At 71.9% G+C, this 101,775-nt stretch carries 94 protein-coding genes and 3 tRNA genes; 42 read left to right on the top strand and 55 right to left on the bottom strand.

Features of this window, described 5'->3' with window-relative positions:
* The first annotated feature begins 604 nt into the window (after positions 1-604).
* Positions 605-2,680 (top strand): transglycosylase domain-containing protein, encoded by a 2,076-nt coding sequence (locus tag AC07AL_RS24035; RefSeq protein ID WP_478318121.1) that lies wholly within the window; start codon positions 605-607, stop codon positions 2,678-2,680.
* A gap of 58 nt (positions 2,681-2,738) precedes the next feature.
* Here the strand turns inward: AC07AL_RS24035 and AC07AL_RS24030 are convergent, their stop codons facing one another.
* Together AC07AL_RS24030 and AC07AL_RS24025 are read right to left on the bottom strand one after the other, a co-directional pair.
* The gene (locus AC07AL_RS24030) at positions 2,739-2,939 is read right to left on the bottom strand and encodes a DUF397 domain-containing protein (protein ID WP_478318119.1); all 201 of its coding nucleotides are present in this window, start codon (positions 2,937-2,939) and stop codon (positions 2,739-2,741) included.
* 1 nt (position 2,940) lies between these two features.
* Positions 2,941-3,801, bottom strand: a complete 861-nt coding sequence (locus tag AC07AL_RS24025; protein WP_478318117.1) for a helix-turn-helix domain-containing protein — start codon at positions 3,799-3,801, stop codon at positions 2,941-2,943.
* Between the two features lie 241 nt (positions 3,802-4,042).
* On the opposite strand from AC07AL_RS24025, the gene AC07AL_RS24020 reads away from it, so the two are divergent.
* Genes AC07AL_RS24020 through AC07AL_RS24010 form a run of 3 tightly spaced genes read left to right on the top strand, consistent with a single transcriptional unit; the run spans position 4,043 to position 4,781 of the window.
* Positions 4,043-4,405 carry an ATP-binding protein gene (locus AC07AL_RS24020; protein WP_478318115.1) on the top strand — a complete coding sequence of 121 codons (363 nt, stop codon included), beginning with the start codon at positions 4,043-4,045 and terminating at the stop codon, positions 4,403-4,405.
* A complete protein-coding gene (locus AC07AL_RS24015) occupies positions 4,402-4,656 on the top strand; it encodes a hypothetical protein (RefSeq protein WP_363581564.1) in 255 nt (84 codons plus the stop codon). Before AC07AL_RS24020 ends, AC07AL_RS24015 begins: the two co-directional genes overlap by 4 nt.
* Positions 4,656-4,781: a hypothetical protein gene (locus tag AC07AL_RS24010; RefSeq protein WP_363581566.1), complete on the top strand. Its 126-nt coding sequence runs from the start codon at positions 4,656-4,658 to the stop codon at positions 4,779-4,781. The genes AC07AL_RS24015 and AC07AL_RS24010 overlap by 1 nt, the downstream gene beginning before the upstream one ends.
* 64 nt (positions 4,782-4,845) lie before the next feature.
* On the opposite strand, the gene AC07AL_RS24005 is transcribed toward AC07AL_RS24010, so the two are convergent.
* The 5 genes from AC07AL_RS24005 to hisC all read right to left on the bottom strand — a co-directional run bounded on the left by AC07AL_RS24005 (position 4,846) and on the right by hisC (position 10,320).
* Positions 4,846-5,523 carry a hypothetical protein gene (locus AC07AL_RS24005; RefSeq protein WP_363581568.1) on the bottom strand — a complete coding sequence of 226 codons (678 nt, stop codon included), beginning with the start codon at positions 5,521-5,523 and terminating at the stop codon, positions 4,846-4,848.
* 7 nt (positions 5,524-5,530) lie between these two features.
* Entirely contained in the window at positions 5,531-6,742 is a 1,212-nt protein-coding gene (locus AC07AL_RS24000) for an ABC transporter permease (protein WP_478318113.1), read from the bottom strand.
* Positions 6,739-7,542, bottom strand: coding sequence for an ABC transporter ATP-binding protein (locus tag AC07AL_RS23995; RefSeq protein ID WP_350876857.1), 804 nt, complete (start codon positions 7,540-7,542; stop codon positions 6,739-6,741). The genes AC07AL_RS24000 and AC07AL_RS23995 overlap by 4 nt, the downstream gene beginning before the upstream one ends.
* A 2-nt stretch (positions 7,543-7,544) precedes the next feature.
* Positions 7,545-8,951 carry an efflux RND transporter periplasmic adaptor subunit gene (locus tag AC07AL_RS23990; protein ID WP_400804379.1) on the bottom strand — a complete coding sequence of 469 codons (1,407 nt, stop codon included), beginning with the start codon at positions 8,949-8,951 and terminating at the stop codon, positions 7,545-7,547.
* A gap of 292 nt (positions 8,952-9,243) precedes the next feature.
* Positions 9,244-10,320, bottom strand: coding sequence for a histidinol-phosphate transaminase (gene hisC / locus AC07AL_RS23985; RefSeq protein ID WP_363581574.1), 1,077 nt, complete (start codon positions 10,318-10,320; stop codon positions 9,244-9,246).
* A gap of 383 nt (positions 10,321-10,703) precedes the next feature.
* On the opposite strand from hisC, the gene AC07AL_RS23980 reads away from it, so the two are divergent.
* From AC07AL_RS23980 to AC07AL_RS23970, 3 genes are all read left to right on the top strand, one after another.
* Positions 10,704-11,861, top strand: a complete 1,158-nt coding sequence (locus tag AC07AL_RS23980; protein WP_363581576.1) for a LacI family DNA-binding transcriptional regulator — start codon at positions 10,704-10,706, stop codon at positions 11,859-11,861.
* 114 nt (positions 11,862-11,975) lie between these two features.
* Positions 11,976-13,256: a metallophosphoesterase gene (locus AC07AL_RS23975; RefSeq protein ID WP_478318110.1), complete on the top strand. Its 1,281-nt coding sequence runs from the start codon at positions 11,976-11,978 to the stop codon at positions 13,254-13,256.
* 240 nt (positions 13,257-13,496) lie between these two features.
* Complete coding sequence (locus AC07AL_RS23970) at positions 13,497-14,330, top strand: hypothetical protein (protein WP_363581580.1); 834 nt, start codon at positions 13,497-13,499, stop codon at positions 14,328-14,330.
* On the opposite strand, the gene AC07AL_RS23965 is transcribed toward AC07AL_RS23970, so the two are convergent.
* Positions 14,288-14,794 (bottom strand): DUF5994 family protein, encoded by a 507-nt coding sequence (locus AC07AL_RS23965; protein WP_363581582.1) that lies wholly within the window; start codon positions 14,792-14,794, stop codon positions 14,288-14,290. The two genes, AC07AL_RS23970 and AC07AL_RS23965, sit on opposite strands and share 43 nt — an antisense overlap.
* A gap of 256 nt (positions 14,795-15,050) precedes the next feature.
* On the opposite strand from AC07AL_RS23965, the gene AC07AL_RS23960 reads away from it, so the two are divergent.
* The gene (locus AC07AL_RS23960) at positions 15,051-15,482 is read left to right on the top strand and encodes a CBS domain-containing protein (protein ID WP_363581584.1); all 432 of its coding nucleotides are present in this window, start codon (positions 15,051-15,053) and stop codon (positions 15,480-15,482) included.
* A gap of 61 nt (positions 15,483-15,543) precedes the next feature.
* Here the strand turns inward: AC07AL_RS23960 and AC07AL_RS23955 are convergent, their stop codons facing one another.
* The 8 genes from AC07AL_RS23955 to AC07AL_RS23920 all read right to left on the bottom strand — a co-directional run bounded on the left by AC07AL_RS23955 (position 15,544) and on the right by AC07AL_RS23920 (position 19,518).
* Entirely contained in the window at positions 15,544-15,951 is a 408-nt protein-coding gene (locus tag AC07AL_RS23955; RefSeq protein WP_363581586.1) for a type II toxin-antitoxin system VapC family toxin, read from the bottom strand.
* Positions 15,948-16,178 (bottom strand): FitA-like ribbon-helix-helix domain-containing protein, encoded by a 231-nt coding sequence (locus AC07AL_RS23950; protein WP_363581588.1) that lies wholly within the window; start codon positions 16,176-16,178, stop codon positions 15,948-15,950. The genes AC07AL_RS23955 and AC07AL_RS23950 overlap by 4 nt, the downstream gene beginning before the upstream one ends.
* Positions 16,179-16,288: 110 nt before the next feature.
* Positions 16,289-16,441: a thiamine biosynthesis protein ThiC gene (locus tag AC07AL_RS23945; RefSeq protein ID WP_363628031.1), complete on the bottom strand. Its 153-nt coding sequence runs from the start codon at positions 16,439-16,441 to the stop codon at positions 16,289-16,291.
* A gap of 73 nt (positions 16,442-16,514) precedes the next feature.
* Positions 16,515-17,609, bottom strand: coding sequence for a radical SAM protein (locus AC07AL_RS23940; protein WP_363628030.1), 1,095 nt, complete (start codon positions 17,607-17,609; stop codon positions 16,515-16,517).
* A 13-nt stretch (positions 17,610-17,622) separates the two neighbouring features.
* Positions 17,623-18,156, bottom strand: coding sequence for a class IV adenylate cyclase (locus AC07AL_RS23935; protein ID WP_363628029.1), 534 nt, complete (start codon positions 18,154-18,156; stop codon positions 17,623-17,625).
* Positions 18,143-18,754: an AAA family ATPase gene (locus AC07AL_RS23930; RefSeq protein ID WP_363628028.1), complete on the bottom strand. Its 612-nt coding sequence runs from the start codon at positions 18,752-18,754 to the stop codon at positions 18,143-18,145. Before AC07AL_RS23930 ends, AC07AL_RS23935 begins: the two co-directional genes overlap by 14 nt.
* Before the next feature lie 102 nt (positions 18,755-18,856).
* Entirely contained in the window at positions 18,857-19,063 is a 207-nt protein-coding gene (locus AC07AL_RS23925) for a hypothetical protein (protein WP_363628027.1), read from the bottom strand.
* Positions 19,060-19,518 (bottom strand): ATP-binding protein, encoded by a 459-nt coding sequence (locus tag AC07AL_RS23920; RefSeq protein WP_363628026.1) that lies wholly within the window; start codon positions 19,516-19,518, stop codon positions 19,060-19,062. The genes AC07AL_RS23925 and AC07AL_RS23920 overlap by 4 nt, the downstream gene beginning before the upstream one ends.
* A 214-nt stretch (positions 19,519-19,732) precedes the next feature.
* Here AC07AL_RS23920 and AC07AL_RS23915 point away from each other — a divergent pair, with 214 nt between their 5' ends.
* From AC07AL_RS23915 to AC07AL_RS23900, 4 genes are all read left to right on the top strand, one after another.
* Positions 19,733-20,914, top strand: a complete 1,182-nt coding sequence (locus tag AC07AL_RS23915; protein ID WP_363628025.1) for a helix-turn-helix transcriptional regulator — start codon at positions 19,733-19,735, stop codon at positions 20,912-20,914.
* Positions 20,911-21,213 (top strand): hypothetical protein, encoded by a 303-nt coding sequence (locus AC07AL_RS23910; protein WP_363628024.1) that lies wholly within the window; start codon positions 20,911-20,913, stop codon positions 21,211-21,213. Before AC07AL_RS23915 ends, AC07AL_RS23910 begins: the two co-directional genes overlap by 4 nt.
* Positions 21,214-21,340: 127 nt before the next feature.
* The gene (locus AC07AL_RS23905; RefSeq protein WP_363628023.1) at positions 21,341-21,985 is read left to right on the top strand and encodes a hypothetical protein; all 645 of its coding nucleotides are present in this window, start codon (positions 21,341-21,343) and stop codon (positions 21,983-21,985) included.
* Positions 21,986-22,358: 373 nt separating this feature from the next.
* Complete coding sequence (locus AC07AL_RS23900; protein WP_363628022.1) at positions 22,359-23,054, top strand: DUF5710 domain-containing protein; 696 nt, start codon at positions 22,359-22,361, stop codon at positions 23,052-23,054.
* 75 nt (positions 23,055-23,129) lie between these two features.
* Here the strand turns inward: AC07AL_RS23900 and thiC are convergent, their stop codons facing one another.
* From thiC to AC07AL_RS23880, 4 genes are all read right to left on the bottom strand, one after another.
* Positions 23,130-25,016 (bottom strand): phosphomethylpyrimidine synthase ThiC, encoded by a 1,887-nt coding sequence (gene thiC / locus AC07AL_RS23895; RefSeq protein WP_478318104.1) that lies wholly within the window; start codon positions 25,014-25,016, stop codon positions 23,130-23,132.
* A 268-nt stretch (positions 25,017-25,284) separates the two neighbouring features.
* Positions 25,285-25,485, bottom strand: coding sequence for a DUF5326 family protein (locus AC07AL_RS23890; protein ID WP_063348421.1), 201 nt, complete (start codon positions 25,483-25,485; stop codon positions 25,285-25,287).
* 216 nt (positions 25,486-25,701) lie between these two features.
* Positions 25,702-26,370, bottom strand: a complete 669-nt coding sequence (tenA, locus tag AC07AL_RS23885) for a thiaminase II (protein WP_063348422.1) — start codon at positions 26,368-26,370, stop codon at positions 25,702-25,704.
* Between the two features lie 33 nt (positions 26,371-26,403).
* The gene (locus AC07AL_RS23880; protein ID WP_363626245.1) at positions 26,404-26,721 is read right to left on the bottom strand and encodes a cupin domain-containing protein; all 318 of its coding nucleotides are present in this window, start codon (positions 26,719-26,721) and stop codon (positions 26,404-26,406) included.
* Positions 26,722-26,874: 153 nt separating this feature from the next.
* On the opposite strand from AC07AL_RS23880, the gene AC07AL_RS23875 reads away from it, so the two are divergent.
* A complete protein-coding gene (locus AC07AL_RS23875; RefSeq protein ID WP_363581596.1) occupies positions 26,875-27,255 on the top strand; it encodes a phage holin family protein in 381 nt (126 codons plus the stop codon).
* Between the two features lie 166 nt (positions 27,256-27,421).
* Here the strand turns inward: AC07AL_RS23875 and AC07AL_RS23870 are convergent, their stop codons facing one another.
* Positions 27,422-27,847 carry an SsgA family sporulation/cell division regulator gene (locus tag AC07AL_RS23870; protein ID WP_363581598.1) on the bottom strand — a complete coding sequence of 142 codons (426 nt, stop codon included), beginning with the start codon at positions 27,845-27,847 and terminating at the stop codon, positions 27,422-27,424.
* A 239-nt stretch (positions 27,848-28,086) separates the two neighbouring features.
* Positions 28,087-28,950 carry an IclR family transcriptional regulator gene (locus AC07AL_RS23865; RefSeq protein WP_363628020.1) on the bottom strand — a complete coding sequence of 288 codons (864 nt, stop codon included), beginning with the start codon at positions 28,948-28,950 and terminating at the stop codon, positions 28,087-28,089.
* Positions 28,951-29,277: 327 nt separating this feature from the next.
* Between AC07AL_RS23865 and AC07AL_RS23860 the strand changes: the two genes are divergently transcribed.
* Positions 29,278-29,820, top strand: a complete 543-nt coding sequence (locus AC07AL_RS23860) for an NUDIX domain-containing protein (protein WP_363581602.1) — start codon at positions 29,278-29,280, stop codon at positions 29,818-29,820.
* A 114-nt stretch (positions 29,821-29,934) separates the two neighbouring features.
* Here AC07AL_RS23860 and AC07AL_RS23855 read toward each other — a convergent pair whose 3' ends face one another.
* From AC07AL_RS23855 to pdhA, 4 genes are all read right to left on the bottom strand, one after another.
* Positions 29,935-31,608 (bottom strand): globin domain-containing protein, encoded by a 1,674-nt coding sequence (locus tag AC07AL_RS23855; RefSeq protein WP_478318100.1) that lies wholly within the window; start codon positions 31,606-31,608, stop codon positions 29,935-29,937.
* 223 nt (positions 31,609-31,831) lie between these two features.
* Positions 31,832-33,190 (bottom strand): dihydrolipoamide acetyltransferase family protein, encoded by a 1,359-nt coding sequence (locus AC07AL_RS23850; protein ID WP_363581627.1) that lies wholly within the window; start codon positions 33,188-33,190, stop codon positions 31,832-31,834.
* Positions 33,190-34,194: an alpha-ketoacid dehydrogenase subunit beta gene (locus AC07AL_RS23845; protein WP_350876812.1), complete on the bottom strand. Its 1,005-nt coding sequence runs from the start codon at positions 34,192-34,194 to the stop codon at positions 33,190-33,192. Before AC07AL_RS23845 ends, AC07AL_RS23850 begins: the two co-directional genes overlap by 1 nt.
* Complete coding sequence (gene pdhA, locus AC07AL_RS23840; RefSeq protein ID WP_063348428.1) at positions 34,194-35,333, bottom strand: pyruvate dehydrogenase (acetyl-transferring) E1 component subunit alpha; 1,140 nt, start codon at positions 35,331-35,333, stop codon at positions 34,194-34,196. The genes AC07AL_RS23845 and pdhA overlap by 1 nt, the downstream gene beginning before the upstream one ends.
* A gap of 149 nt (positions 35,334-35,482) precedes the next feature.
* Here pdhA and AC07AL_RS23835 point away from each other — a divergent pair, with 149 nt between their 5' ends.
* The gene (locus tag AC07AL_RS23835; RefSeq protein WP_350876808.1) at positions 35,483-35,944 is read left to right on the top strand and encodes an Lrp/AsnC family transcriptional regulator; all 462 of its coding nucleotides are present in this window, start codon (positions 35,483-35,485) and stop codon (positions 35,942-35,944) included.
* Positions 35,945-35,993: 49 nt separating this feature from the next.
* Here AC07AL_RS23835 and AC07AL_RS23830 read toward each other — a convergent pair whose 3' ends face one another.
* Entirely contained in the window at positions 35,994-36,578 is a 585-nt protein-coding gene (locus AC07AL_RS23830; RefSeq protein ID WP_363581608.1) for a TetR/AcrR family transcriptional regulator, read from the bottom strand.
* 158 nt (positions 36,579-36,736) lie between these two features.
* Here AC07AL_RS23830 and AC07AL_RS23825 point away from each other — a divergent pair, with 158 nt between their 5' ends.
* The 6 genes from AC07AL_RS23825 (at position 36,737) to AC07AL_RS23800 (ending at position 47,156) form a co-directional block, all read left to right on the top strand.
* Positions 36,737-38,005 carry a hypothetical protein gene (locus tag AC07AL_RS23825; RefSeq protein WP_363581610.1) on the top strand — a complete coding sequence of 423 codons (1,269 nt, stop codon included), beginning with the start codon at positions 36,737-36,739 and terminating at the stop codon, positions 38,003-38,005.
* 173 nt (positions 38,006-38,178) lie between these two features.
* Positions 38,179-39,879, top strand: a complete 1,701-nt coding sequence (gene paaN / locus AC07AL_RS23820; protein ID WP_363581612.1) for a phenylacetic acid degradation protein PaaN — start codon at positions 38,179-38,181, stop codon at positions 39,877-39,879.
* A gap of 156 nt (positions 39,880-40,035) precedes the next feature.
* A complete protein-coding gene (locus AC07AL_RS23815) occupies positions 40,036-41,523 on the top strand; it encodes an FAD-dependent monooxygenase (RefSeq protein ID WP_363581614.1) in 1,488 nt (495 codons plus the stop codon).
* 514 nt (positions 41,524-42,037) lie between these two features.
* Positions 42,038-44,188: a protease pro-enzyme activation domain-containing protein gene (locus tag AC07AL_RS23810; RefSeq protein WP_363588010.1), complete on the top strand. Its 2,151-nt coding sequence runs from the start codon at positions 42,038-42,040 to the stop codon at positions 44,186-44,188.
* Positions 44,189-44,487: 299 nt separating this feature from the next.
* Positions 44,488-45,501, top strand: coding sequence for an XRE family transcriptional regulator (locus AC07AL_RS23805; RefSeq protein ID WP_363588008.1), 1,014 nt, complete (start codon positions 44,488-44,490; stop codon positions 45,499-45,501).
* Positions 45,502-45,815: 314 nt separating this feature from the next.
* Entirely contained in the window at positions 45,816-47,156 is a 1,341-nt protein-coding gene (locus AC07AL_RS23800) for a peptidoglycan-binding protein (RefSeq protein ID WP_478318096.1), read from the top strand.
* A 43-nt stretch (positions 47,157-47,199) separates the two neighbouring features.
* Here AC07AL_RS23800 and AC07AL_RS23795 read toward each other — a convergent pair whose 3' ends face one another.
* Together AC07AL_RS23795 and AC07AL_RS23790 are read right to left on the bottom strand one after the other, a co-directional pair.
* Positions 47,200-47,955 carry a TrmH family RNA methyltransferase gene (locus tag AC07AL_RS23795; protein WP_363588022.1) on the bottom strand — a complete coding sequence of 252 codons (756 nt, stop codon included), beginning with the start codon at positions 47,953-47,955 and terminating at the stop codon, positions 47,200-47,202.
* 14 nt (positions 47,956-47,969) lie between these two features.
* Positions 47,970-48,677, bottom strand: a complete 708-nt coding sequence (locus AC07AL_RS23790; protein ID WP_478318094.1) for a TetR family transcriptional regulator — start codon at positions 48,675-48,677, stop codon at positions 47,970-47,972.
* A gap of 99 nt (positions 48,678-48,776) precedes the next feature.
* Between AC07AL_RS23790 and AC07AL_RS23785 the strand changes: the two genes are divergently transcribed.
* Positions 48,777-49,445, top strand: coding sequence for a hypothetical protein (locus AC07AL_RS23785; RefSeq protein ID WP_478318092.1), 669 nt, complete (start codon positions 48,777-48,779; stop codon positions 49,443-49,445).
* A 69-nt stretch (positions 49,446-49,514) separates the two neighbouring features.
* Here the strand turns inward: AC07AL_RS23785 and AC07AL_RS23780 are convergent, their stop codons facing one another.
* The 4 genes from AC07AL_RS23780 to AC07AL_RS23765 form a co-directional block, all read right to left on the bottom strand.
* On the bottom strand, positions 49,515-51,635 hold the full coding sequence (locus AC07AL_RS23780) for an FUSC family protein (RefSeq protein WP_363588000.1): 2,121 nt from the start codon (positions 51,633-51,635) through the stop codon (positions 49,515-49,517).
* A 10-nt stretch (positions 51,636-51,645) separates the two neighbouring features.
* Positions 51,646-52,971 (bottom strand): HTTM domain-containing protein, encoded by a 1,326-nt coding sequence (locus AC07AL_RS23775; RefSeq protein WP_478318090.1) that lies wholly within the window; start codon positions 52,969-52,971, stop codon positions 51,646-51,648.
* On the bottom strand, positions 52,968-53,627 hold the full coding sequence (locus AC07AL_RS23770) for a DUF5819 family protein (RefSeq protein WP_478318088.1): 660 nt from the start codon (positions 53,625-53,627) through the stop codon (positions 52,968-52,970). The genes AC07AL_RS23775 and AC07AL_RS23770 overlap by 4 nt, the downstream gene beginning before the upstream one ends.
* A 115-nt stretch (positions 53,628-53,742) precedes the next feature.
* Positions 53,743-54,933 (bottom strand): rhodanese-like domain-containing protein, encoded by a 1,191-nt coding sequence (locus tag AC07AL_RS23765; RefSeq protein WP_400804328.1) that lies wholly within the window; start codon positions 54,931-54,933, stop codon positions 53,743-53,745.
* Between the two features lie 356 nt (positions 54,934-55,289).
* Here AC07AL_RS23765 and AC07AL_RS23760 point away from each other — a divergent pair, with 356 nt between their 5' ends.
* Complete coding sequence (locus AC07AL_RS23760) at positions 55,290-58,112, top strand: SpoIIE family protein phosphatase (RefSeq protein ID WP_478318086.1); 2,823 nt, start codon at positions 55,290-55,292, stop codon at positions 58,110-58,112.
* Positions 58,113-58,149: 37 nt separating this feature from the next.
* Here AC07AL_RS23760 and AC07AL_RS23755 read toward each other — a convergent pair whose 3' ends face one another.
* Positions 58,150-58,947, bottom strand: a complete 798-nt coding sequence (locus AC07AL_RS23755) for a hypothetical protein (protein ID WP_363587992.1) — start codon at positions 58,945-58,947, stop codon at positions 58,150-58,152.
* Positions 58,948-59,119: 172 nt separating this feature from the next.
* Complete coding sequence (locus AC07AL_RS23750; RefSeq protein ID WP_400327283.1) at positions 59,120-60,949, bottom strand: phosphatidylglycerol lysyltransferase domain-containing protein; 1,830 nt, start codon at positions 60,947-60,949, stop codon at positions 59,120-59,122.
* Positions 60,950-61,270: 321 nt separating this feature from the next.
* Here AC07AL_RS23750 and AC07AL_RS23745 point away from each other — a divergent pair, with 321 nt between their 5' ends.
* Positions 61,271-61,942, top strand: a complete 672-nt coding sequence (locus AC07AL_RS23745; protein ID WP_363588016.1) for a response regulator transcription factor — start codon at positions 61,271-61,273, stop codon at positions 61,940-61,942.
* Positions 61,939-63,087, top strand: a complete 1,149-nt coding sequence (locus AC07AL_RS23740) for a sensor histidine kinase (protein ID WP_363587990.1) — start codon at positions 61,939-61,941, stop codon at positions 63,085-63,087. The genes AC07AL_RS23745 and AC07AL_RS23740 overlap by 4 nt, the downstream gene beginning before the upstream one ends.
* A gap of 51 nt (positions 63,088-63,138) precedes the next feature.
* Here the strand turns inward: AC07AL_RS23740 and AC07AL_RS23735 are convergent.
* A tRNA-Leu gene (locus tag AC07AL_RS23735) sits at positions 63,139-63,222 on the bottom strand.
* A 418-nt stretch (positions 63,223-63,640) separates the two neighbouring features.
* Between AC07AL_RS23735 and AC07AL_RS23730 the strand changes: the two genes are divergently transcribed.
* The 6 genes from AC07AL_RS23730 (at position 63,641) to pknB (ending at position 72,132) form a co-directional block, all read left to right on the top strand.
* A complete protein-coding gene (locus tag AC07AL_RS23730; protein ID WP_363587988.1) occupies positions 63,641-64,498 on the top strand; it encodes a DUF3662 and FHA domain-containing protein in 858 nt (285 codons plus the stop codon).
* A gap of 46 nt (positions 64,499-64,544) precedes the next feature.
* Entirely contained in the window at positions 64,545-65,084 is a 540-nt protein-coding gene (locus AC07AL_RS23725) for an FHA domain-containing protein FhaB/FipA (protein WP_363587986.1), read from the top strand.
* Between the two features lie 53 nt (positions 65,085-65,137).
* Positions 65,138-66,742 (top strand): PP2C family protein-serine/threonine phosphatase, encoded by a 1,605-nt coding sequence (locus tag AC07AL_RS23720; RefSeq protein WP_363619390.1) that lies wholly within the window; start codon positions 65,138-65,140, stop codon positions 66,740-66,742.
* Between the two features lie 160 nt (positions 66,743-66,902).
* A complete protein-coding gene (locus tag AC07AL_RS23715; RefSeq protein WP_363588014.1) occupies positions 66,903-68,279 on the top strand; it encodes an FtsW/RodA/SpoVE family cell cycle protein in 1,377 nt (458 codons plus the stop codon).
* The gene (locus tag AC07AL_RS23710) at positions 68,276-69,733 is read left to right on the top strand and encodes a peptidoglycan D,D-transpeptidase FtsI family protein (protein WP_363587982.1); all 1,458 of its coding nucleotides are present in this window, start codon (positions 68,276-68,278) and stop codon (positions 69,731-69,733) included. The genes AC07AL_RS23715 and AC07AL_RS23710 overlap by 4 nt, the downstream gene beginning before the upstream one ends.
* 260 nt (positions 69,734-69,993) lie before the next feature.
* Positions 69,994-72,132, top strand: a complete 2,139-nt coding sequence (pknB, locus tag AC07AL_RS23705; protein ID WP_363587980.1) for a Stk1 family PASTA domain-containing Ser/Thr kinase — start codon at positions 69,994-69,996, stop codon at positions 72,130-72,132.
* Positions 72,133-72,332: 200 nt separating this feature from the next.
* Here pknB and AC07AL_RS23700 read toward each other — a convergent pair whose 3' ends face one another.
* From AC07AL_RS23700 to AC07AL_RS23680, 5 genes are all read right to left on the bottom strand, one after another.
* Positions 72,333-73,136: a class E sortase gene (locus AC07AL_RS23700; RefSeq protein WP_363587978.1), complete on the bottom strand. Its 804-nt coding sequence runs from the start codon at positions 73,134-73,136 to the stop codon at positions 72,333-72,335.
* 37 nt (positions 73,137-73,173) lie between these two features.
* A complete protein-coding gene (locus tag AC07AL_RS23695) occupies positions 73,174-74,307 on the bottom strand; it encodes a class E sortase (protein ID WP_400985511.1) in 1,134 nt (377 codons plus the stop codon).
* Positions 74,308-74,312: 5 nt separating this feature from the next.
* A complete protein-coding gene (locus AC07AL_RS23690; RefSeq protein ID WP_063348449.1) occupies positions 74,313-74,984 on the bottom strand; it encodes an aminodeoxychorismate/anthranilate synthase component II in 672 nt (223 codons plus the stop codon).
* 63 nt (positions 74,985-75,047) lie between these two features.
* Positions 75,048-75,227, bottom strand: a complete 180-nt coding sequence (locus AC07AL_RS23685; protein WP_363587974.1) for a hypothetical protein — start codon at positions 75,225-75,227, stop codon at positions 75,048-75,050.
* Positions 75,228-75,296: 69 nt separating this feature from the next.
* Entirely contained in the window at positions 75,297-76,055 is a 759-nt protein-coding gene (locus AC07AL_RS23680; protein WP_363628084.1) for a DUF881 domain-containing protein, read from the bottom strand.
* Positions 76,056-76,230: 175 nt separating this feature from the next.
* On the opposite strand from AC07AL_RS23680, the gene crgA reads away from it, so the two are divergent.
* Positions 76,231-76,479, top strand: coding sequence for a cell division protein CrgA (gene crgA, locus AC07AL_RS23675; RefSeq protein WP_350876761.1), 249 nt, complete (start codon positions 76,231-76,233; stop codon positions 76,477-76,479).
* 334 nt (positions 76,480-76,813) lie between these two features.
* On the opposite strand, the gene AC07AL_RS23670 is transcribed toward crgA, so the two are convergent.
* Positions 76,814-77,659 (bottom strand): rhomboid family intramembrane serine protease, encoded by an 846-nt coding sequence (locus AC07AL_RS23670; RefSeq protein WP_363587972.1) that lies wholly within the window; start codon positions 77,657-77,659, stop codon positions 76,814-76,816.
* A 193-nt stretch (positions 77,660-77,852) separates the two neighbouring features.
* On the opposite strand from AC07AL_RS23670, the gene AC07AL_RS23665 reads away from it, so the two are divergent.
* Positions 77,853-78,677 (top strand): DUF5324 family protein, encoded by an 825-nt coding sequence (locus AC07AL_RS23665; protein ID WP_478318081.1) that lies wholly within the window; start codon positions 77,853-77,855, stop codon positions 78,675-78,677.
* A 116-nt stretch (positions 78,678-78,793) separates the two neighbouring features.
* Here AC07AL_RS23665 and AC07AL_RS23660 read toward each other — a convergent pair.
* The 13 genes from AC07AL_RS23660 to dnaA all read right to left on the bottom strand — a co-directional run bounded on the left by AC07AL_RS23660 (position 78,794) and on the right by dnaA (position 94,396).
* A tRNA-Ala gene (locus AC07AL_RS23660) sits at positions 78,794-78,866 on the bottom strand.
* Between the two features lie 210 nt (positions 78,867-79,076).
* Entirely contained in the window at positions 79,077-79,205 is a 129-nt protein-coding gene (locus AC07AL_RS23655) for a DLW-39 family protein (protein ID WP_014137031.1), read from the bottom strand.
* Positions 79,206-79,451: 246 nt separating this feature from the next.
* Complete coding sequence (locus AC07AL_RS23650; protein WP_363579885.1) at positions 79,452-79,817, bottom strand: DUF6191 domain-containing protein; 366 nt, start codon at positions 79,815-79,817, stop codon at positions 79,452-79,454.
* Positions 79,818-79,937: 120 nt separating this feature from the next.
* Positions 79,938-80,014: transfer RNA gene (locus tag AC07AL_RS23645), tRNA-Ile, on the bottom strand.
* Positions 80,015-80,030: 16 nt separating this feature from the next.
* Positions 80,031-81,425, bottom strand: coding sequence for a class I SAM-dependent methyltransferase (locus AC07AL_RS23640; protein ID WP_478318078.1), 1,395 nt, complete (start codon positions 81,423-81,425; stop codon positions 80,031-80,033).
* 260 nt (positions 81,426-81,685) lie between these two features.
* Positions 81,686-82,426, bottom strand: a complete 741-nt coding sequence (locus tag AC07AL_RS23635; protein ID WP_363579883.1) for a DUF3566 domain-containing protein — start codon at positions 82,424-82,426, stop codon at positions 81,686-81,688.
* A gap of 151 nt (positions 82,427-82,577) precedes the next feature.
* Complete coding sequence (gene gyrA / locus AC07AL_RS23630) at positions 82,578-85,190, bottom strand: DNA gyrase subunit A (protein ID WP_363579882.1); 2,613 nt, start codon at positions 85,188-85,190, stop codon at positions 82,578-82,580.
* A gap of 58 nt (positions 85,191-85,248) precedes the next feature.
* Positions 85,249-87,264 (bottom strand): DNA topoisomerase (ATP-hydrolyzing) subunit B, encoded by a 2,016-nt coding sequence (gene gyrB / locus AC07AL_RS23625; RefSeq protein WP_363579881.1) that lies wholly within the window; start codon positions 87,262-87,264, stop codon positions 85,249-85,251.
* Positions 87,265-87,532: 268 nt separating this feature from the next.
* Entirely contained in the window at positions 87,533-88,072 is a 540-nt protein-coding gene (locus AC07AL_RS23620) for a DciA family protein (protein ID WP_363579880.1), read from the bottom strand.
* A 106-nt stretch (positions 88,073-88,178) separates the two neighbouring features.
* Entirely contained in the window at positions 88,179-89,312 is a 1,134-nt protein-coding gene (recF, locus tag AC07AL_RS23615) for a DNA replication/repair protein RecF (RefSeq protein WP_363579879.1), read from the bottom strand.
* A 37-nt stretch (positions 89,313-89,349) separates the two neighbouring features.
* The gene (gene gnd / locus AC07AL_RS23610) at positions 89,350-90,225 is read right to left on the bottom strand and encodes a phosphogluconate dehydrogenase (NAD(+)-dependent, decarboxylating) (protein WP_363628005.1); all 876 of its coding nucleotides are present in this window, start codon (positions 90,223-90,225) and stop codon (positions 89,350-89,352) included.
* Between the two features lie 182 nt (positions 90,226-90,407).
* Positions 90,408-91,538: a DNA polymerase III subunit beta gene (dnaN, locus tag AC07AL_RS23605; RefSeq protein ID WP_363579877.1), complete on the bottom strand. Its 1,131-nt coding sequence runs from the start codon at positions 91,536-91,538 to the stop codon at positions 90,408-90,410.
* A 962-nt stretch (positions 91,539-92,500) separates the two neighbouring features.
* Positions 92,501-94,396 (bottom strand): chromosomal replication initiator protein DnaA, encoded by a 1,896-nt coding sequence (dnaA, locus tag AC07AL_RS23600; RefSeq protein ID WP_400804303.1) that lies wholly within the window; start codon positions 94,394-94,396, stop codon positions 92,501-92,503.
* Positions 94,397-94,867: 471 nt separating this feature from the next.
* Here dnaA and rpmH point away from each other — a divergent pair, with 471 nt between their 5' ends.
* The 9 genes from rpmH to AC07AL_RS23555 all read left to right on the top strand — a co-directional run bounded on the left by rpmH (position 94,868) and on the right by AC07AL_RS23555 (position 101,642).
* Positions 94,868-95,005: a 50S ribosomal protein L34 gene (gene rpmH / locus AC07AL_RS23595; protein WP_030392420.1), complete on the top strand. Its 138-nt coding sequence runs from the start codon at positions 94,868-94,870 to the stop codon at positions 95,003-95,005.
* Positions 95,006-95,023: 18 nt separating this feature from the next.
* Positions 95,024-95,452: a ribonuclease P protein component gene (rnpA, locus tag AC07AL_RS23590; protein WP_350876735.1), complete on the top strand. Its 429-nt coding sequence runs from the start codon at positions 95,024-95,026 to the stop codon at positions 95,450-95,452.
* Positions 95,449-95,820, top strand: coding sequence for a membrane protein insertion efficiency factor YidD (gene yidD / locus AC07AL_RS23585; protein ID WP_063348465.1), 372 nt, complete (start codon positions 95,449-95,451; stop codon positions 95,818-95,820). The genes rnpA and yidD overlap by 4 nt, the downstream gene beginning before the upstream one ends.
* A complete protein-coding gene (yidC, locus tag AC07AL_RS23580) occupies positions 95,817-96,980 on the top strand; it encodes a membrane protein insertase YidC (protein WP_363579875.1) in 1,164 nt (387 codons plus the stop codon). The genes yidD and yidC overlap by 4 nt, the downstream gene beginning before the upstream one ends.
* Positions 96,981-97,062: 82 nt before the next feature.
* Positions 97,063-97,593, top strand: coding sequence for a Jag family protein (locus tag AC07AL_RS23575; RefSeq protein WP_063348467.1), 531 nt, complete (start codon positions 97,063-97,065; stop codon positions 97,591-97,593).
* A gap of 178 nt (positions 97,594-97,771) precedes the next feature.
* Complete coding sequence (gene rsmG, locus AC07AL_RS23570; protein WP_363579873.1) at positions 97,772-98,611, top strand: 16S rRNA (guanine(527)-N(7))-methyltransferase RsmG; 840 nt, start codon at positions 97,772-97,774, stop codon at positions 98,609-98,611.
* A gap of 283 nt (positions 98,612-98,894) precedes the next feature.
* Complete coding sequence (locus AC07AL_RS23565) at positions 98,895-99,845, top strand: ParA family protein (RefSeq protein ID WP_350876943.1); 951 nt, start codon at positions 98,895-98,897, stop codon at positions 99,843-99,845.
* Positions 99,842-100,900 (top strand): ParB/RepB/Spo0J family partition protein, encoded by a 1,059-nt coding sequence (locus AC07AL_RS23560; protein WP_363579872.1) that lies wholly within the window; start codon positions 99,842-99,844, stop codon positions 100,898-100,900. The genes AC07AL_RS23565 and AC07AL_RS23560 overlap by 4 nt, the downstream gene beginning before the upstream one ends.
* Positions 100,901-101,024: 124 nt before the next feature.
* The gene (locus AC07AL_RS23555; RefSeq protein WP_350876727.1) at positions 101,025-101,642 is read left to right on the top strand and encodes a GNAT family N-acetyltransferase; all 618 of its coding nucleotides are present in this window, start codon (positions 101,025-101,027) and stop codon (positions 101,640-101,642) included.
* The last annotated feature ends 133 nt before the right edge of the window (positions 101,643-101,775 follow it).

Raw genomic sequence — 101,775 nt, 5'->3', positions numbered from 1 at the left:
CCCCACCCCCCCCCCGCCGCCCGCTCCCCTCCCCCCCCCCCCCCCCCCCCCCCCCCCCCCCCCCCCCCCCCCCCCCCCCCGGGGCGCGGGCAGCGCCGTGACGTGCCGCCGGCGACTGGGTGCGGGGCGCGTAGGGGTGCCGTCGGTGGGGCTGGGTGGGGGCGGATCGCACGAGTCGGCGTCGGGGCTCACCGGGCGCAGGCAACCTTTCGGCCCGTTCGCGGCATCTAAGTGGTGTCAGGGCCGCGAGAGGGGGAGGGCGCGGTAGGCGGGAGCCACGGGTGCCGCAGGCGTGGTCCGTGGTGTGTCGCTGGGGGGGCTGGATTAGTTAAAGGCGGCCTGTATTTCTATTGCGCCAATTTGGTGCGTATGCGATTTGACGCGCCGCGGTCGACTTCCGCTAGCTGTTGCACAGCCGTGACAGCCTTGAGCGAAAAAACGTTCGATCCGCAGAGTGCGTGAGGACTAGCATTCCGGGATGGAATCGAATCTCCCTCCGATATTGAATTCCTCCGACAGTGCGGCTCTCCCCCCGCCCCGCAGGACGCCGCTCCGGCTGGCCCGCTTCGGTGCGATCTTCCTGGCGGCGAGCGTGGTGTCCGGTGTGCTGCTGGCTGGCCTCGCCCTGCCCGCCGCCGGCGGTTTCGGACTGACCGCCAAGGGCACGGCGGAGGGCTTCGAGGACATCCCCAGTGACTTCAAGACTCCGCCGCTCACCCAGGCGACGCAGATCTTCGACGCCAAGGGCGGCCTGATCGCCAAGGTGTACGAGCGCGACCGCACGGTCATCACCCCTGAGCAGATGTCGCCGTTCATGCGACAGGCTCAAGTCGACATCGAGGACGCCCGGTTCTACGAGCACGGCGCCGTCGACCTCAAGGGCGTGCTCCGCGCGATCAGCAAGAACGCCGAGAGCGGCACCGCCTCGCAGGGTGCCTCGACGCTGACCCAGCAGTACGTGAAGAACGTCAACGTCGAGAAGGCGGGCGAGGACCAGGCCGCGGTACAGGAAGCGCAGCGCAAGACCCTGGGTCGCAAGATCCAGGAGCTCAAGGTCGCGATCAAGCTGGAGGAGGACCTGTCGAAGGACCAGATCCTCACCAACTACCTCAACATCACGTACTACGGGAACGGCGCCTACGGCGTGGAGGCCGCCTCCCAGCGCTACTTCAGCAAGAGCAACAAGGACCTGACCATCGCCGAGGCCGCCATGCTGGCCGGGCTGGTGCAGAACCCCTCCCAGTACGACCCGAAGCTGCACCCGGTGGCCGCGCAGAAACGGCGGGACACGGTCATCGACAAGATGCTGGAGAACAAGCACATCACCGCGGACCAGGCCAAGGAGGCGAAGGCCGCCCCGCTGGGTCTCAACTTCAAGGACCCGCAGAACGGTTGCATCACCGCCACCGCCCAGGGCGGCATGGGCTTCTTCTGCGACTACGTCCGGCACGTGGTCAAGCAGGACCCGGCGTTCGGCCAGAGCGCCGCCGACCGCAAGAAGTTCTGGGACACCGGCGGCCTGAACATCTACACCACGCTGGACCCGGACAAGCAGGCTGCCGCCCAGAACGCCGTGACCTCCAACGTGAAGATCACCGACAGCGTCTCGGCCGCCGCCACCATGGTCGAGCCGGGCACCGGCAAGATCCTCGCCATGGCCCAGACCCGCCCGTACGGCCTGGACGCCAACAAGAACCAGACCGTCGTCAACCTCAACGTCGACGCGGCGATGGGCGGCGGCAACGGCTTCCAGCCCGGCTCCACGTTCAAGCCGGTCGTCGCGGCCGCCGCCCTGGAGGCCGGCCTGTCGGCGACCCAGGAGTACTCGGCCCCGAACAAGCTCGAGTACCCGACGATGAAGACCTGCGAGGGCACCTGGAAGAACCAGGGCCGGCCCAAGACGGTGGTGCCCAACGAAAGCGAGAACGAGAAGGGCCCCTACCAGCTGAAGCAGGCGATGGCGCTCTCGGTCAACACCTACTTCGTACAGATGGAGCAGGAGATCGGCCTCTGCGCGGTCAAGCAGATGGCCAACAAGCTGGGCGTCACCGGCAAGGCCAGCGGCAAGCCGCTGGAGGAGGTCCCCGCGATGGCGCTGGGAGTGGAGGAGATGAGCCCGCTGACCATGGCCAACATCTACGCGACCTTCGCCGCCCAGGGCACGCACTGCGCCCCGATCGCCATCAACAAGATCACCACCGTGGACGGCAAGGACGTCCCCGTCCCGGCCGGCCAGTGCGAGAAGGCGTTCTCCGATGACACGGCGCGGGCGATGAACACCGTCCTGAACGGCGTGACCGAGAACAAGGGCACCGGCGCGGCGCTCAACCTGGACGACAACCGGCAGATCGCTGGCAAGACCGGCACCTCGGACCGCAAGCGGGCCGCCTGGTTCAACGGCTACACCCCGCAGCTCGCCACCGCCGTCTGGCTCGGCGGCCCCAACGGCGGCGTCGAGATGCGCAACATCACCATCAACGGGAAGTACCACAGCGAGGTGTTCGGCGCCGACGGCCCCGGCCCGATCTGGCAGGACGCCATGAACCAGGCCCTGCGCGGCACGCCCAAGAAGTCCCTGCCGATGGCCGACATCCCCGACCCGGCACCCAAGTCCGACCCGAACAACACCAGCACCGGCACGGGCGCCCCCGCCACCACCCCGCCCGGCCCGCAGCACTGACAGCAGTCACACCGGCGGCCCCTTGCGAGAGCAGCAAGGGGCCGCCGGATCGTTTCGCTCAGGCGTCACCGGTGAAGTGGTCGAACTCCCCGGCCTTCGCGCCCCGGAGGAACGCGGCGAACTTGAGGGCGGTGGTGCGGACGATGTCCTCGCCCTCGTCGGACTCGCGAAGTTCGATCACCCCGGCGACCGCGCGGACCTCCACGCAGTTTTCGCTGGAGCTACTGAAGGACGACTTCTGCCATTGGTCTTGAGACATCTCAGCCTTTCAGGTTCTTGGCCGTGCGATGGATCAGATCTCGCGAATCCTCGCCATTGAGAGCAGCCTTCTCGATGCGGTTGAAGACTTCACGATAGGACTCAAGCTCGCTCGGGGCGTCGAAGAAGATCGGGCCCTGCGATGACTCGACCTCTGCCGTATCAAGCTCGGACACCTCCCCGGAGGTGTAGATGAGGCTCTCGACCGGTCCGGGATAGGTGTGGGCGGTGAAGGGGATGACGCGGATGCTTATGTCATCCCTGAGGGAGTCATCGATCAGGCTGTGAAGCTGCCCTCGCAACACGTCGGTACCACCGAAGCGCGTGAGCAGACTGGACTCATGTAGATAGGCTTCGAGCTTCTTCCGAGGGCCCTGAAGGACCCTTGTTCTGCGCTCCGAACGGAACGCGACATGCAGATCGAGTTCGTCGGCGGGAAGTCGAGGGATCCGTCGGCTGAAGATTCCTCGTGTGTAGTCGTCTGTCTGCAGAAGCCCCGGAAGGAACGTCGACACGCAAACCCTGATCGTCGTTGCCGCGAAGTCCTCGTGCTCGGCGGATTCGAGGAAGACGTCGGGGATGTGGTTGCGGTACTGCTCCCACCAACCCTTGTCTCGCACTGTGATGATGCCGTTGAGGGCGTCGATGAGCGGCTGGTTGTAGCACTCGCAGGCATCGGCGACTGTCCGGAGCCGGTCCACGCTGACGCTGGTCTTCCCGCTCTCCATCTGCGTCACCTGGGCAGGGCTCACGCCGAGCACGCGGGCAAGTTGGCTGCCCCCGAGGCCCGCTTGCTCTCTCATCTTTCTCAGTTCAGCGCCCAGGCGACGCTGACGAAGGGTTGGGTTGTGGCGACCTGGCATGGCGTCCTCTCAACATCCTGTGGGATCAGTGTGCCGCGTCGGCTACGGCAAGGACCATCCGTCCCCCGGGAGAGGGATCTTCCTCGCAACTACCTAAATTTAAGTTCCGATGCGCTATCGTCAACCCCAGATCGATCCGACGGATCGTCAGCAATGCCTGTTCGCCGGGTAGTAGGCGCCTGCTGCCCGCGCGCTGAAGGCATCCCCCCCTCCCCACACCAGCAGCCTCGCGGAGGTTCCCGTGTGCACCCTCAACACCCCCTCGCTCGCGCTCGCCCGGCAGTCCCTGCGGGACGCCCTGACCCGCTCCGGGTGGGACGCCGAGACCATCTTCTTCGCCGAACTCGCCCTGGCCGAACTGGTCGTCAACGCGTGGCGGCACGGCAAGACCGCCTCCCCCGTCGTCCTCCTCTCGCTCCTCGACGGCACCCTCCGGGTCTCCGTCTCGGACGAGAGCGACGTCCTCCCCGAGCGACACCAGCTCCCCGACCTGGCCACGACCGGCCGGGGGCTCCAGCTCATCGAGGGGCTCACGCACCGCTGGGGCGTGGACACCCAGGAGCGCGGCAAAACGGTCTGGTACGAGCTGGACTCCGCCGCGTGAGCGCCGCCCGCGAACCCGTCGCGCCGGACGACCCCCGGATGCGCGACTACACCCCGCCCCAGATCGTCGCCCTGCTCGGCGAGGTGCACCAGCGCGGACGCTCCTACGGTCTCCTCTGGGGCTCCGCCTTCCCCCACGAGACCACCCTCGACGGCCGGATCCTCGTCGACTTCGGCAACGCGCCCGTGAGCACTCTGCTCAACCTCCTCCACCTCCTCCGCGACGTGGAACGGGACGAGGCGTGGGGGTGATGAGCTTCTTCGTCGGCGCGGCCCTGGTCTTCCTCCTCGCGCCCGCGATCGTCATCGTGGCCCTCGGTGCCATCGCGACCCTCAAAACGCCACACCCCGGCGACGAACGCGACAACCAGCGCTGACCACATGCGAAGGCCCTCGCCCCAGGGATGGGCGAGGGCCTCGCGGCGTCCGGGAGCTACGGGGTCAGCCCCCGGACGGGTTCCTGGGAGCACCGCCACCGCCGAAGCCACCGCCGCCGAAGCCACCCGCGCCACCCGCACCGGCGGCCGCGCCTTCGACGAGCTGGCTGGCCGCGTAGCCGCCGTTGGCGTCGGGGGTGCCGACGACGGTCACGCTCTGGCCGGGCTGGAGGTCGGCGACCTTGCCCTCCTTGTTGAGCTGGACCTTCGTCGCGTCGCCGGTGGTGACCTTGACGGTGTTGCCGTTGGCGTCTGTCAGGTAGACGGTGGTGCCGTCGACGGCCTTGACCGTGCCCCGGGTGAGCCCGGCCTGCCCGCCCTGGCTCTGACCAGTGCCCTGGCCCTGACCACCACCCTGACCACCCCGGCGGGAGCCGCCCTGCCCGTACCCGCCACCGCTCGCCCCGGCCGCCCCGGCCGCCCGCTGCTGCGGCACAGCGCCAGAGGCCGTCGCGTGCGAGGAGCCGCTCTTCGTCCCGTGGTTCTGCTGGTACCAGACCCCGCCCGCGAAGGCCCCGCTGGCGATGACGCCCCCCGCCAGCACCAGGCTGAGCCAGGGCAGCTTGCGCCGCGGCGGGGCGGCGAGCTCGGCGGTGACGTCGCGGGCGTCCGGCGGGGTGGCGAGCAGGGCGACCTGCTCGGCCGGCGTGCTGCTGCTGACCGTGGCGATCTCGTTGCTCATGGGAGTCCTACTCGTGCCGGAGGGCGTCGATCGGCCGCAGCGAGGCGGCCCGGTTGGCGGGGTAGCTGCCGAAGAACAGCCCGATGGCGACGGCGATGCCGAACGCGCCGATCACGGATTCGGGGATCACCACCGGTTTGATGCCGACGATGCTGAAGTGCGAGCCGGCGATCCCGGCGGCCACCCCGAGACCGGCGCCTAGCACGGAGAGCAGGGTCGACTCGGTCAGGAACTGCCCGAGGATCACCGCGCGCGGGGCGCCGAGCGCCTTGCGGATGCCGATCTCCCTGGTCCGCTCGGTGACCGTCACCAGCATGATGTTGGTGATCCCGATCCCGCCGACGAGCAGCGAGATCGCCGCCACCGCGCCGAGCAGCACGGTGAAGGTCTTCGTGGTGCTCTCCCTCGCCGTGAGCAGCGAGGACTGGCTGGCGATCCGGAAGTCGGCCTTGGTCGGGTCGGCGATCGCGTGGGTACCGAGCAGCACCCGGGTGACCTCGGCCTGGGCCGCGGTCGTGCTGTCGGCCGAACTGGCCTGCACCAGGATCTGGTTGACGGCCCCGAAGCCGGTGAAGGCGTTCTGCACGGTCGGCAGCGGGGCGATCACCACGTCGTCCGGGTCGGTGAAGCCGCTGCCGCCCTTGGCCTGGAGCACGCCGACCACGGTGAACGGGGTGCCGCCGAGGACGATCTTCTTGCCGACCGGGTCCACGGTGTCGAACAGCTGCTTGGCCGTCGTGGCGCCGAGCACCGCGACCTTGCGCGAGCCGAGCACGTCGTCGTCGGTGAAGTACTCGCCGTGCGCGACCTTCTGGTTGGCGGTCTCGAAGTACGCCGGGTAGGTGCCGACGATCGAGCCGGGGCTGTACGAGATGTCCCCGTACAGCGCCGTCCCGCTGGTGGTGACCACCGGGGCGACCGACCTGATCGCGGTCGAGTCGGTGTCGGCGGCCAGTGCCTTGGCGTCGGCGACCGTCAGCTTCTTCACCGAGGAGGTGGCACGGGCGCCGCCGCTGGCCGAACCGGAGCTGACCGTAAGCGAGTTGGTGCCGAGCGAGGTGATCGACTCCTTCACCGCCACCGACGAACCGTTGCCGACGGCCAGCAGCAGGATCACCGAGGCGACGCCGATCAGCACCCCGAGCATGGTGAGCGCCGAGCGCACCTTGTTGGCGGCCAGGCCGCCGACCGCGAAGCGGAGCATCTGCCAGAGGATCACGCCGACACCCCCAGCTCGCGCAGCAGCGGCGGCGGCCCGTCCACCGGGGCCTGCCGGACGTCGCTGACGATCCGGCCGTCGACCAGCCGGAGCACCCGCTTGGCGTGCCGCGCGACTTCGTCCTCGTGGGTGATCAGGACGACGGTGCGGCCGGTGGCGTTGAGCGCGTCGACGAGGTCGAGGACCTCCTCGGTGGAGCGGCTGTCCAGGTTGCCGGTGGGCTCGTCGGCGAGCAGCATCGCCGGTGCGGTGACCAGTGCCCGGGCGACCGCGACGCGCTGCTGCTGGCCGCCGGAGAGCTGGTTGGGCCGGTGCCCGGCGCGTTCGGCGAGGCCGACCAGGGAGAGCGCGGCCAGGGCTCGGCGGCGCCGCTCCGAGGCCCGGACGCCCGCGTAGGCGAGCGGCAGCTCGACCTGGGCGAGCGCGGTGGTGCGCGGGATCAGGTTGAAGGACTGGAAGACGAAGCCGATCTTGCGGTTGCGGACCAGCGCGAGCTGCCCCTCGTCGAGGTGGCCGACGTCGATGCCGTCCAGCAGGTAGCGGCCGGCGGTCGGGACGTCCAGGCAGCCGAGGATGTTCATCATGGTGGACTTGCCGGAGCCGGAGCTGCCCATCACCGCGACGTAGTCGCCCTGGTGGATGTTCAGGCTGACGCCGAGCGGGCCGCCGGTGTCCGGGTCCTCCGGGCCGTGCAGCGCGTGCACGACGGCGTCGCCGTGCCCGTACGCCTTGGTGATCCGGCGCAGCTGGATGACGGGCGGGGGCGCCGCCGGGACGCGCTTGTCGATGACGTGACGCATGCTCAGCCCTTACCGCCCCGGCCGGCCCCGCCGCCGCCGGCGGCACCGCCGCCACCGCCGACGCCCGCCAGGCCGGCGCCGCCGCCCTGGCCGCCACGGCCCTGGCCGCCGCCGATCCCCGGGAAGGAGGCGTTCGGGAAGCCGTTGCCGCCGCTGGTGGTGGGGAGTTCGACCTTGTCGCCCTCCTTCAGCCCGGAGACCACCTGCACCGTGCTGTCGCCCTCGACGCCGACCCCGACGCTGACCCGCTCGCTGGAGCCGTCCGGGTGCACCACGGTCGCGGTGCGGCTGGCGCCGGTGCCGGAGAGCGCGGAGGTCGGCAGTGACAGCGCGCTGTCCGCCTCGCCGGTGATCACCTGGACGGTGGCGCTGAGGCCGGTGCGCAGCGCGCTGGTGTCACCGCTGAGCTGGAGCGTGGCGGCGTACTGGACGGCCGTCGAGCCGGCGCTGCCGCCGCTGCTGCTGGGCAGCGAACTGACGGACAGGACACTGGCGTTGAGCTTGGTGTCGGACTGCGCGTTCAGGGTGACGGTGGCCGCCTCGCCCTTCTTGAGCTTGAGCGAGTCCAGTTCGGAGAAGTTGGCGGTGACCTGCATCCCGGTCGGGTTGGTCAGCACGATGAAGCCGCTCGGCGCGCCGCCCGAGGCGGTGCTGCCGGTGGACGACTTGCCGGTCGACCCGGTCGATCCGGTGGAGCCCGACGAGCCGGACGAGCCGCCGGAGCTCGCGCCCACGGTGTCGCCGACCTTCGCCGAGACGGACGCGACCGTCCCGTCCACCGAGGCGGTCAGGGTGGTGCCGGTCAGCGCCGCCTGGGCGTTGGCGAGGGTGGTCTGCGCGGTGGCGACCTGCTGCTGGGCCTGGGCGACGGCCGCGTCGTCGACCTTGGTGGTGGTGATGGTGGTGGTCTGCGGAGCGGGCGTGCTGTTCGCGCCCGCTCCGCGGTCCCCACCACCGCCGCCGTTGCCGCCGGCGCCGGAGGTCGCACCCGGCAGCGGCTGGGTGGTCGTGGTGGTGACACCGGCCTGCGCCTTGGTGAGGTTGGCGTTGGCCGTGGTGAGGGACGCCTGGGCGGCGTCCACCTGCTGCTGGGCGGCCGTGGTGTCGACGGTGGCGAGCACCTGGCCCTTCTTGACGGCGTCCCCCACCGCGACCTTGACCGAGGTGAGCCGGCCGCCGGTCGCGAAGTCCTGGGCCGCGTCGGTCGGTGAGACCAGGGTGCCGGTTCCGGACACGGTGGCCAGGACCGTTCCCTTGGCCACGGTCGCCGTACGGATCTGGGTCTTGCCGGCGGCGGCACTGGTGCCGCTGTTCACTGTGGCGTACACCAGGGCGGCACCGCCCAGGAGCGCCACGCCGAGCGCGGAGTTGACGAGGACGACGCCTCGCCGTCGCGGGAGCACCTTCATGCCGGACAGCTTTCCTGGGCGCTCTTGCGGAGCCCTGGGCGCGGGCTGGGAGAAGACTGACCGGGCGGATCCGGGCATTCCGGTCACACCGCCCGGTTCGCGCGGGCGCCTTGGCCGTGCCGTGGGCCGTCGTTGGCCGAACTCCCAGCGGGCTCCCAGTGAGTTCCGGTGAGTTCCGGTGATCTCCAGCCATCCGGCAGCGCCCCGGGTCCCACCGCCGACCGGCCCCAGACCCCCGGGAACGCCGTAGGGGCGCACCGTGAACGGCGCGCCCCTACGGAGAAGGGAGGGATCAGAGCGACTTGCGGAACGCCTCGGCCACCGAGAGGAAGATCGAGTTGCCCTCGGTCTCGCCGATCGAGATCCGGACGCCCTCCGGGAACGGCCGGACGATCACCCCGGCCTCGGCGCACGCGACGGCGAACTCCTGCGAGCGCTCGCCGAGCCCCAGCCAGACGAAGTTGGCCTGCGAGTCCGGGATCTCCCAGCCCTGGGCGCGCAGCCCGGCCACCACCCGGGTGCGCTCCTCGACCAGCGCGTCCACCCGTTCCAGCAGCGCCTGCTCGGCGCGCACCGAGGCGACGGCGGCGTTCTGGGCGAGCTGGCTGACGCCGAACGGGACGGCGGTCTTGCGCAGCGCGTTGGCCACCGGCTCGTGCGCGATCGCGAAGCCGACCCGCATGCCCGCGAGGCCGTACGCCTTGGAGAAGGTGCGCAGCACGCAGACGTTGGGGCGGTCCCGGTAGAGGTCGATGCCGTTGGGCACCTCGGGGTCGCGGATGAACTCGATGTACGCCTCGTCGACGACCACCAGGACGTCGGACGGGACGGCGTCCAGGAAGCGCTCCAGCTCGGCGCGGTGGATCACGTTGCCGGTGGGGTTGTTGGGGTTGCAGACGAACACCAGCCGGGTCTTCGGGGTGATCGCGGCGAGCATCGCGTCCAGGTCGTGGTCGCCGGCCTCGGTGATCGGCACCGGGACGGGGGTCGCGCCGGCGACCTGGGTGATGATCGGGTACGCCTCGAAGGAGCGCCAGGCGAAGACCACCTCGTCGCCGGGGCCCGCCGTGGCGAGGATCAGCGACTGGGCGACGCCGACCGAGCCGGTGCCGGTGGCGATGTGCTCGACGGGCACGCCGAAGCGCTCGGCCAGCACCTCGCTGAGCTCGCCGACGGCCATGTCGGGGTAGCGGTTGAGCGAGCCGGCCGCCGCGACCGCCGCCTCCAGCACGCCGGGCAGCGGGTCGTACGGGTTCTCGTTGGAGGACAGCTTGTACGCGTCGGCGCCGGCCGGCTTGCCGGGCTTGTAGGTGGGGATGCCGTCCAGGGTCGGCCGCAGCCGCGGGCCCTGCGCTGACGTACTCGTCACGGTCCTACTCCTTCTCGATGCTGTCCGCGCGCGTTCGGCACGCGTTCGGCGCGTGTTCGGCGCGTGTTCTCCGGTGCGGTCGCCCCCGCCACCTGTGGGATCGCCACCGTGCCCGGGATCTCGGAACGCGTCCGGGGCACCCCGGTCGGGTGCCTTGAACGATACCGACCGCGCTCACCCGTAGGGGTGAGATGCCCGGTCGGGTGACAGGCGCAGATCAGCCATTCTGCCGGGTTCCTTTGGCACATGTCAGAGGTAAGACGGCTGGTTTCGTGCGGGTATCGAAGGAGCGCACCCCGGCTCACTCTTGGAGAAACGTATCTCCGAGGGCTCCCGATGCGCCGGTCACAGACCCTTGTCAGGAGCCATACGATCGGTCCGCCATGACAGCAGCAGCCAACCAGAGCGGTCGGCGTCCCACCACCTCACGGCGTCTGGAACGGGCCGGCATCCGGGATGTGGCAGCAGCCGCCGGAGTGTCGATCACCACCGTCTCCGACGCGCTGAACGGAAAGGGCCGCCTGCCCGACGAGACCCGCAGCCGGGTGCGCGAGGTCGCCGAGCGCCTCGGCTACCGGCCCTCCGCGGCCGCCCGCACCCTGCGCACCGGACGGTCCGGCCTGATCGGGCTGACCGTCACGACCTACGGTGAAGAACCGTTCACCTTCACGGAGTTCGCGTACTTCGCCGAGATGGCCCGGGCCGCCACCAGCGCCGCCCTCGGCCGCGGCTACGCGCTGGTGGTGCTGCCCGCCTCCTCCCGCCACGACGTCTGGGGCAACATCGCCCTGGACGGCACCGTGGTGATCGACCCGCCCGACCAGGACCCTCTGGTCAGCGAGCTGTACCGGTCCGGCGTCCCGGTCGTCAGCGACGGCAAGCCCGGCAACTGCCCGGTCACCGCCTGGGTCGACAACGACCACGAGGCCGCCGTGCTCGGCATCCTCGACCACCTCTCCGAGGCCGGTGCCCGCCGCATCGGCCTGCTCACCGGCACCAGCACCGACACCTACACCCGGCTCTCCACCGAGGCCTACCTCGGCTGGTGCACCAAGGTCGGCCAGGAGCCCGTCTACGAGGCCTACCCCGCGCACGACCCGGCCGCCGGCGCCGTCGCCGCCGACCGGCTGCTCGCCCGCCCCGACCGGCCCGACGCCGTCTACGGCCTGTTCGACCCCAACGGCACCGACCTGCTCGCCGCCGCCCGCCGCTACGGCCTGCGGGTCCCCGACGACCTGCTGCTGGTCTGCTGCAGCGAGAGCGACGTCTACGCCACCACCGAACCGCCGATCACCACGCTCTCCCTCAAACCGCGCCGGATCGGCACCACCGTGGTCAACCTGCTCATCGACGCCATCGAGGGCGTCGACTCCGGGACGGGCGTCGACATCGCCCGGCTCTTCCCGCCGCGCTTCCGCACCGCCGGCACCGGCCCGCCACCGGGCACCCTGATGCCGACCGAGCTGATCGTCCGCGCGTCCTCCCAGCGCCGGAGCCCGCGCACCACCGTCAGCCCTCCCCGACTCCCGGGCGAGGTCTAGACCATACCGAGCCGGGACAAAACGGACCTTGCGGGACGGCCCGGCTGACGCTCCGGAGGATTGGATACCCACCAGGTGACGACGCCGGGAGAGTGGTCTTCCTATGATGGGCGAATGACACCCGAGGACCGCTTCCCCGGGCCTGAACACCCCGACTCAGGCCCCCGCCACCAGCCGGACCTCGACGTGCTGCCGTACGGCACCTACTACGAACCGGAGCCCGCCACCGGCTACCCCGGCACGCCGTACGAAGCGGAGACCTACAGCGGCTACGGCGGAGCCCGCTACCTGGAGCAGCACTGGCCCGCCGACGGGCAGGACCACACCGTGCACGCCCCGGAGAACGCCCCGCTCTTCTCTCACCAGGACCACGCCGGTTCCCACCAGGACCACCCCGGCTACGAGCCGGCCCTGCCCGACCAGCAGTCCCCCGCCCACCAGGACCACGCCCACCAGGACCACGCCCACCAGGACCACGCCCACCAGACCCCCGGCCGCGACGACCCGCCGACCATCGAACTCGGCCCGCCGCTGCCTGACCCCTCCGCGCCCAGCTACCCGTACCCCGCCCCCGGCCCCGGCGAGCCCCCCGGCCCGCTCTACGTCGTCGGCGACGTGCACGGCTACCTGGAGGAGCTGCGCGCCGAGCTGCGCCACCAGGGCCTGATCGACGCCGAAGGCCACTGGTCCGCCGGCCGCTCCCGGATCTGGTTCCTCGGCGACTTCACCGACCGCGGCCCCGACGGCATCGGCGTCATCGACCTCGTGATGCAGCTCGCCGCCGAAGCCGCCGCCGCCGGCGGCTACTGCCGCGCCCTGATGGGCAATCACGAACTGCTCTTCCTCGGCGCCGCCCGGTACGGCGACGAACCCGTCCAGTCCACCGCCGGCACCGCCTCCTTCCTCGCCGCCTGGCGGCTCAACGGCGGCCAGCAGCACGACCTGGACCGGCTGGAGGGCCACCACATCAGCTGGCTCTCCCGGCTGCCCGCCATCGCGCTGGAGGACGGCCACCTGCTGCTGCACTCCGACACCACCGCGTACCTGGAGTACGGCGAGTCCATCCCCGACGTCAACGACGCCGTCCACAGCCTGCTCGCCGACGAGGGCGTCGACGAGTGGTGGGACTGCTTCCGCCGCTTCACCAAGCGCTTCGCCTTCCGCGGCGACGCCGGCCCGACGGCCGTCCACGAACTCCTCGACACCTACGGCGGCACCCGCATCGTGCACGGGCACAGCCCCATCCCGTACCTCACCGGCGCGGTGCACGCCGACGACGGCCAGCCGCCGCACATCCCCGGCCCCTACGTCTACGCCGACGACCTCGCGGTGGCCATGGACGGCGGCGTCACCATGGAAGGGCGCCTGCTCGTCGCCCGACTCCCCGTCAACTGAGGCCCGCGGACCGGGGTCGGTCGAACGGGTGTTCCCGGCGCCCGGGCCACCGCACGCGCGCGGGCCGGGGCGCGAAATTCCGGAAACCGACTGTCAGCACGGCCGCGCCCGCCCCTAACATGAGGCACACCACACCCGGCCGCCCGTCCGGCGGCCCGCCTCCGCGCCCGTTTCGGCGCCCCTGAGGGTCCCGCGGCCCCTGGGGCGGAGCGAACCGGGGTCCGCATGAACGGGGTCCCCATGACCAACCCCCCACCGCTGCTCGCCGAGGACCGCCCGGAATACGAGCGCCTCCTCGCCGAAGCCCTGCGCGACCACACCGTCCTCACCGCCCTGCGCGCCCCCGGCGCGCTCACCACCGACCAGCTGCGCGTCCGCGCCCTGCGCGACGCCGACGCCATCGCCGCCGCGGCCGCCACCGAGTACACGCACTACACCCGGCTGCGCGAGACCCTACGCACCACACCCCCGCCGCCCCCGGGCGCCGAACCCATCGCCCCCGGACTGCTCACCCAACTGCGCTCCGCCAACGGCGGCGCCGGGCTCTTCCCCGTCCTCACCGTGCTCACCCCGGTCCTCGCCTGGACCGCCGCCCTGGTCCTGCTGCTCATCGGCTACCTGCTGCGCGCCGCCAACCCCGACCTCACCCTCGCCCGCAGCCTCGTCACCGCCGGCTGGGTCGCTCTCGCCGCCGGAGTCGCCGCAATGGCCATCGGCATCATCGGACTCGTCCTCACCGCCATACGCGACGGCGGCGCCGCCGCCCCGGCCGGCACCGACCCGGAACTCGCCGCCGAACTCGCCGACGCCCGCCGCGAATGGCGCACCGCGCTGCGCGACCGCGGCCTGCTCCCCTACCTGCACACCCACCTGCCCGCCGTCCCCGCCGGCGCCCCCGAGTTCACCAGCCCGGGGTACACCTCACCCGACTTCTCCAGCCCGGGCCCCGTCCCCACCGCCGACTACACCTCACCCGACTTCACCAGCCCCGGCGCCGTCCCCACCCCGGCCCCCGACTTCACCGCCCCCGGCTACACCAGCCCCGCCTTCACCAGCCCCGACGACGTCACCTGACACCCGAACCCCGGCCAGTCCAGCAGGAGTTCGGCCGCCGGGGTGCGGTTGCCGGTCGCCGACGCCGCCGCCATGGCCGTGGAGGCCGTCTCCGGGTCGGTGCGGGGCGGCACGACCAAGAGGAGGAAGTGGTCCTGGAAACCGCGGGTGACGCTGATCGTCGCGCTGCTGCTGGTGAGCCAGTTGATCCTGATCAGGAGGCCGTTCACCACGACGGAACGGGGCACGCCGTCCCAGGCCGAGGTGTCCAGGCCCACCCGGATGATGCGCCCCAGGTGGGCGCCGAGCGCGGTGACCAGGTCCGGCAGTTCGGCCAGCACCCGGTTCGAACGCGGCCACCAGGCACCGTCGAACACCCCGCCCCGCGCCATCGTCGGCTCCAGCACCAGACGTGGCAGCAGCGGGACTCCGGGCACGGACCACGGCCCGGGAGTGGTGGGAACGGGGAGGGGGATCGGCAGCATCAGAAGCCGCCCGTCCGGTCCGCAAGGACCTGTCATGACCCAGGGCGACACCAGCGCCGGTACCGGTATACGGAATGTCCTCGGTTGTCTCCCAACGGTACTCCGCGGCACCCCCCGGCGGGCCTGCCGTCACAGGAGTAGGCTCGAAGACATCCAGGGCATTCCGCATCCCGGTACCCGTTCCGGCTTCGTTCTGGGTGAAGGGTCGTCCGGGCCGTTCCGGCCGGACACCCGGGGACGGGAAGCGGTGACCACCGTGACCACTCACACCCCGCAGGCGGCACGCACCGGCCACGGCCTCACGGTCGCCGACGCGATGGAGCCCTGCGAGTACCAGATAGCCGACGACAGCACCGTCGACCAGGCCAACGACATCCTGCGCGGCGCCCACGTCGAATACCTGCTCGTCCGCGGCCACGACGGCCGGTGCGAGGGGCTGGTCACCCGCACCGGGCTCCACACCTTCCTGGAGCACCCCCGGACCACCGAGCGGACCTCGATCAGCGCCACGGCGCACCAGCGCGGCCCGTTCGCCTGGCCGGGCCTGGGCCTGGCCCTGGCCGCGATCGCGATGCGGGTCAAGCGCATGGCGGTCTGGCCCGTCGTCGACGACGACGGCTACATCCTCGGCATCCTCACCGCCGACCGCGCCACCGTCCTCCTCGAACCCGCCCCCGCCCTCGCCTGACCCGCCCCGCCCCGCCCCGCCGGACGCCGGGACGCCGCGCCACTACGAAGAGTTGCGTCAGTCAGGGATGGCTCGCGGCGAAGACCTCAACCTCGCACTTTGCCGCACCGCTGCGTTTGATCCTCGCGTCGCTCGTGACCAGCGGTGCGCCGAGGGCTTCCGCCAGGGCCACGTACTGGGCATCGTAGGAGCTGAGGTTGGCGTGCAGCTTCTTCACCCTGTCCCAGAACGGCAGCGTCTCCCGTTTGGCGATGGGAAGCATCCGGTAGGCGACGACCGCTCTTTCCACCTCCTTCTCGGTCAACTTGCCGCCACGCTGCATGCCGAGCAGGGCCGACTGGATCTCGTAGTCCAGGAGGGTGGGGGCGTAGACGTCCCCCGCCTCGGCCACACGGCTCCGGATGAGCTCTCCGTTCGAGCTGTGGGCCGTGAGGACCAGAACCAGAGCGGAGCAGTCGATGACGATCAACGCCCGGCTCGCCCCTCGTCAATGGCAGAAACGATGTCGGCGGCGCTGACGCGAGCGGTGGTCTCCCGGTTCAGCCGCTCCATCATCTCCGCCATCGTGGGCTTGGACGTTTCTCTTGCGATCAGGTCCTGCATGAATGCCTGGAGCGACTTGCCGGCCTGGGCCGCGCGGACCTTCAGGGTCTGGATCTGGTCGTCCGGGACATCTCGGATGGTGAGTGCCGTCATATCTGCACTCTAGCACCACTAGCTGCAAAATGCAGAAGCCAGTGCCGGCCCGATCACGCAGCGAGCCCTCCCCCGGCATGCGGGAGAGGGCTCGCCGATGCGCAGGAGCGTCAGTCCGCGAGCGGCAGGTAGACCCGGTTGCCCGAGGCCGCGAACTCCTCGGACTTGGCGGCCATCCCGGCCAGCGCCTCGGCGTCGAACTCGGTGTTCACGGCCGTCGAACCGTCGCCGTGCTCGTCGCAGATCTTCTGGGAGACCTTCATCGAGCAGAGCCCGTCCTGCCAAGGTCAGGGGTGGCCCGGCGCGCTCATGAAGTTCTCCAGGCCGCGCCGTCGATCAGGCGGCGGCGCCGTATTGGCTGTTCAGCCGCCGGACTTCGGCATCCTTGAAAGCCCGCACCTCTTCCTCGATCCCGCTCTTCGGCAGTTCGGCCACGGGGACGCAGAGGTCCATGCGCTGGATGCAGACGCCGAGCATGTACTCGCCCTGGTCGGTGAGGTACAGGCGGATGCCGTAGTAGCCCTCCTGGCAGTCCGTGTCGTTGTTGAACCGGCACGACGCGCAGGTGTCCGGGAGCCTTACAGGCAGCAGCCGCTTCACGTAGACCGCCCGGCCGCCGAGCGCCCGGTACAGGGTGCGCTCGTCGGAGGTGCCGGCGGTGAACGTCCGAAGCACCGGTTCCGCGCCGACCCGGGTCAGCACTTCGGAGATCGCCGCGATCGACTCTGCTCCGTCCTGGATGCTGGTGAGCATCCGCACGTCCGCGAACTGGCCGTATGACTCGACCAGGTTGACGACCCGGTCCACGTGGGCCATTCCGGGAACGACGATGTTCACGGAGACCTTCACGCCGTTGGAAACGGCGGACCGGACGGTCTGTTCCGCTGCACGGATCTTCGTCTCGGCCAGGCCCGCCGACCTGAAACGCTCGGACTGAACGGCCTGGAGTTCTTCGGCGGTGGTGCCGAAGACCGAGACGTTGACCCGGCTGAGGCCGGCCGCCGAGCACTCCGGCATCACCTGCCGACCGCGTTCCCCGTTGCTGGTCATCCCGACGCTCAACCCCATGCCGGACAGCACCGCGACCAGCGCGGGCACCTCCGTGTGGAGGGTCGGCTCCCCTCCCGTGAGGTGAACCTCGTCGGCGTCGAACGCCCTCGCCACGGTTCGCACCGCCCGCCGGAAGGACATGTCCGGGGCCATTCTGGCGGCGAGGAAACCGACACCGTTCGTCTCGCTGTAGATCGACACGCGCCCGGTCCTGCCCGGGCCCGCGACGAAGGGCAGTTCGGCGCGGCCCTGATTGTCGACGGTGACCGGCGTTCCCTCGTTGTGGCAGAACGTGCACGCCAACCCGCAGTCGTCGATCACCTTGATGCGGATGGTCTTGTCCCGGACGACCCGGACTGCCGGGCGTTGGGTAACTGACAAGGCTCGCCTCCTATCATTCGAACGTGAGCCGGGGAATCGCGTCGATGTCGATCCCGTACCGGCGGTAGACCTTGGTCGTGTTCTCGCTCGTCAGCTCGTCCAGAGGAAGCTTGAGCGCAAGGGCAGTCGCATGGACGTGTTCGACGCTGTCGCCCTCGATCTCCAGGTACGGGGGGATCAGCGGCCAGTGGTCGATCTCGACGGCCGCGCCGCCCAGCGTCCAGGAGGACCGGCGGTTCTCCTGGTACGCCTTCGGCTGGTAGCCGAGCTTGCCGAGGAGAGTGTTCGTGGCGTCGAAGTCGCCGACGCTCGTCTCCGTTTCGGTCACGCCGTCGATCGCGTCGGAGCGGATCTCCTTGACGCACAGCGTGACGTCGGTGCCGGTGTCACGCAGTCGGACCCACGCACCCAACCGGCCGGGGATGTCGTAGACGTAGCGGCGCTGGAAGCGGTCGATCACGTGCTCAGCCCCAACCTCGGTCAGGAGCACGCGGATCTTCTCCGGCTCGACGTTGAGGATCTTCGCTTCGAACTCAGTTGCGGTCATGGGACGTTGACCTTTCCATGCAAGGTTTCGGGATATGCGAGCGCACGATATCGGCGATCACGTCGGCCACCTGTTCCGGCGTGCGGTCGGTGCCGTCCACCCGGACGAGGCCGAGCGCCCGGTACACGCGGGTGCTCTCGGCGACGTTCGGCTCTTCCCGCTGGTGCCAGTAGCTGAGCGTCCCGCGCTCGGCCCGCCGACGAAGGCGGTCCTGGCGAACCCGCTCGTCCACCTCCAGGAGGATCGCCGCGTTCGGGACCAGGGCCCGGCTCGGGTACTCCGGGGCGCAGTCGTGCCCCATGGCCCGGTGCGTGGCGACGGTGCGCGGGAAGTAGGACTCGACCACCACCGTCCGGCCGCTCTCCGTGAGCGTCCGGGCCGTCTCCGACTTGATGTGGTTCGCCATCATCCACCAGTGGAACCGGGCCGGCAGGATGCCGGTAGCGTCCACCTCCGCGCGCATGCGGGGGAACGTCGGCAAGGCGTCGTCCGTGAGGTGAACGCCGCCGAGAAGGGTGGCGACCAACGGCGCGACGGTGGTCTTCCCGCTCGCGCTGAGACCGTCGAGGGTGACGAAAGACCCACGAGTCACGTCCATACGAACTCCATTCCTCGGTCGGTTCTGGGTGGTGCGGTGTGGAACCTGTCCCGGCCACCGGGGGTGACTGGCCGGGACGGGAGTCTTGTAACAGATCCGGGCTCAGGCCGGCGGTTCGCGGTCCGGTACGGAGTACGCCATCTGCATCGGGCCGGAGTGCTCAGAGTCCATCTGGCTCACCACGGCGGTGCCGAGGAGAAACACGGTCACCACGTTGCCAAGCGCCCAGATGCCGGTCAGCACCGCGCCAACAGGATCACGGTGTTCGCCCCGGTGACGTCCGCCGACCGGGTTGCGCTCGTCGGTCACGACTTCACCGTCCGCAACTCAAACCAAACGCATTTGCCGCGCGGGGCCCAGGCCACTCCCCAGCGGGAGGAGAGGGATTCCACCAGCCCCAGGCCGTACCCGGACTCAGCCTCGGACTTCGGGTCCATGCGACACGGAAGTTCGGAGGAGGAGTCACGGACGCCCACCCACACCGACGCCGTCTGACGGTTCACCGAGATAGAGATCCGCGTGCAGCCCGTGTGCCGAGCCGCGTTGGCGACCAGCTCAGTCACAAGCAGCTCGGCCACGTCGCCCAGCTCCTCAGCGGACCAGGCCGTCAGAGCAGCGACCACCAACCGGCGGGCAAGCCTTGCGGATTCGGGGCGGCACGGCACTTCCAGCAGGCACCCGAGGTCGTCCGGCCGCACGATCGGAATCTCGATGAGCATGGTGTCAGCGGAGCCGGTGACCGTTGTGCTGACGCTGACGGACATGCGACCTCCGGTCTGTGATGGCAGGTCAGCTTGGGATGACGCCGCCCGGGGGCCTTCCCGACAGCACCGGCGTAACCGGCCCATCACCCCGGGCGACTGGGAACCATCAAACGCCTGCGGTTCGGGTAGAGACAGGGCGATCCTGTAGGCAGACGCTAGGCAGTTCACTAGGCTGTCTGGCCCCCACCAGCGGCGCCGCAGAGACGGGCCTCAGATGACCAACGACGAGCTACGAAGGCTTCGTCTCGGGCGAGAGTGGACCCAAGGCGACGTAGCAAAGCGGGTGAACACCCGGATCAAGGCCGCGACAGGCAGAGACTCGGCGATTGACGCCAATGTGATCAGCCGATTAGAACGTGGCGTGATCAGCTGGCCCGACGCGGAAGTTCGCGACGCTCTGTGTGGCGTCTTCGGCGTGGCCACGAACGCAGAGCTGGGACTGTTCTCGAAGAGGACCCGGCGGGACCGCGAGGAGGTGAGTGAGTCGAAGCGCCGCGACTTCTTGGCCGTCTCCCTGGCTTCGATCCTGCCCGACGTGCTGCCATCCCCATCTTCCTTGGGAATGAAGGACGTTGACGATATTGCAGAGCGAACCTTCGCCTTGGAGGAGTGGGAACGGCGAAGCGGAGGACTCTCCACACGCCACCTTGCCTTCGGCGAGCTGCGGAGCGTCGTCGACCTCACCAAGTCGTCCATGGGACCACGCGTCCGAGACCGGCTGTGCGGCCAGATCGCCAATCTCGCCGACCTCGCCGCATGGTCGGCGTTCGACGCCGGCCAGAGCGCTCCCGCACGAAGCACATTCGGCCTCGGCATCAAGGCAGCCCAGGAGGCCGGCGACGACGGACTCCTGTGCCACGTCGCAACCGGCCTTGCCCGCCAGGAGATCGCCGAGCGCAAGCCGGATCAGGCCGTCGCCCTGGCCGACATGGCGACGGGCAACGTGCCCTTGTCCGCGCTCGCGATGATCGCCGCGGTGAAGGCCCAGGCGTACGCCATCCGAGGCGACGAGCCCGAGGTCATGCGACAGATCGCGCTTGCGGAATCGATCTACAGCCGCGTCACCGATCTCCGCAGCGAGCCACGGTGGATGTGGTACTTCACCGAGCACAAGTTGCACGGCGAGACCGGTCACGCCCTCTACCTGCTCGCGATGGTCAAGGGGAGGCCGGTCTCCGATCTGGTGTCCCGACTCCGCCGAGCCGTGGACTCCCAGACCTCCAACCGGGCCCGCTCGAAGGCGATCGACACCGCCCAACTGGCCACGGTGCTCTACCGCCAGGGCGCCCAGGACGAAGCCGATCAGTATGCCCGCACCGCCACCGATCTTTCCACCGTCGTCCGCTCCGCACGACTGGACGCGGCACTGGCCGAAATGAGGAGAGCCCAAGCATGACCATCGAAGACGTGATCAAGGAAGCCGCCGCCCGTGGCATCACCGGCCTGCCGGAGCCTTCCCGGCTCACCCACGTCCGGGTATGGCCGGGCGCGTCACAGTGGGTCGGCGAGGTCGGCGAGCCACCCCACAACGAGGCCGTAGGCGCGGGCATGTTCAACACCAAAGACGAGGCTCAGGAGGCCGCGTTGAAGGCCGCCGCCGACAGCCGGTCCGCCCTTCTCACCCTCCTGCCGGCCGATCTGGCAGCGACGGCCACGGAGTGGCCGGAGCCTGTCGTGAGTACCTGGGACGCCTGAAAGAACATGGGCGGCCGTGTCGGTTTCAGCAGTTGCCGGTACGGCCGTCCACGCCAGGATCAGGAAACCCGACTCCGCAAGCAGGAAATCGGATGCGCTGCTCAGCTTGTCCCAGGAGACTCGCGGAATGGACGCAGCTGACAAGACGATGAGCTTCACCAACCGCCGAGCATGGCCTCATGTGGAGGCCGACCTTCGGCATGAGGGGCCTGACTGGCAATCCCTCGCCCTTCTCAACTGGCCGCTGGACCGCTGGCTCGGCTACGTCCGCGGCTATGCGGAGGCGGCAGAAGTCATCGCAGATCGGATCGTGTCCACCGGAAGTGGCCAAGACACCATGATCTATCCATTCGTCATGTGCTGGCGCCACTACGTCGAGATCCAGCTGAAGTCATTGATTCAGCTTGCGAGCGTGTACCTCGGTGAGCCGCACGTGTTGATGCGCAGCCACAGTATCGAGGTCTTGTGGCGCAAGGCACGACCTCTTCTGGAGCGTTCGTTCCCTGGCGATGACAACGCGGACCTCGACAACGCCGAACGAGTGCTCCTGCAACTGCACGGCATGGACCCAAGCTCTGAGCACTTCCGCTACCCGGTGCGTAACAGCGGTGACCCCACGCTCGACGGCATAGACCGTATCCACGTTCGCAACTTCAACAACGTGATGATGGGAGTCGCCAACATGCTCGACGGCGCCGACACAGGCATCCGCGAGATGACGGACAACAAGCACGAGATGGCCGAGTACATGCATGACTTCCACGAAGGGTGAGGCACCTACTCGGCACCGGGCGGGACCGCTCCGCCAGCCCGGCGGAGCGGGGCGAGCAGCTCTGCATCACTGTGCAGCACCTCCACGTGATCTCGGAGCGGCGCTTACCAGGTTGGCCGTGCTACCGATTCCGCAACCACCATGCCACCGCCGTAACCAGACCTCCTCCGACAGCCGTTCCAGCGCCACGCACCATGGCGAACGTGGCGACGCGAGCAAGTCGCCGACCGTCCCATCGACGCCCCTTGTTCATCCGGCCCCTCCGAGGTGAGCAGTGTTCGCTGCGAGGACGCAGCAGCAGCACCCTGACGCCTTGGTGGTCCGACCTGGATAGCCGCGGACGACACCCGAGAACTTCGAACGAGACACGACGATGGCGGACGACTGCAAAGATTGGCGGACGGTTTCAAACGGTTTCAAACGGATCGGAGCTGCCAGGATGGGGCGGGCAGGACGCCTTCACAAGCCGGAACTTACTGGCAGTCATGGCAGGCTGAACAAGGCCCTGCATACGCTGCACAAGGAAGCAGGGTTGATGCCGCTCTCCGGCATGGTCCGTACCCTGGATGGTTCCGGTATTTCTCGCAGCACCATCTACGACGCGTTCTCCAGCACTCGTCTACCAGCCTGGCACGTCGTCGAGGCACTGGTGGAAGTCCTAGGCACCAAGCACCTACGCACGACTCCAGAAGAAATCTTGCCAGGCTTCTACGACCTCTGGCAGAGCGCTATCGACGAGGAAGCGGAGGAGTCCCCCATCCAGCCTCCCAACGCGTCCGGACCATCGCCATGGTTCAAGCCTCCGCGAGAGGGTTTCATCCACAAGGAGACCGGCGAGCCCGCAGGCGTGGATAGCCAGTCACCTTGGTTCAAGCCTCCGCGAGAGGGTGACCCCAGCCGCCTGCCGGCCCCCAGGGGCAGGGTCGGGCTGAGGGTCCCCCACGGCGAGAAGGACGAGGCCATTGCCCTCGGTGCTCGCTGGGATCCTGAGCGGCCAAGCTGGTACATCGACACCCCGACTTATGAAGTCTTGTCGAGGTGGCCCGCCGAGGAGCCCCCACGCTCATGAAGCAGTCGAAGGACGGGGAAGAAAGAACCTGGGAGCCCTCCCCCAAGCATCGGGAGAGGGCTCAGGCCAGGTGTGTCAGTCAGCCAGCGGGAGGTAGACCCGGTTGCCCTGCTCCGCGAACTCCTCGGACTTGGCCTGCATGCCCGCCAGGGCCTCGGCGTCGTACTGGGTGTCCACGGCCTTGTCACCGTACAGCTCTGTGATGCTTTTGCTGATCTTCATCGAGCAGAACTTCGGGCCGCACATGGAGCAGAAGTGGGCCGTCTTGGCGGGTTCGGCGGGGAGGGTCTCGTCGTGGAAGGCGCGGGCGGTCTCCGGGTCGAGGGCCAGGTTGAACTGGTCCTCCCAGCGGAACTCGAAGCGGGCGTCGGAGAGGGCGTCGTCCCAGTCCTGGGCGCCGGGGTGGCCCTTGGCGAGGTCGGCGGCGTGGGCGGCGATCTTGTAGGTGATCACGCCGGTCTTGACGTCGTCGCGGTTGGGCAGGCCCAAGTGCTCCTTGGGCGTGACGTAGCAGAGCATCGCGGTGCCCCACCAGGCGATCATCGCGGCGCCGATGCCCGAGGTGATGTGGTCGTAGCCGGGGGCGACGTCGGTGGTGAGCGGGCCGAGGGTGTAGAACGGCGCCTCGTCGCAGATCTCCTTCTGGAGATCCATGTTCTCCTTGATCTTGTGCATCGGGACGTGGCCCGGGCCCTCGATCATCACCTGGACGTCGCGCTCGCGGGCGATCCGGCCGAGTTCGCCGAGGGTCTGCAGTTCGGCGAACTGCGCCTCGTCGTTGGCGTCCGCGATGGAGCCGGGGCGCAGGCCGTCGCCGAGCGAGAAGGTGACGTCGTAGTGCGCGAGGATGTCGCAGAGCTCCTCGAAGTTGGTGTAGAGGAAGTTCTCCTGGTGGTGCGCCAGGCACCAGGCGGCCATGATCGAGCCGCCGCGCGAGACGATGCCGGTCTTGCGGCGGGCGGTCAGCGGGACGTACCGGAGCAGGACGCCGGCGTGGACGGTCATGTAGTCGACGCCCTGCTCGCACTGCTCGACGACGGTGTCCCGGTACACCTCCCAGCTCAGGTCCTCGGCCTTGCCGTCGACCTTCTCCAGGGCCTGGTAGAGCGGCACGGTGCCGATCGGCACGGGGGAGTTGCGCAGGATCCACTCGCGGGTGGTGTGGATGTTGCGGCCGGTGGAGAGGTCCATGACGGTGTCGGCGCCCCAACGGGTGGCCCAGGTCATCTTCTCCACCTCCTCCTCGATCGAGGAGGTGACGGCGGAGTTGCCGATGTTGGCGTTGATCTTCACCAGGAAGTTGGTGCCGATGATCGCCGGCTCCACCTCGGGGTGGTTCACGTTGACCGGGATGACGGCCCGGCCGCGGGCCACCTCGGCCCGCACGTACTCGGGGGCGAGGCCTTCGCGCAGCGCCACGAACTCCATCTCGGGGGTGACCACGCCCCGCTTGGCGTAGGCGAGTTGGGTGACGGCGGCACCGCCGCGGCCGCGCAGCGGGCGACGCGGGCGGCCCGGGAAGACGGCGTCCAGGTTGCGCAGGTTTCCGCCGCGCGGCGAGGTGTGCTTGATCCCGTCGTCCTCGGGGCGCGCCTCGCGGCCGTCGTACTCCTCGACGTCGCCGCGCTGGCGGATCCAGGCGTCGCGCAGGGCGGGCAGGCCGCGCCGCACGTCGGGTTCGTAGGCCTGGTCGGTGTACGGGCCGGAGGTGTCGTACAGCGGGACGGTCCTGCCGTTGGTGAGCTGCACCTCGCGGTACGGGACCCGCAGGTCGGGCCGGGACCCTTCGCGGTAGGCCTTGCGCCAGGCCGGGGTGGGGTAGCCGGTGCCGGCGCTGGTGACGGTGGCCGTGGCGGTGACGGTGGCCGTGGCGGTGGCGGTGGCGGCCTCGGTGCTGCCGGCCTCGGTGCCGCTGTTCCCGGTGCTGCGGGCAGGCTGCGGCTGTGCTTCGAACGTGGTCATCTGACCTCATACTCCCTACGCCGGCATTACCCGGTCAGGTTCCTGCGGTCGACGCAGCCGTCGGTCCGTCCGTCGACGTCCCGGTCAGCGCCCTCTCAGCCCGGTGCTCCGAGCTCCCGCGTCGGCAGGCGGTGTTGCCTGCACATGACGCCCAACACCGTAGCGAGCCGATCGCCGCAGGTCCAGCACGCCTCCGGCCGGCCGGACCCCGCGCCAGGAACGCCGAAGGCCCGGCCCCCTGGACGGGGGCCGGGCCTCGGGCGGTTGCTCAGCCCTTGGCGGCCTTCTTCACCAGGACCACCACGGCGGCGGCGATGCCGGCGACGACCAGCACCTTGATCATGATGCTCAGCAGGGCGCCGACGACACCGAAGACGAATCCCACGATGTTCCAGAGCAGCACCAGGACCAGCACCGGGATGACGATGTTCCGCACCCAGGAGGGCAGCGACTTCCAGAGCTCAGCCATGACCGTTCCTTCTCTCCCCGTGGGGTCGGCTGCCGTCCGGTGCCGCATCCCGCTTGCTTTCGGTACTTCGATCGTACGGGGACACGAGTGCCGGAACGAGGCCCGTCGGCCCGGAGAGAACCCCTAGATCACCCCGACCCGGGGCCCCGGGGAGACCCGGGTGCGGACCTCGGGGACGACCCCCGGCAAGGGCCCCGCACCCCCTGCGACCAGCGGTCAGACCGGCCAGCGCTCGCCGCGCCAGGCGGCGTCCCAGAACATCCACTCGTAGCGCGAGGTGGTCGTGAAGTGCTCGACGACCCGGCGCCGTTCGGCCGGGGAGATCTCCTCGCCGAGGCGGTCGGTGAGCGCCAGCACCCGGCGGACGACGGACTGGAACGCCTCGTCGCCGTAGGTGGCGATCCACTTGGCGTACAGCGGGTCGGGGGAGCCCTGGGCGAGCAGCGCCTCGCCGACCCGGGCGTAGATCCAGTAGCAGGGCAGCACCGCGCCGACGGCCTCGGCGAAGGAGCCGCCGTAGACGGTGGCCAGCAGGTAGCTGGTGTAGGCCCGGGTGGTGGGCAGCACCGGTTCGGCGGCGGCCTGCTCGGCGCTGCCGCCGAAGGCGGTCAGGAACTCGGCGTGCATGCCCTGTTCCGCGGCCAGCGCGCCGACCGCGTCGTCGGCGAAGGCCCGCACGTCCTCCTCGCCGGGCGCCTTGGCGGCGCAGACGGCGAGCGCGCGGGCGTAGTCGCGCAGGTAGTGCGAGTCCTGGACGACGAAGTGGCGGAAGGCCGCACGCGGCAGGGTGCCGTCGGTGAGGCCACCGATGAAGGGGTGGGCGAGGATCTCGGCGTACACCGGCTCGATGGCCGCCCAGAGTTCTTCCGTCAGGCTCTTGCTCATGCCCAGGACCCTAGACGGTCGGTCCGCGGGCGGTCAGCCCTCGGGCGGGGAGAACACCACCAGGACCCGCAGCTCCTCGGTGACGTGGTGGAAGCGGTGCGGGGTGCCGGCCGGGACGTAGACGACGGTGCCGCGCCCGACCGTGGCGGTCTCGGCGCCGACGGTCAGTTCGGCGCGACCGCTGATCACCTGGTAGATCTCGTCCTGGTCGTGCGCGGTCTGCGGGTCGGTGTCGCCGGGGGAGAGCGCGTAGAGCCCGGCGGACATCCGCGGTTCGCGCAGGAAGCGCAGGTACGCGCCGTCGTTCGCCGCGCGTTCGACGTCCAGTTCGTCCAACCGGAACAGCTTCACCGCTACTCCCCTCCTTCGTCCATCCACCGTGCGGGCCACGGGCATTCAACACCACGGGCACCGGACCGGGGGAGCCAGGATGTCCGGCGGGAGCGCCAACATGTCCGAGGAGAGCTTCCCCCGGGACGGCGGGGCCTGCCAGGCTTGGGCGTCATGAAGGGTTTCCTCATCAAGACAGTGATCAACGCGGTGGCCATCTGGGTCGCCGCCTGGATCGTCAACGGTATCCAACTCGCGAGCGGCAAGGCCGACCTGGGCCACAAGGCCCTGACGGTGGTCGCCGTCGCCCTGGTCTTCGGCCTGGTCAACTTCCTGATCAAGCCGCTGGTCAAGCTGTTCTCGTTCCCGCTGTTCATCCTCACCCTGGGGCTGATCACCTTCGTGATCAACGCCCTGATGCTGTGGCTGACCTCCTGGGCCGCGGGGAAGCTGCACCTGGACTTCAACGTCACGGGCTTCGTGCCGGCGCTGCTCGGCTCGCTGATCATCAGCCTGGTCTCGTGGGGGCTGCACCTGGCCCTGGACGACGACTGACCTCGGCCGTGGCCGGGCACCGACTGGCCGAACCCGACCCGGCCGGTCACGAGGCGGCCGGACACCATCAGGCCGAACACCGTCAGGCCGAACACGAGAGGGGCCCGCGCCCGGGTGGTTCACCCGGCGCGGGCCCCTTCGTCGGTGGCGGCGGCGCGGCCACCGCTCACCCCGCGTTCTCACATCCCCGGAGGATGTCCGCGAGCTCGGCGTCGAGTTCCTGCCCGGTGATCTCCTGGCCCATCGGCACCAGCCGGTCGGTGCGTGCCAGGAAGGCGACCAGCGGCGGCGCCGAGGCCCGCAGCAGGGCGTCCCCCTCGGGGGAGTGCAGCACGATGCAGACCTCGGTGAGCTCCTCGCCGACCGGGTGGATGTGCACGTCGCCCTCGCCGGAGGGCCGGCTGATGCCGTCGAGCAGCAGCTCGCGCGCGAACACCCAGGTGACGGGTTCGTCGCCGGGCAGGTGGAAGGTGAACCGGACGGCGTACGGGTCGTCGGGCTCGTACTCCAGGTCCACCACGATGCGGAAGGAGAGCTCGTGCGAGACCACGAGGTTCATCACCAGGTGTCCCTGGACTGTGCTGTGCTGCATGGCGCCAGTACCTCTCGTGGGGCCGGCCGGGTGGGCCGTGGGGTGGGGGGGTGGGGGCAGGGCTGGGGGGGCTTCGGGCGCGGGGCCGGGATCGTCAATTGCTGGGTGCGGGGCGCTTTCTGACGGTTTTGTGCAACCAATCCCCGTTAGGTCACCATCGTCCATGTTTGGGGACGTAGTGGACAAGGTGTGCTTTTTCAAATGGTGAACGAACGGGATCCGTGCCGGCGCGAGGAGCGTCAGAGGACGAACGACGGGCCCATCGCGCCCACGCTGCGCCGCAGTTGGCCGGCGACGACGGTCAGCCGGTCGGCCTGTTCGACGGGCAACGAGAGGGCCATGGTGGCGACCATCGGCCCGACGGTGATGGGGACGGCCGCGCAGACGGTGCCGAGCGCGTACTCCTGACGTTCCAGGACGGGCATGGTCGGTCGCAGGGAGGCGAGCCGGCGCAGGACGGCGGCCTCGCCGGTGACGGTGGAGGGGGTGAGCCCGACCGGCGGGTGGCGGGCGAGGTGGTCACGGCGCTCCTCCTCGGACAGTTGGCCGAGCAGGCACTGGCCGATGGCGTGCGCGTGGCCGGTGGCGCGGAGGTCGGCCCAGGGCTGGACGGCGGGGCGGCCGGGGTCGTCGGCGACGTCCACCACGTGGATCTCGCCGTCCCGGTAGAGCGCGAAGTAGACGGGGGCCCCGAGTTCGTCCCGTAACCGCTGCATCCGCGTGCGCAGGTCGTGCCGGTCGGACTGCCGGTCGTCGGCCCGGCCTATGCCGTTGACCGACTCCCCGTAGAAGAACCGGCCGTCGGAGCGCCGGAGGTAGCCCTCGTGGGTGAGGGTGCGCAGCAGGTGGTAGGCGGTGCCGAGCGGCAGTCCGGCGGCGCGGGCCAGTTGTTTGGCGGTGGCGCCCTGCCGGAATCCCCCGACGGCCTCCAGCAGCCGCAGCGCCCGCTGGACGGAGCCGATCAGGGTGGGGCCGCGACCCTTGCCCGGCGAGGTGGACGGCGAGGTGGACGGCGGCGGGCTGCCGGGCGGCGAGGTGGGCGTCGGCGACCTGGTGACGCGCCCGGTGCGGACCGTCCTGGACGGCTCTGCGATCTGATCCATGGCCACGTCCATCCCCCAGCCCGAGTCAATGCACAGAAAGGGCATCCGGAGCGAAGCCCTCCGATCTGCCCGATAGTGGCTCATTGCAGCACAGGGATGACCTCCCTGCAATCACTCTTACACCGATCACTCGGCAAAATCCTTCGATTCGAAGGTGAGAATCAGAATCGACCAATATTTGGAAGATCAGTTCAAGATTCACCTTCGCTATCCAAGATCTATCCGCAGTTACTCCCCGCCCCCGAACGGACGCACCGGTTCGGGCGGGTTTCGGCCGGACCGTCCCGCGGGAGACTCCCGCACAACGCTCCAGCCCCGGAGGTCGCCATGGGCCCCGACAACCGAACCCCGCCGCCCCGCCCGGTGGTGAAGCGCACCGCGCGGGCGATCCTGCTGGAGCTCGACCCGGACGACCCGTACGGCCCGGCCTCGATCGTGCTGATCCGGCGGGTCCGGCCCGGCGCGCCCCAGCCGTACTGGATCACTCCCGGCGGCGGGGTCGAGCGCGGCGACCGCACCGTGGTCGAGGCGCTGCACCGCGAGGTGGACGAGGAACTCGGCGGCAAGATCGTCGACGTGGTGCCCGCCTTCGTCGACACCATCAGCCACACGCACCATGACGACGGCACCCTGCTCCACCCGCACGGGGTCAAGGTGCAGCACTTCTTCGCCTGCCGGCTCGCCTCGATGGACCTCAGCCGGCGGCACGGCCCCGAGGTGGACGAGCCCAACGGCGAGTACCAGGTGGTCCGGCTGCCGTTCACCCGCGAGGGGGTGACCTCCGTCAACGTCGTCCCGCCCCGGCTGCGGGCGTACCTGGCGGCCAACATCGAGGGCGTCCGCGCGCTGCTCGCCCCGGACCTCGGCTGACCGGCTGAGCCGCCGACCCGCTGACCCGCTGACCCGCTGACCCGCTGACCCGCTGGCCACTCCCGATCCCGGCTGACTCTCCCGCCGGGGCCACCCGATCACCCCGCCGCCCGATCACCCCGCCGCGAGGTCGCCCACCAGGTCGTGCCGGATCCGCTCGGCCGCCACGCCCGAGCGCAGCAGCACCCCGACGCCCCGGCGGACCATCGCGGGCGGCCCGCTGAGGAACGCCTCCCGCCCGGCCCATGGCCCGAACCGGCCCACCACCTCGGGGAGTTCGCCGGTCAGCGCACCCTCGGCCGACCCGGTGCCGGAGAGCACCGGCCGCACCGTGAGCCACGGCAGCCGCCGGGCCAACTCGTCCAGCCCGTCCAGCTCGTACAGGTCGGCGGCGCGGCGGGCCCCGTAGAACACGTCGACGGCGCCGACCGGCGTGCCGCGCTCGGCCACCTCCTCGACCAGCGCGCGGATCGGCGCGATGCCGGTACCGCCGCCGAGGCAGAGCAGGTCCGCGCCGGCGACGTGGTCGGCAGTCATCGTGCCGGCCGCCGGGCCCAGCCGCAGGACGTCCCCGGGCACGGCCCGGTGGACGAGCGCGTTGCTCACCCAGCCCGCCTGGACGGCCTTCACGTGGAAGGTCAGCAGCCCGTCCGGCCGGGGGGCCGAGGCGAACGAGAAGTGCCGCCAGACCCGCGGCCACCAGGGCGTCTCCAGACTGGTGTACTGCCCGGCCCGGTACGGGTACGCCTGGTCCGGCCGGACGGTGATCACCGCGACGTCCCGGGTGCGGCGCTCGTGCCGGACCACCTCGCCCTGCCACCAGGGCGGCGAGGTGCGGGCGGCGTCCTCGGCGGCCTCGATCATGATCGAGGAGACCAGCCGGTAGACCCGGCGCCAGGCCAGCTCGGTCTCGGCGTCCCACCGGCTGCCCGCGTACCTGGCCAGCGCCTGTACCAGGCACTCGCCGACCGGGCCGTAGTGGCCGGTCAGCGTGCCGTACCGGCGGTGGCCGCGACCGAGCGCGCCGAGGTGGACGCGCAGGCCGGCCGGGTCGTCGGCGGCGCGGGCGGCGGCCAGCAGCGCGCGGAACAGGCGGTCCCGCTGGACGTCCATGGCAGCCGGGAAGAGCGCCCGGACCTCGGGGTGGTGCAGGAAGATCAGCGCGTAGAAGTGCGCGGTGGCGCGGTCGGCGACCGGCTCGACGACCGCCAGGCTGGCCCGGATCAGCTCGACGTCCCGTACGGTGAGCGGCTGTTCGACGGGGGAGGCGCTGCGGTCGGGAGCGCTGCGGTCGGGGGCGGGCAGCGGGGCCGACAGTTGGGCCGGACCGCCCTCGGCGGGCTCCTGCACGGCCCAAGCCCTGGTCCAACTGTCGCCGGGGCCCGCCCAGTTGAGGCCGGGAGCGTCGGTGAACAGCGGCCGGAACGCGGGGGCGGCAGACGGCACGGCGGGCGACTCGGCCGGCGGCTCCGGGTAGTTGGGCGCGGGGACGGCCGGCGGCCGCACCGGCGGAGCGGGCACCGCCGGGAGGACGGCTGTCGGCGCCTCGGCCGGGATCTGCGGCGGGAGGTCCGGCGGGTCCAGCGGCATCGGCGGCCGTTCGGGCCCCGCCCCGGCCGCCCTCGCGGCTGTCACCCCGGCCGCCATCCCGGCCGCCGTCACCTCGGCCGTCACGTGCGCCATCGTGTCCGCCGCCGCGTCCGCCGGGAGCTCCGGCAGGCCCGGGACGGAGGCGGCACCCGCCGAGCCGTGCCCGGTGCGGACCAGAAGTGTTCTGCGGGACTTCACCGCAACGTTTCGAGTACCCAAGAGAATCGTTTCGCCTCCGGCCGCCCTGCGCCACCACCTGGCTTGTCTCTGCTGACGCCTAGGCAGCGTGGCACGCCCGAACTGCTCATCCGACAAATCACGCGAAGCCCGGACACCCGGGCCCGGGACGCGCTACTCTCCCTCGATTCGCGCCCCGTCGCCCTGGGTGCGGAGCACGCCACCCAGGGCGACCGAGTCGTGCTCAGAGCTGCCGCAGCAGCGTCCCCGGCCGCTCCACGCAGTCCGCGACGAACCGCAGGAAACCGCCCGCCGTCCCGCCGTCGCAGACCCGGTGGTCGAAGGTGAACGACAGCTGCACGACCTCGCGCACCGCCAACTCCCCCTCGTGCACCCAGGGTTTGGCGACGATCCGGCCGACCCCGAGCATCGCCGCCTCGGGGTGGTTCAGGATCGGGGTGGAGCCGTCCACGCCGAACACCCCGTAGTTGTTCAACGTGAAGGTGCCACCGGTCAGTTCGGCCGGGGTGAGCGAGCCGTCGCGCGCCGCCTCGGTCAACCGGCCCAACTCCTCGCCGAGTTGCTCGGTGGTGCGGGCGTGGGCGTCCCGCACCACCGGGACGACCAGACCTCGCTCGCCCTGCGCGGCGAAGCCCAGGTGCACCGCCGAGTGTCGGATGATGCCCGAACCGTCCTCCGTCATACTGGAGTTGAGCTCCGGGAAACGGGCCAGCGCGACCGTACAGATCCGGGCGAGCAGCGCCAGCACGCTCACCTTCGGGCCCGGGGTGGCATTCAACTGTCGCCGCAGCACCATCAGTTCGGTGGCATCGGTGTCCACCCAGCAGGTCACTGCGGGGATCTCCCGGTGGCTGCGGCTGAGCTTCTCGGCCACCGCCTTGCGCAGCCCGCGCAGCGGGACGACGCCCTCCCGCGCCACCGGCGCCGGAGCCGTCGGCGCCGGAGCCGTCGGTGCCGCCGCCTTCGCCGCGACCGCCCGTTCGACGTCCGCGCGCATGATCAGCCCGTCCGGGCCGCTGCCGGAGAGCGCGGCCAGATCGACCCCCTGTTCCCGGGCCAGCCGCCGCACCAGCGGCGAGATCACCGGCACCACGCCCGGAACGGTCCGCACCACCAGCGCGGGAGCCGGAACAACAACCGGAACAGCAGCAGGAACAGGAGCCGGATCAACAGCAGCAACAACAGCAGGAACAGCAGCCGCACCCCCCACCCGGCGCCGCCGCCCGCCCTTCCCCGGCTCGGCGACCCCGTACCCGACCAGCGGCCGCTCCACCTCCGCCGCCGCCTCGACCAGCATCCCGGCCGCCGCCTCGGCCAGCAGCGAAGCCCCTTCCGCCGGAGCCACCGCGACCGTCACCAGCGGCGCGCCCACGGCGATCTCCTCGCCCTCCTCGCCGTACCGGGCGGTGACCACCCCGCCGTACGGGCAGGGCACCTCCACCACGGCCTTGGCGGTCTCCACCTCCACCACCGGCTGGTCGACCGCGATCACCTCGCCGACCTCGACCAGCCACCGCACCACCTCGGCCCCGGTGAGTCCCTCACCGAGGTCGGGCAGCCGGAACTCGCGCACGACGGGCATCATCCTCGGTCCTCCCACTGCAACCGGGCGACCGCGTCCAGGATCCGGTCCACCCCGGGCAGGTGGTGGTGCTCCAGCATCGGCGGCGGGTACGGGATGTCGAAGCCGGTCACCCGCAGCACGGGCGCGGCCAGGTGGTGGAAGCAGCGCTCGGTGACCCGGGCGGCGATCTCCGCGCCGGTGCCGCCGAAGCCGCTCGCCTCGTGCACCACCACGGCCCGGCCGAGCGAGCGCACCACCCGGCAGACCGTCTCGTCGTCGAACGGCACCAGGGTGCGCAGGTCCAGCACCGCGAGGTCCCAGCCCTCGGCCTTCGCCGTCTCGGCCGCCTCCAGGCAGACCGGCAGCGAGGGCCCGTAGGTGATCAGCACGGCGGAGGTGCCGGGCCGCCGCAGCACGGCCCGGCCGATCGGCTCGACCGGTGCGGCCGGGTCGAACCCGTCCTTGCCCCAGTAGAGCCGCTTGGGCTCCAGGAAGACCACCGGGTCGTCGGAGGCGATCGAGGCCCGCAGCAGCCCGTACGCGTCGGCGACCGTCGCCGGGGTGACCACGTGCAGGCCGGGGGTGGCCGCGTAGTACGCCTCGGAGGCGTCGCTGTGGTGCTCGACCCCGCCGATGCCACCGCCGTACGGGATGCGGACGGTGATCGGCAGCGGGAGCCGACCGGCCGTGCGGTTGCGCATCTTGGCGACGTGCGAGAACAGCTGCTCCAGCGCCGGGTAGGCGAAGGCGTCGAACTGCATCTCGACGACCGGGCGCAGCCCGTACATCGCCATGCCGATCGCGGTGCCGAGGATGCCGGCCTCGGCCAGCGGGGTGTCCAGGCAGCGATCGGGGCCGAACTCGGCGGTCAGCCCGTCGGTGATCCGGAAGACGCCGCCGAGCGCGCCGACGTCCTCGCCGAGCACGTGCACCGCGGGGTCCTCGCGCAGGGCGTCGCGCAGCGCCGCGTTGAGCGCCTGCGCCATGCTCGCCGTACGGGTCGGTGTGGCCGTCTGGTTCATCAGTGCTGCACCTCGGCCTCGGCGGCCAGCTCGGCGGACAACTGGGCGGCCTGTTCCCGCAGTTGCGGGGTCGGCTCGGCGAAGACATGGGTGAACAGCGCCATCGGGTCCAGCTCGGGGTCGGCGTGGAACTCGGCCCGCATCCGGGCCGCCAGCGCCTCCGCCTCGTCGGCCGCCGACTGCACCAGCGCGTCGTCCAGGACGCCGAGTTCGCGCAGCGAGCGGTCCATCAGCAGGATCGGGTCGTACTCCCGCCAGGCGGCCACCTCCGGGTCGGTGCGGTAACGGGTGGCGTCGTCGGCGTTGGTGTGCGCCTCGACCCGGTAGGTGAGCGCCTCGACCAGGGTCGGGCCGCCGCCGGTCCTGGCCCGCTCGACCGCCTCGGTCAGGACGCCGTGCACGGCGGGCGCGTCGTTGCCGTCCACCAGCCGGCCCGGCATGCCGTAGCCGACGGCCTTGTGGGCGAGGGTGGGCGCGGCGGACTGCGCGCTGAGCGGGACGGATATCGCGTAGCCGTTGTTCTGCACCAGGAAGACCACCGGCGCCTGGAGCACCGCGGCGAAGTTCAGCGCCTCGTGGAAGTCGCCCTCGCTGGTGCCGCCGTCGCCGAGCATGGCCAGCGCGACCACCGGCTCGCCGGCCAGCCGGGCGGCGTGCGCCAGCCCGACCGCGTGCGGGGCCTGGGTGGCGAGCGGGGTGCAGAGCGGGGCGGTGCGGGTGGCGCGCGGGTCGTAGCCGGTGTGGGCGGTGCCGCGCAGCAGGGTCAGCGCCTCCAACGGGTCGACGCCCCGGGAGACCACCGCGAGGGTGTCGCGGTAGCTGGGGAACAGCCAGTCGGCCTCGCCGAGCACCAGCGCGGCGGCGACCTGGCAGGCCTCCTGGCCGGTGGACGCCGGGTAGACGGCCAGCCGGCCCTGCTTGGTCAGGGTGGTGGCCTGCTGGTTGAAGCGGCGGCCGACCACCAGGCGGCGGTACAGCTCGCGCAGCAGTGCGGGGTCGTACTTCTCCAGCGCGGGGGTGCCGAGCACCCGGACCGGTGAGGCGTCCGGGAGCAGGGGGGCCGGGTCGGTCCGCGGGGCGGTGGCCCCGGGGGTCCAGCCGGGCACCGCCGTGTGGTGTCTGTGGTCGAGAACGGTCATCTCGGGGCACCTCCTGGGGTGGCGGGGGCTCCCTACCGATTGTTCGGTCGTCTGTTCATCTTGACCAGAAGCGTGACAAGGTGGTGGACATTCGGCCTGAGCGGCGGTCGACTGGTGGCAGTGCGTCCAATCGGCGAGGGTGGGGGGTCATGTCGGCTGAACAGATGTCCAGACTCGACCGGGTCGACCGTTCGATCCTGCGGCTGCTGCAGCAGGACGGCCGCGCCTCGATCCGCTCGGTGGCCGAGCGGGTGCACGTGTCCCGGGCGAACGCCTACGCCCGGATATCCAGGATGGTCGAGGACGGCATCATTCGCGGCTTCACCGCCCGCGTCGACCACGAACGGGCAGGTCAGGGCGCGTCCGCGTACATCACCCTGAAGATCGTCCAGAACTCCTGGCGCACGGTCCGGGAGCAGCTGCTGGAGCTCCCCGGGGTCGCCCACATCGCCCTGGTCGGCGGAGACTTCGACGTCCTGCTGCTGGTGCACACCGCGGACAACCACGCGCTGCGGGAGCTGGTGCTGGGCAGCATCCAGTCCATCCCCCAGGTGCTCGGCACCCGGACCATGCTGATCTTCGAGGAGACCGACCAGGTCCCCCCGGACTGACCAGGTCCCCCGGACCGACCGGCAGGCCCCGGCCACCGGCCGGCGGCGGCTACCGCGCGCGCAGCCCGTCGAAGGCCAGGTGGACGACCGCGTCCGCGAGGCCGTCGGTGCCCTTGAGGCCCGGCCGGTACCACTCCACGATCGAGTTGATCATCCCGAACAGCAGCCGGGTGGCCAGCCGCGGCTCGACGTCCGCGCGCAGCGCACCGTCCGCGACCGCCGCCCGCAGCAGCTCGGCGACCTGGTGGTCGAACTCCCGGCGCCGCTCCAGCGCCCACTGCTCGGTGACCGTGTTCCCGCGCACCCGCAGCAGCAGCGTCACGTACGGCAGTTCCGCGAGCAGCACCTCGGCGGTGCGGCGCACCACGTGCTCCAGCCGCTCCACCGCCGGGCCCCGCACCGCCGCCGGCTCGGCCAGGATCGCGAACAGCCCGTCCAGCGCCCGCCCGACGGCCAGCCGCAGCAGCTCCTCCTTGCCCCGGACGTGGTGGTAGATGGACGACTTGGAGATCCCGGCCGCCCGGGACAGGTCCTCCATCGAGGTGCCGTCGTAGCCGCGCTCGTTGAACACGTCGACGGTCACCGCGAGCAGTGACTCCACGGTGTAGGCGGTACGCGTGCTGTGATCGGCCATCCTCCGAGTATCCCCGGCCGCCCCGCGCCGTACGCGATCGGGTCCGGTCGGGTCCGGTCGGGTCCGCGGCAGCGCACTGGTCCACACCAGGCCCCGATGCGCAGGCCCTAGACTCGGCGGACGATCGTCCACGTCCAGCAGGGTGGGGTCCAGTCCGAATGAACGCAATACCGGCCGTCGCCTCCGACGTGCCCGAGCAGCGCAGCGATGATCCGGAGGGCGTGCCCGGCGGCGGCTGGCGGGAAGGCGCCCGCGCCCTGGTGGTCCGGTTCGGGCCGGCGGTGTGGTGCTACGCGGTGCTGAAACTGATCGGCTTCACCGTCTTCATGAAGCTGCTCTCCTTCTCCGGGGACTACCTCAAGAAGCCGGCCCGGTTCGGCGGCGGCGCCAACCCCTGGGACGTGCTGGCCACCTGGGACGGCTGGTGGTACCAGCAGGTGGCCCAGTTCGGCTACCACCCGGCGCTGGTCACGATCCCCAACGGCCCGGTCGGCTTCTCCGTCGAGCAGAACTCCGCCGCGTTCTTCCCGCTCTACCCGGGCCTGATGCGGATGACCTCGGACGTCACCGGCCTCGGCCTGTACGGCGCCGGGATGCTGGTGTCGGTGGTGGCCTCGCTGTTCGCCGCCGCCGGGATCTACGCCGTGGTGGACCGGATGGCCGGCCCCAGGGCGGGCGTGATCGCGGCCGGGATCTGGGCGATCGCCCCGGGCTCGGGCGCCGAGTGGGCGGTCTACTCGGACTCCACCTTCGTCGCACTGGCCGCCTGGGCCTGCTACTGCGTGATGACCAAGCAGTGGGTCGCCGCCGGGGTGATCACCCTGGTCACCGGGCTCAACCGGCCGACCGCCGCGGCGCTGATAGGCGCGGTCGGCCTGGCCGCGCTGGTGGAGCTGTACCGGCGCGAGAGCGGCGTCCTGCGCCCGCTGACCGCGATGCTGCTGGCCCCGGTCGGCCTGCTCGGCTACGTGGCCTGGGTGGGCTGGCGGATGGGCGAGTGGGGCGGCTACTTCCGGCTCCAGCACGACGCCTGGCTGCACTACTTCGACTGGGGCCAGGGCACCTGGCACGCGATCCGCGGCGTGCTGCTCGGCCGCAACGACTACCCGTTCGCGTTCCCGGTGCCGGACCTCTTCGCCACCCTGATCGTGCTCACCCTGCCGGTGCTGATCGTGCTGCTGATCCGGCTGCGCCCGCCGCTGGTGCTGACCGCCTACACGCTGGCCACGATCGTCTCGGTGCTGGGGAGCCTCGGCATCTTCGGCAACGTCTCGCGCTACCTGCTGCCGGCGTTCCCGCTGCTGATCGCGCTCGCGGTGGCGATGCGCAAGCTCAGCTGGCCGGTGCTGGCCGCGGTGCTGGGTTTCGGCGCGGTCGCCTCCGGCTGGTACGCGGGGTACGTCATCTTCGAGCTGGGCGTGCCGTAGACCCTGCCCCGCACCGGCCCCCGGGGGCGCGTCCGCCACGGACGCGCCCCCGCGCGCTTTCCGGCCACCGCCCCGCGCGTCTTCCCGGATTCCGTCCCCTGCACCCTCTTGAGCCGACCGATCGTTCGGTTACCCTGTGACGTGTCCCGTCCTCCCTCCTGAGGAGCGCACAGATGTCCGCAGCGGTCACCCACCCCCTCGTCGGCGAGCTGGTCGAGCGCCACCAGGCCACCCTGGACGCCGCCCTCGACGCCGCCGCCAAGCGCGACTACTGGTCGCCCTACCCCGAGTTCCCGAAGGCGTACGGCGAGAGCGGCCCGGCGGACGGCAAGGCCGCCTTCGACGCCCTGCTCGGCCAGCCGTTCACCCTCGACGGCCACCCCGCCGACGGCGACCTGGTCGGCGGCGAGGCCTCCCCGTACGGCATCGAGCTGGGCATCGGCTACCCGCACGCCGAGCCGGACGCGCTGATCGCCGCGCTGAGCGCCGCCCGGCCCGGCTGGGCCGCCGCCACCCCGATGGAGCGCGCCGCCGTCTGCCTGGAGATCCTGCACCGGATCAACGCCCGCTCCCACGAGTTCGGCCAGGCCGTCATGCACACCACCGGCCAGGCCTACGGCATGGCCTTCCAGGCCGGCGGCCCGCACGCCCAGGACCGCGGCCTGGAGGCGGTCACCTACGCCTACGCCGAGCAGACCCGGCTGCCCCGCCGGGCCGGCTGGACCAAGCCCCAGGGCAAGCGCGAACCGCTGGTGATGACCAAGGAGTTCACCGTCGTCCCGCGCGGCCTCGCGCTGCTGGTCGGCTGCAACACCTTCCCCACCTGGAACGGCTACCCCGGCCTGTTCGCCTCGCTGGCCACCGGCAACCCGGTGCTGGTCAAGCCGCACCCGCGCGCCGTGCTGCCGCTCGCGCTGACCGTCCGGACCGCCCGCGAGGTGCTCGCCGAGGCCGGCTACGACCCCAACCTGGTCTGCCTGGCCGTCGAGCACGAGGGCGGCACCGTCGCCCAGACCCTCGCCGTCCGCCCCGAGATCCGGCTGATCGACTACACCGGCTCCACCGCCTTCGGCGACTGGCTGGAGGAGCACGCCAAGCAGGCCGAGGTGTACACCGAGAAGGCCGGCGTCAACGCGGTCGTCATCGACTCCACCGACGACTACAAGGGCATGCTCGGCAACCTGGCCTTCGCCCTCTCGCTCTACAGCGGCCAGATGTGCACCACCCCGCAGAACCTGCTGATCCCGCGCGGCGGCATCGCCACCGACCAGGGCGACAAGTCCTACGACCAGGTCGTCGCCGACCTCGCCGCCGCCATCGACGGCCTGCTCTCCGACGACGCCCGCGCCGCCGCCATCCTCGGCGCCGTGGTCAACCCGGGCGTGCTGCAGCGCTCGGCCGCCGCGGCCGGCGGCGAGTACGGCGAGCTCGCCCTCGCCCCGCGCGCGGTGACCTCGCCGGACTTCCCCGGCGCGACCGTCCGCACCCCCGCGCTGGTCAAGCTGGACGCCGACAAGCCGGACGACCGCGCGGTCTTCCGCACCGAGTGCTTCGGCCCGGTCTCCTTCGCCGTCGCCGTCGAGTCCACCCCCGCCGCCGTCGAGCTGCTGCGCACCACGGTCCGCGACAAGGGCGCCATGACGGCCTCCGGCTACACCACCTCGCCCGAGGTGGAGGGCCTGCTGGTGGCGGCCGCGCTCGACGCCGGCGTCTCGCTCTCGCTCAACCTGACCGGCGGCGTCTACCCCAACCAGACCGCCGCCTTCTCCGACCTGCACGGCACCGGCGCCAACCCGGCCGCCAACTCGGCCTACTGCGACGGCGCGTTCGTCGCCAACCGGTTCCGCACCGTGGAGGTCCGCCGGCACGGCTGAGCGCCGTCCCGGCCCCGTCCGATCCGCTCCGGGCCCCGGCGGTCACCCACCGCCGGGGCCCGGCGGTTCACAGCTCCCCGCGGGCCCGGGATGATGGAGTCTGGGAGAACGCCGGACACGGCGTCCAACCGCCCTCCGAACACCGGGAGCTGACACATGACCGCGAAGCCGACGACCGCCACCGACATCCTGATCGTCGGTGCCGGACCGACCGGACTGCTACTGGCCGGCGACCTCGCCGCGGCCGGGGTCGGCGTCACCGTCCTGGAGAAGCGCGGCGCCGAGTCCAACCTGACCCGGGCCTTCGCCGTGCACGCCCGCACTCTGGAGCTCCTGGACGCCCGCGGCCTCGCTGACGACCTCATCGCCACCGGCCGCCCGGTCACCGGCCTGAGGATGTTCGACCGCTTCGGCATCGACCTGAGCTCGCTGCCCACCCGCTTCCCGTTCGTCCTGATCACGCCGCAGTACCACGTCGAACGGCTGCTCCAGGACCGCGCCGAGCAGGCCGGCGCGACCATCCTGCGCGGCGCCGAGGTCACCGCCCTGCGCCAGGACGCCGAGGGCATCACCCTGGAGACCCGCGACGGGAACGCCTTCACCGCCCGGTACGCGGTCGGCACCGACGGCGTCCGCTCCACCGTGCGCGACCTGCTCGGCATCCCGTTCCCCGGCGAGTCCGTGGTCGACTCCGTGATGCTCGCCGACGTCCGGCTGGAGCGCGAGCCCGCCGACACCATCACCGTCGGCGCCAACGAGACCGGCTTCTCCTTCCTCGCCCCCTTCGGCGACGGCTGGTACCGGCTGATCGCCTGGGACCGCAAGGAGCGGCAGCCTGACGGCACCACCCCCTCGCCGGAGCGCCTCGCCGCCATCGCCCGGACCACCCTCGGCGAGGACTACGGCCTGCACGACGTCCGCTGGAGCTCCACCTTCCACAGCGACGAGCGCCAGGCCCCCAACTACCGCTCCGGCCGGGTCTTCCTGGCCGGCGACGCCGCGCACTGTCACTCCCCGGCCGGCGGCCAGGGCATGAACACCGGCCTCCAGGACGCCGCCAACCTGTCCTGGAAGCTCGCCGCCGCCCTCCAGGGCCACGCCACCGACGCCCTGCTCGACACCTACCAGGGCGAACGGCACCCGGTCGGCCGGACGGTGCTGCGCACCTCCGGCGCGCTGATCCGGCTCGCCCTCGCCGAGTCCGCCCCCACCCGCGCCCTGCGCGGGGCGCTCACCACGCTCGGCGGCCACCTCGACCCGGTCACCGAGCGCGGCGCCCGGATGGTCTCCGGCATCGACATCTCCTACCCGGCCCCGAAGGACGCCCACCCGCAGGTCGGCAAGCGCGTCCCGGACCTGCGGCTGACGGCGCTGCGCAAGCCCGTCGAGGGCGCCCCGGCCGCCCCCGAGCGGCTCTACGAGGCGCTGCGCGAGGGGAAGTTCGTCCTGGTCAGCAACGACGAACTGGCCGCCGCCGAACCCTGGGCGGACCGCATGGTCACCGCCGCCCCGGCCGACCCGCACGGCAAGCTGCGCGACACCGTCCTGCTGATCCGCCCGGACGGCTACGCCGCCTGGGGCGCCGTCGACCCCGGTCAGGGCGAGCTCCGCACCGCCCTGACCGCCTGGCTCGGCACCCCCTGACCCCCGCCGGGGGGGGGGGGGGGGGCCCCCCCCCCCCCCCCCCCCCCCCCCCCCCGCACCCCCCCCCCCCCCCCCCTCCCCCCCCCCCCCCCCCCCCCCCCCCCCCCCCCGCCGCCGGACCCTCCCGGCCCGCCCTCAGCCCCTTCCGGTCCACCGTCGGGGAAGCCGTCAGAGCAGCCGCCGGGCCGTGCCGTTCACATAGTTCCGCGCCACCCGCGCCCGATTCCCGCGCGTCGCCGTACGGCCCACGCCGGTCATGCTTCCCGCGCGGCTCCACCCGGTTCCACGTCCGTCCCTTCCGCCCCCCACCGGTAGGGACCGGTTCCGGAATCCGGGCTATTCACTGTATGGAATCCCCGCATTCCGGGTGTCCACAGTTGACTGTTTTTTAGCAACGAATTGCTTGACCATGAGCCACTTTGCGCACTGGTTCTGTCATGTTCTAGACAGCGTTTTCGACTCCGGAACGCTCTGGCCCCTTGCCGGCCCCCACAGCCGGCCAGAGGAGGATCCGTTGCGCCCCCGCTCCCTTGCCCTCGCCGCGGCGATAGCCGTGCTGCCGCTGACCGCCGTCTCGCTCGGTGTCTCCACCGCGCAGGCCGCCCCCGCTCCCCGTGTCGCGCTCCCGAACACCGTCAACCCGGCAGTGGCCCACTCGGAGAAGAAGGGCGACGTCCCGGCCGAGCAGCAGATCTCGGTGGCCGTCAGCCTGAAGCTGCGTGACACCGCCGCCCTCGACCGCTTCCTCGCCGCGGTCGCCACCCCCGGCACCCCCGAGTTCGGCAAGTACCTGACGCCGGAGCAGTTCACCGCCCGGTTCGGGCCGACCCAGGCCGCCGTCGACCAGGTCAAGACCTACCTGGCCGCCCAGGGCCTGACCGTCACCGAGGTGAGCGCCAACCGCCAGGTGGTCAGCGCCCACGGCACCAACGCGCAGATCTCGCAGGCCTTCGGCACCCACGAGAGCTCCTACGTCGACCCGCAGCTACAGCGCGCCTTCTTCGCCAACGACGCCGCCGCCTCCGTCCCGGCCGACCTGGCCGACGTGGTCCAGGGCGTGAGCGGCCTGGACAACCACGCGGTCCGCAAGAACCGCCTGGCCAAGCCGAACTCGGTCACCCCGCACACGGCCTCCTCGACCCCGAGCGGCTTCGGCCCGTCGCAGTACGACGGCGCCTACAACCTGAACAAGACCGGCGCCGACGGCACCGGCACGACGGTCGCCCTCTGGGAGTTCGACGGCTACTCGTCCTCCAACCTGACCACCTACGACTCGCAGTACGGCCTGTCCGGCCCGGCCGTCTCCACGGTCTCGGTGGACGGCGCCAACTACGACTCCGCCCCCGGCGGGGGCCAGGGCGAGGTCGAGCTGGACAGCGAGATCGTCCGCGGCGCGGCGCCGAAGGCGACCCAGCTGGTCTACGAGGCGCCCAACAGCGACCAGGGCGAGATCGACATGGCCAACAAGATCGTGGCCGACAACCAGGTCTCGGTCATCTCGATCTCGTGGGGCTCCTGCGAGCCGGACACCACCGCCGCCTCGATGACGGCCGTGGACAACGCCTTCAAGCAGGCCGCCGCCCAGGGCATCTCGATCTTCTCCGCCTCCGGTGACGACGGCTCCCGCGACTGCACCCGCTCCACCAGCGGCTCGTCGGTCAAGGCGGTCGACTTCCCGGCGTCCAGCCCGCACCAGACCGGCGTCGGCGGCACCAACCTCCAGGTGTCCGGCACCTCGTACTCCTCGGAGAGCGCCTGGAGCAGCGCCGGCGGCGGCGTCTCCACCGTGTTCGGCAAGCCGACCTGGCAGACCGGCACCGGCACCGGCAGCGGCACCATGCGCACCGTCCCGGACGTCTCCTCCAACGCCGACCCGGCGAGCGGCTTCGCGATCTACACGGCCGGCTCCTGGCAGGTCTACGGCGGCACCAGCGCGGCGGCGCCGCTGTGGGCCGGCTACGCGGCCCAGTTCAACCAGAAGGCCAAGGCGGCCGGCCAGCCGGTCCTGGGCGAGGCGAACCCGAAGCTGTACGCGGTCGCGAACAGCAGCAACTACTCCGGCGCCTTCCACGACGTGACCAGCGGCTCCAACCAGGACTTCCCGGCCGGGACGGGCTACGACCAGGTCACCGGCTGGGGCACCCCGATCGCCGACGGCCTGACCACCGCCCTGCTCGGCGGCGGCTCCACCACCCCGCCCACCGGCGGCTGCACCGCGGCCCAGCTGATCGGCAACGGCGGCTTCGAGACCGGCACCGCCGCCCCGTGGACCACCTCCAGCGGCGTGGTCGACAACAGTTCCTCGCAGGCGGCCCACTCGGGCAGCTGGAAGGCCTGGCTGGACGGCTACGGCAGCGCCCACACCGACACCCTGTCGCAGACCATCTCGGTGCCGGCCGGCTGCAAGTCCGCCAGCCTCACCTTCTGGCTGCACATCGACACCGCGGAGACCGGCTCCACCGCGTACGACAAGCTGACCGTCCAGGCCAACGGCACCACGCTGGCGACGTACTCCAACGTCAACGCCGCCGCCGGCTACGTGAAGCGCACCCTGGACCTCTCCTCCTTCGCCGGCAAGAACGTGACCGTCAAGTTCACCGGCACCGAGGACGGCTCCAACCAGACCAGCTTCGTGATCGACGACATCGCGCTGAACGTCAACTGACCACCAGCGGGTAGCACCACCTGACCCCCGCCGGGGCGGCGCCGACAGGGCCCGCCCCGGCGGTGTGCGTCCGCCCGTCGCGACGGGCGGCGCGGGCGCGCGGCGAGGGCGTGTGTTTCCGAACTGTTTCAAGATCACCAACCCTTCGGTTCACCTGCCGTGACCCCTGTCATACGCACGACTGATGACGTAGCCTCTCGACCGTGCATAGGGTTCCCCAAAGCTCGGTGAAGCCGTCGGCGGCGAGCCTCGGCGCCGGCCAGGCCCCTCCGAACTCACCTGGCGGGGAGGGTCACCGCATGGCCGCACAGCAGCCTCAGGACTCCGCGCGACTCCGGCTGGTCGGACTGCGCCCGGAGCGCCCCGGCCCGTCCGTACCCGCACCGCCTCCGGCACCCGCGCACGCCGGGCGGGCCACCGCCCCCGGCGGCTTCGCGGACACCCTGCACCTGGCCATCGAGGCCAGCGGCCTCAGCCTGGACCGGATCAGAGCCGCCCTCACCCAGCGCGGCGTCAGAGTCAGCGTCACGACGCTGAGTTACTGGCGGCGCGGACGCAGCCAGCCCGAACGGGCCAGCTCGCTGAGAGCCGTCCACCTGCTGGAGGAACTGCTCGGACTGCCGCACAGCGCGCTCACCTCGCTGCTCGGCCCGCCCCGCCCGCGCGGCCGCTGGGCCGCCGTCGCGAACACCTGCCACCTCGGCCTGGAGGACGTCTGGCCGGGCGAACGGCAGATCGCGGACATCTTCGCCGAGCTGGACGCCCCGCCGCAGGGCGAACTGGAGCGGCTGAGCATCCACGACTCGTACTACGTGGACGCCGAGCGGCGCGGCAACCTGCTGCGGATGCGCCAGGTGGTGCGCGCCACCGTCGGCGGCGTGGGCCGCTGCCTGGTCGTGCACAAGGCCGACGAGGAGGCGACGGGCTGCCCGGAGATCACCTCGGTGCGGCACGGCCGGCTGGGCCGGGTCCGGCGCCGACCGGAGGCCGGCCTGACCGTCGGCGAGCTGATGCTGGACCGCCCGCTGGCGCTCGGCGACAGCACGGTCTTCGAGTACGAGGTGGAGATCCCGCCGGGCGGCCCGACGCTGGAGTACAGCCGCCGCTTCGCCACCCCGGTGCGCGAGTACGTGCTCCAGGTGCACTTCGACCCGGCGGCCGTCCCGGCGCACTGCGAGCGCTACGACCGCGAGCCGGGCGCGGACGTCGACCACCGCCGCGAGCAGCTCTGGGTCGGCGCCTCCGCGAGTGCCCACGTGCTCGCGCCGGACCAGCAGCCCGGGCACATCGGCATCCGCTGGGAGTGGCAGTAGCCGCCCCCGGCGTCCAGTCGTCCCCGACATCCGGCCGCCCCGGCGTCCGACCGCCCCCGCCGTCCTCGAACCGGCCCGCGCACCCCCGCCACACCTGACCATCCGCCAGGCCCCGCACCGGCACTAGCGCCTCCTCCTCGCCCCCGCCACGCCCGGGCCGCCGAACGGTTGTCACCCGTCCGGCGCAACCCGCCGTGCCACCTTCCGCCCGCTTTGGGACTTTGGTCCCGATAACACGCGGGGCCGGCCCGGGAAGGCCAGTCCTGTCACGCCGTCAGGCGTCGACCAGGAAGACCGCAGGAAAGAGGCGGAGCATGACCCGTACCGACCACCTGTCCCCGCTGCTGGAATTCGACGAGGTCGAACCGGACGAGGACTGCATATGCGGGGGCTGCAGCGCCCGCCGCCGCGCCCGGCGGCACGCCGCACCGGTGCACGAGGGCGGGCACGCCGCGGCCCGCAGCATCCGCCGCCGGGCCGCCGTGCTGATGGCCGCCGTCGGCACCGCGGTGGGCGGCGGGACGGCCGCCGCCGGGCACGCCACCGCGGCCCCCACCCCCGGCCCCACCCCGGGCGGCAGCAGCACCGCCCAGCCCCCGCAGACCCCGCAGGGCGAGGTCAGCGGCCTCTACGGCCAAGCACCCGGCGCCCGCGCCTTCGCCGCCCCGCGCGCCGCCGCCCAGCCGCCCACCCGGGCGCAGATCATCCAGCGCGCCCAGGGCTGGGTCGACCAGCAGGTGCCGTACGGCATGGGCAGCTACTGGTCGGACGGCTACCGCCAGGACTGCTCCGGCTTCGTCTCGATGGCCTGGGGCCTCGGCAGCAGCCAGACCACCTGGACCCTGCCGAACTTCGCCGAGCGGATCGGCAAGGCCGACCTCCAGCCCGGCGACGTGCTGATCTACAACAACCCGGCCAGCCCGCAGTCCGGGTCGCACGTGACGATCTTCGGCGGCTGGACGGACTCCTCCCTCACCCGCTACCTCGCCTACGAGCAGACCTCCCCCGGCACCAAGAAGCGCGACACCCCGTACGCCTACTGGAACAACTCCGGCGCCTACGTCCCGTACCGCTACACCGGCCTGTCCGGCGGCAGCAACGACGGCACCCCGGCCACCGCCTTCCCGGGCGCGGACAAGTTCGGCCCCGGCGCGAACAACGCGTACGTCACCGAGCTCGGCCGGCTGCTGGTGCAGCGCGGCGGCGCCCGGTTCTACTCCGAGGGCCCCGACCCGCACTGGGGCGAGGCCGACCGGCGGGCCACCCAGGCCTTCCAGGAGGCCCAGGGCTGGCGCGGCGCCGAGGCCGACGGCATCCCCGGCAAGGACACCTGGGACTACCTGGTCAACGGCAAGGGCCGCGCCATCGGCGCCGGCACCACCCCGCTACCGCCGCCGGTCCGGCCCGGCACCGGGGCGCCCGCCTTCCCCGGCCGGCAGTACTTCGGACCGGGTCAGAACAACGACCAGGTCCGTCTGCTGGGCGAGCAGCTGGTGCGCAAGGGCTTCGGCGGCTCGTACGGCGTCGGCCCCGGCCCGCGCTGGAGCGAGAGCGACCGGCGGGCCGTCCAGGCCTTCCAGCAGGCCCAGGGCTGGCGCGGCGCCGAGGCCGACGGCTACCCCGGCCCGGACACCTGGCGCCGGCTCTTCGCCTGACGCACGCCGACGGCGTGGTGCCCGCCCCGGCGGGCGCCACGCCTCACCCCTGAGGCTTCGACGACATCCAGTGGAAGAGGCCCATCGCCACGCTGGTGGCCAGGTTGAAGCTGGACACCCCCGGCTGCATCGGCACCGAGACCAGGTGGTCCGCCCGCGCCTTGAGCTCCGCCGAGACGCCGTGCCGCTCGGTGCCGAAGGCGAGCAGCGCGTCGTCCGGGAACGGCAGCGTCCGGATGTCCGCGCCCTCGGGGTCCAGCACGTACAGCGGCCCGGCGGGCAGCTCCGGCAGGGCCAGCCGCTCCACCGCGGTGGCGAAGTGCAGGCCCGCGCTGCCGCGCAGCACGGTCGGGTGCCAGGGGTCCAGATCTCCGGTGGTCACCACGCCGGTGGCGCCGAAGCCGGCCGCCAGCCGGATCACCGCCCCGACGTTGCCCAGGTTGCGCGGGTTCTCCAGCAGCACCACCGGGGCCGGGCGCGGGCGGCGGGCCAGGGCCGCCAGGTTCGCCCCGACGGACGGCCGCGCGGCCAGGGCGACCACCCCGGTCGGGTGCAGCCGGGGTGCCAGCGTCCGCAGCCGTTCCTCGGGCAGCTCCACCGCCAGCGCGTCCAGCGCCGGCGCGACGTCCGGCGCCAGTTCCCCGGCCAGGGCCAGCAGCGCCGCCCGGTCGGCAGTCAGCACCCGCCGGACGTCCCCGCCGAAGCGCAGCGCGTGCTTCAGCGGGTGGAACCCGTCCAGCAGGACGGCCCCCGGCTCCCGCTCCGCCGCCCGCCACGCCCGCAGCACCTCGTCGTCCATGGCGTTCATGGCGTTCACTCTGCCACCTCGTCCGAGGCCGTCTGATCCGAGGCCACCTGATCCAGGGCCACCCCGCCTGGGGCGGCCCCGCCCGGGCCGGGCTCGCCGGGGCGGCCCGCAGCGGCGATCACCTCGTCGAAGCCGAGCGGCCGGCCGGTCGGACCGTCCGGATCGGCGGCGAGCCCCGCGAGCGCGAGGTCGAGGTGCCGGTGGACCAGCGAGCCGTCCGCGTCGAGCGCGGCCAGCGCGCCCGGCAGCGGGCGGGACACCCGGACGCAGAGCAGCACCAGGTCGCCCATCCCCACGTCGGCCCGCAGCCGCCCGGCATCCTGGGCGGCGCGCAGCAGCGCCTCGACGGCGGTGACGGCTTCGCGGCGGACGGCGACCAGGTCCTCGTCCACCACCAGCCGCTCCAGCAGCACCACGATCGCCGCGCCCATCCGCAGGTCGGCGGCGGCGTGCACGAAGCGGCGCAGCGCCCGGTACGGGTCGGTCTCGTCGCGGCGGGCCCGGTCGGCGGCCTCGGCGAGCCGGGCCAGCAGGTCGGTGACCAGGGCGCGGACCAGGGCCTCCCGGTCGGGGAAGCGCCGGTAGAGGGTGGCCGGGCCGACGCCGGCCCGCCGGACCACGGCGTCCAGCGGGGCGTCCGGGCCCCGTTCCAGGAACACCTCGCAGGCGGCGTCCAGGATCCTGCGCCGGCTGCGTTCCGCGTCGGCCCTCATCGGCAACTCCCTAACCGGAGAAATTCTCTCCCCCTATGCTAGCGTCCAGTGAAGCGGAGAAAATCTCTCCGCATCGTTGAGGAGCCGAGGAGTGACGCCGTGACCACCACCGCGCTCACCGTCCACACCGACATCGACGGCACCAGCCACCCGCGCGAGGCCGTCCTCGCCTGGGAGCTCGACCGTGCCCGCGCCGCCCTGCGCCTGCTCAAGCAGCACCTCGGCGACGACCGGACGCGCGAACTGCTCACCCCCGACGCCACCGCCGCCGACACCGCCCTGGCCGCCTGGGCCCACGCCTCCGGCGGCCGGTGGAGCACCGCCGTCACCGAGCTCACCGCCGCCGGCATCGACGCCGACCGCTTCCTCACCTGGTGGCAGGGCCGCCTGCACGCCCCCGACCGGGACGCCCTGCTCGCCGCCAACCCCGAGCACTACCTGGCCGACTCCACCGGCGAACGGGTCGAGATCATCGAGACCCTCGGCACCGGCCCGGCCCGCTTCTTCCTGCGCTTCCACGACGACGTCCCGATCGCCGGGCCCGGCCACCAGGCCTTCCCGGTCCGCATCGGCGGCACCGGCACCCTCGCCGACGGCACCGAGGTGCTGCGGGTGATGCACGAGTTCGCCGACACCCCGGACGGCCTGCGGATCCGCCTCACCGTCCAGTTCCCCGAGGCCGCCCCCGCCCTCCTCGGCACCGGCCACCAGTGGCACTTCGCCTGCGAGTTCGCCAACTGGCTGGAGGCCGCCGCCCGCGCCGCCTGACGCCCCCGCGCCGTTCGGCCCCGACGTTCTCCCCCCGACGTTCGCCCTTCCAGGAGGGGCGAACGTCGCCTACTGCGGCCCCCGCACGTCCTCCCGCCCCCGCAGCGCCCGCTCCAGGTCCTTCAGCGCCTGCCCCAGCAGCCGCGTCCCCGCCCGCACCACGTCCCGCTGCACCCCCGCCGGCGCCTGCGCCAGCCGTTCCTCCAGCCGCGCCTGCGCCTCCCGCACGGCGCCGAACTCCACCGGCTGCCCGGTGAGCAGCGCCGCCCCCGCGAGCGCGGTGGCCAGCCGCAGCTCCTCCGCGTACTCCGCCGTACCCGGCACCGGGTCGGCGTCGGCGGCCGGCAGGTGCGCCTCCAGCAGGACGGCGACCCGTCCGAGGTGCCCGACGGCCGCCCGGGCCCGGTCGACCTGGCGCCGGGACACCCCGGGCAGCCCGGAGGCGTGCCGGCCCGGTTCGGCGTCGGCGCGCTGCATGGCCTGGAGCAGTTCCGAGCGGGCCTCCCGGGAGTCCAGCAACGCGGTCCGCACCGCCCGCCCGCGCGGCGCGGCCGGGTCCTCGTAGCAGGCGACCACCGCGGCCGCGTACCGCCCGGCGGCGGCGAGCCACTCGGCCAGCCGCTCCCCGAGCCGGGCGGTCTGCCAGGTCGGGAAGAGCGCGTACGTCACCAGCGCCACCGACCCGCCGAGCAGGGTGAGCCCGACCCGTTCGAAGGCCGTCGTGAGCGGGTTCCCGGCCTGGAGCCCGAGCAGGAACACCACGTACGTCGAGATCCCGACCGTCGTCAGCGCGTATCCGGTCCGGAACGCGAGGTACGAGCCGCCGATGCACAGCACGGCCAGCGCGGCCAGCACCCACTCCCCGGGGTGGGTGAGCTGCACCACCAGCGTCGAGACGGCGACCCCGACGACCGTCCCGGCCAGCCGGGCGACACCCCGGCTGTAGGTCTGGGCGAAGTCCGGCCGCATCACCATCGCGGCGGTCATCGGCGCCCAGTAGCCGTGGTGGAACCCGACCAGCCGGGCCAGCAGGTAGGCGACGGTGACCACCCCGGCGAGCCGGACGGCGTGCTGGAAGATCGCCGAGCGCGGCCGCAGCTGCCGGCGCACCGTCCGCAGCGCGACCGGCAGCATCCGGAGGATCGACGGCTTGTGCAGCGCCCCGCCCGCGCCGATCACGGGCGTGGTGATGGTGTCCGCGTCGCCCCGCTCCAGCGTGTCCGCGGCCTTGCGCAGCAGCCCGCCCAGTCGGCGGGCCGACCGCCGGGCCGCCCCCTGCAACCGCGGCCCCTCGTCCGGCGGGACCAGGGTGAGCGTGGGCGCCGAGCGGGGCAGCCGGACGGGGTCGCCGGTGCGGACGGCCCGGGCCAGGGCGTCCATGACCTCGGCGGCGGCCGCCAGCACCTCACGGGCCCGGTCGCGTTCGGGCCCCTCCTCCGGGGCGCCCACCTTGGGATCGGCGAGCGCGGCCAGGGTGGGCCGGATGCGCTCGGCGAGGCCGCGCAGGCCGCGCAGTTCGGCCGGCCGGTGGCGGTCCTGCCAGGGGGTCAGGGCGGCGGCGTGCCGGGCCGTCATGAACGGCGCCGGGTCGACGTGCGCGGTCGGATCCTGCCTCAACCTGCGCGCGTAGTCGGCGAGTTCCGCATAGGTGTCGGCGAGGGCGTCCCGCTGGGCACTCCAGCTCCCGATCGGCCACAGGGTGATGACGACGGCTTGGACGACCCCGCCGAGGGCGGCGACCAGCCCGTGTCCGAGCGCGGCGGTCGCGCTGACCGGCAGTTGGACGACGATCAGCATCACCGAGACGGTGTTGGTCGCGACCACCCCGGCGGTCGGCCCGATCGCCCAGGCGAGCCCGGCGCCGAAGGCCCACACCGCGAGCAGCACCGGGAACAACCCGGGGACCCCGGCCGCCAGGTAGCCGAGGAAGGTGCTGATCCCGAGCCCGGCCCCGGCCGCGACGGCGAGACTGGCCCGGGGCCGGAAGCTGCGCTGGAAGGTGGCCGTGCCGGCGATGAAGGCGCCCATCGCGGCCGAGGTGGCGAGCGCGACCCCGCCGAGCGCGAGGGTGGGGAAGAGCACCAACGCCACCGCGACGGCCCCGCGCAGGGCCCGCTTGGGGTCGGTGAGCGCCCGGTCGAGGGTGAGTCCGGTCCGCGCGGTGTCGCGAAGGGCGGCGAACCAGGACATACGGGTCAGCCTAGGGCACGCCCTCCGTGACCGGCGCTCGCGACCGCCGGATCCGCCGCAGCCGCGCCGCCACCCAGAGCAGCGCGCCGGTCGGCAGGAACACCGCGTCCGCCGCGATCATCGCGAGCGAGAACACCGGCAGCCCGAGCAGCAGTGCGATCCCCAGGTGCTCGGCCAGCAGCACCGCCAGCAGCACGTTCTTGACCCGCCGATTGAGCAGCGTGAACGGGAACGCGACCTGCACGACCACCGTGCCGTACGAGATCAGGAAGACCGGCAGCAGCGCCGAGCCGACCAGCCCGGACAGCCACGGCCAGGGCGTGAAGTAGTCCAGGTGCAGCGGGTAGTACAGCGCGGTGCCGTCCTGCCAGCGCGAGCCCTGCACCTTGTACCAGCCGGCCGTCGCGTAGATCAGCACCACCTCGACGGCGATCACCAGCATCGCGCAGTTGTGCACCATGTTCGCCAGCGCGTCGAGCACCGCGCGCGGTTCGCCGTCCGGCCGCAGCCGCCCCAGCGTCCACCAGAGCCCGGCCACCGCCCAGAGCCCCCAGAACAGCGGCGCCCAGCCGGCGTACGGGAAGGTCCGGACCGTCCAGGTGAGGCTCTCGCCGGAGAAGCCGCCGACCTGGCAGGCCGCCAGGACGGCGCCGAGCAGCACCCAGAGCACCACCCCGGCCCGCCCCGGCCGGGCCCGCCGGGCGTCCAGCGACCACACCTCGGCGCAGCGGGTGAAGACCAGGTAGACCGCCATCAGGTGGACGACGTTGTCGCCGCCGTCGCCGAGGAAGACGTTGCGGTTCTGCAGCGACAGCACGGTGACCAGGAACAGCACCGTGCTCGCCCTGGTCCGCCAGCCCAGCACCACCGCGACGGCGGCCAGCACCGCCAGGTGGTAGACCAGCTCGAACCAGGGCCGCCCGCCGAACCACGGCAGCACCGTGAACGCCCCGTTGTCGGTCAGCAGCCGCTCGGCCAGGTCCATCGACCAGGGCGACCGGTCCCCGTACAGCACCCGCCGGTTGGGCCACTCGCGCAGCAGGTAGGCGAGCCAGACCAGCCCGAAGCCGATCCGCACCACGGCGGCCTGGTGGCGGCCCAGCGCACGCCCGGTGAAGGCCGCCATCGCCCGGGCGGCCAGGTCGGCCGGGCCGGGCCCGCGCGGCGCCGGGTCGGGCCGGGGCCCGGGGGCCGAGCCGGCGGCGGGCGGTTGCCCGGCCTGGCGCGGGATGCCCTCCGACCACCGCGGCTCGGCCGCCGGCGAGAGCTCGGGCGACACCTCCGGCGAGAGCTCGGACGCCACGTCGGACGACACCTCCGGCGACACCTCGCTCACCCGAGCTCCCGGTAGTCCTCGTCGTCCACCGGCCACCAGGGCAGCTCCCGCACCTTCGGCGCCGGTGGCGCGGCCTCGCCGCTCCAGGACGGCGGCGGGACGGTCACCGCGGTGGCCCGGAACTCGACCTCCAGGATCCGCTCGCCGTCCACCTCCCGGCCGATCCGTTGCAGGGCGATCCGCTTGAGGTACTGCTCGGCGAGCCTGCCTCGGGTGTTGGTCAGCGCCTCGTCCTGCGGGTTGTGCGAGCCGTCGTAGAAGTCCCAGGCCCGGCGCAGCACGTTCTGGTCGACGTGGCTGGGGGCGGGGTTGTGCCGGATCGCGGCGAGGTCCTGCGCGGTCAGCCCGGTCCAGTCGCGGGTGCGGGTGGTGCCGTCGGCGGCGGCGGTGCGCACCCGGGCGTCCAGGCTGACGTTCTGCTGCAGCGGATTCGGCGCGAACAGCCGCCAGTTCTGCTCGAACTCCGGGTACACCAGGCCGTCGACCTCGTCCCGGTACTGCCGGGACAGCGAGTTGGCCGGCGCGACGTGCAGGAACACCGCCGCGAGGAAGAACCCGGTGCCGACCACCAGCACCGCCGCGGTCAGGCCGAGCACGAGCTGCGCGGGCGTCGACCAGACCCGTCCGGCGGCCGGGCGGTCCGTCGTCTCCGTCATGGCCTCCCCGGCCCGGTCGGCGCGCCGCCCGGGTCCCGTCCCGGCGCGGTCGCGCGCCCATCCTGCCCTACCGGGCGAACACGACGGTGCCGGACGGGGCCACCGGGCCACCGGCCTACAGGACGAAGGCGTCCTGGTCGGTGCTGCTGACCATCGGACGGCCCGCGCCCTCCCAGGCGTACATGCCGCCGTCCACGTTCACCGCGTCCCGGCCCTGCTGCACCAGGTACTGGACGACCTGCGCGGAGCGTCCGCCGACCCGGCAGAGCACGTACAGCTTCCCGTCCGGCAGCTCGTCGATCCGGGCGATCACCTCGCCGAGCGGGATGTGCAGCGCGCCGTCCACGTGGCCGGCGTCCCACTCGTCCTGCTCGCGCACGTCCAGCAGGGCTGCGTCGGCGGGCACTGCGGCGGCGGTGGTGGAGGGGATCTGGGCGAACATCGTGTGGCTCTCCTGGGGCTGGGTCGGGTCGGTGCCATTGTCGCCCACCGGCTGCCGGTGGCCGTCGCCCGCCGCGGCCGGGGCGCCGAGCAGCCGCTCCAGTTCGGCCTGCTGGGCGGCGGCCTTGGCGAGCAGTTCCTCGGCGAGCTGCTCCAGCAGCCGGTCCGGGTCCTGCGGGGCCAGCGCGAGCAGCTGACCCATCGGGGTCTGTTCCAGCCGGACCTGCTCGGTGGCGGTCTCGGTGATCTTGCCGGTCAGCCACTCCAGCCGGCGGCGCAGCCACTCCAGCCGGTCGGGGGAGTCGGTGCCGGGCGCGGCCTCGGGCGCGGTGGACCACTCGGCGGACAGGCCCTCCAGCGCGGCGGCGTCGCCGACCGCGTAGGCCTCGTTCACCCGGGCCAGGAACGCGGCCCGGCGCTGCTGCTCGGCCGGGTCGGTGCTGAGGTCGGGGTGGGCCCGGCGGACCAGCTCGCGGTAGATCCGCTGGGCGTCCCGCCCGGGGCGCACCCGGGCCGGCGCGGCGGGCGGCGGCGGGGCCGCCTCCTGCTCCCGGACGGAGTCGAACAGCGCGTCGAGGTCGGGCAGTTCGTCGACCTGCCGGCGGGCCTCGGCGGCCCGGCGGAGGTCCTCGGGGTGCCCGGTCCTGGCCGCGACCGCCTCGGCGACCAGCGCCTCCAGCTCGTCCAGCCGGGCGTAGAGCGGGCCCAGCAGCTGATGGTGGATCAGCGCGAAGTTGTCGATCTCGACCCGCAGGGTCTGCACGTCGACGTCCATGCTGAGCCAGGCGAGTTCGGCGGCGGCGACCCGCTCCTCCAGCTCCTGCTGCTGCGGGTCCGTCCAGCGGACGGGGCTCTGCGCGGTCACTTCTCGCCTCTGTCTCGTCCGGCCGGCTGCGTCCATGCGGAGCCGCCTCGCGGGGTGGCCCGGCCTGCCACCCTACCCTCGCGCGCGAAGGCCCGGTCCGGGTGAACGGGGAGTGCGAACCGGCGCGCGCCGCACGGCACGCAACCGATCCTGAGGAATCTCCCCGTTTCGCTATCACGCCCGGGCCGGTCCGTGCTTCGCTAGGGCGTGTCTGATGATTCGCGTCGGATCAGCACGCGGCGTCGGGCGCCCGGCGGACTCGTTCAGACACGCCCTCAAGCCCGGCACGATCCACAAGACACGCCCCGGGTTTCCGCACAGCGTGCCTTCCTCCGGAGAGACGGCCGCCTCCAGGCGTGGCGGCCAGGCGGGAGCAGACCGAATCCATGGTGGCCGAGTCCAACTCCACACCGCGTCCGGCGGGCGCCGAGGCCGTACCGGGTGACCACCCGGCCGGCGTGGCCGCCCTGGTCCGGCTCGCCCTCGTCCTGGTCGACCGGACCGGACGGATCGCCCAGTGGAGCCGGGCCGCCGAGGAACTGTTCGGGCACCGCGCCGAGGTCGCCCACGACCGGCCGGCCAGCGGACTGCTGCCCGCCGTGGAACCGCTCGCCGCCCCCGGCCAGGCCGCCGGGTCCGTCGTGCGCCGCCGCTGCGACGCCCTGGACACCCTGGCCGCGCTGACCGCCGACGGGCGCCCCTGGGCCAGCCAGCTGGCCGTCATCGACCGCGAGGAGCACCTGCGCGACGTGCTCTGGTGGGCCTGGCCGCTGCCCGACCCGTTCGGCGGCCTGCTCGCCCTCGCCGCCGACGCCCGGCCGCTGCGCACCGCCGGCCCCCGGCTCGCACTCGGCGAGCGGCTGCTGCCGTTCGCCGCCGCCCCGCCCGCCCGGGGCGGCTTCCACCGGCTGGGCGCGGCCCTGACCCCGCCCGGCCGGCTGCGCGCCGGTCTGCTGTCGGCCGACCGGCTGGCCGGGCTGCTGCCGGCCGGTTCGGCCGACCGCCGGGCGCTGCTGCTCGACGTGCTGGACCAGGCCGGTCTGCCCGCTCTGCGGCTGGACCCGGCCACCGTGCTGCCGGTCCTGCCCGCCGACCCGCAGGCCGCCGCCGCGCACGCCGCCGCCGGACTCGGCCGCCGCTACCCGACCGCCCAGCAGCGCGCCGCCCGGGTCGGCCCGCCGCCGCAGCCCGAGCAGTCCGCGCCCCCGGCCCGGACGGTCCGGGGGCGGCCGACCGGCCCGCTGCCGGCCCAGCGCGAGACCGCCGAGCGGTCCGCGGCCGCCCAGCCGTCCGGCGCCGCCGGCGCCCCGGCGGGCGTCCCACCGACCACCCCGGCCCCGACCGCCCCGTCCCCGACCGCCCCGTCCCCGACCGGAGGAGGAGCCGCCATCGAGCCGGCCGCCGCCGAACCGTCCGCCCACGGCCGTCCACCCCGCCGCGCCAACCGGGCCCCTTCCGCCCCCGCCGGCGCCGAGGGCGCCCAGTCCGGGCGGCTGAGCCCGTTCCTGACCAACGGGCAGGCCGGCGAGCAGCTGGCGCTGCTGAACGAGGTCGGCGGCAAGGTCGGCACCACCCTGGACCTCGGCTTCACCGCGCACGAGCTCTGCCAGGTGCTGGTCCCCCGGGTCGCCGACTTCGCCTGCGTGGACCTGGTGGACGGGCTGATCTCCGAATCCGAGCTGCCGGCCGCCCGCCCGGACGACGACACCATGCTCCGCCGGGTCGCCCTGGTCTACAACGAGACCGGCGGCGCCTGGGACCACGTGCTGTCCGAGGGCTCGCTGGTCAGCATGCCGCGCCGCACCCCGCCGGGGATGGCCCTGCAGCTGAACCAGCCGGTCCTGGTCCCGGTGATCAGCGCGGACGTCGCGGTCGACTACGCGATCGCGCTCGGCGGAGCCCGGCTGGCCCCGGTGGTCTCCGGCCGCTCGATGCTGGTGGTGCCGCTGTCCGCCCGGGGCACCGTACTGGGCATCCTCAAGCTGCTCCGGCTGCCGGACCGCGCCCCCTTCGACGAGAGCGACGCCGCCACGCTCAAGGAGCTGGCCGTCCGCGCCGCGCTCTCCCTGGACAACGCCCGGCTGCACCGCGCCGAGGCCAGGGTGGCCACCACCCTCCAGCGCTCGATGATCCCGACCCGCCCGCCGCAGATCCCCGGCGTCCAGATCGCCCACCGCTACCTGCCGGGCGACCCGAAGGCCGAGGTCGGCGGCGACTGGTTCGACGCGATCCAGCTGCCCGGCAGCCGGGTCGCCCTGGTGGTCGGCGACGTGATGGGCCACGGCCTGCACTCGGCGGCCGCGATGGGCCGCTTCCGGACGGCCATGCAGACCCTCGCCGCACTCGACCTGCCACCCGGCCAACTGCTGCGGCACCTGGACAACCTGGCCCACAAGCTCGGCGACGACCACCTCGCCACCTGCCTGTACGCGGTCTACGACCCGATCAACCGGACCTGCGAGCTGGCCAGCGCCGGCCACGTCCCGCCGGTGCTGGTGCACCCGGACGGCTCCGGCGAGCTGCTGGAGATCCCGGCCGGCGCGCCGATCGGGGTCGGCGGGGTGCCGTTCGTCGCCAAGACCATCGACGTCTCGGACGGCTCGATGCTGGTGCTGTGCACCGACGGCCTGGTCGAGGTCCGGGGCGGCGACATAGGAGCGGGCCTGGCAGCGCTCTGCGGCAATCTGATCGACCCACTGCAGAGCCCCGAGCAGGCCTGCGACGTGGTGCTCAAGCGGCTGCACTCGGACGACCGGAAGGACGACGTCGCCCTGCTGGTGGCCCGCTTCGACGGGGTCGCCCCGTCCGAGGTGGCCACCTGGGACCTCAGGGTGGACCACCGCGAGGTGCGCCGGGCCCGCTCGCTGGTCCGCGAGCAGCTGGCCGGCTGGCACCTGGAGGCGCTCAGCGACATCACCGAGCTGCTGGTCAGCGAGCTGGTCACGAACGCCGTCCGGGTGGCCCGGGACCGCGTCCAGCTCCAGCTGATCCGGGTGGACAAGCTGCTGGTGGAGGTCAGCGACGACAACCACAACCTGCCGTCGCTGGAACCGGCCGAACAGTTGGGCGAGACCGGCCGCGGTCTCACCCTGGTGACCAAGCTCGCCGAACGCTGGGGCACCGCCCGCAAGGCGGTCGGCAAGGTGGTCTGGTTCGAACTCCCCCTGCCGCACGCCTGACGGCCGGCTGCCCGACGGCCGTCAGACGGTGTGTGGATCAGGGGACGAGCGCGCCCGCCGGGCGCCGCCGGGCCTCCACCGCGACCTCCCGCGACGCGGCCGCGGCCACCGAGGTGGCGGCCCCGACCCCGGCCAGCACCCGCGGCCAGAAGTCCCCGAACACCTCGACCGAGACGGCGAGCAGCAGCGCGGTGGTCACCGCGACCACGTGCTCCAGCCCGGCGAGGTTCGGCAGCACGACCGCCTCGCCGACCATCATGACCACCACCAGGCCGGCGGTGAACCAGGCCCGGCAGCGGAACGCGATGCAGATCGCCAGCGCCACCACCGCGGCCGACGGCCCGGTGTCCCGCACGTAGGCGACCCACTTCGGGAAGCCGAACAGGTGGCCCGGGCCGAGCGCCACGCCGATCCGGGCGAACAGCGTGCCCGCCAGGGTGCAGGTGTAGGCCACCACCAGGGTCATCCGCCGGCCGAGCACGATCTCGGCGACGCCGAAGACCACGAACACCTGGGCCAGCGCGCCCCAGACCGGCAGGTCCAGCGCCGGCACGTACAGCGAGAGCGGGGTCCGCAGCAGCGAGACGTCCAGCGGCAGCGCCGCCTTCACCACCCCGATGCGGTTGACGAAGTGCTCACCGCCCGGCAGGTGCTGGGTGATGCTGAACAGGAGGATCAGAAACGTCGCCGCCGTGGCCATCGGAACGGCGGCGAACTTCTTGCGCACCACCGCGTCCCGCACCGTCGCGTACAACGTCCCCCACTCGGCGACAGCGGCCGATCTGGCCAGTGCCAGCGACCCCTCCCGCACGCCCCCCGCGTGGGTCCTGTCCATCACAACCGTTACTCCCGAATCCCCGAACTTTCTGAGCTACTCCCACATTAGAAGCCTCTTAACAAATCCACATCGGCATAGATGCGGATCAGGGTCATCCTCTGGGGGGAGGGATATCCCTGACGTCACCCCCTATCCGACCGCCCGGTCCCCTCCGCCCCCCGGCGGAGGGCTACCCCTTCCCGTCCCGCGCCGCGACCGGGAGCCGGGGCGCCACCACGGCGGCCCCGGAGTGCCGGCGGCGGAACAGGGCGGGCAGGCTCGGCGCGACGATGAAGCCCTCGGCCCGCGCGCTGGCGATGCCGATCCGCGGGATCTCGCTGCTCTTCTCGAACAGCAGGTAGCGGGGCTCCCAGATCGGCCGGTACTTGGCGTTCGCGCGGTACAGCGACTCGATCTGCCACCAGCGCGAGAAGAAGCCCAGGACGGAACGCCACAACCGCAGCACCGGGCCGGCCCCGAGCCGCGAACCGCGCTCGAAGACCGAGCGGAACATCGCGAAGTTCAGCGACACCCGCTTCAGCCCGACCTCCTCGGCACGCTGCAGCAGCTCGATGACCATGAACTCCATCAGGCCGTTCTCGGTGTCCCGGGCCCGGCGCATCAGGTCCAGCGAGAGCCCGTCCGGGCCCCACGGGACGAAGCTCAGCAGCGCCTTGAGCTCGCCGTCGCCGTCGTGGCACTCCAGCATCACGCAGCGGCCGTCGCCCGGGTCGCCGAGCCGGCCGAGCGCCATCGAGAAGCCGCGCTCGGTCGCCCCGTCGCGCCACTGGTCGGCCTTGGCCACCAGTTCGGCCATCTCGCACTCGGGGATGTCCTCGTGCCGGCGGATCCGCACCGTGTACCCGGCCCGCTTGACCCGGTTGTACGCCTGGCGGACCACCCGCATCGCCCGGCCGTCCAGCGAGAACTCGTCCAGCTCGACGATCGCCTCGTCGCCCAGCTCCAGCGCGTCCAGCCCGTGCCGGGCGTAGATCACGCCGGCCTCCTCGGAGGCGCCCATCACGGCCGGCGCCCAGGCGTGCTCGCGGGCCTCGGCCAGCCAGGAGTCGATCGCGCCCGGCCAGGCCTCCGGGTCGCCGATCGGGTCGCCCGAGGCCAGCGAGACCCCGCCGATCACCCGGTAGGTCACCGCCGCCTTGCCGCTGGGGGAGAAGATCACCGCCTTGTCCCGGCGCAGCGCGAAGTAGCCGAGCGAGTCCCGCTCGCCCTGCTTGTCCAGCAGCGAGCGCAGCTTCGCCTCGTCCTCGGGGTTCAGCAGCTCCTTGCCGCGCGGGCTGCGGAAGGCCACGTAGAGCACCAGCAGGAAGAGCACCGCGCCCATCGCGTTGATCGCCGCGTTGACCCAGGTCGGCGAGGAGATCACCGAGCGCAGGTGCTCCGAGGGGTTGATCGTGATCATCCGGCCGACGGAGTAGCGGAAGAGGTCCCAGAAGCCCGCGCCGCCGAGCCCGTTGGTCGCCCAGACCAGCAGCGCGCCGACGACCCCGCCGAACAGCAGCCCGCCGACGAAGGTGGCCGCCGCGGTCTTCGGGTTGGAGCGGTCGCCCTTGGACGTGAAGTCCTTCCGCCCGATGACCAGCGCCAGGACGAACAGGCAGGTCAGCACGGTGGAGATGTAGTTGAGCGGGTGGTCCTTGAACCGCTCGCCGGGCATCACCATGGCCAGCAGGTACAGCACCGCGAACATGCTGGCCAGGGCCGCGTTGAAGATCCAGGCGGCCCGCTTGCGCCGCCGCATCGCGATGGCCAGGAAGACCGCCAGCACCGCGCTGGCCAGACCCGAGGTCATCAGGTACGGGGTGAAGTACTCACCCTCGTTGTGCTCGTTGACCTGGTTCCCCCACGGCACCAGCAGCACCGTCGCCACGTTCAGCAGCGCCAGCAGCCGGAGGTACCACACGGAGACGGCGGCGGCCCGCGGGCGCCAGCGGTCGAGCACGCCGACGGGCCGGGGCCCGGTGGACGTGGCGGAAGGCTCCGACTTCACAGTGGACGACACAGCTCAATTCCAAACGATCAGATGGTGGGGCGCATCCGCACACGGCCCGGCGACGGGTGCCCGCAGGGGGCCCGACGGACTGACCGGCGGCCCTCACCTCGACCGGGCGCCCACTGAATGGAGCAGGCCGACAAAGGGCAGCCAACTCCATGGTTCCCCACCCGGCCTGAGAATTGCGTGAACCGGGTAGCGGATTCCGACCCCCGCCATGTGGCGGGGGTGAGGACCGCCATCCGTTCGGCGCCCCACCCCGGCTACCCCTACCCTCGAAACGACCCGCGCGGACCGCCCGACCCCGGCCGCCAGAACCGAGGAGGCACCATCACCGACACCCGCGTGCTGATCGTGGACGACGAGATCCTGGTCCGCTCCGGCCTGGGCCTCATCGTCGGCTCCGCCCCCGACCTGGACGTCGTCGGCGACTGCTCCGGCGGCCAGGCCGAGGAGCACGTCCAGCGCCTGCGCCCGCACGTGGTGCTCCTCGACATCCGGATGCCGGACCTCGACGGCATCTCGGTGCTGCGCCGGCTGCGCGCCCTGCCGGACCCGCCCGCCGTGGCGATGCTCACCACCTTCGACAGCGACGAGTACATCGGCACCGCGCTGCGGGCCGGCGCCGCCGGCTTCCTGCTCAAGGACACCGCCCCCGAGCAGCTGGTCCACGCCGTCCGGGTGCTCGCGGCCGGCGGCAACATCCTGTCCCCGACCGTGACCCGCACCGTGATCGGCGGCTACGTGGACGGCGGCGGCCCGGACGCCGAGGCCACCTCGCTCGCCCGCACCCTCACCGGCCGGGAGCTCGACGTGCTGGCCCTGCTCGGCGAGGGACTGTCCAACGCCGAGATCGCCGACCGGCTCTTCCTCGGCACCGGCACCGTCAAGGACCACATCAGCGCGATCCTCGGCAAGCTCGGCGCGGCCAACCGGGTCCAGGCGGCGGTGCTCGCCCACCGGGCCGGGCTGGTCCGGCCGAAACCCGGCGACGGGGCATGACGGCCACCGAACAGCTGCCGTCCAGACGGCTCCCGGGCTGGTGCACCGCCCCCTGGCTGATGCTGCTGCTGCCCGCCCTCTACTCCCTCCTGGACGCCGCCCTGGTGGCCCGGAACTCCCCGTGGTGGCAGATCGCGCTCTCCACGCTGGCCGCCGTCGCCCTGCTCTGGCGCCGCCGCTTCCCGGTGGCGGCGCTGCTGCTCACCATGCCCGGCAGCTACGTCGACGACATCTGGCTGGCCCCGATCACCGCCGTCTACACGGTGGCCGCCGAGCGCCCCCGCCCGCGGATCGTCATCCCCTGCGCGACCCTGTTCACGCTGGTCGAGTTCTTCCACTGGCCGCTGTCCGAGCAGACCCTCGAACTCAGCCGGGACACCGCGCTCTACGCCATCCAGTCGGTGATGCTGGCCGCCGGCCCGGCCGCCACCGGGCTGCTCGCCCGCACCCGGCGGGAGCTGGCCGCCCGGCTCGACGAGCTGACCCGCGGCCAGGAGCGGGAGAGCCGGCTGCTCGCCGAACGGGTGCTGATCAGCGAGCGCGGCCGGCTCGCCCGGGAGATGCACGACGTGGTCTCGCACCAGGTCAGCCTGATCAGCATCCAGGCCGGCGCGCTCCAGGTGAGCACCGGCGACCCGGCCGCCGCGGCCACCGCCCGCACCATCCGCGAACTGGCCGTCCGCACCCTCGACGAGCTGCGCCAGATGGTCGGGGTGCTGCGCAGCACCGCGAGCCCGCGCCCGGACGCCCCGCTCGCCCCGCAGCCCCGGCTGGCCGACCTGCCCCGGCTGATCGCGGAGAGCGGGCTGGCCGCCGACACCGAACTGAACCCCGGTGACCGCCCGTGGCCGGAGGCGGTCGAGCGGGCCGCCTACCGCACCGTCCAGGAGGCGCTCACCAACATCACCAAGTACGCCCCGGAGGCGGCGGTGCACGTGAAGGTCCGGGCGAAGGGGCGCCGACTGCGGGTCGAGGTGCGCAACGACGCGCCCCCGGTCCACCCGGACGAGATCCTGCCGGGCGGCGGCCACGGCCTGGTCGGCCTGCGCGAGCGCGCGCAGTTGCTGGGCGGCTCGCTCAGCGCCGGCCCCACCCAGGACGGCGGCTTCGAGGTCCGCGCCGAGCTGCCCGCCACCCGTTCCTGACCGGGACAACGAGAAAGCCCCGCAGATCCGTAGATCTGCGGGGCTTCGCTGTGCGCGAGGGGGGAGTTGAACCCCCACGCCCTTTCGGGCACTGGAACCTGAATCCAGCGCGTCTGCCTATTCCGCCACCCGCGCATGGGTGTCGTCTTCGTTGCCGACCGATCTTCCGAACCGCTCGGTACCATGTGGTCTTCGCGTTCCCTTGGACCGGCCTCCCTGGTGGGCGGCCCTTCCGACGTGGAAAACAGTAGCACGACCCGGGGGGCCGCTCCGAATCCGTTCTCCGGCGGGACGAAGCGCATCCGAACGGATGCACGACGAACGGGCGAGCGAGTGACGGGAGCCCATCCGGGCGGGCACACCTGGCGTGCCGTACCCGGCATGCGTCACCCTGTGTGTCCGAGCCCACCCCCGGGCACCACGCTGTCCGGGAACCGTACGGAAGGGCCCGGCGTGGATACGATCAGTACGGAAGTACCGCAAGTAGGCACGACCGACTCCCGGCGGGATCCGGTCGGCAGGCAGGCGAACGAACCCTGGAAGGGGGTGTCCCATGGGAGTGCTGAAGAAGTTCGAACAGCGGCTTGAGGGTCTCGTCAACGGCACCTTCGCCAAGGTGTTCAAGTCCGAGGTCCAGCCCGTGGAGATCGCCGGTGCGCTGCAGCGCGAGTGCGACAACAACGCGAGCATCTGGAACCGCGACCGCACCGTCGTGCCGAACGACTTCATCGTCGAGCTGAGCCCGCACGACCACGAGCGGCTCAGCCCCTACTCCGGGCAGCTGGGCGCCGAGCTGGCCGGCATGGTCCGCGAGTACGCGGAGGCCCAGCGGTACAGCTTCATGGGCCCGCTCCAGGTGAACCTGGAGAAGGCCGACGACCTGGACACCGGCCTGTACCGGGTGCGCAGCCGCACCCTGGCGGCCGAGGAGCCCCAGCAGTACGCCCCGCAGCAGTCCGGCTACGACCGCCAGCCGGCCGCGCCGGCCCCCGGCGCACCGTGGCAGCAGACCGGCGCCGGCCAGTACGGCGCGCCCCCGCCGCCGGCCGCGCCCCCGGCGATGCCCCCGGGCCCGCCCGCGACGTCCGGCGGCAACGTCCGCGCCTTCCCCGGCGCCGGCCACGGCGCCTCGGTCCGCCGCTGGATCGAGGTGAACGGCGCCCGCCACCAGATCACCGGCGCGGCCTGCGTGCTCGGCCGCTCGACCGAGGCGGACGTGCGGATCGACGACCCCGGGGTCTCCCGCAAGCACGCCGAGATCCGCCCCGGCACCCCTTCGATGGTTCTCGACCTGGGATCCACCAACGGCATCGTGGTGGACGGACAGCACACCCAGCGCGCTACGCTCCGCGACGGCTCCCGCATCGTCGTGGGCTCCACCACCATCGTCTACCGACAGGTCGAAGGGTAGTGTCCGAGTTGTTCGCGCGCCTCGCTCACCGACAGGCGGGCCGGCCATGTCAGAACTGACCCTCACGGTCATGCGGCTGGGCTTCCTGGCCGTGCTGTGGCTGTTCGTCATCGTCGCGATCCAGGTGATCCGCAGCGACCTGTTCGGGACCAAGGTGAACCCCCGCTCCTCCCGTCGTGGTGCCAACGCCGCTCCGGGCGGCGCCGCCGCCGCTCCGGCCGCCGGGCGCGCCGCACAGGCCCCGGCCGCCGGAGCGGCGGGCCAGACCCAGGGCGGCGGCCGCCGTCGCGGCGCCCCGACCCAGCTCGTGGTGGTGCAGGGCTCGCTGGCCGGCACCACCGTGGCGCTCCAGGGCCAGACCATCACCCTGGGCCGCGCGCACGACTCCACCATCGTGCTGGACGACGACTACGCGTCCTCCCGGCATGCCAGGATCTATCCGGATCAGACTGGGCAGTGGACGGTCGAGGATCTAGGCTCCACCAACGGCACCTATCTGGACCGGCAGCGCCTGACCGCGCCCACCCCGCTCCAGCCGGGCATGCCGATCCGTATCGGCAGGACCGTCATCGAACTGCGGAAGTAGTAGCGCATGAGGGACAGCATCCCGTCCATGACCCAGAGGGGGGCACAGGTCGCATGACCCTGGTGCTGCGCTTCGCCGCCGGCTCCCACAAGGGACTGATCCGGGAGGGGAACGAGGACTCCGGCTACGCCGGGCCGCGGCTGCTGGCCGTGGCCGACGGCATGGGCGGCGCCGCGGCCGGCGAGGTCGCGTCCTCCGAGGTGCTCGGCTCGATCGTCCGACTGGACGAGGACGTGCCGGGCGCCGACCTGCTGACCCTGCTGGGCGACGCCGTCCAGGGCGCCAACGACCGGCTCCGGCAGATGGTCGAGGAGGACCCGCAGCTGGAGGGCATGGGCTGCACGCTGACCGCCATGCTCTGGACCGGCCAGCGGATGGGCATGGTGCACGTCGGCGACTCCCGCGCCTACCTGCTGCGCGACGGCTCGCTGGTGCAGATCACCCAGGACCACACCTGGGTGCAGCGCCTGGTCGACGAGGGCCGGATCACGCCGGAGGAGGCCGAGACCCACCCGCAGCGCTCGCTGCTGATGCGGGCGCTCGACGGCCGCGGCCAGGTCGAGCCCGACCTGTCGATCCGCGAGGTCCGCGCCGGCGACCGCTACCTGATCTGCTCCGACGGCCTCTCCGGCCCGGTCAGCCACCAGACCCTCCAGGACACCCTCGGCAGCTACTACTCGCCCGAGCAGACCGTGCAGGAGCTGATCCAGCTCGCGCTGCGCGGCGGCGGTCCGGACAACATCACCTGCATCGTGGCGGACGTCATCGACGTCGGTGCCACGGACACCACGAGCGGCCAGTACAACGACGTGCCGGTGGTGGTCGGCGCGGTCGCCGACACCCCGCCGTCCTCGGCCGCCGCGGACCGCTCGATCGCCGACACCCCGGCCGGCCGCGCCGCCGGCCTCGGCCGCGCCCCGCAGGGCGCCTTCGGCCCGGCCGAGGGCTACGACGCCGCCCAGGGCGGCTTCGGCCCCGCCGAGGGCTACGAGGGCGAGTACGGCTACGGCTCCGGCGAGCCCTCGGTGTACGGCGCCGAGGAGTTCGACGAGGAGCCGCCCGCGAAGCGCAAGCGCAAGGGCCTCACCGTCTCGGTGGCCGTCCTGGTCACCCTCGGTCTGCTCGGTGGTGCCGGGTTCTTCGGCTACCAGTGGACCCAGGACCAGTACTACGTCGGCAAGCAGGGCGACCACGTCGCGGTCTACCAGGGCATCAACCAGAACCTGGCCGGCCTGAGCCTGTCCTCGGTGCACACCGCGTACAAGGACGTCGAGCTCAAGTACCTGCCGCAGGACCAGGCCGAGCACCTCAACAAGACCATCGCGGCCGACAGCCTGGGCGCCGCCACCGCGACCGTCCAGGAGCTCGACGGCTGGGTCAAGCTCTGCAAGAAGGTCGCCGACGCCCGGACCGTTCCGGCCACCCAGGCGGCGCAGGCCACCCACGCCGCGTTCCTGGCCGTCACGCCCACCCCGGGGGAGAAGACCCGCCCCCCGGCGGCTCCCACGTCCCCGACCCCGGCGACCCCGACCCCGACCGCCCCGAGCACGTCCGCCCCGGCGCCGAACGCCGCCGCGCCGAACACCGGCCCGTCGGGCGACCTGTCCGGGCTGACCGAGGAGGAGCGCAGCCGGGCCGACTCCTGCCCGAAGCAGTGACCTCCGTGATCCGACATAGGCCCGCCCCGAGCGGGGCAGCCGGCCGTCAGGGAGCGGTCACCACGTGAGCACCTACGACCTGAGCGACGACACCGGCCGGGCCGGCAGGCGCCGGACGGCCACCGACCGCGCCGCCACCCGGCGCCGGGCCAACACCACCATCTCCCTCCAGGGCGCGCCGAACCGGCGCAACACCGAGCTGGCCCTGCTGGCCTTCGCCGTCGTGCTGCCGATCCTCGCGTACGCCAACGTGGGGCTCGCGATGGACTCCACGCTGCCGAGCGGCATGGTCGGCTACGGACTCGGCATGGGCGCGCTGGCGCTGGTCGCGCACCTGCTGGTGCGCCGCTTCGCACCGTACGCGGACCCGCTGATGCTGCCGATCGCCACCCTGCTGAACGGTCTCGGCGTGGTGATGATCTGGCGGCTCGACAAGGCCGGAAAGCTGCTGAGCGCCAACTTCCCGGCGGCCCGGAACCAGCTGATGTGGTCGGCCCTCGGGATCGGGCTGTTCATCGCCGTGATGGTGTTCCTGAAGGATCACCGGGTGCTCCAGCGCTACACCTACATCTCGATGGTGGCGGCGCTGGTCCTGCTCGCCGCGCCGGCCTTCTTCCCGGCCCGGGCGGAGGACTTCGGCGCCAAGATCTGGATCCGGATGGGCGGCTTCTCCATCCAGCCCGGCGAGTTCGCCAAGATCATCCTGACGGTGTTCTTCGCCGGCTACCTGATGGTCAAGCGCGACGCCCTCGCACTGGCCAGCCGCCGCTTCATGGGCCTGTACCTGCCACGCGGGCGCGACCTCGGCCCGATCATCGTGATCTGGCTGCTCAGCCTGCTGATCCTGGTCTTCGAGAACGACCTCGGCACGTCCTTCCTGTTCTTCGGCCTGTTCGTGGTGATGCTCTACGTCGCCACCGAGCGGACCAGCTGGATCCTGTTCGGCCTGCTGATGTCGATCGGCGGCGCGGTCGCGGTCGCCATGACCACCAGCCACGTCAAGGTCCGCATCGACGCCTGGCTCGACCCGATGGCCGCCTTCGGAGCACACCCGCCCAAGGGCGCCACCGAGCAGATCGGCCAGTCGCTGATGGCGCTCGGCTCCGGCGGGGTGACCGGCTCGGGCCTCGGCCAGGGCCGCTCCTGGCTGATCAACTTCGCCGCGAAGAGCGACTTCATCCTGGGCTCGTTCGGCGAGGAACTCGGGCTGACCGGCCTGATGGCGATCTTCCTGCTGTACGCCCTGCTGGTGCAGCGCGGCCTGCGCACCGCCCTCGCGGCCCGCGACCCGTTCGGCAAGCTGTTCGCCGTCGGGCTCTCGTCGGCGATGGCGCTGCAGGTCTTCGTCGTGGCCGGCGGGGTCACCGGGCTGATCCCGCTCACCGGTATGACCATGCCGTTCCTCGCACAGGGCGGGTCGTCCGTGGTCGCCAACTGGGCGCTGGTCGCGATCCTGCTGAAGATCAGCGACAGCGCCCGCCGACCCGGGGTCGAAGCGACCCCGGCCACCGAGGGCCAGGGAGGACCCGCTCGATGAACAAGCCGATCCGCCGGGTCTCGATCTTCTGCCTCGTCCTGATCCTGGCCCTGATGGTGCGCACCAACTGGGTGCAGGGTGTCCAGGCCGATGCCTGGGCCACCAACAAGAACAACAAGCGCCAGCAGTACGACCGGTACGCGCACCCGCGCGGCAACATCATCGTCGGCGGCCAGCCGGTCACGAAGTCCGACTTCGTCAACGGCCTGCGCTACAAGTACAAGCGATCCTGGGTCGACGGCCCGATGTACGCCCCGGTCACCGGCTACTCCTCCCAGGTCTTCGGCTCCAGCCAGCTGGAGAACCTGGAGGACGGCATCCTCTCCGGCACCGACGACCGGCTGTTCTTCCGCAACACCCTGGACATGCTGACCGGCGAGCAGCAGCGCGGCGGCGACGTCGTCACCACGATCAACGCGAAGGCCCAGAAGGCCGCCTGGGACGGCCTGGGGGACAAGAAGGGCGCCGCCGTCGCGATCGACCCGAAGACCGGCGCGATCCTGGCGCTGGTCTCCACCCCGTCCTACGACCCGGGCACCATCGCCGGCAGCGAGAGCGGCGACTCCAAGGCCTGGACGGACCTCAACGCCGACCCCAACAAGCCGATGCTCAACCGGGCGCTGAAGGAGACCTATCCGCCCGGCTCCACGTTCAAGCTGGTGACCGCGACCGCCGCGTTCGAGAACGGCCTGTACCAGAACATCGACGACCAGACCGCGACGCCGGACCCGTACACCCTGCCGGGCACCCAGACGGTGCTGAACAACGAGTCGCCGCTCGAGAAGTGCGGGAACGCCACGGTCAAGTCGGGGATGGACCAGTCCTGCAACACGGTCTACGCCAAGATGGGCGCGGACCTCGGCAAGGACAAGATGCGGGCGCAGGCCGAGAAGTTCGGCTTCAACAGCACCATCGACACCCCGGTCCGTTCCGAGAAGAGCATCTTCCCGAACAGCGCGAGCCTGGACGGCACCGCGCAGGACTCGATCGGCCAGCACGACACCCGCGCCACCCCGCTGCAGATGGCCATGGTGTCCGCCGCGATCGCCAACAACGGCAGCCTGATGCAGCCGTACCTGGTCGACCAGGAGCGCTCGGCCTCGCTGACCACCATCTCCAAGCACACCGAGAAGCAGTTCTCCCAGGCGATGAGCCCGGCCACCGCGCAGAAGATGCAGGACCTGATGGTCTCGGTGGTGGAGAACGGCACCGGCAAGAACGCCAAGATCCCCGGCCTCCAGGTCGGCGGCAAGACCGGTACCGCGCAGCACGGCGAGGACAACGCCGGGCTGCCGTTCGCCTGGTTCACCTCCTGGGCCAAGACCACCGACGGCCAGTCCGTCGCGGTCGCGGTCGTGGTCGAGGACGGCTCCAACAATCGCGACGGCATCAGCGGCGGCCGGCTGGCCGCCCCGATCGCCAAGGCGGTGATGCAGGCCGTCCTCGGCAAGTGAGGAGGAGGCCCGGCCGTGAGTGGAAAGTCACGATCGACACCCCGTCCGGTATACCGGTCTGATATCGGCCGACGGCCGACTCCGGTCCGATGCGGTGCGACCGGTAGCGTATCCGCCAGCAGCGGGTGTGCCCGTTGCCGCCCGCGAGACGGCGCACGGCCCGGCCGGAGAACCGGTCGAGACCCGCTCGGCGTCACCCAGAGCGTGCGGGGACACCTACGTCACAACCTCGCCGGCAGGTGAGGGAGAGGGTCGGAACTATGGAAGAGCCTCGTCGCCTAGGCGGCAGGTACGAGCTCGGCGGCGTCCTCGGACGCGGCGGCATGGCCGAGGTGTACCTCGCTCATGACACCCGGCTCGGCCGTTCCGTCGCAGTGAAGACGCTCCGGGCCGACATGGCCCGGGATCCGTCGTTCCAGGCCCGCTTCCGCCGCGAGGCGCAGTCCGCGGCGTCCCTGAACCACCCCGCGATCGTCGCCGTGTACGACACCGGCGAGGACTACATCGACAACATCTCCATCCCGTACATCGTGATGGAGTACGTCGAGGGGTCCACCCTGCGCGAGCTGCTGCACTCCGGCCGACGGCTGCTGCCCGAGCGCGCGCTGGAGATGACCATCGGCATCCTGCAAGCGCTGGAGTACTCGCACCGCGCCGGCATCGTGCACCGCGACATCAAGCCGGCCAACGTGATGCTGACCCGGCAGGGCAACGTCAAGGTCATGGACTTCGGCATCGCCCGCGCGATGGGCGACGCCGGGATGACCATGACCCAGACCTCGGCCGTCATCGGCACCGCCCAGTACCTCTCCCCCGAGCAGGCCAAGGGCGAGCAGGTCGACGCCCGCTCCGACCTCTACTCCACCGGCTGCCTGCTCTACGAACTGCTGACCGTCCGCCCGCCGTTCGTCGGCGACTCCCCGGTCGCGGTGGCCTACCAGCACGTCCGGGAGGAGGCGCAGCCGCCGTCCGTCTTCGATCCCGAGGTCCGCCCCGAGATCGACGCGATCGTGCTGAAGGCGCTCGCCAAGGAGCGCGACTACCGCTACCAGAGCGCCGACGAGATGCGCGACGACATCGAGCGCTTCCTCGACGGCCTGCCGGTGGCCGCCGCCCAGCAGGCCGCCGCGTACGGCATGGGCGCCGGGTACGGCTACGACCAGAACGGCTACCCGCAGCAGCACGACCCGTACGGCCAGACCAACGTGCTGCCGCAGCAGCCCGGCGGCGGCCCGACCACCGTCCTGCCGCAGGCCGGCGCGCAGCCCGGCTACGGCCCGCAGGGCGGCTACCAGGACGACGGCTACGGCCAGGCCTACGCCGACGGCCCGGCGGGCGGCGGCCACGACGACGGCTACGGCCGGGACGGCGGCCGGCGCGGCGAGCAGCCGCCGAAGAAGAGCAACACCTCCTGGATCGTGCTGGCGGTCGCCGCCGTGCTGGTCCTGGTCGGCACCTTCTTCGTGGCCCAGGCCATGTTCAACGGCAACGGCGGCGGCACCACGGAGACCCCGAAGGTCGCCGTGCCGAACCTGGTCGGCAAGAGCCTGGCGGACGCCAAGACGGCCGCGGCCGCGGCCGGTCCCAAGCTCGTGGTGGCCGAGGGCGACAAGCTCGCCTGCCCGGACGCCAACATCAAGAAGGACCAGGTCTGCACCCAGAACCCGGCCGTCGGCGGCCAGGTCGCGGAGAACAGCACCATCACCGTGCAGCTCTCCTCCGGCCCGGCCAAGGCCCCCCTGCCGAACGTGGTCGGCAAGACCAAGGACCAGGCGACCAAGGCGCTCGGCGACGCCGGCTTCACCAACGTCACCACCGAGTACAAGGACGACGACACCGCTCCGCAGGAGAACGTCACCGCCCAGGACCCGGCGGCGGGCACCGCCGGCGACCCGACCGCGCCGGTCAAGCTGACCGTCTCGCAGGGCAAGTCGAAGGTGACCGTGCCGAACGTGGGCGGCGCGCAGAAGGAGGTGGCGCAGGCCCAGCTGGAGGGCCTGGGCTTCCAGGTCGACGCCTCGAAGACGGTGCAGACCACCGACCAGAGCAAGGCGAACACCGTCGCCGCGCAGTCGGTCCAGGCCAACACCAAGGTCCCGGCCAACACGAAGATCACGCTGACGATCTTCAAGATGCAGGACAAGCCCCAGGTCCCGCCGCTGCAGAACGTCAAGCTGTCGGACGCCATCTCGCAGCTGAGCAAGGTCGGGCTGCTCTACACGGTGGTGTCCGGTCCGTCGGACCCGAACGCCATCGTCGTGAGCACCAACCCGGCCGCCGGCACCCAGCTGGACCCGAACACCCAGGTGATGCTCATCACGAAGCCGGCCGATCCGCCCAAAGGGGGTGACCCCCTCTCCCCCTCACCCTCCAACACCAAAGGGGGGAACAACAACTAAGCCCTGGTTCCCCTGGATCTGAGGCTTGGTGGGAGTTGTCCGGCCGTACGCCCGAGGGCCCGTCGCAGCGGTTGCGACGGGCCCTCGGGCGTTCTCGGTGCCGGGCGTTCTCGATGCCGGGCGTTCTCGGTGCCGGGCTACCGCAACCGGACCGCGGGTTCCAGGCCGCAGCAGCCGGACCTCAGCAGCGGCCGGCGGGCTCAGGGCTGACGCAGCTCCGGCGGCGGGGTGCGCTTGGCGTCCACGTCGTCCACCCGCACCAGGCTCCCCCAGACCGCCATCCGGTAGCGCGAGGTGTACACCGGGGTGCAGGTGGTCAGCGTGATGTACCGGCCGGGGCCGGTGTAGCCGGAGCCGACCGGGACGGGCGCGACGATGCCGGTGTCGTACTTGGACGTCTCCGGCAGGGTGCTGTCGACCCGGTAGACGTACCACTTGTCCTTGGTCTCGACGACGACCGCGGCGCCCTTGTGCACCGCGTCCAGGTCGTGGAACTTGGCGCCGTGGCCGTCCCGGTGGGCGGCCAGCGCGAAGTTGCCGGCCTGGTCCCAGGGCATCGCGGCGCGGTAGGGCTGCTCGTACACCCCCGCCACGCCCTCGGCCAGGGTGTCGCTGTCGGTGCCCATCCGGATCAGCACCTGGTAGTCCCGGCCCATCGCCGGGACGTGCAGGAAGCCGACCGCGTCCCCGGCCGCGAACGGCGCGGCGGGGGCGGACGTCCCGCCGGGGGCCGCCGAGGGGGTACCGGTCGGGCTCGCGGCCCAGGTGTCGCGCAGCCGGTCGGAGGCCGCAGCCGCCGAGCGGTCGGCCTCGACGTTGGTCCACCACAGCGAGTAGGCCACGAACAGGCCGAGCACCAGTCCCAGGGTGATCAGCAGCTCGCCGAAGACGCCGAGCGCGGCCAGCGCCCGACTGCGACCGCGCCGGGCGGGCGCGGGGCCGGCCTCGGGCGGCGGGAAGGCCTCCTCCCGCGGCTCGGCCGACTGCGCGGTCTCGTCCGTCATCTCCGGTGCTCCCCCTTCGTGCCGGGTGCCCGGGCGGTCACCCGCCCGTGATCGCGGCCGGCTTGCCTTGGCTGCGCGGCCGTTCCTCGGTCATCTTGCCAAAGACGATGAGGCGGAACTTGGAGGTGAACTCCGGGGTGCAGGTGGTCAGCGTGATGTACCGGCCGGCGCCCGCGTAACCGGCGCCGTTGGGGACGGGCTTGATCACGCTCACGTTGTTGGGAGAGGTCTCCGGGATGCTGCTGGTGACCTCGTACGTGTAGTACGAGGTGGCGGTCTCCACCACGATCTTGTCGCCCTTGCCGAGCTGGTTGATGTACCGGAACGGCTCGCCGTGGGTGTTGCGGTGCGCGGCCAGCGCGAAGTTGCCCGCCTTGTCGGCCGGCATCCCGGTGCCGGTGTAGTGGCCGACCAGGCCCTTGTCGAGCACCGCCGGCTTGGAGGTGCCCTCGGCGATCGGGAACTTCAGCCCCAGCTTGGGCAGGTAGATGATGGCGAAGCCCTTGCCGGGCTCGAACGACTCCGGCTTGGCCGGGTCCGGAGCCGGCTGCCCGGGCTTCGGCGGCGCCAGGGCGGCGTCGAACTGCTGCTCCAGCCGGTTGCGGGCGCCGTCGGCGGCCGCGTCGGCCTGCACGTTGGTCCACCAGAGCTGGTACGAGACGAAGAGCAGCATCACCACGCCGAGCGTGATGCACAGCTCCCCGACGAGCCGCGCGGCCACCACGACCGCGGACTCCTTGGGCCGCGCCTTCGCCCCGGCGCCCCGGCCGCTCGCCCGGCGCCGACCGACGCCCGCGCGCACGGAGGTCCGGCCCTGGGCGGCCCTGCGGCGCTCGGCCCGGCCACCGGTGGGCGGGGCCGGTTCCACGGCCGGCCCGCCGATGTCGAGGGGCAGGCGCAGCTGGAGCGTCTGGTCGGGCAGCCACGGGTACTCGGGGCCGGACGCGGCGGGCTGCTCGGCCTGCTCGTACACGCCCCAGGCGTCCTCGGCGGCGCCCTGTCCGGGCTGCGCCGGGTACGGCTGCGGGTACGCCGCGTCACCGTGGTGCTGTCCGTCGCCGTACCGGCCGTCCCCGTACGGACCGCCGCCGTACTGCGCGCCGCCGTACGGCTGTCCGTCGCCCGGGCCCGCCTCCGGCTGGTAACGCCCCTCCGGACGCAGCGCGGTCACGCCGCTCAGCCCCGGCCGATCACCGGGGCGAGCCCGGCCGACCGGTCCACGGCCTGCGGGTAGCCGCACTCCGCCAGCCAGTTGGCGAGCATCCGGTGCCCGCCCTCGGTGAGCACCGACTCGGGGTGGAACTGCACGCCCTCGACGGGCAGTTCGCGGTGCCGCAGGCCCATGATCACGCCGCTGTCGGTGCGCGCGGTGACCACCAGTTCGTCCGGCACGGTGGCCGGTTCGACCGCCAGCGAGTGGTACCGGGTGGCGGTCAGCGGCGAGGGCAGTCCCTCGAACACCCCGCCGTCCTCGTGCTCGACCGGCGAGGTCTTGCCGTGCAGCAGTTCCGGTGCCCGGTCGACCACCGCGCCGTACGCGACCGCGATCGACTGCAGGCCCAGGCAGACGCCGAACACCGGCAGCCCGATCCCCGCGCAGTGGTGCACCATCCCGATGCAGACCCCGGCCTCCTCCGGCGCCCCGGGCCCGGGGGAGAGCAGCACCCCGTCGAAACCCTGGTCGTCCTCGCCGCCGGACCGGCGGACGGCGTGCTCGACGGTCACCTCGTCGTTGCGCACCACCTCGCAGGTGGCACCGAGCTGGTACAGGTACTGAACCAGGTTGAAGACGAAGCTGTCGTAGTTGTCCACGACCAGGATGCGGGGCGCGGTCGGCTGGGTGGTCATTCTCGCGTGGTCTCCGTGGGATGCGGGGCGGGGTCGGCAGGGTGGAGGAGCAGGGCCGCCGGTTCAGCCGGCCGCGGCACCTTCGCCGCCGTCCACTGTGACGTCACCGAAGGGGAGCAACGGTTCCGCCCACGGGAAGACGTAGGTGAAGAGGAGATAGACGATCCCCACGATGAGGAGCAGCGAGATGACGGCGCGGACCAGGGTGTTTCCCGGGAGGTGACGCCAGATCCAGCCGTACATGGTGCTCCCTCGACGTAACGGACTGGGGTCAAGAGTAGACCCGGGATCAACGACCGCGGGGCCGGTCCGCTACTGCTGCCCGCCCGCCGACCGCAGCTCGGTGGTGCCGGAGTATCCGGGGAGGGTCAGATCACCGCTCTCCTGGACCTTCCAGCCGAGTCCGTACGCCTGGACGTACTGGAGGTAGTTGCGGATCGTCGGGTCGCCGTCGACGGCGGCCTTCAGCGCATCGGTGCGGCCGACCGCCCGGACCACGTACGGCGGCGAGTAGACCCGGCCCTGGAGCAGCAGGGTGTTGCCGACGCAGCGGACGGCGCTGGTGGAGATCAGCCGCTGGTCCATCACCTGCACGCCCTCGGCGCCGCCCCGCCACAGCGCGTTGACCACGGCCTGGATGTCCTGCTGGTGGATGACCAGGTCGTTGACGCCGGGCTCGGGGACGCCCGGGATGCGGGCGGTGGCGTTCGGCGGGGCGTCGTTGAGGGTGACGGTCAGGCCGCCGCCCTGCAGCGGCTCCAGGGCCGCGCCGAGCCGCAGGCCGTCCAGCCGGGCGGCGTCGGCGGGGTTGCCGCCCTGCTGCCCGGTGAGCTCCTGCGCGCGGGCCTGGAGGTCGGCCAGCTGGGCCTGGGCCTGCTGGTTCTGCGAGCTGCGCTGGCGTATCACGTCGCCGAGGCTCAGCAGCGAGTTGTCCGTCCGCAGGTCGGTGCCGCGGGCGGTCTGCGCGCTGATGTAGAAGAGCAGTCCGGCGAGCGCGAAGACCGCACAGGTCAGGGCACGCCCGACAATTCGGGTGCCGGAGCGGCGGGTAGTGGTCGGCCGAGGGGGAATCGACAAATTAGGCACCGTACCCTTATCTCCTTAAGACCCACCGAGCCACTACGCTAACGGACGCCGGTGGCGCGTGCGGGAACGGTCCCGTGCGTTCCGCACCGCCCGTCACCGGCCGACCGACCCCCGCTGCACCTCTGCGCGGTCTCACAGCGCATCGACAGGAGAGCTCCTCGTGCCGAAGTCTCGACTCCGCAAGAAGTCCGACTACACCCCGCCGACCACGGCCGCGGTGAAGATCAGTTCGGGCCGCAGTTGGGTCGCACCGCTGATGCTGGCACTGTTCCTGATCGGCCTGGTCTGGATCGTCACCTATTACGTGACCAGCGGCAGCTACCCGGTCGAGAGCTGGCGGAACTGGAACATCCTGGTCGGTTTCGGCTTCATCGCCGCGGGGTTCGGCGTCTCCACCCAGTGGAAGTGACCTCCCGCTCCTCCTGAGGCTCCGGTCGAGCCACCTCCGCCGCTTCGGACCGCTGGTGCCGGGCGGCGGTCAGGCGTGCCCGGACACGGGCGGGAAACCGGTCGGTTATCCCCATCATCAGACTGTCCTGCTTATCCACATGGTTATCCACACTGGGGAAAAGTCTCCCCAGCCTGTGGATAACTTTTCGGCCGCGGGCTTTCCACAGCTGTGCACAACTTCCCGAAAGTGGGAAAACCGCACAGCAGGACACGCGTAGAACAGCAGTCCACACCCCGGGCGGCACACAGCCTGTGCACAACCCCGCACCCGCTGTGGACAAACGCCCTCGGCGTCACGCGCCGTAGCGGGCCATCCCGATCATCAGCATCGCCGCCACCACGGCCAGCGACCCCGCCAACGCCAGCCCCTGGACCAGGCCGCGGCGCTCGCGCGGGGCGTACATCAGACCGGCCGCCGTCAGCGCGCCCACCACCAGGCCGCCGATGTGCGCCCGCCAGTCGATGTTCGTCCGCGAGAAGGTGACGACCAGGTTGAAGACCAGGAACGCCATCACCGGGCCGAGCGGGCCCCGGTTCCGCAGCTGCATCACCACCGTGGCGCCGATCAGCCCGAAGATCGCGCCCGAGGCCCCCACCGACCGCAGCGCGTTGCCGTCGATCAGGAAGGCCAGGGTGCTGCCTCCCAGGCCGGAGAGCAGGTAGAGGGCCAGGAAGCGCAGCCGGCCGAGTGCCGTCTCCAGTGCGGGACCGAGCCAGTACAGGACCACCATGTTCATCCCGATGTGCCACCACTGCAGGTGCAGGAACACCGAGGTCAGCAGCCGGTACCACTGGGAGGGCCCGGCGGCGACACCGTCCGGACCGCCCAGGATGGCCCGCCCGGCGCTGTACAGCTCCCAGACCTGGCCCAGCCGCGGCGTGAGCACGTAGGCGGCCAGCACGAAGACGACCACGTTGATGCCGATCAGCACCCTGGTGACCAGCCCGCCGTCCTGGGCGATCGCCCCGCCGAACCGGGTGGTCGCCCGCCGCGTCCCGGCATGCCCGCCGCCGACGCACTCCGGGCACTGGAAGCCCACCGAGGCGGTCACCATGCACTGCGGGCAGATCGCCCGCTCGCAGCGGGTGCAGGAGACGCCGGTGGCCGTCTGCGGGTGCCGGTAGCAGCCGGTCAGCATGAGGTTCTTCCCCTCCCGTACGGGACGCCGAAATCGCCAGCCTACTGCGGCGGATCCGACATCGGGCCCGCTCCCCGGCTCCTTCCGCACCCCGCGTACGGCCCACTCCGACATGCCGGTGGACAAATCAGCATGCATGATCAGCATTCAGGTGGATATGTGCATAAAGGACGCCACCCAGGAGGAGAGACTCGTGACCTTTTCGGACTCGGCTCGTGAGACGGCCACCAAGACCCGGGACACCGCCGCGCACCTCGCGGACGGCGCCAAGCAGCGCCTCGGCCCGGCCCTGGACACCTTCGGGCCGAAAGCCGCCCAGGCCGCCCAGAGCCTCCGCGTCCAGTACGACCGGCACATCGCCCCGCAGTTCGGTCACGCCTTCGCCAGTCTGCCGCCCGAAGCCCAGCAGAACGCCCTGAAGGCCTTCCACCGCGCCCAGGAGGCCGCTCTGGCAGCCCGGCTCTCCGCCGCCCGCGCCGCCGACCAGGCCCGCTCCACGGTCGGCCCCAGGGTCGCCCAGGCCGTCGAGGAGGCCCGCGCCGCCGTCACCCCGGTCGCCCAGGAGGCCCAGACCCGGGGCGCCGCCGCGCTGACCGCGCTGCACGGCAACGTCACCTCGGCCGAGATCAGCCACCTCGCCGCCCGCAACGCCCGGAGGAAGCGGTGCAACGGCCTGGCCACCGGCCTCGCCGTGGCCGGTGCGCTGGCGATCGGCGGCGGGATCGTGGCCTGGCAGTGGTGGCGCCGGCACAGCAACCCGGAGTGGCTGGTCGAACCCCCGACCGACCGGGCCGAGCAACCCGCCGGGGCGCACGCCGCCGGCGCGACGACCCCCGGGTCGGTCGACGCGGCCGGCGCCCCGCAGAGCGCCCCGGCCGCTCCCGGCGGGCCCCGGGCCGGGGACGCGGCCACCGAGCCCGCTCCGCCGCCCGGCCGGCCCGACAACGACGGCGACGGCGACGGCGACGGCGGCGGCGGCGGCCACCCCAGGCCGCACGACCCGCGCGGGCCGCACTGACCCGTCGCCCGGCCCTCAGGGCGTGTCGGACACGCCCTGAGGACGCGGAAACGCCGATCGGCCGCTGACCGGGATTCAGGTCAGCGGCCGATCGGCGTCACGACTGCGATGAGCTGTGGAGCATAGGAGATTCGAACTCCTGACATCTGCCTTGCAAAGGCAGCGCTCTACCAACTGAGCTAATGCCCCTCGACGGCACCGCGGGTGCCGACGGGCACTAGCGTACCGGGTTCCGGCGCCGTTCCCGGCGCCCTCCCCCCGGGCCGACCGGACCTGCCGCCGAGGCGGCGTCCGGGCGGTGCCTGGGATCCGGCCGATCCGGTCGGGTGACCGGGCCGGCCGGCCCTGGAGGCGCGGTGAAGCGCCTCCGAAGATCGTTGATCGTCGGATCGTCCGGGCTCAGCGACCGGCCGGAACCGGGTCGGTGGCCTCGGTCCACAGGTCCTGCTCGGCGCGGTCCGCCTGGACCTGACGGTAGACAAAGAAGCCGCCGAGGGCGACCAGGGCGACCAGGAGAAGCTTCTTCACCGCGGGACCTCGTCCTTCTTGCGTTGGCGGACTCAAGAGCCGGTGCTCCGGCCGGACTGACCGGGCCGACGAGTCCAGATGTGTTTCGATCGCGAACGGGCTGCCGGGTGCCAGACTGCCCTTGCGGCCGATGATACACACCAGTGTCCCAATCGTGACCAGCCACCGCTGCGGCCAACCCGGCGGTCCGGGCCGAGGATTGACGCCGCACCTCCTGCCGTACGGCCGACCCTCCCCGGCCGGGCCCTACGGCGTGCCCGGCGGGGCGCAGGACGGGTGGTCCGACGAGCGGTCGGACGGGCGGTTCGACGGCGTCACCACCACGGCCTTCCCGCCCGCCAGGTCGACCTTCGTCCGGGGCGGCGCCCCCTCGCCCTCCTCGTCGCGCAGCATCAGGGTCGTGCCGCGTTCGTCCAGCTCGTGCTGCTTGCCGGCGGCGAACTGCGCGTGCAGCTGCTCGAAGCCGGTGGCCGAGATCTGCCCCTCTCGGCCGGTCCCCCGCCACGGCACCCAGCGTGACCGGCGCGCCCGCAGCGCGAGCTGGTCGACCACCGCGAGCACCACCAGGGCGCAGACCAGTCCGGGGATGCTCATCGCCCAGAAGACCGCCATGTCGTCACCATCCCTCCACACGTTCCCTCCCCGGAGAACAGCCCGGCGGGACGCGCGGTTCCCGCAACGGCGGGGGAAACGTCGAAGGGCCCGGAGTGAATCACTCCGGGCCCTTCGCGGTGGTGGGCCTAACAGGACTTGAACCTGTGGCCTCTTCCTTATCAGGGAAGCGCTCTAACCGTCTGAGCTATAGGCCCTTGCCGCACTGAAAGATTAGCGGACCGATGGCCGATCTCCCAAATCCGGGCCGACGGGGTTCCCGGCGGGCACCCCGCCGACCAGCGGCGGCGCTCCGGCGGCCGGGCGCAGCAGCCATTCCTCGCGGGTCGCCGGGAGGCCGGCCGAGCCCTCCTCGGTGCTGCGGACGGCGAGGATCTGGTTGATCCCGATCCGGTTCTCCTCGAAGGCGAGCGCGCTGGCGGCCATGTACAGCCGCCAGACCCGGGCCCGGCCGCGGCCGACCAGCCGGACCGCCTCGCTCCAGTGCGCCTCCAGGTTGGCCACCCATTCGCGCAGGGTCAGCCCGTAGTGCTCGCGCAGCGACTCGACGTCCCGGACCTCGAAGCCGGCCTCCTCCAGCCGGGCCACGGTGGAACCGACGGGGGAGAGCTCGCCGTCGGGGAAGACGTAGCGGTCGATGAAGGGGCTGGTGCGGTGCGGCTCACCGGGACGGTCGGGGCGGCGGGCGATCTGGTGGTTGAGCAGCCGGCCGCCGGGCACCAGCAGCCGGTGCAGGCCCTCGGCGTAGACCCGGTACTGCTCGGAGCCGACGTGCTCGGCCATCCCGACGCTGGAGATCGCGTCGAACGCGCCGTCGACGATCTCCCGGTAGTCCTGGAGCCGGACCTCCACCCGCCCGGCCAGGCCGGCCTCCTCGACCCGCCGGCGGGCCAGCGCGACCTGCTCCCGCGAGATGGAGACACCGACCGCGGTGACGCCGTAGTGCTCGGCCGCGTGCAGCAGCAGCGAGCCCCAGCCGCAGCCGACGTCCAGCAGGCGCATCCCGGGCCGGAGGCCGAGCTTGCGGCAGATCAGGTCGAGCTTGGCCTCCTGGGCGGCCTCCAGGCTCTTGGCCTCCGGGGTCCAGTAGGCGCACGAGTAGACCATGGAGGAGCCCAGGACGAGCCCGTAGAAGTCGTTTCCGACGTCGTAGTGGTGGCTGATGGCCGCGCGGTCCCGGCTGCGGCTGTGCAGCCGCCCGCGGGCCCTGCGGACCTCCTCCTGGGGCGGCGTGGGCTCGGGGCCGAGCGCCCCGGCCCGCAGCGCGGCCGCGAGGACGCGGCGCCCGCCGGCGCCGAGCACGTCCCGCGGGCCGAGGTCGAGGCGGCGGATCTCCGGCCGCTCGACGAACCGGGCGACGGCCGAGAGCACCTCGTAGAGGTCGGTGCCGGGGGCGATCTCCAGGTCCCCCGCGACGTACGCCCGGGCCAGGCCCAGCTCGCCCGGCTGCCAGAGCAGGCGGCGCAGCGCCCGCCGGTTGCGCAGGACGACCGTGGGGGCTCCCGGCGGCCCGGCGACGCTGCCGTCCCAGGCCTGGACCCGCAGCGGTACCGGAACCCCCAACAGCCCGTCCAGGGCCTCGACCAGTTGACCTGCGAGCTTCGCCACCGCGCGCCTCCGTCCAGCCGTCCTGCGGAACGTTTCCTGACCCGGTCGGGCGGACCGGGGGCGGCCTGCGGCACTCCCAGGCGTGGACCGGGCGCCACCCAGCTAATCCCACCGCGACCGGCCCGCTCCCGGGCGGCACGCCGCGGGCGGCCGGCTGTCACCCGAAATGCCGACGGGCCCCGCAGGCTGCAACAGCCTGCGGGGCCCGTCCATTCCGTCCGTGGACGGCGAACTGACCAGGGGTCAGGATCCGACCGGGGTCAGTCCTCCTCGGCCAGGGTCAGCTCGACGCCGCCGGTGAAGCCGGCCGCCGCGTTGTAGATGAACGCCGAGAGCGTGGACAGCGCCGTCAGCAGGACGACGTCGACCACGGCGATCAGCGAGGTGAAGGTCATCACCTTGCCGAAGCCCACGTAGTCCATCAGGTTGAGGCCGCCGGTGCTGTCCGAGCCGGTGACGTCCTTGAGGGTCTTGGTCAGCGAGTCGAAGACGCCGAGCGAGTCCAGCGTCATCCACAGCACCGCCGCGGCCACGATGATGATGATCCCGACGGCCAGCGACAGCAGGAAGCTGACCTTCATCACCGACCACGGGTCCACCTTGGTCACCCGCAGCCGGGCCTTGCGGGTCCGGCCGAGGCCGACACCGGCGGCCGCCGGTGGGGCGGCCGGGGCCGGCCGGCGCGCCGTGCCCGGGACGGGCGTGCCGCCGGGCGGGGTGTTGCCGCTGGTCCGGGTCCCCCGGGCCGGGGTCGGCTGCCCCTTGGCATAGGTGGTCGGCTGCGAGAATCCGCTCGCGCCCGGCGCCGGGGCCCCCGGCGGCGGGGGCGTCTGTCCGCCGTAGGTCGCGCCGCCCTGTCCCGCTCCGCCGACCGGTGGCATCAGCGAGGTGGACGCGGCCGAGTGCTCGGCCGGCGGCTGCGGCGCGCCGTACCCACCCCCGCCCTGCGCGCCCGGACGGCCGCCGGAGGGTCCTCCCGCAGCACCCGTGGCTCCACTCACCTGGTCCTCCCGCACTTCCCACCAGGACGGCGGCACCGCCCTGCTTCGTCACTCGTCATCCAGCGCCCGGCGGGATTGCCCGGAACTGGTGGGCGGCCGGTGCCGCCACGCCCCTCTATCAGGACGCGACGGCACCGGCCCGTGGTTCGGTTCAGACCTCGGCGTCGCCGCCGGCCGTCGTCTCCGCACCCTCAGCCGTTTCGGTGGAAGCGGTGTCCGCGACCTCGTCCTCCACCGTCTCCTCGTCCTCGGCTTCCGCGTTGCGGGCCATGCCCACGACCGCGTCGCGCTTACCGAGGTTGATCAGTTGGACGCCCATGGTGTCACGTCCGGTTTCACGAACTTCGGAAACCCTTGTGCGGATCACCCCACCCGACAGGGTGATCGCCATGATCTCGTCGGTGTCGTCGACCACGAGCGCGCCGACCAGCGAGCCCCGGCCCTCGACGATCTTCGCCGCCTTGGTGCCGTAGCCGCCACGCCCCTGGACACGGTACTCGTCCACGGCCGTGCGCTTGGCGTACCCGCCGTCGGTGGCGGTGAACACGTACGTTCCCGGGCGGACGACGTTCATCGAGAGCATTTCGTCGTCCTCGCGGAAGGCCATGCCCTTGACGCCGGAGGTGGCGCGGCCGGTGGGCCGCAGCGCGTCGTCGGTCGCGGTGAAGCGGATCGACTGGGCCTTCTTGGAGACCAGCAGCAGGTCGTCCTCGGCGGAGACCAGCTCGGCGCCGATCAGCTCGTCGTCCTGGCCCTCCTCGTCCTGGCGCAGGTTGATCGCGATCAGGCCGCCGGAGCGCGGGGAGTCGTAGTCCTTCAGCGCGGACTTCTTCACCAGGCCGGCCCGGGTGGCGAGGACCAGGTAGGGCTTGTCCTCGTAGGTGCGCACGGCCATCACCTGGGCGATGTGCTCCTCCGGCTGGAAGGCCAGCAGGTTGGCCACGTGCTGGCCGCGGGCGTCGCGCCCGGCGTCCGGGAGCTCGTAGCCCTTGGCGCGGTAGACCCGGCCCTTGTTGGTGAAGAACAGGATCCAGTTGTGCGTCGTCGTCACGAAGAAGTGGTCGACGATGTCGTCCTGCTTGAGCTGCGCTCCGCGCACGCCCTTGCCGCCGCGCTTCTGCGAGCGGTAGAGGTCGGAGCGGGTCCGCTTGACGTAGCCGCCACGGGTGATCGTGACGACGATGTCCTCCTCGGCGATGAGGTCCTCGATCGAGAGGTCGCCGTCGGACGGGATGAGGGTGGAGCGCCGCTCGTCGCCGTACTTCTCGACGATCGCGGTGAGCTCCTCGGAGATGATCTCCCGCTGGCGGGTCGGCGAGGCCAGGATCGCGTTGTACTCGTCGATCTTGCGCTGCAGCTCGTCGTGCTCGTCCATGATCCGCTGGCGCTCCAGGGCGGCCAGGCGGCGCAGCTGCATCTCCAGGATGGCGTTGGCCTGGAGCTCGTCGATGGAGAGCAGCCCCATCAGGCCGGTGCGGGCCGCGTCGGCGCTCGCCGAGGCCCGGATCAGCGCGATGACCTCGTCGATCATGTCCAGGGCGCGCAGCAGGGCGCGCAGGATGTGGGCGCGCTCCTCGGCCTTGCGCAGCCGGAAGGTGGTGCGCCGGACGATGACCTCGACCTGGTGGTTGACCCAGTGCCGGATGAAGGCGTCCAGCGACAGCGTGCGCGGCACGCCGTCGACCAGGGCCAGCATGTTGGCGCCGAAGTTGGTCTGCAGCTCGGTGTGCTTGTAGAGGTTGTTCAGCACGACCTTGGCGACGGCGTCGCGCTTGAGCACGACCACCAGGCGAGTACCGGTGCGGGACGAGGACTCGTCGCGGACGTCGGCGATGCCGGCGACCCTGCCGTCCTTGACCAGGTCGGCGATCTTCAGCGCGAGGTTGTCCGGGTTGACCTGGTACGGCAGCTCGGTGATCACCAGGCACTGGCGGCCCTGGATCTCCTCGACCTCGACCACGGCGCGCATGGTGATCGAGCCGCGGCCGGTGCGGTAGGCGTCGTCGATCCCGCGGTGGCCGACGATCAGCGCGCCGGTGGGGAAGTCGGGGCCCTTGATCCGCTCGATCAGGGCTTCGAGCAGCTCCTCGTTGGAGGCGTCCGGGTGCTCCAGCGCCCAGAGCGCGCCGGAGGCGACCTCGCGCAGGTTGTGCGGCGGGATGTTGGTGGCCATGCCGACCGCGATGCCGGTGGCACCGTTGACCAGCAGGTTGGGGATGCGCGCCGGCAGGACGGTCGGCTCCTGCGAGCGGCCGTCGTAGTTGGACGCGAAGTCGACGGTGCCCTCGTCGATGTCGCGCATCATCTCCATGGCGAGCGGCATCATCTTGCACTCGGTGTAGCGCATGGCCGCGGCCGGGTCGTTGCCCGGGGAGCCGAAGTTGCCGTTGCCGTCCACCAGCGGCATCCGCAGCGACCACGGCTGGGCCAGGCGGACGACGGTGTCGTAGATGGAGGTGTCACCGTGCGGGTGGTAGTTGCCCATGACGTCGCCGACGACGCGGGCGCACTTGTAGTAGCCCTTCTCGGGGCGATACCCGCCGTCGTACATCGCGTAGAGCACGCGCCGGTGCACCGGCTTGAGCCCGTCGCGGACCTCGGGGAGCGCCCGGCTGACGATCACGCTCATCGCGTAGTCGAGGTACGAGCGCTGCATCTCGGTCTCGAGCTCGACCGGCTCGATCCGCATGGTCACCTGGGCGGTGGCCTCGGCGGCTGTGGGGGTCTCGGGCTGTTCGCCTTCGGGACGGTTGTCGTCGACCACTGGTGGTCAGTTTCCTTTCACGCGGACTGGTACGTGCTTCGCTGCCGGTCGGGCGGCGTCACACGTCCAGGAAGCGGACGTCCTTGGCGTTGCGCTGGATGAAGGAGCGGCGTGCCTCGACGTCCTCGCCCATCAGCACGGAGAACAGCTCGTCGGCGCGGGCGGCGTCCTCCAGGGTGACCTGGAGGAGCAGCCGGTGCTCGGCGTCCATGGTGGTGACCCGGAGCTCCTCGGCGTTCATCTCGCCGAGACCCTTGAAGCGCTGGATCGCGTCGTCCTTGGGGAGCCGGCGCCCGGCCTCGACCCCGGCCGCGATCAGCGCGTCGCGCTCGCGGTCGGAGTAGGCGTACTCGAAGTCGTCCTTGCCCCACTTGATCTTGTACAGCGGCGGCATGGCGAGGTAGACGTACCCGGACTCGACCAGCGGCCGCATGAAGCGGAACAGCAGGGTGAGCAGCAGGGTACGGATGTGCTGACCGTCGACGTCGGCGTCCGCCATCAGGACGATCTTGTGATAGCGGAGCTTGGACTCGTCGTAGTCCTCCTGGATGCCGCAGCCGAAGGCCGAGATGAGCGCCTGGACCTCGGTGTTCTGCAGCACCTTGTCGATCCGGGCCTTCTCGACGTTCAGGATCTTGCCGCGGATCGGCAGGATGGCCTGGGTGCGCGGGTCGCGGCCCTGCTTGGCCGAGCCGCCGGCGGAGTCACCCTCGACGATGAAGATCTCGCACTCGGCCGGGTCCTTGGACTGGCAGTCGGAGAGCTTGCCCGGCAGCGAGGCGGACTCCAGCAGGCCCTTGCGGCGGGTGAGGTCGCGGGCCTTGCGGGCGGCGACGCGCGCGGTGGCGGCCTGGATGGACTTGCGGATGATGTCCGAGGCCTCGTTGGGGTTGCGGTCCAACCAGTCGTTGAGGTGCTCGTGGACGACCTTCTGGACGAAGGTCTTCGCCTCGGTGTTGCCGAGCTTGTCCTTGGTCTGGCCCTCGAACTGCGGCTCGCCGAGCTTGACCGAGATGATCGCGGTCAGACCCTCGCGGATGTCCTCGCCGGAGAGGTTGTCGTCCTTCTCCCGGAGCAGCTTCTTGTCCCGCGCGTAGCGGTTGACCAGGCCGGTCAGCGCCGCGCGGAAGCCCTCCTCGTGGGTACCGCCGCCGTGCGTGTGGATGGTGTTGGCGAAGCTGTAGACCCCCTCGGTGTAGGAGGAGTTCCACTGCATCGCGATCTCCACCGAGATCGCCCTGTCCTTGTCCTCCGCCTCGAAGTCGATCACCGAGGGGTGGATCACCTCGCCCTTGCGGGAGTTGAGGTGGGCGACGAAGTCGGCGATGCCGCCGTCGTACTTGTACGTGACGGTGAGCGGCTTGCCCTCCTCGTCCACGTGCTCGGGGCGCTCGTCGGTGAGCGAGATGGAGAGGCCCTTGTTGAGGAAGGCCATCTCCTGGAAGCGCCGGGACAGCGTCTCGAAGGAGTAGACCGTGGTCTCGAAGATCTCCGGGTCGGCCCAGAAGGTGACGGTCGTGCCGGTCTGCTCGGAGCCCTCGTGCGTGGCCAGCGGAGCGGTCGGCGCACCGGCCTTGTAGTCCTGGGTGAAGCGCGAGCCGTCGCGGTGGATCTCCACCGACAGGCGGGTGGACAGCGCGTTCACGACCGAGACGCCGACACCGTGCAGACCGCCGGAGACGGCGTAGCCGCCGCCGCCGAACTTGCCGCCGGCGTGCAGGACGGTGAGCACGACCTCGACGGCCGGCTTCTCCTGGCCGGGGACGATGTCCACCGGGATGCCGCGGCCGTTGTCGACGCAGCGGATGGCGCCGTCGGCCATGATCGTGACGTCGATGGTGTCGGCGTACCCCGCCATCGCCTCGTCGACGGAGTTGTCCACCACTTCCTGCACCAGGTGGTGCAGGCCTCGCTCGCCGGTGGAGCCGATGTACATGCCGGGGCGCTTGCGGACGGCGTCGAGGCCTTCCAGCACCTGGATGTTGCTACCGGTGTAGGAAGCCTGGTCGGTCTGGTCTGGGATCTGGCTGGGGTTGCCGGAATCGGCCACGAAGCGCCCTCTCTGGCACAGCACGGGCCGCATTCCCGCCCCGTGTGGGCGGGCGTGCGACCACGGCGTTTCGACTCGGTTGCCACTAGCAACAGTGTTTGGCTCTCAGTCTACCGGTACGACTGACAGAGATGGGCGTTTGGCAGCCCTTGAAGGCAGATATGCCGCCCTGAATCCCCTCTGGACATGTCCCGATACTCGCCCCGGGGGCCCAGAGCGCCTGGAAGGGCTGTCAGGGATTCCGGAAGATCGCGGTCCGCTCCGCGCCCCCGGCGACGGGCCGGCAACCCGGTCAGCCCCAGGTGTCGCCCGGCCCCTTGCTCCCCGGAGCGCGCAGCCGGCCGTAGCCGCGGGCGGGCGCCGCCGGGCCGAGCACCTTGATGGTGCGGACCGTGCCGTGGCCCAGCTCGTGGTTCAGACGGGCTACCAACTGTCTTGCCAGCCACCGCAGTTGGGTGGCCCACGCGGTGGAGTCGCACTGCACGGTGAGCACCGCGGCGGTGTCGTCGTAGGAGGAGGGGTGGCAGTGCGCGGCGATGTCCGGACCGACGATCTGGGGCCAACGGCCCATCACCCCGCCGACCGCGGCCGAGGACTCCCAGCCCCGTTCGGTCAGCAGCCGGTTCAGCGCCGCCCCCAGCGGGACCGGGTCGCGGCCGTCCGACCGGGCTCCGCTGCGCAGGCCGTGCCGCTTCGCCTCGCGCTTCTCCCGGACCTGCTCGCCGCGCTGCCGCGCCTGGGCCCGGGCCGCCCGCAGCGCGGAGCGGGCGAGGTCGGCGCCGGTCGGCGCCGGGTCGCCCGGCCGGGGGGAGTGCTCCGCCGGCTCGCTCACGGCGATCTCCTTTCCCCAGCCTGTGGACAACGGTCGCGGACGCGCGCCGGTGAGCCGTCCAGCCTACGGGAGTGCCCGGACGGCGATTGCGAAGGTGCGGGGGGAGTCAGGCGTCGATCCGGCGGACGGCGCCGTCGGCGACCGCGAACCGGGCGCCGGCCAGCGTCTTCGGCACGTCCTCGGCGACCGCCGCGGTGACCAGCACCTGCTCGCCGCCGGCCACCAGTTCGGCCAGCCGGTCCCGGCGGGCCGCGTCCAGCTCGGCGAACACGTCGTCCAGGATCAGCACCGGCTCGCCGCCGTCGGCGCGCAGCAGCTCGTACGAGGCCAGCCGCAGCGCCAGCGCGAACGACCAGGACTCGCCGTGGCTCGCGTAGCCCTTGGCGGGCAGCGGGCCGAGGCTGAGCACCAGCTCGTCGCGGTGCGGGCCGACCAGGGTGATGCCCCGGTCCACCTCCTGCTTGCGGACCGCCTGCAACGCGTTCAGCAGCTGCTCCTCGGCCTGCTCGCGGCTGGTCGGCAGCCCGCCCTCGAAGGAGCTGCGGTACTCCAGGACGGTGTCGCCACCGCCCGGGGCCAGCTGCCCGTACGCGGCCGCCACCAACGGCTGGAGGGAAGCCACCAGCTGGATCCGGAAGGCCGTCAACTCGGCTCCGGCCCTTGCCAGATGGCCGTCCCAGACCTCCAGGGTGGAGAGGTCGGCGCCCTTGCCGCCACCGGCCCGGCGGGCCATCGCGGCGGTCTTCAGCAGGGCGTTGCGCTGCTTGAGGACCCTCTCGTAGTCCTGTCGGACCCCGGCCAGCCGGGGGGCCCGGGCGGTCAGCAGCTCGTCCAGGAAACGGCGGCGCTCACCCGGGTCGCCCTTGACCAGGCTGAGGTCCTCGGGCGCGAACAGGACGGTCCGCAGCAGGCCCAGCACGTCGCGCGGGCGGACGTTGTCGGAGCGGTTGATCCGGGCCCGGTTGGCCTTGCCCGGGGTCAGCTCCAGCTCGACCAGGGTGGTGCGGCCGCGGTCCACCACCGAGGTGCGGACCACCGCCCGCTCGGCGCCCAGCCGGATCAGTGGGGCGTCGGTGGCGACCCGGTGGCTGCCCAGCGTGGCGACGTAGCCGACCGCCTCGACCAGGTTGGTCTTGCCCTGGCCGTTGGGCCCGACGAAGGCCGTCACGCCCGGGTCGAGGGGAACCTCGACCCGGGCGTACGACCGGAAGTCGGCGAGCGACAGATGCGCGACGTGCATGGCTGTGGACTGCGCTCGCCTTCTGGGGAGGTGCGGGTTACTTGGACTCGACCGCGTGGCCGCCGAACTGGTTGCGCAGCGCGGCGATCATCTTCATCTGCGGCGAGTCGTCCTGGCGGGAGGCGAAGCGGGCGAACAGCGAGGCGGTGATCGCCGGCAGCGGCACCGCGTGGTCGATCGCGGCCTCGACGGTCCAGCGGCCCTCACCGGAGTCGGCGGCCCAGCCGCGCAGCTTCGCCAGGTGCTCGTCGTCGTCCAGCGCGCGGACGGCCAGGTCCAGCAGCCAGGAGCGGATGACGGTGCCCTCCTGCCAGCTGCGGAAGACCTCGCGCACGTCGGTGACCTCGGGGGCGGCCTCCAGGAGCTCCCAGCCCTCGGCGAACGCCTGCATCATCGCGTACTCGATGCCGTTGTGGACCATCTTGGCGAAGTGGCCGGCGCCCACGGCACCCGCGTGCACCGAGCCGAAGTCGCCCTCGGGCTTGAGCGAGTCGAACACCGGCTGGACGCGGGCCACGTGCTCGGCGTCGCCGCCGTACATCAGGGCGTAGCCGTTCTCCAGGCCCCAGACGCCGCCGGAGACGCCGCAGTCGACGAAGCCGATGTCCTTGGCGGCCAGCGCCTCGGCGTGCTTGATGTCGTCGGTCCAGCGGGAGTTGCCGCCGTCGACCACCACGTCGCCGGGGGAGAGCAGCTCGGCGAGCTCGTCGACGGTCGCCTGGGTGGCGGCGCCGGCCGGGACCATCACCCAGATCACCCGCGGGCCCTGCAGCTTGGAGACGAGCTCCTGGAGGCTCTCGACGTCGGAGATGTCCGGGTTGCGGTCGTAGCCGATGACGGTGTGGCCGGCGCGGCGGATCCGCTCGCGCATGTTGCCGCCCATCTTGCCGAGACCGATGAGGCCGAGCTCCATGACCAAGTCCTTACCTGTGGTGACGTGCCTGCCGGCGGCGCCGTTGCCGCACGCCCCGAGCCTACGCGCTGCGGCGGTGGCGGCTCCCTGTGGTCGGGCCGACCGGGGGAGGACGACCACAGGCTGTGCACAGCCGGTGTGCACAGCCTGTGGGTGACGGCCTGCGGGCAGCGGCCGCGAGGTCAGCCGGAGAGGCGGACCGGCATGATCAGGTACTGGTACGCCTTGTCCTCCTCGGCGTCCACCGAGGCCTTGCCGCTGAGCAGCGCGGGCTTGGTCGGCGTGGTGAAGCTCAGCTGGGCGTAGGCGGAGTCGATGGCCTTGAGGCCCTCCTCCAGGTAGCCCGGGTTGAAGGCGATCGAGATGTCGTCGCCCTCCAGGTCGGCGTCGATCCGCTCGGTGGCCTGGGCGTCGTCGCCCGAGCCCGCCTCCAGGGTCAGCACGCCCTGCTCGAAGCTGAGCCGGACCGGGGTGTTGCGCTCGGCGACCAGCGAGACGCGCTTGAGCGCCTCCAGGAAGGGCTGGGTCTGGATCGCGGCGACGGCGCTGAACTCCGTCGGGAACAGGCTGCGGAACTTGGGGAACTCGCCCTCCAGCAGCCGCGTGGTCGTCCGGCGGCCGGCGCCCTCGAAGCCGATCAGGCCCTCGCCCGCGCCGCCCGAGGAGAGCGCGATCGAGACGTTGTCGCCGCTGCCCAGGGACTTGGCGATGTCCTGCAGCGTCTTGGCGGGCACCAGGGCGACGGCCGAGATGTCCGACTGCTCGGGCTTCCACAGCAGGTCGCGGACCGCGAAGCGGTAGCGGTCGGTGGCGGCCAGGGTGATCCGGTCGCCCTCGATCTCGACCCGGACACCGGTGAGCACCGGGAGGGTGTCGTCGCGGCCGGCGGCCACCGCGGCCTGGCTGACCGCGGAGGCGAACACGTCGCCCGAGACGGTGCCCGTGGCGGTCGGCATCTGGGGCAGCGCCGGGTACTCGTCCACCGGGAGGGTGGGGAGGGTGAATCGGGAACTGCCGCAGACCACGCTGACCCGCTGGCCGTCGGTGGAGATCTCCACCGGCCGGTTCGGCAGGTTGCGCGAGATGTCGTTCAGCAGCCGACCGGAGACCAGGACGGTGCCGGCCTCCTCGATGTCGGCTTCCAGCTCGACCCGGGCCGAGACCTCGTAGTCGAAGCCGGACAGCGCCAGGCTGCCGTCCTGTGCCGTCAGCAGCAGGCCGGCCAGCACCGGCACCGGCGGCCGTGCCGGGAGGCTGCGGGCAGCCCAGGCCACCGCCTCCGCGAGGACGTCACGCTCCACCCGGAACTTCACCGGTAACCGCCTCCTGGATCGAGCGCTCCCGCTCGCACTCTGGTTCGTCTGATCATGATCGTCGGTCGGGCTGTCCACCGAGCTGTGCCACTCCGCTTCCAGTCGCCGAGGACAGTCTGACGTACTCCGCCGACAGACGGGGCAGACGGGCGGAAGCAAGCCGAACAGATGTCGGGGCGCGGTTGTCCACAGATTCGGGGCCCACCCACTTTCAAGCGAGTCGATGGGTCTAAATGTGTAGTGGTAGTAGTAGGGCCTGTGGAAACCGTGGATAACCCCGTTTCCCCAGGTCAGACCCACTTTTTTGTCCACAGCGGGTGTGGACGGCGGCTGTGGACGAACACGCGGTGCTGTGGACAGCGGAGCGTTACCCACAGGGCACGCTGGGTATCCACAGGTTATCCCCAGGGCTGTCCCCAGATCCGGGCCCGGTTATCCACGGGTGTCGGTCAACTTTACGTGACGCCTTTCACACCAGGGCATGAACGCCGCCCCACGCTTGTCGAACTGTGGATCATGCTGTGGACAACCTGGGGATAACCGCCCCTCCCCTGGGGACAACCGGTGGACAACCCGGATGGCCCATTGGCGGCCCGTCAATTGTCCACACCCTGTGGATAACGGTTGTGCACAAATCCACAGGCACCTGACCTGCGCGGAAGAGCGTAGCGGCGACACGCCTGTGGACGAATTCTGGATAACTTCGGACGCCCCGGCCTGTGGACTACGGGGAAGGTGCCCGCCCTGTGGACAACTGCCCTGCGCGGCCCCGGTTTTCGAATCACCGGTCAGATGTTCGGCGCGGGCTGTGGACTGGCGCAACGTCCGTCGACGGCATCTCTGCCCAGCCGGCGCCCGAGGCACACCTGCGGACATGAGAAAAGGGCGTCAGGATCGCTCCTGACGCCCTTTCCGGCCACCTCGGCGCCGGATCCGGCCCCGGCCCGCCACCGGCCCTGCGGCTAGCTCTTGATGCGGTTGGTCAGCTCGGTGACCTGGTTGTAGATCGACCGGCGCTCGGCCATCAGCGAGCGGATCTTGCGGTCCGCGTGCATCACCGTGGTGTGGTCGCGGCCGCCGAACTGCGCGCCGATCTTCGGCAGCGAGAGGTCGGTCAGCTCCCGGCAGAGGTACATGGCGATCTGACGGGCCGTCACCAGGACGCGGCTGCGCGAGGATCCGCAGAGGTCGTCCACACCCAGCCCGAAGTACGCGGCGGTCTGCTGCATGATGACCTGCGCGGTGATCTCCGGCCCGGCGTCCTCGTCCCCGCCCGGGATCAGGTCCTTGAGGACGATCCCGGCCAACTCCAGGTCCACCGGCGCCCGGTTGAGGTTGGCGAAGGCGGTGACCCGGATCAGGGCGCCCTCCAACTCCCGGATGTTGCGGGTGATCCGGGACGCGATGAACTCCAACACGTCGGCCGGGGCGTTGAGTTGCTCCTGGATCGCCTTCTTGCGCAGGATCGCGATCCGGGTCTCCAGCTCCGGCGGGGTGACGTCGGTGATCAGGCCCCACTCGAAGCGGTTGCGCAGCCGGTCCTCCAGCGTGGTCAGCAGCTTGGGCGGCCGGTCCGAGGAGAGCACGATCTGCTTGTTCGCGTTGTGCAGGGTGTTGAAGGTGTGGAAGAACTCCTCCTGCGTGGACTCCTTGCTCGCGAGGAACTGGATGTCGTCCACGAGCAGGATGTCCATGTCCCGGTAGCGCCGGCGGAAGGTGTCCGCCTTGCCGTCCCGGATCGAGTTGATGAACTCGTTGGTGAACTCCTCCGAGGACACGTAGCGCACCCGGGTGCCCGGGAAGAGGCTGCGCGAGTAGTGCCCGATGGCGTGCAGCAGGTGGGTCTTGCCCAGCCCGGACTCGCCGTAGATGAAGAGCGGGTTGTACGCCTTGGCCGGGGCCTCGGCGACCGCCACCGCCGCCGCGTGCGCGAAGCGGTTGCTGGCGCCGATGACGAAGGTGTCGAAGAGGTACTTGGGGTTCAGCCGGGCGGCCGGCTCGTCCTTGCGGGAGCCGCCGGCCGGCGGGGCGCCGGGCGGGGCGGGCACGCCGGGGACGGCCGGGCGTTCGGTGGCGCGCTCCGGCGCGTTCTTGTCCGCGGGACGGCCGCCGGCCGGGCGTGAGCCGGGGGCGCGGCGGCCGGCGCCGGCGCGGGGCTGCTCGTTCGGGCCGGGGCCGTAGGCGCCGCCGAACAGGTCGCCCTGGGTGGTCGCGGGCGGGCCGGGCATCGGGCGCGGCGCCGGCCGGGACGGCTCGTCGGCCTCGCGGTAGCCGGGGGGCTGCTCCTGGTAGCCGCCGCCCTGCTCGGGGTAGCCGCCCTGTTCCTGGTACCCGTTCTGGTCGGGGTAGCCGCCGCCCTGCTCCGGGTAGCCACCCTGCTCGGGGTAGCCGGGCCAGGCCGGGCCGGCCGCCGGGCCGCCGTACGGCGCGGGGCGCTGCTCGTAGCCGCCGGTGTCGTAGCGGGGCCGGTCGTAGTCCTGCTCGTACGGCTGCTGGTAGTCCTGGCCGCCGTAGCCGCCGGCATCCTCCCCGGTCGGGCCGGGGTACGGCTCGGCCGGGGCCTGGGCGGCGGGTGCGGGGGTGGTCGGGACGGCGTTGGCGTCGACCATCACGGCGATCCGCACCGGGCGGCTGAGCTCGCGGCTGAGGGCCTCGGTGAGCTGCGGCAGCAGCCGGCCCTCCAGCACCTGCTTGGCCCGCTCGTTGGGGGTCGCCAGCAGGGCGGTGTCGTGCATCATCCACATCGGCTGGGTGCGCTGCACCCACTGCTTGTCCATCTCCCCGACGTCCGGGTCGCTGACCAGCCGCTCGACGACTCTCGCCCAGACCGGGACGAGGTCGCTGTTGACATCAGCCACTGGTGCACGCTTTCTCGGTTCCCCGCGGCTCCAGCAGGGGGTGGTGGATCAGGAGACTGTGGATCGGCGGGTCCGTCTCCGGCGGACCGACCCCACGAGGAAGAACACGAAGAACAAACCAGACAAGTCCTGCAACGGTAGTCAGCGAACAGGGCCGGATCAAGTCGTTGTCCACAGGCTGTGGGCGAAGGGGACTCCGGGCACCCTCTGGGGGGCCGCTCGAAAAAGCTGGTTTGACCCTCGTGCCCCGTCCCGCGTACCGTAACCAGGTCGAGTTGTCGATGGCCGCTGCCGCATGTCCGCGGGTCCACCCGCTCCATAAGGCGCGCAGCACGGGCGCCGTGGATTGCCCTGAACCCCAGCCGAACTGGGGCGATGGGTCGGATTTCCGAATCAGGGGAGATCACGCGGACGCACGGTGACGGCCAAGCGATCCCCCGTCATCCTACGATTCACCTCAGGAGCCCCCGAGTGAGCAAGCGCACCTTCCAGCCGAACAACCGTCGTCGCGCGAAGACCCACGGCTTCCGGCTGCGTATGCGTACCCGCGCCGGCCGCGCCATCCTGGCTGCCCGCCGTGGCAAGGGCCGCACCAGCCTGTCCGCCTGATCCACGACAGAGTCTGTTGTGCTGCCCTCCGAGAATCGGCTGCGGCGGCGCCAGGACTTCGCGACCGCGGTGAAACGCGGTCGCCGGGCCGGCCGGCCCCTTCTGGTCGTCCATCTCAGCAGAGAAGGCGACCCCAAGGGGCAGACCGACCGGACCAGCGACTCCCGCCCGCACGTCGCCGAGGGGACTCCTTCGGCGCGTGCGGGTTTCGTCGTGAGCAAGGCCGTCGGCCCGGCGGTCGTTCGCAACCTGGTCAAGCGCCGGTTGCGGCACCTCGTTCGTGATCGTCTGTCCAGGCTGCCCGCCGGTAGCCTGATAGTGGTGCGTGCGCTGCCCCAGGCCGCGACCGCCTCGTACCAGGACCTCGAACGTGACCTGGACGCGGCGCTGAAACGGTTGCTGAAGGTGGAGTCCGCCACGACGGCGCCGACGGGAGCAGGACGATGAAGTTCCTGCTGATGGGTCTGATCAGGGTCTACCAGTGGACCATCAGCCCACTGCTCGGTCCGGTCTGCCGCTACTACCCCTCCTGCTCGCACTACGGCTACGAGGCCGTGAAGGTGCACGGGGCGGTCAAGGGCGGCGGACTGACCGTGTGGCGCATCCTGCGCTGCAATCCGTGGACGCCCGGCGGGGTCGATCACGTTCCGCCGCGTAAGCATCCGGTGTGGCACCGGCGGCTGCGAGACTGGCTGAGCAGCCGGTCCGCCACCGGACAGCCGGTGACCACGACCCCCGCCGGTCCGGACCCCGAGGGCCCGGCGACCATTGGCCCCGAGGGGCCAATCCACATGTCCAAGGAGCCTGACCGGTGACCTTCTCCTTCCTGAATCCCCTGTACACAGCGGTGTCCTGGATCATCGTCCAGTTCCACTCGCTGTACAGCAACATCTTCGACCCGGACGGTGGCTGGGCCTGGGGTCTGGCCATCGCCTCGATGGTGGTCGTCATCCGGATCTGCCTGATCCCGCTCTTCGTGAAGCAGATCAAGGCGACCCGGGCCATGCAGGCGATCCAGCCGAAGATGAAGGCCATCCAGGAGCGCTACAAGAACGACAAGCAGCGCCAGTCCGAAGAGATGATGAAGCTGTACAAGGAGGCGGGTACCAACCCGTTCTCCAGCTGCCTTCCCATCATCGTGCAGGCGCCGTTCTTCACCGCCCTCTACGGCGTGCTCGCCAAGGTCGCCAAGAGCGAGCCGATCGGCGTCATCCACGGCGACCTGCTGCTGAGCGCCGGCAAGGCGCACATCTTCGGTGCCCCGCTCTCCGCGACCTTCGTCAGCAGCCACGAGACCAGCGTCAAGATCGTCACCGCGGTGATGATCATCATGATGTCGCTGTCGCAGTTCATCACCCAGCGCCAGCTGATGACCAAGAACGTCGACCTCACGGTCAAGACGCCGTTCATGCAGCAGCAGAAGATGCTGATGTACGTCTTCCCGGTGATGTTCGCCGTGATGGGCATCAACTTCCCCGTCGGTGTCCTGGTCTACTGGCTGACCACCAACGTCTGGTCGATGGGCCAGCAGCTGATCGTCATCCACAACAACCCGACCCCGGGCAGCAAGGCGTGGGACGAGCGGCAGGTCCGCCTGAAGAAGGCCGGCCGGCTGAACCCGGACGGTTCGGAGATCAAGGGCGCGCTCTGGGGCCTGCTGCCCCCGTCCAAGTCGACCCTCGACGCCGCCTCGGCGGCGGCCGCCGTGGTCGAGGAGTCGGCGCAGGCGCGCCGCCAGCAGCCCCGCAAGCAGACCAAGGCGCAGCGCCAGCAGAGCGGTGCCGGTCAGCAGACCGCCGACCTGACCAAGGACACCGAGGCCCCGGCCGAGGAGCCCGCCGACACCGTCCCGGCCGACTCCGGTGCCAAGCCGGCGGCCGCCCAGCAGGGCCCGGCCAAGCCCGGCGCGGCCAAGCCGGGCACCGCTCGGCAGCAGCCCAAGCGTGGCGGCCAGCGGCCGAAGAAGAAGTCCTGACCGGCCCTGGACCCGTTGTGACAGCGCGCAGAGCTTCGTTCCCGGCCCACCAATCTGGGCCCATCTCCGAAGGAGTCCATCAGTGACGGAAGGCACCACCTCCGCCGTCGAGGCCGAGGCCGCCGCCAGCACCGACGAGAACGTCATCGCCCGACTGGAGCAGGAGGGCGACATCGCGGCGGACTACCTGGAGGGTCTGCTCGACATCGCCGACCTCGACGGTGACATCGACATGGACGTCGAGGGCGACCGCGCCCTGGTCTCCATCGTCGGTGAGGGCAACGACCGCGCGCTGCAGCGCCTGGTCGGCCAGGACGGCGAGGTGCTGGAGGCGCTGCAGGAGCTGACCCGGTTGGCTGTCCACCGGGAGACCGGGGAGCGCAGCCGCCTCATGCTGGACATTGCCGGCTTCCGGGCCCGCAAGCGCTCCGAGCTGGCCGCGCTCGGTGCCGAGGCCGCCGAGCAGGCGAAGAGCAGCGGCGAGCAGGTCAAGCTGCGGCCGATGACGCCCTTCGAGCGCAAGGTCGTCCACGACGCGGTCGCGGCCGCCGGTCTGCGCAGCGAGTCGGAGGGCGAGGAGCCCGAGCGGTGCGTGGTCGTGCTGCCGGTCTGAGGCCGGCGGTACGACGACCGGCCGCCGAGGCGGACGGTGGGCTTCACCGGACGCGACCCCGTCCGCCTCGTGCGGGCGGGGTCGTCGTCCCTTCGCGGGGCGTGGGCCCGGCGCGAGATGTTTCACGTGAAACTGTGCGGAGAGCGGGTCGGTGGATCCGGGGATCGGAGAGGTCGAGATGGACACGGAGAACGCGGCCGCTGGCCGGCCGGGGGCGGACGACGTGAATCCGGCCGCTGCGGGGCCGGCCGCCGAGGCGGTCGAGGCGACCGAGGTGCCCGAGCTGGCCGAGGCTCCGGCCGTCGCCCGGGAGGTCTTCGGTGATCGTTTCGACGCCGCGGTCCGCTACACCGAGCTGCTGGCCACCGCGGGCGTGCGGCGCGGGCTGATCGGGCCGCGCGAGGTGCCCCGGCTCTGGGACCGGCACGTCCTCAACTGCGCGGTGCTCGCGGAGCTGCTGCCGGCCGGCTCCACCCTGTGCGACGTCGGCTCCGGTGCCGGCCTGCCGGGCATCCCGGTGGCGCTGGCCCGTCCGGACGTCTCGGTGACGCTGCTGGAGCCGCTGCTGCGGCGGACCACCTTCCTGGAGGAGGTCGTCCGGGAGCTGGGGCTGGAGAACGTCACGGTGCTGCGCGGCCGCGCCGAGGAGATGGTCGGCAAGCTCGCGGTGGACGTGGTGACCGCTCGGGCGGTGGCGCCGCTGGACCGGCTGGCCGGCTGGGGGATGCCGCTGCTCCGTCCGCACGGGCAGATGCTGGCGCTCAAGGGCGACAGCGCCGAGCAGGAGCTGGCCGACTCGCGGGCCGGGCTGACCAAGCTGGGTGCGGTCGAGTGGAGCGTGATCTCGGTCGGCGAGGGCACCCTGGAGACCTCGACCCGGGTGGTCCAGGTCAAGGCGGGGGAGAGCCCCGGCGGGGTGAAGGCCGCGACCCGGCGGGCGAAGGCGGCCCGGGCCGGACGGAACGCGGGCGCCCGGACCGGCGAGCGCAGCCGGGGCGGGCGGCGCCGCAGCCGCTGAGGCGGGTGACGCCGGACACGCTCGACGACGGGCGGGTGGTTCCTCCTGAGGGGGGAGCCGCCCGCCCGTCGGCGTTCCGGTGGCCGTCGGGGTGACGGCCGGTCGACGGGAGGACACCGGTGTGTCGCAACGTCAGATTTCCGACATAGCGGGCATGGTGTTTCACGTGAAACGTCGCTCCTTGCTCTCGGGAATCCTCGGCCGCAGCCGGGCGGCGACTGTTGCCGCTCCGGTTTCACGTGAAACACTGACCCTCATGCAGGACTCGGAGACCATCGACCAGATCGATGACACGCCCATCGCGAGGGCTGCCCAGGCTGCGGTTCAGGCGATCGGCCGAGCGGGTGAGGGTCTTCCCCGCCCCGGCGCCACCCGGGTGATCGTGGTCGCCAACCAGAAGGGCGGGGTCGGCAAGACCACCACCACCGTCAACCTGGCCGCCTCGCTCGCCATGCACGGACTGCGCGTCCTGGTCGTCGACCTCGACCCGCAGGGCAACGCCTCCACCGCCCTCGGCATCGACCACCACGCCGAGGTGCCCTCCGTCTACGACGTCCTGGTCGAGGGCAAGCCGCTCGCCGACGTGGTGCAGCCGGTGGTGGACGTCGAGGGGCTGTTCTGCGTCCCCGCGACCATCGACCTGGCCGGCGCCGAGATCGAGCTGGTGTCGCTGGTGGCCCGGGAGAGCCGGCTCCAGCGCGCCATCGCCGCCTACGAGCAGCCGCTGGACTACGTCCTGATCGACTGTCCGCCCTCGCTGGGCCTGCTGACGGTCAACGCCCTGGTGGCCGGGCGGGAGGTGCTGATCCCGATCCAGTGCGAGTACTACGCGCTGGAGGGCCTGGGCCAGCTCCTGCGCAACGTCGAACTGGTGCGCGCGCACCTCAACCCCGCGCTGCACGTCTCGACCATCCTGCTCACCATGTACGACGCCCGGACCAGGCTGGCCGCCCAGGTCGCCGAGGAGGTCCGGACGCACTTCCCGCAGGAGGTGCTGAGCACCGCGATCCCGCGCTCGGTGCGCATCTCGGAGGCGCCCAGCTACGGTCAGACGGTCCTCACCTACGACCCGGGCTCGACCGGGGCGCTCTCCTACCTGGAGGCCGCCCGCGAGCTCGGGCTGCGCGCGGCGGGGACGGGCGGCGGCCCGCTCCTGGGGCAGCAGCGGCACGGCAGCGGTACGGGGCACGGAGCCCCGGTGGCACAGCACGGTACGACGGAGGGTCATCGGTGAGCGGTCGCAGGGGTTTGGGACGAGGGCTGGAGGCGCTGATCCGCCCCGCCGTGCCGGTGGACGGCGGGGCCGCGCCCGCACCGGCCCCGGTGGGGGCGACCGGCGCGACGTCCCCGACCTCGGTACCGACGCTGCCGACCGGCCGCGGCACGGTGGCGGCCCGGGCGGCCGCGGAGAAGCGGGCCGAGCAGGCGCAGCCGGCGCCGGCGGCCGGTGCCTTCTTCGCGGAGCTGCCGCTGGACGCGATCACGTCCAACCCGCGTCAGCCGCGTGAGGTCTTCGACGACGACAAGCTGGCCGAGCTGGTCGTCTCGATCAAGGAGGTCGGTCTGCTCCAGCCGATCGTGGTGCGCCAGGTCGCGCCCGATCGCTTCGAGCTGATCATGGGCGAGCGCCGCTGGCGCGCCTCCAAGGAGGCCGGGCTGAAGCAGATTCCGGCGATCGTCCGCGCCACCGAGGACGACAAGCTGCTGCTGGACGCCCTGCTGGAGAACTTGCACCGGGCCGAGCTGAACCCGTTGGAGGAGGCGGCCGCCTACGACCAGTTGCTGCGGGACTTCTCCTGCACCCACGACGAGCTGGCCGACCGGATCGGCCGCTCGCGTTCGCACGTCTCCAACACGCTGCGGCTGCTGAAGCTCTCGCCCACCGTGCAGAGCCGGGTCGCCGCCGGAGTGCTGACCGCCGGCCACGCCCGGGCGCTGCTCGGGGTGCCGGACGACGAGCGGCGGGAGCTGTTGGCCAAGCGGATCGTCGCGGAGGGCCTCTCGGTGCGGACCACCGAGGAGATCGTCGCGCTGATGGCCGAGGAGGAGGACCGGAAGCCGAAGCGCCAGGCGCCGAAGGCGGGCAAGCTGATCTCCCCGGCCTTCAACGATCTGGCGAGCCGGCTGTCGGACCGCTTCGACACCCGGGTCAAGGTTGAGGTGTCGCAGCGCGGCGGCAAGCTGGGCAAGGGCAAGGTGGTGCTGGAGTTCGGTTCGGTGGAGGACCTGAACCGGATCCTGGACAGCCTGGCCCCGGGCGAGGACGGTCTGCGGCTGTCGCAGGGCTGAGCCGGGCCGGGGACGACACCCGATGGGTGCATGTTCCGCGTGAGCACTGTTTCACGTGAAACATGCACCCGTCGGCGTCTGTGGGGGCATGCTCGACCGTGAAGTGGAGGAGGAGGTGCGGGGCATGGGACGCCGGATCGCTCCGCTGACCCTGGACAACCTCGCCGATCTGCCGACGACCTGCCGCTCCTGCGTGTTCTGGGAGCTGGACCCGGTCAGCGGGAAGGCGGCGGTGGAGTCCGGGAAGCCGGAGCTGGAGAAGGAGGGGTGGATCTCCGCGGTGCTGCTGGAGTGGGGGTCCTGCGGTCGGATCGTCTACGTGGACGACCAGCCGGCCGGCTTCGTGCTGTACGCGCCGCCCGCCTACGTCCCCCGGTCGCAGTCCTTCCCGACCAGTCCGGTCTCGCCGGACGCCGTCCAGCTGATGGTCAGCCGGGTGGTTCCGGGCTACCAGCGGCAGGGGCTCGGCCGGGTGCTGGTGCAGACCGTGGCCAAGGACCTGCTCGGGCGCGGGGTGCGGGCGATCGAGGCCTTCGGCTCGGCCGGTCCCGAGCCGGTCAGCTGCGTGCTGCCGGCCGACCACCTGCTCGCGGTCGGCTTCAAGACCGTCCGCTCGCATCACCGTTACCCGCGACTGCGGCTGGAGGCGCGCACCACGCTGTCCTGGCGGGGCGATGTGGAGGTGGCGCTGGAGCGGCTGCTCGGCGGGGCGCGCAAGGAGCCGGCGCTGCGGCCGTTCTGAGGCGGGTGGAAACGACGGCGGGGGGGGGGGGGGGGGGGGGGGGGGGGGGGGGGGGGGGGGGGGGGGGGGGGGGGGGGGAGGGGGGGGAGGGGAGGGGGGGGGGGGTGGGGTGTTTCCACGGGGGGGGCGTTGT

It is taken from the genome of Kitasatospora sp. NPDC043949, assembly GCF_056435365.1.
Note: the sequence above shows the minus strand (reverse complement) of the source record. Positions and strands in the feature narration are given on the sequence as shown.

What these genes read in the sequence shown, in the direction of transcription:
- AC07AL_RS24030 (WP_478318119.1), bottom strand. Translation starts at nt 2,939, where the DNA reads ATGTCTCAAGACCAATGGCAGAAGTCGTCCTTCAGTAGCTCCAGCGAA.
- AC07AL_RS24025 (WP_478318117.1), bottom strand. Translation starts at nt 3,801, where the DNA reads ATGCCAGGTCGCCACAACCCAACCCTTCGTCAGCGTCGCCTGGGCGCT.
- AC07AL_RS24010 (WP_363581566.1), top strand. Translation starts at nt 4,656, where the DNA reads ATGAGCTTCTTCGTCGGCGCGGCCCTGGTCTTCCTCCTCGCGCCCGCG.
- AC07AL_RS24005 (WP_363581568.1), bottom strand. Translation starts at nt 5,523, where the DNA reads ATGAGCAACGAGATCGCCACGGTCAGCAGCAGCACGCCGGCCGAGCAG.
- AC07AL_RS23995 (WP_350876857.1), bottom strand. Translation starts at nt 7,542, where the DNA reads ATGCGTCACGTCATCGACAAGCGCGTCCCGGCGGCGCCCCCGCCCGTC.
- AC07AL_RS23990 (WP_400804379.1), bottom strand. Translation starts at nt 8,951, where the DNA reads ATGAAGGTGCTCCCGCGACGGCGAGGCGTCGTCCTCGTCAACTCCGCG.
- AC07AL_RS23980 (WP_363581576.1), top strand. Translation starts at nt 10,704, where the DNA reads ATGACAGCAGCAGCCAACCAGAGCGGTCGGCGTCCCACCACCTCACGG.
- AC07AL_RS23975 (WP_478318110.1), top strand. Translation starts at nt 11,976, where the DNA reads ATGACACCCGAGGACCGCTTCCCCGGGCCTGAACACCCCGACTCAGGC.
- AC07AL_RS23970 (WP_363581580.1), top strand. Translation starts at nt 13,497, where the DNA reads ATGACCAACCCCCCACCGCTGCTCGCCGAGGACCGCCCGGAATACGAG.
- AC07AL_RS23965 (WP_363581582.1), bottom strand. Translation starts at nt 14,794, where the DNA reads ATGCTGCCGATCCCCCTCCCCGTTCCCACCACTCCCGGGCCGTGGTCC.
- AC07AL_RS23950 (WP_363581588.1), bottom strand. Translation starts at nt 16,178, where the DNA reads ATGACGGCACTCACCATCCGAGATGTCCCGGACGACCAGATCCAGACC.
- AC07AL_RS23945 (WP_363628031.1), bottom strand. Translation starts at nt 16,441, where the DNA reads ATGAAGGTCTCCCAGAAGATCTGCGACGAGCACGGCGACGGTTCGACG.
- AC07AL_RS23935 (WP_363628029.1), bottom strand. Translation starts at nt 18,156, where the DNA reads ATGACCGCAACTGAGTTCGAAGCGAAGATCCTCAACGTCGAGCCGGAG.
- AC07AL_RS23930 (WP_363628028.1), bottom strand. Translation starts at nt 18,754, where the DNA reads ATGGACGTGACTCGTGGGTCTTTCGTCACCCTCGACGGTCTCAGCGCG.
- AC07AL_RS23920 (WP_363628026.1), bottom strand. Translation starts at nt 19,518, where the DNA reads ATGTCCGTCAGCGTCAGCACAACGGTCACCGGCTCCGCTGACACCATG.
- AC07AL_RS23915 (WP_363628025.1), top strand. Translation starts at nt 19,733, where the DNA reads ATGACCAACGACGAGCTACGAAGGCTTCGTCTCGGGCGAGAGTGGACC.
- AC07AL_RS23910 (WP_363628024.1), top strand. Translation starts at nt 20,911, where the DNA reads ATGACCATCGAAGACGTGATCAAGGAAGCCGCCGCCCGTGGCATCACC.
- AC07AL_RS23905 (WP_363628023.1), top strand. Translation starts at nt 21,341, where the DNA reads ATGGACGCAGCTGACAAGACGATGAGCTTCACCAACCGCCGAGCATGG.
- AC07AL_RS23900 (WP_363628022.1), top strand. Translation starts at nt 22,359, where the DNA reads ATGGCGGACGACTGCAAAGATTGGCGGACGGTTTCAAACGGTTTCAAA.
- thiC (WP_478318104.1), bottom strand. Translation starts at nt 25,016, where the DNA reads ATGACCACGTTCGAAGCACAGCCGCAGCCTGCCCGCAGCACCGGGAAC.
- AC07AL_RS23890 (WP_063348421.1), bottom strand. Translation starts at nt 25,485, where the DNA reads ATGGCTGAGCTCTGGAAGTCGCTGCCCTCCTGGGTGCGGAACATCGTC.
- tenA (WP_063348422.1), bottom strand. Translation starts at nt 26,370, where the DNA reads ATGAGCAAGAGCCTGACGGAAGAACTCTGGGCGGCCATCGAGCCGGTG.
- AC07AL_RS23875 (WP_363581596.1), top strand. Translation starts at nt 26,875, where the DNA reads ATGAAGGGTTTCCTCATCAAGACAGTGATCAACGCGGTGGCCATCTGG.
- AC07AL_RS23870 (WP_363581598.1), bottom strand. Translation starts at nt 27,847, where the DNA reads ATGCAGCACAGCACAGTCCAGGGACACCTGGTGATGAACCTCGTGGTC.
- AC07AL_RS23865 (WP_363628020.1), bottom strand. Translation starts at nt 28,950, where the DNA reads ATGGATCAGATCGCAGAGCCGTCCAGGACGGTCCGCACCGGGCGCGTC.
- AC07AL_RS23860 (WP_363581602.1), top strand. Translation starts at nt 29,278, where the DNA reads ATGGGCCCCGACAACCGAACCCCGCCGCCCCGCCCGGTGGTGAAGCGC.
- AC07AL_RS23850 (WP_363581627.1), bottom strand. Translation starts at nt 33,190, where the DNA reads ATGCCCGTCGTGCGCGAGTTCCGGCTGCCCGACCTCGGTGAGGGACTC.
- AC07AL_RS23845 (WP_350876812.1), bottom strand. Translation starts at nt 34,194, where the DNA reads ATGAACCAGACGGCCACACCGACCCGTACGGCGAGCATGGCGCAGGCG.
- pdhA (WP_063348428.1), bottom strand. Translation starts at nt 35,333, where the DNA reads ATGACCGTTCTCGACCACAGACACCACACGGCGGTGCCCGGCTGGACC.
- AC07AL_RS23835 (WP_350876808.1), top strand. Translation starts at nt 35,483, where the DNA reads ATGTCGGCTGAACAGATGTCCAGACTCGACCGGGTCGACCGTTCGATC.
- AC07AL_RS23830 (WP_363581608.1), bottom strand. Translation starts at nt 36,578, where the DNA reads ATGGCCGATCACAGCACGCGTACCGCCTACACCGTGGAGTCACTGCTC.
- AC07AL_RS23825 (WP_363581610.1), top strand. Translation starts at nt 36,737, where the DNA reads ATGAACGCAATACCGGCCGTCGCCTCCGACGTGCCCGAGCAGCGCAGC.
- paaN (WP_363581612.1), top strand. Translation starts at nt 38,179, where the DNA reads ATGTCCGCAGCGGTCACCCACCCCCTCGTCGGCGAGCTGGTCGAGCGC.
- AC07AL_RS23815 (WP_363581614.1), top strand. Translation starts at nt 40,036, where the DNA reads ATGACCGCGAAGCCGACGACCGCCACCGACATCCTGATCGTCGGTGCC.
- AC07AL_RS23805 (WP_363588008.1), top strand. Translation starts at nt 44,488, where the DNA reads ATGGCCGCACAGCAGCCTCAGGACTCCGCGCGACTCCGGCTGGTCGGA.
- AC07AL_RS23800 (WP_478318096.1), top strand. Translation starts at nt 45,816, where the DNA reads ATGACCCGTACCGACCACCTGTCCCCGCTGCTGGAATTCGACGAGGTC.
- AC07AL_RS23795 (WP_363588022.1), bottom strand. Translation starts at nt 47,955, where the DNA reads ATGGACGACGAGGTGCTGCGGGCGTGGCGGGCGGCGGAGCGGGAGCCG.
- AC07AL_RS23790 (WP_478318094.1), bottom strand. Translation starts at nt 48,677, where the DNA reads ATGAGGGCCGACGCGGAACGCAGCCGGCGCAGGATCCTGGACGCCGCC.
- AC07AL_RS23780 (WP_363588000.1), bottom strand. Translation starts at nt 51,635, where the DNA reads ATGTCCTGGTTCGCCGCCCTTCGCGACACCGCGCGGACCGGACTCACC.
- AC07AL_RS23770 (WP_478318088.1), bottom strand. Translation starts at nt 53,627, where the DNA reads ATGACGGAGACGACGGACCGCCCGGCCGCCGGACGGGTCTGGTCGACG.
- AC07AL_RS23755 (WP_363587992.1), bottom strand. Translation starts at nt 58,947, where the DNA reads ATGGACAGGACCCACGCGGGGGGCGTGCGGGAGGGGTCGCTGGCACTG.
- AC07AL_RS23740 (WP_363587990.1), top strand. Translation starts at nt 61,939, where the DNA reads ATGACGGCCACCGAACAGCTGCCGTCCAGACGGCTCCCGGGCTGGTGC.
- AC07AL_RS23730 (WP_363587988.1), top strand. Translation starts at nt 63,641, where the DNA reads ATGGGAGTGCTGAAGAAGTTCGAACAGCGGCTTGAGGGTCTCGTCAAC.
- AC07AL_RS23725 (WP_363587986.1), top strand. Translation starts at nt 64,545, where the DNA reads ATGTCAGAACTGACCCTCACGGTCATGCGGCTGGGCTTCCTGGCCGTG.
- AC07AL_RS23720 (WP_363619390.1), top strand. Translation starts at nt 65,138, where the DNA reads ATGACCCTGGTGCTGCGCTTCGCCGCCGGCTCCCACAAGGGACTGATC.
- AC07AL_RS23710 (WP_363587982.1), top strand. Translation starts at nt 68,276, where the DNA reads ATGAACAAGCCGATCCGCCGGGTCTCGATCTTCTGCCTCGTCCTGATC.
- pknB (WP_363587980.1), top strand. Translation starts at nt 69,994, where the DNA reads ATGGAAGAGCCTCGTCGCCTAGGCGGCAGGTACGAGCTCGGCGGCGTC.
- AC07AL_RS23700 (WP_363587978.1), bottom strand. Translation starts at nt 73,136, where the DNA reads ATGACGGACGAGACCGCGCAGTCGGCCGAGCCGCGGGAGGAGGCCTTC.
- AC07AL_RS23690 (WP_063348449.1), bottom strand. Translation starts at nt 74,984, where the DNA reads ATGACCACCCAGCCGACCGCGCCCCGCATCCTGGTCGTGGACAACTAC.
- AC07AL_RS23685 (WP_363587974.1), bottom strand. Translation starts at nt 75,227, where the DNA reads ATGTACGGCTGGATCTGGCGTCACCTCCCGGGAAACACCCTGGTCCGC.
- AC07AL_RS23670 (WP_363587972.1), bottom strand. Translation starts at nt 77,659, where the DNA reads ATGCTGACCGGCTGCTACCGGCACCCGCAGACGGCCACCGGCGTCTCC.
- AC07AL_RS23650 (WP_363579885.1), bottom strand. Translation starts at nt 79,817, where the DNA reads ATGGCGGTCTTCTGGGCGATGAGCATCCCCGGACTGGTCTGCGCCCTG.
- recF (WP_363579879.1), bottom strand. Translation starts at nt 89,312, where the DNA reads ATGCACGTCGCGCATCTGTCGCTCGCCGACTTCCGGTCGTACGCCCGG.
- gnd (WP_363628005.1), bottom strand. Translation starts at nt 90,225, where the DNA reads ATGGAGCTCGGCCTCATCGGTCTCGGCAAGATGGGCGGCAACATGCGC.
- yidD (WP_063348465.1), top strand. Translation starts at nt 95,449, where the DNA reads ATGAAGTTCCTGCTGATGGGTCTGATCAGGGTCTACCAGTGGACCATC.
- rsmG (WP_363579873.1), top strand. Translation starts at nt 97,772, where the DNA reads ATGGACACGGAGAACGCGGCCGCTGGCCGGCCGGGGGCGGACGACGTG.
- AC07AL_RS23555 (WP_350876727.1), top strand. Translation starts at nt 101,025, where the DNA reads ATGGGACGCCGGATCGCTCCGCTGACCCTGGACAACCTCGCCGATCTG.